Annotated in this window: 103 protein-coding genes and 7 pseudogenes (1 of these 110 cut by a window edge); 71 read left to right on the top strand and 39 right to left on the bottom strand. The window is 70.2% G+C overall.

What is annotated here, in order from left to right; all coding sequences use genetic code 11:
• Positions 1 to 109 precede the first annotated feature (109 nt).
• The 4 genes from ACGFSA_RS06010 to ACGFSA_RS06025 form a co-directional block, all read right to left on the bottom strand.
• The gene (locus tag ACGFSA_RS06010) at positions 110 to 1,720 is read right to left on the bottom strand and encodes an FAD-dependent oxidoreductase (RefSeq protein WP_393300310.1); all 1,611 of its coding nucleotides are present in this window, start codon (positions 1,718 to 1,720) and stop codon (positions 110 to 112) included.
• A 5-nt stretch (positions 1,721 to 1,725) separates the two neighbouring features.
• Positions 1,726 to 3,261, bottom strand: a complete 1,536-nt coding sequence (gene glpK / locus ACGFSA_RS06015) for a glycerol kinase GlpK (protein WP_393300313.1) — start codon at positions 3,259 to 3,261, stop codon at positions 1,726 to 1,728.
• Between the two features lie 55 nt (positions 3,262 to 3,316).
• Positions 3,317 to 4,108: an MIP/aquaporin family protein gene (locus ACGFSA_RS06020; protein ID WP_393300316.1), complete on the bottom strand. Its 792-nt coding sequence runs from the start codon at positions 4,106 to 4,108 to the stop codon at positions 3,317 to 3,319.
• Positions 4,109 to 4,339: 231 nt separating this feature from the next.
• On the bottom strand, positions 4,340 to 5,104 hold the full coding sequence (locus ACGFSA_RS06025; RefSeq protein WP_393300319.1) for an IclR family transcriptional regulator: 765 nt from the start codon (positions 5,102 to 5,104) through the stop codon (positions 4,340 to 4,342).
• Between the two features lie 239 nt (positions 5,105 to 5,343).
• Here ACGFSA_RS06025 and metH point away from each other — a divergent pair, with 239 nt between their 5' ends.
• The 3 genes from metH to ACGFSA_RS06040 all read left to right on the top strand — a co-directional run bounded on the left by metH (position 5,344) and on the right by ACGFSA_RS06040 (position 11,643).
• Complete coding sequence (gene metH, locus ACGFSA_RS06030; protein ID WP_393300322.1) at positions 5,344 to 8,856, top strand: methionine synthase; 3,513 nt, start codon at positions 5,344 to 5,346, stop codon at positions 8,854 to 8,856.
• Between the two features lie 120 nt (positions 8,857 to 8,976).
• Positions 8,977 to 9,678 (top strand): HAD family hydrolase, encoded by a 702-nt coding sequence (locus ACGFSA_RS06035; RefSeq protein WP_393300325.1) that lies wholly within the window; start codon positions 8,977 to 8,979, stop codon positions 9,676 to 9,678.
• 363 nt (positions 9,679 to 10,041) lie between these two features.
• Positions 10,042 to 11,643 (top strand): ABC transporter substrate-binding protein, encoded by a 1,602-nt coding sequence (locus ACGFSA_RS06040; protein WP_393300328.1) that lies wholly within the window; start codon positions 10,042 to 10,044, stop codon positions 11,641 to 11,643.
• Between the two features lie 46 nt (positions 11,644 to 11,689).
• Here the strand turns inward: ACGFSA_RS06040 and ACGFSA_RS06045 are convergent, their stop codons facing one another.
• Both ACGFSA_RS06045 and ACGFSA_RS06050 read right to left on the bottom strand, forming a co-directional pair.
• Positions 11,690 to 12,361, bottom strand: a complete 672-nt coding sequence (locus ACGFSA_RS06045; RefSeq protein WP_266987616.1) for a response regulator transcription factor — start codon at positions 12,359 to 12,361, stop codon at positions 11,690 to 11,692.
• Positions 12,362 to 12,370: 9 nt separating this feature from the next.
• Positions 12,371 to 13,216: a RecB family exonuclease gene (locus ACGFSA_RS06050; RefSeq protein ID WP_393300898.1), complete on the bottom strand. Its 846-nt coding sequence runs from the start codon at positions 13,214 to 13,216 to the stop codon at positions 12,371 to 12,373.
• Positions 13,217 to 13,419: 203 nt separating this feature from the next.
• On the opposite strand from ACGFSA_RS06050, the gene ACGFSA_RS06055 reads away from it, so the two are divergent.
• From ACGFSA_RS06055 to ACGFSA_RS06065, 3 genes are all read left to right on the top strand, one after another.
• The gene (locus tag ACGFSA_RS06055) at positions 13,420 to 14,667 is read left to right on the top strand and encodes a site-2 protease family protein (protein ID WP_393300901.1); all 1,248 of its coding nucleotides are present in this window, start codon (positions 13,420 to 13,422) and stop codon (positions 14,665 to 14,667) included.
• Positions 14,668 to 14,825: 158 nt separating this feature from the next.
• On the top strand, positions 14,826 to 15,734 hold the full coding sequence (locus ACGFSA_RS06060; protein ID WP_037700492.1) for a tRNA (adenine-N1)-methyltransferase: 909 nt from the start codon (positions 14,826 to 14,828) through the stop codon (positions 15,732 to 15,734).
• A 245-nt stretch (positions 15,735 to 15,979) separates the two neighbouring features.
• A complete protein-coding gene (locus tag ACGFSA_RS06065) occupies positions 15,980 to 16,561 on the top strand; it encodes a hypothetical protein (protein ID WP_393300332.1) in 582 nt (193 codons plus the stop codon).
• A 39-nt stretch (positions 16,562 to 16,600) separates the two neighbouring features.
• On the opposite strand, the gene ACGFSA_RS06070 is transcribed toward ACGFSA_RS06065, so the two are convergent.
• Positions 16,601 to 16,912, bottom strand: coding sequence for a ferredoxin (locus ACGFSA_RS06070; RefSeq protein ID WP_327247296.1), 312 nt, complete (start codon positions 16,910 to 16,912; stop codon positions 16,601 to 16,603).
• A 241-nt stretch (positions 16,913 to 17,153) separates the two neighbouring features.
• Between ACGFSA_RS06070 and arc the strand changes: the two genes are divergently transcribed.
• From arc to prcA, 6 genes are all read left to right on the top strand, one after another.
• Complete coding sequence (gene arc / locus ACGFSA_RS06075; protein ID WP_393300336.1) at positions 17,154 to 18,920, top strand: proteasome ATPase; 1,767 nt, start codon at positions 17,154 to 17,156, stop codon at positions 18,918 to 18,920.
• Positions 18,921 to 19,154: 234 nt separating this feature from the next.
• Entirely contained in the window at positions 19,155 to 20,666 is a 1,512-nt protein-coding gene (gene dop / locus ACGFSA_RS06080; protein ID WP_393300339.1) for a depupylase/deamidase Dop, read from the top strand.
• Positions 20,667 to 20,787: 121 nt separating this feature from the next.
• Complete coding sequence (locus ACGFSA_RS06085) at positions 20,788 to 21,006, top strand: ubiquitin-like protein Pup (protein ID WP_393300342.1); 219 nt, start codon at positions 20,788 to 20,790, stop codon at positions 21,004 to 21,006.
• A 115-nt stretch (positions 21,007 to 21,121) separates the two neighbouring features.
• Complete coding sequence (locus tag ACGFSA_RS06090; RefSeq protein WP_393300345.1) at positions 21,122 to 21,634, top strand: endonuclease VII domain-containing protein; 513 nt, start codon at positions 21,122 to 21,124, stop codon at positions 21,632 to 21,634.
• On the top strand, positions 21,586 to 22,431 hold the full coding sequence (prcB, locus tag ACGFSA_RS06095; protein WP_393300348.1) for a proteasome subunit beta: 846 nt from the start codon (positions 21,586 to 21,588) through the stop codon (positions 22,429 to 22,431). The genes ACGFSA_RS06090 and prcB overlap by 49 nt, the downstream gene beginning before the upstream one ends.
• 58 nt (positions 22,432 to 22,489) lie before the next feature.
• Positions 22,490 to 23,326, top strand: a complete 837-nt coding sequence (gene prcA, locus ACGFSA_RS06100; RefSeq protein WP_393300351.1) for a proteasome subunit alpha — start codon at positions 22,490 to 22,492, stop codon at positions 23,324 to 23,326.
• Positions 23,327 to 23,381: 55 nt separating this feature from the next.
• Here prcA and ACGFSA_RS06105 read toward each other — a convergent pair whose 3' ends face one another.
• Positions 23,382 to 24,413: a LacI family DNA-binding transcriptional regulator gene (locus ACGFSA_RS06105; protein WP_393300354.1), complete on the bottom strand. Its 1,032-nt coding sequence runs from the start codon at positions 24,411 to 24,413 to the stop codon at positions 23,382 to 23,384.
• A gap of 141 nt (positions 24,414 to 24,554) precedes the next feature.
• On the opposite strand from ACGFSA_RS06105, the gene ACGFSA_RS06110 reads away from it, so the two are divergent.
• From ACGFSA_RS06110 to ACGFSA_RS06170, 13 genes and pseudogenes are all read left to right on the top strand, one after another.
• Entirely contained in the window at positions 24,555 to 25,814 is a 1,260-nt protein-coding gene (locus ACGFSA_RS06110; protein WP_393300357.1) for an MFS transporter, read from the top strand.
• A gap of 9 nt (positions 25,815 to 25,823) precedes the next feature.
• Positions 25,824 to 27,185 (top strand): Pup--protein ligase, encoded by a 1,362-nt coding sequence (gene pafA, locus ACGFSA_RS06115; RefSeq protein ID WP_393300360.1) that lies wholly within the window; start codon positions 25,824 to 25,826, stop codon positions 27,183 to 27,185.
• Between the two features lie 126 nt (positions 27,186 to 27,311).
• The gene (locus ACGFSA_RS06120) at positions 27,312 to 28,259 is read left to right on the top strand and encodes an FKBP-type peptidyl-prolyl cis-trans isomerase (protein ID WP_393300363.1); all 948 of its coding nucleotides are present in this window, start codon (positions 27,312 to 27,314) and stop codon (positions 28,257 to 28,259) included.
• Between the two features lie 43 nt (positions 28,260 to 28,302).
• Entirely contained in the window at positions 28,303 to 28,674 is a 372-nt protein-coding gene (locus ACGFSA_RS06125; protein WP_345513039.1) for an FKBP-type peptidyl-prolyl cis-trans isomerase, read from the top strand.
• Positions 28,675 to 28,871: 197 nt separating this feature from the next.
• On the top strand, positions 28,872 to 29,825 hold the full coding sequence (locus ACGFSA_RS06130; protein ID WP_393300366.1) for a helix-turn-helix transcriptional regulator: 954 nt from the start codon (positions 28,872 to 28,874) through the stop codon (positions 29,823 to 29,825).
• 15 nt (positions 29,826 to 29,840) lie between these two features.
• Positions 29,841 to 30,797, top strand: coding sequence for a YafY family protein (locus ACGFSA_RS06135; RefSeq protein ID WP_266987641.1), 957 nt, complete (start codon positions 29,841 to 29,843; stop codon positions 30,795 to 30,797).
• Between the two features lie 27 nt (positions 30,798 to 30,824).
• The gene (locus ACGFSA_RS06140; RefSeq protein WP_393300904.1) at positions 30,825 to 31,094 is read left to right on the top strand and encodes a hypothetical protein; all 270 of its coding nucleotides are present in this window, start codon (positions 30,825 to 30,827) and stop codon (positions 31,092 to 31,094) included.
• Positions 31,095 to 31,145: 51 nt separating this feature from the next.
• Positions 31,146 to 31,343, top strand: coding sequence for a hypothetical protein (locus ACGFSA_RS06145; RefSeq protein WP_393300369.1), 198 nt, complete (start codon positions 31,146 to 31,148; stop codon positions 31,341 to 31,343).
• A gap of 248 nt (positions 31,344 to 31,591) precedes the next feature.
• Positions 31,592 to 31,882, top strand: coding sequence for a Sec-independent protein translocase subunit TatA (gene tatA, locus ACGFSA_RS06150; protein WP_266987647.1), 291 nt, complete (start codon positions 31,592 to 31,594; stop codon positions 31,880 to 31,882).
• 61 nt (positions 31,883 to 31,943) lie between these two features.
• Positions 31,944 to 32,894: a twin-arginine translocase subunit TatC gene (gene tatC, locus ACGFSA_RS06155; RefSeq protein WP_393300373.1), complete on the top strand. Its 951-nt coding sequence runs from the start codon at positions 31,944 to 31,946 to the stop codon at positions 32,892 to 32,894.
• 18 nt (positions 32,895 to 32,912) lie between these two features.
• A complete protein-coding gene (locus tag ACGFSA_RS06160; protein ID WP_393300376.1) occupies positions 32,913 to 33,803 on the top strand; it encodes a diacylglycerol kinase in 891 nt (296 codons plus the stop codon).
• Positions 33,804 to 33,853: 50 nt separating this feature from the next.
• Positions 33,854 to 36,688 (top strand): DEAD/DEAH box helicase, encoded by a 2,835-nt coding sequence (locus tag ACGFSA_RS06165; RefSeq protein WP_393300379.1) that lies wholly within the window; start codon positions 33,854 to 33,856, stop codon positions 36,686 to 36,688.
• A gap of 74 nt (positions 36,689 to 36,762) precedes the next feature.
• A pseudogene (locus tag ACGFSA_RS06170) lies at positions 36,763 to 36,967 on the top strand (TetR/AcrR family transcriptional regulator); the annotation flags it as partial.
• A gap of 130 nt (positions 36,968 to 37,097) precedes the next feature.
• Here the strand turns inward: ACGFSA_RS06170 and ACGFSA_RS06175 are convergent.
• The 7 genes and pseudogenes from ACGFSA_RS06175 to ACGFSA_RS06205 all read right to left on the bottom strand — a co-directional run.
• Positions 37,098 to 37,535, bottom strand: a complete 438-nt coding sequence (locus ACGFSA_RS06175) for an SPW repeat protein (protein WP_366690295.1) — start codon at positions 37,533 to 37,535, stop codon at positions 37,098 to 37,100.
• A gap of 122 nt (positions 37,536 to 37,657) precedes the next feature.
• Positions 37,658 to 38,623: an ADP-ribosylglycohydrolase family protein gene (locus tag ACGFSA_RS06180; RefSeq protein WP_393300383.1), complete on the bottom strand. Its 966-nt coding sequence runs from the start codon at positions 38,621 to 38,623 to the stop codon at positions 37,658 to 37,660.
• Positions 38,620 to 38,895, bottom strand: coding sequence for a 2-oxoglutarate and iron-dependent oxygenase domain-containing protein (locus tag ACGFSA_RS06185; RefSeq protein WP_393300386.1), 276 nt, complete (start codon positions 38,893 to 38,895; stop codon positions 38,620 to 38,622). The genes ACGFSA_RS06180 and ACGFSA_RS06185 overlap by 4 nt, the downstream gene beginning before the upstream one ends.
• A 340-nt stretch (positions 38,896 to 39,235) precedes the next feature.
• Entirely contained in the window at positions 39,236 to 40,771 is a 1,536-nt protein-coding gene (locus ACGFSA_RS06190) for a molybdopterin-dependent oxidoreductase (RefSeq protein WP_393300907.1), read from the bottom strand.
• A 353-nt stretch (positions 40,772 to 41,124) separates the two neighbouring features.
• Positions 41,125 to 42,489: a cryptochrome/photolyase family protein gene (locus tag ACGFSA_RS06195; protein WP_393300390.1), complete on the bottom strand. Its 1,365-nt coding sequence runs from the start codon at positions 42,487 to 42,489 to the stop codon at positions 41,125 to 41,127.
• A 9-nt stretch (positions 42,490 to 42,498) separates the two neighbouring features.
• Positions 42,499 to 43,245, bottom strand: a complete 747-nt coding sequence (locus tag ACGFSA_RS06200; protein ID WP_393300910.1) for an anti-sigma factor domain-containing protein — start codon at positions 43,243 to 43,245, stop codon at positions 42,499 to 42,501.
• A gap of 14 nt (positions 43,246 to 43,259) precedes the next feature.
• Positions 43,260 to 43,640 (bottom strand): annotated as a pseudogene (locus ACGFSA_RS06205) (sigma-70 family RNA polymerase sigma factor); the annotation flags it as partial.
• On the opposite strand from ACGFSA_RS06205, the pseudogene ACGFSA_RS06210 reads away from it, so the two are divergent.
• Together ACGFSA_RS06210 and ACGFSA_RS06215 are read left to right on the top strand one after the other, a co-directional pair.
• Positions 43,628 to 43,846: pseudogene (locus ACGFSA_RS06210) on the top strand (ABC transporter); the annotation flags it as partial. The pseudogenes ACGFSA_RS06205 and ACGFSA_RS06210 overlap by 13 nt on opposite strands.
• Before the next feature lie 49 nt (positions 43,847 to 43,895).
• Positions 43,896 to 44,147: pseudogene (locus ACGFSA_RS06215) on the top strand (ABC transporter permease); the annotation flags it as partial.
• Here ACGFSA_RS06215 and ACGFSA_RS06220 read toward each other — a convergent pair.
• Together ACGFSA_RS06220 and ACGFSA_RS06225 are read right to left on the bottom strand one after the other, a co-directional pair.
• Positions 44,059 to 44,301: an abscisic acid-deficient protein Aba4 family protein gene (locus tag ACGFSA_RS06220; RefSeq protein ID WP_393300912.1), complete on the bottom strand. Its 243-nt coding sequence runs from the start codon at positions 44,299 to 44,301 to the stop codon at positions 44,059 to 44,061. The pseudogene ACGFSA_RS06215 and the gene ACGFSA_RS06220 sit on opposite strands and share 89 nt — an antisense overlap.
• Entirely contained in the window at positions 44,273 to 45,184 is a 912-nt protein-coding gene (locus ACGFSA_RS06225) for a hypothetical protein (RefSeq protein ID WP_393300393.1), read from the bottom strand. Before ACGFSA_RS06225 ends, ACGFSA_RS06220 begins: the two co-directional genes overlap by 29 nt.
• Before the next feature lie 167 nt (positions 45,185 to 45,351).
• Here ACGFSA_RS06225 and ACGFSA_RS06230 point away from each other — a divergent pair, with 167 nt between their 5' ends.
• On the top strand, positions 45,352 to 46,005 hold the full coding sequence (locus ACGFSA_RS06230) for a MerR family transcriptional regulator (protein WP_393300396.1): 654 nt from the start codon (positions 45,352 to 45,354) through the stop codon (positions 46,003 to 46,005).
• A gap of 176 nt (positions 46,006 to 46,181) precedes the next feature.
• Here ACGFSA_RS06230 and ACGFSA_RS06235 read toward each other — a convergent pair whose 3' ends face one another.
• Both ACGFSA_RS06235 and ACGFSA_RS06240 read right to left on the bottom strand, forming a co-directional pair.
• Positions 46,182 to 47,024, bottom strand: coding sequence for a siderophore-interacting protein (locus ACGFSA_RS06235; protein WP_393300399.1), 843 nt, complete (start codon positions 47,022 to 47,024; stop codon positions 46,182 to 46,184).
• Positions 47,025 to 47,070: 46 nt separating this feature from the next.
• Complete coding sequence (locus tag ACGFSA_RS06240; protein ID WP_393300402.1) at positions 47,071 to 48,003, bottom strand: 5'-3' exonuclease H3TH domain-containing protein; 933 nt, start codon at positions 48,001 to 48,003, stop codon at positions 47,071 to 47,073.
• On the opposite strand from ACGFSA_RS06240, the pseudogene ACGFSA_RS06245 reads away from it, so the two are divergent.
• Positions 47,961 to 48,284, top strand: a pseudogene (locus tag ACGFSA_RS06245) (polymorphic toxin type 28 domain-containing protein); the annotation flags it as partial. The gene ACGFSA_RS06240 and the pseudogene ACGFSA_RS06245 overlap by 43 nt on opposite strands.
• A 135-nt stretch (positions 48,285 to 48,419) precedes the next feature.
• Positions 48,420 to 49,037, top strand: a complete 618-nt coding sequence (locus ACGFSA_RS06250; protein WP_393300942.1) for a hypothetical protein — start codon at positions 48,420 to 48,422, stop codon at positions 49,035 to 49,037.
• A gap of 232 nt (positions 49,038 to 49,269) precedes the next feature.
• Here the strand turns inward: ACGFSA_RS06250 and ACGFSA_RS06255 are convergent, their stop codons facing one another.
• A complete protein-coding gene (locus ACGFSA_RS06255) occupies positions 49,270 to 50,691 on the bottom strand; it encodes a recombinase family protein (protein ID WP_393300405.1) in 1,422 nt (473 codons plus the stop codon).
• A gap of 323 nt (positions 50,692 to 51,014) precedes the next feature.
• On the opposite strand from ACGFSA_RS06255, the gene ACGFSA_RS06260 reads away from it, so the two are divergent.
• The 4 genes from ACGFSA_RS06260 to ACGFSA_RS06275 all read left to right on the top strand — a co-directional run bounded on the left by ACGFSA_RS06260 (position 51,015) and on the right by ACGFSA_RS06275 (position 55,299).
• Entirely contained in the window at positions 51,015 to 52,082 is a 1,068-nt protein-coding gene (locus tag ACGFSA_RS06260; RefSeq protein ID WP_393300408.1) for a glycine betaine/L-proline ABC transporter ATP-binding protein, read from the top strand.
• Positions 52,075 to 53,877 (top strand): ABC transporter permease/substrate binding protein, encoded by a 1,803-nt coding sequence (locus tag ACGFSA_RS06265; protein WP_393300411.1) that lies wholly within the window; start codon positions 52,075 to 52,077, stop codon positions 53,875 to 53,877. The genes ACGFSA_RS06260 and ACGFSA_RS06265 overlap by 8 nt, the downstream gene beginning before the upstream one ends.
• Positions 53,878 to 54,026: 149 nt before the next feature.
• Complete coding sequence (locus ACGFSA_RS06270; protein WP_366132738.1) at positions 54,027 to 54,572, top strand: helix-turn-helix domain-containing protein; 546 nt, start codon at positions 54,027 to 54,029, stop codon at positions 54,570 to 54,572.
• 7 nt (positions 54,573 to 54,579) lie between these two features.
• Positions 54,580 to 55,299 (top strand): helical backbone metal receptor, encoded by a 720-nt coding sequence (locus tag ACGFSA_RS06275; RefSeq protein WP_393300414.1) that lies wholly within the window; start codon positions 54,580 to 54,582, stop codon positions 55,297 to 55,299.
• On the opposite strand, the gene ACGFSA_RS06280 is transcribed toward ACGFSA_RS06275, so the two are convergent.
• Entirely contained in the window at positions 55,238 to 56,392 is a 1,155-nt protein-coding gene (locus tag ACGFSA_RS06280; RefSeq protein ID WP_393300417.1) for a TDT family transporter, read from the bottom strand. The two genes, ACGFSA_RS06275 and ACGFSA_RS06280, sit on opposite strands and share 62 nt — an antisense overlap.
• 70 nt (positions 56,393 to 56,462) lie before the next feature.
• Between ACGFSA_RS06280 and ACGFSA_RS06285 the strand changes: the two genes are divergently transcribed.
• Positions 56,463 to 57,401 (top strand): LysR family transcriptional regulator, encoded by a 939-nt coding sequence (locus ACGFSA_RS06285; protein WP_393300420.1) that lies wholly within the window; start codon positions 56,463 to 56,465, stop codon positions 57,399 to 57,401.
• 401 nt (positions 57,402 to 57,802) lie between these two features.
• Here ACGFSA_RS06285 and ACGFSA_RS06290 read toward each other — a convergent pair whose 3' ends face one another.
• Positions 57,803 to 59,005, bottom strand: a complete 1,203-nt coding sequence (locus ACGFSA_RS06290) for an amino acid deaminase/aldolase (RefSeq protein ID WP_393300422.1) — start codon at positions 59,003 to 59,005, stop codon at positions 57,803 to 57,805.
• Positions 59,006 to 59,550: 545 nt separating this feature from the next.
• On the opposite strand from ACGFSA_RS06290, the gene ACGFSA_RS06295 reads away from it, so the two are divergent.
• Positions 59,551 to 60,447: a hypothetical protein gene (locus ACGFSA_RS06295; protein WP_393300915.1), complete on the top strand. Its 897-nt coding sequence runs from the start codon at positions 59,551 to 59,553 to the stop codon at positions 60,445 to 60,447.
• Positions 60,444 to 61,649 carry a type VII secretion-associated serine protease mycosin gene (mycP, locus tag ACGFSA_RS06300; protein WP_393300425.1) on the top strand — a complete coding sequence of 402 codons (1,206 nt, stop codon included), beginning with the start codon at positions 60,444 to 60,446 and terminating at the stop codon, positions 61,647 to 61,649. Before ACGFSA_RS06295 ends, mycP begins: the two co-directional genes overlap by 4 nt.
• Positions 61,650 to 61,666: 17 nt before the next feature.
• Here the strand turns inward: mycP and ACGFSA_RS06305 are convergent.
• Positions 61,667 to 61,858: pseudogene (locus ACGFSA_RS06305) on the bottom strand (hypothetical protein); the annotation flags it as partial.
• A gap of 92 nt (positions 61,859 to 61,950) precedes the next feature.
• Between ACGFSA_RS06305 and ACGFSA_RS06310 the strand changes: the two are divergent.
• Positions 61,951 to 62,709 carry an SseB family protein gene (locus ACGFSA_RS06310; protein ID WP_393300428.1) on the top strand — a complete coding sequence of 253 codons (759 nt, stop codon included), beginning with the start codon at positions 61,951 to 61,953 and terminating at the stop codon, positions 62,707 to 62,709.
• 187 nt (positions 62,710 to 62,896) lie between these two features.
• Here ACGFSA_RS06310 and ACGFSA_RS06315 read toward each other — a convergent pair whose 3' ends face one another.
• Complete coding sequence (locus ACGFSA_RS06315) at positions 62,897 to 63,259, bottom strand: DUF1844 domain-containing protein (protein ID WP_037700593.1); 363 nt, start codon at positions 63,257 to 63,259, stop codon at positions 62,897 to 62,899.
• 343 nt (positions 63,260 to 63,602) lie between these two features.
• Between ACGFSA_RS06315 and infC the strand changes: the two genes are divergently transcribed.
• The 9 genes from infC (at position 63,603) to ACGFSA_RS06360 (ending at position 73,644) form a co-directional block, all read left to right on the top strand.
• Entirely contained in the window at positions 63,603 to 64,316 is a 714-nt protein-coding gene (gene infC, locus ACGFSA_RS06320) for a translation initiation factor IF-3 (RefSeq protein ID WP_384131276.1), read from the top strand.
• Between the two features lie 120 nt (positions 64,317 to 64,436).
• Positions 64,437 to 64,631: a 50S ribosomal protein L35 gene (rpmI, locus tag ACGFSA_RS06325; RefSeq protein ID WP_030918579.1), complete on the top strand. Its 195-nt coding sequence runs from the start codon at positions 64,437 to 64,439 to the stop codon at positions 64,629 to 64,631.
• A 106-nt stretch (positions 64,632 to 64,737) separates the two neighbouring features.
• The gene (gene rplT, locus ACGFSA_RS06330) at positions 64,738 to 65,121 is read left to right on the top strand and encodes a 50S ribosomal protein L20 (RefSeq protein WP_003970214.1); all 384 of its coding nucleotides are present in this window, start codon (positions 64,738 to 64,740) and stop codon (positions 65,119 to 65,121) included.
• Positions 65,122 to 65,237: 116 nt separating this feature from the next.
• Positions 65,238 to 66,080: a TrmH family RNA methyltransferase gene (locus ACGFSA_RS06335; RefSeq protein ID WP_393300432.1), complete on the top strand. Its 843-nt coding sequence runs from the start codon at positions 65,238 to 65,240 to the stop codon at positions 66,078 to 66,080.
• Positions 66,081 to 66,212: 132 nt separating this feature from the next.
• Positions 66,213 to 67,388, top strand: a complete 1,176-nt coding sequence (locus ACGFSA_RS06340) for an ATP-binding protein (protein ID WP_393300435.1) — start codon at positions 66,213 to 66,215, stop codon at positions 67,386 to 67,388.
• 197 nt (positions 67,389 to 67,585) lie between these two features.
• Complete coding sequence (gene pheS / locus ACGFSA_RS06345; protein WP_393300438.1) at positions 67,586 to 68,725, top strand: phenylalanine--tRNA ligase subunit alpha; 1,140 nt, start codon at positions 67,586 to 67,588, stop codon at positions 68,723 to 68,725.
• Positions 68,725 to 71,238: a phenylalanine--tRNA ligase subunit beta gene (gene pheT / locus ACGFSA_RS06350; protein WP_393300441.1), complete on the top strand. Its 2,514-nt coding sequence runs from the start codon at positions 68,725 to 68,727 to the stop codon at positions 71,236 to 71,238. The genes pheS and pheT overlap by 1 nt, the downstream gene beginning before the upstream one ends.
• 444 nt (positions 71,239 to 71,682) lie before the next feature.
• On the top strand, positions 71,683 to 73,026 hold the full coding sequence (locus ACGFSA_RS06355) for a transcriptional regulator (protein WP_393300444.1): 1,344 nt from the start codon (positions 71,683 to 71,685) through the stop codon (positions 73,024 to 73,026).
• An 87-nt stretch (positions 73,027 to 73,113) separates the two neighbouring features.
• On the top strand, positions 73,114 to 73,644 hold the full coding sequence (locus tag ACGFSA_RS06360; RefSeq protein ID WP_393300447.1) for an NUDIX hydrolase: 531 nt from the start codon (positions 73,114 to 73,116) through the stop codon (positions 73,642 to 73,644).
• A gap of 76 nt (positions 73,645 to 73,720) precedes the next feature.
• Here the strand turns inward: ACGFSA_RS06360 and ACGFSA_RS06365 are convergent, their stop codons facing one another.
• Positions 73,721 to 74,581 carry a 3-hydroxybutyryl-CoA dehydrogenase gene (locus ACGFSA_RS06365; protein WP_393300450.1) on the bottom strand — a complete coding sequence of 287 codons (861 nt, stop codon included), beginning with the start codon at positions 74,579 to 74,581 and terminating at the stop codon, positions 73,721 to 73,723.
• A gap of 215 nt (positions 74,582 to 74,796) precedes the next feature.
• On the opposite strand from ACGFSA_RS06365, the gene ACGFSA_RS06370 reads away from it, so the two are divergent.
• Entirely contained in the window at positions 74,797 to 76,068 is a 1,272-nt protein-coding gene (locus ACGFSA_RS06370) for a glycoside hydrolase family 10 protein (protein WP_393300918.1), read from the top strand.
• Positions 76,069 to 76,141: 73 nt separating this feature from the next.
• Here the strand turns inward: ACGFSA_RS06370 and ACGFSA_RS06375 are convergent, their stop codons facing one another.
• Positions 76,142 to 76,354: a DUF1918 domain-containing protein gene (locus tag ACGFSA_RS06375; protein ID WP_393300453.1), complete on the bottom strand. Its 213-nt coding sequence runs from the start codon at positions 76,352 to 76,354 to the stop codon at positions 76,142 to 76,144.
• 42 nt (positions 76,355 to 76,396) lie between these two features.
• Positions 76,397 to 77,461 carry a DMT family transporter gene (locus ACGFSA_RS06380; RefSeq protein WP_393300456.1) on the bottom strand — a complete coding sequence of 355 codons (1,065 nt, stop codon included), beginning with the start codon at positions 77,459 to 77,461 and terminating at the stop codon, positions 76,397 to 76,399.
• Between ACGFSA_RS06380 and ACGFSA_RS06385 the strand changes: the two genes are divergently transcribed.
• Together ACGFSA_RS06385 and ACGFSA_RS06390 are read left to right on the top strand one after the other, a co-directional pair.
• Entirely contained in the window at positions 77,460 to 78,941 is a 1,482-nt protein-coding gene (locus ACGFSA_RS06385) for a PLP-dependent aminotransferase family protein (protein ID WP_393300459.1), read from the top strand. The genes ACGFSA_RS06380 and ACGFSA_RS06385 overlap by 2 nt on opposite strands.
• The gene (locus ACGFSA_RS06390) at positions 78,934 to 79,380 is read left to right on the top strand and encodes a GNAT family N-acetyltransferase (protein ID WP_393300462.1); all 447 of its coding nucleotides are present in this window, start codon (positions 78,934 to 78,936) and stop codon (positions 79,378 to 79,380) included. Before ACGFSA_RS06385 ends, ACGFSA_RS06390 begins: the two co-directional genes overlap by 8 nt.
• A gap of 207 nt (positions 79,381 to 79,587) precedes the next feature.
• On the opposite strand, the gene ACGFSA_RS06395 is transcribed toward ACGFSA_RS06390, so the two are convergent.
• The 3 genes from ACGFSA_RS06395 to ACGFSA_RS06405 form a co-directional block, all read right to left on the bottom strand.
• On the bottom strand, positions 79,588 to 79,779 hold the full coding sequence (locus ACGFSA_RS06395; RefSeq protein WP_358859860.1) for a DUF1059 domain-containing protein: 192 nt from the start codon (positions 79,777 to 79,779) through the stop codon (positions 79,588 to 79,590).
• A gap of 117 nt (positions 79,780 to 79,896) precedes the next feature.
• The gene (locus ACGFSA_RS06400) at positions 79,897 to 80,637 is read right to left on the bottom strand and encodes a Clp protease N-terminal domain-containing protein (RefSeq protein WP_393300466.1); all 741 of its coding nucleotides are present in this window, start codon (positions 80,635 to 80,637) and stop codon (positions 79,897 to 79,899) included.
• 550 nt (positions 80,638 to 81,187) lie between these two features.
• Entirely contained in the window at positions 81,188 to 81,685 is a 498-nt protein-coding gene (locus ACGFSA_RS06405) for a peptidylprolyl isomerase (protein WP_393300469.1), read from the bottom strand.
• Between the two features lie 449 nt (positions 81,686 to 82,134).
• Here ACGFSA_RS06405 and ACGFSA_RS06410 point away from each other — a divergent pair, with 449 nt between their 5' ends.
• Positions 82,135 to 83,712: an alpha/beta fold hydrolase gene (locus tag ACGFSA_RS06410; protein ID WP_393300471.1), complete on the top strand. Its 1,578-nt coding sequence runs from the start codon at positions 82,135 to 82,137 to the stop codon at positions 83,710 to 83,712.
• Between the two features lie 205 nt (positions 83,713 to 83,917).
• Here the strand turns inward: ACGFSA_RS06410 and ACGFSA_RS06415 are convergent, their stop codons facing one another.
• Positions 83,918 to 84,685 (bottom strand): LysR substrate-binding domain-containing protein, encoded by a 768-nt coding sequence (locus ACGFSA_RS06415; protein WP_393300474.1) that lies wholly within the window; start codon positions 84,683 to 84,685, stop codon positions 83,918 to 83,920.
• Between the two features lie 58 nt (positions 84,686 to 84,743).
• Between ACGFSA_RS06415 and ACGFSA_RS06420 the strand changes: the two genes are divergently transcribed.
• On the top strand, positions 84,744 to 85,148 hold the full coding sequence (locus ACGFSA_RS06420; RefSeq protein WP_393300477.1) for a DUF5997 family protein: 405 nt from the start codon (positions 84,744 to 84,746) through the stop codon (positions 85,146 to 85,148).
• A gap of 402 nt (positions 85,149 to 85,550) precedes the next feature.
• On the opposite strand, the gene ACGFSA_RS06425 is transcribed toward ACGFSA_RS06420, so the two are convergent.
• The 3 genes from ACGFSA_RS06425 to ACGFSA_RS06435 all read right to left on the bottom strand — a co-directional run bounded on the left by ACGFSA_RS06425 (position 85,551) and on the right by ACGFSA_RS06435 (position 89,698).
• Positions 85,551 to 86,855, bottom strand: coding sequence for a cytochrome P450 (locus tag ACGFSA_RS06425; RefSeq protein WP_393300480.1), 1,305 nt, complete (start codon positions 86,853 to 86,855; stop codon positions 85,551 to 85,553).
• 684 nt (positions 86,856 to 87,539) lie between these two features.
• Positions 87,540 to 88,145, bottom strand: a complete 606-nt coding sequence (locus ACGFSA_RS06430) for a GPP34 family phosphoprotein (protein WP_393300483.1) — start codon at positions 88,143 to 88,145, stop codon at positions 87,540 to 87,542.
• Between the two features lie 647 nt (positions 88,146 to 88,792).
• Positions 88,793 to 89,698, bottom strand: coding sequence for an endonuclease/exonuclease/phosphatase family protein (locus tag ACGFSA_RS06435; protein ID WP_393300486.1), 906 nt, complete (start codon positions 89,696 to 89,698; stop codon positions 88,793 to 88,795).
• A 656-nt stretch (positions 89,699 to 90,354) separates the two neighbouring features.
• On the opposite strand from ACGFSA_RS06435, the gene argC reads away from it, so the two are divergent.
• From argC to ACGFSA_RS06460, 5 genes are read left to right on the top strand one after another with little or no spacing between them, the layout of a single operon-like run.
• Positions 90,355 to 91,383: an N-acetyl-gamma-glutamyl-phosphate reductase gene (gene argC, locus ACGFSA_RS06440; RefSeq protein ID WP_393300489.1), complete on the top strand. Its 1,029-nt coding sequence runs from the start codon at positions 90,355 to 90,357 to the stop codon at positions 91,381 to 91,383.
• Entirely contained in the window at positions 91,380 to 92,534 is a 1,155-nt protein-coding gene (gene argJ / locus ACGFSA_RS06445; RefSeq protein ID WP_393300491.1) for a bifunctional glutamate N-acetyltransferase/amino-acid acetyltransferase ArgJ, read from the top strand. The genes argC and argJ overlap by 4 nt, the downstream gene beginning before the upstream one ends.
• The gene (gene argB, locus ACGFSA_RS06450; protein WP_393300494.1) at positions 92,531 to 93,463 is read left to right on the top strand and encodes an acetylglutamate kinase; all 933 of its coding nucleotides are present in this window, start codon (positions 92,531 to 92,533) and stop codon (positions 93,461 to 93,463) included. The genes argJ and argB overlap by 4 nt, the downstream gene beginning before the upstream one ends.
• Positions 93,460 to 94,671: an acetylornithine transaminase gene (locus ACGFSA_RS06455; RefSeq protein ID WP_393300497.1), complete on the top strand. Its 1,212-nt coding sequence runs from the start codon at positions 93,460 to 93,462 to the stop codon at positions 94,669 to 94,671. Before argB ends, ACGFSA_RS06455 begins: the two co-directional genes overlap by 4 nt.
• A gap of 10 nt (positions 94,672 to 94,681) precedes the next feature.
• Positions 94,682 to 95,218, top strand: coding sequence for an arginine repressor (locus tag ACGFSA_RS06460; RefSeq protein ID WP_037698928.1), 537 nt, complete (start codon positions 94,682 to 94,684; stop codon positions 95,216 to 95,218).
• A gap of 124 nt (positions 95,219 to 95,342) precedes the next feature.
• On the opposite strand, the gene ACGFSA_RS06465 is transcribed toward ACGFSA_RS06460, so the two are convergent.
• A complete protein-coding gene (locus ACGFSA_RS06465; protein ID WP_393300500.1) occupies positions 95,343 to 95,957 on the bottom strand; it encodes a pyridoxamine 5'-phosphate oxidase family protein in 615 nt (204 codons plus the stop codon).
• 42 nt (positions 95,958 to 95,999) lie between these two features.
• Entirely contained in the window at positions 96,000 to 96,623 is a 624-nt protein-coding gene (locus tag ACGFSA_RS06470; RefSeq protein WP_393300503.1) for a HEAT repeat domain-containing protein, read from the bottom strand.
• 501 nt (positions 96,624 to 97,124) lie between these two features.
• On the opposite strand from ACGFSA_RS06470, the gene argH reads away from it, so the two are divergent.
• From argH to ACGFSA_RS06495, 5 genes and pseudogenes are all read left to right on the top strand, one after another.
• Positions 97,125 to 98,558 (top strand): argininosuccinate lyase, encoded by a 1,434-nt coding sequence (argH, locus tag ACGFSA_RS06475; RefSeq protein WP_393300506.1) that lies wholly within the window; start codon positions 97,125 to 97,127, stop codon positions 98,556 to 98,558.
• Between the two features lie 402 nt (positions 98,559 to 98,960).
• A complete protein-coding gene (locus tag ACGFSA_RS06480; protein ID WP_393300508.1) occupies positions 98,961 to 99,932 on the top strand; it encodes an aldo/keto reductase in 972 nt (323 codons plus the stop codon).
• A 60-nt stretch (positions 99,933 to 99,992) separates the two neighbouring features.
• Positions 99,993 to 100,295, top strand: a pseudogene (locus ACGFSA_RS06485) (sigma factor); the annotation flags it as partial.
• Between the two features lie 232 nt (positions 100,296 to 100,527).
• The gene (locus ACGFSA_RS06490) at positions 100,528 to 101,079 is read left to right on the top strand and encodes a TetR/AcrR family transcriptional regulator (protein ID WP_393300511.1); all 552 of its coding nucleotides are present in this window, start codon (positions 100,528 to 100,530) and stop codon (positions 101,077 to 101,079) included.
• A complete protein-coding gene (locus ACGFSA_RS06495) occupies positions 101,076 to 102,620 on the top strand; it encodes an MFS transporter (protein WP_393300514.1) in 1,545 nt (514 codons plus the stop codon). Before ACGFSA_RS06490 ends, ACGFSA_RS06495 begins: the two co-directional genes overlap by 4 nt.
• 99 nt (positions 102,621 to 102,719) lie before the next feature.
• Here ACGFSA_RS06495 and ACGFSA_RS06500 read toward each other — a convergent pair whose 3' ends face one another.
• Positions 102,720 to 103,391: a lysophospholipid acyltransferase family protein gene (locus tag ACGFSA_RS06500; protein WP_393300517.1), complete on the bottom strand. Its 672-nt coding sequence runs from the start codon at positions 103,389 to 103,391 to the stop codon at positions 102,720 to 102,722.
• A 233-nt stretch (positions 103,392 to 103,624) separates the two neighbouring features.
• Between ACGFSA_RS06500 and ACGFSA_RS06505 the strand changes: the two genes are divergently transcribed.
• The 3 genes from ACGFSA_RS06505 to ACGFSA_RS06515 all read left to right on the top strand — a co-directional run bounded on the left by ACGFSA_RS06505 (position 103,625) and on the right by ACGFSA_RS06515 (position 105,974).
• Complete coding sequence (locus ACGFSA_RS06505; protein WP_393300520.1) at positions 103,625 to 104,788, top strand: glycerophosphodiester phosphodiesterase; 1,164 nt, start codon at positions 103,625 to 103,627, stop codon at positions 104,786 to 104,788.
• Positions 104,789 to 104,887: 99 nt separating this feature from the next.
• Complete coding sequence (locus ACGFSA_RS06510; protein ID WP_393300523.1) at positions 104,888 to 105,424, top strand: sigma-70 family RNA polymerase sigma factor; 537 nt, start codon at positions 104,888 to 104,890, stop codon at positions 105,422 to 105,424.
• A 46-nt stretch (positions 105,425 to 105,470) separates the two neighbouring features.
• Positions 105,471 to 105,974 carry a GNAT family N-acetyltransferase gene (locus ACGFSA_RS06515; RefSeq protein WP_393300526.1) on the top strand — a complete coding sequence of 168 codons (504 nt, stop codon included), beginning with the start codon at positions 105,471 to 105,473 and terminating at the stop codon, positions 105,972 to 105,974.
• A gap of 5 nt (positions 105,975 to 105,979) precedes the next feature.
• Here ACGFSA_RS06515 and ACGFSA_RS06520 read toward each other — a convergent pair whose 3' ends face one another.
• Both ACGFSA_RS06520 and ACGFSA_RS06525 read right to left on the bottom strand, forming a co-directional pair.
• Positions 105,980 to 106,408 carry a hypothetical protein gene (locus tag ACGFSA_RS06520; protein WP_393300529.1) on the bottom strand — a complete coding sequence of 143 codons (429 nt, stop codon included), beginning with the start codon at positions 106,406 to 106,408 and terminating at the stop codon, positions 105,980 to 105,982.
• 1 nt (position 106,409) lies between these two features.
• Positions 106,410 to 106,769, bottom strand: coding sequence for a hypothetical protein (locus ACGFSA_RS06525; RefSeq protein ID WP_393300532.1), 360 nt, complete (start codon positions 106,767 to 106,769; stop codon positions 106,410 to 106,412).
• Between the two features lie 627 nt (positions 106,770 to 107,396).
• On the opposite strand from ACGFSA_RS06525, the gene ACGFSA_RS06530 reads away from it, so the two are divergent.
• The 6 genes from ACGFSA_RS06530 to cobT form a co-directional block, all read left to right on the top strand.
• Entirely contained in the window at positions 107,397 to 108,473 is a 1,077-nt protein-coding gene (locus ACGFSA_RS06530) for a methionine ABC transporter ATP-binding protein (protein ID WP_393300535.1), read from the top strand.
• Positions 108,470 to 109,141 (top strand): methionine ABC transporter permease, encoded by a 672-nt coding sequence (locus tag ACGFSA_RS06535; RefSeq protein ID WP_393300537.1) that lies wholly within the window; start codon positions 108,470 to 108,472, stop codon positions 109,139 to 109,141. The genes ACGFSA_RS06530 and ACGFSA_RS06535 overlap by 4 nt, the downstream gene beginning before the upstream one ends.
• Before the next feature lie 75 nt (positions 109,142 to 109,216).
• Complete coding sequence (locus tag ACGFSA_RS06540) at positions 109,217 to 110,083, top strand: MetQ/NlpA family ABC transporter substrate-binding protein (RefSeq protein ID WP_393300540.1); 867 nt, start codon at positions 109,217 to 109,219, stop codon at positions 110,081 to 110,083.
• A gap of 113 nt (positions 110,084 to 110,196) precedes the next feature.
• Positions 110,197 to 110,874, top strand: a complete 678-nt coding sequence (locus ACGFSA_RS06545) for a GNAT family N-acetyltransferase (protein ID WP_393300543.1) — start codon at positions 110,197 to 110,199, stop codon at positions 110,872 to 110,874.
• Positions 110,875 to 110,980: 106 nt separating this feature from the next.
• Entirely contained in the window at positions 110,981 to 112,195 is a 1,215-nt protein-coding gene (gene cbiE, locus ACGFSA_RS06550) for a precorrin-6y C5,15-methyltransferase (decarboxylating) subunit CbiE (RefSeq protein ID WP_393300545.1), read from the top strand.
• A 334-nt stretch (positions 112,196 to 112,529) separates the two neighbouring features.
• Positions 112,530 to 114,022: the 5' portion of a nicotinate-nucleotide--dimethylbenzimidazole phosphoribosyltransferase gene (gene cobT / locus ACGFSA_RS06555; RefSeq protein WP_393300547.1), read on the top strand. The gene runs 1,825 nt beyond the window's last position; only the first 1,493 of its 3,318 coding nucleotides appear in the window; its start codon is at positions 112,530 to 112,532; the stop codon falls past the right edge of the window.

Here is a 114,022-nt window from a genome sequence, read left to right on the forward strand (position 1 = left end):
GGAGACCCCATCCGAGGACCTTCCAGCGCCTTGGAATCGCACGCACCAGACCGCGTCCGCTTTCCGATCGAAGGTCACCCGACAGGCTCTCAGCCCTTGCCGGTGCCGGTCAGCCCTTGTCGGCCAGCATTCCCTGGACCCTGGTCCGGATCTCGTCCGTGGCCAGGCCCCGGATCGTCAGCGTCGTGCGGCGCCGCAGCACGTCGTCGGCGGTCTCCGCCCACTCGTGGTCACGCGCGTAGGCGACCTGTGCCCAGATCTCCGGCGCGTCCGGGTGGATGCGCTCGGCCAGCGCCGGGTTCTCGTTCGCCAGCCGCGCGATGTCGAAGGAGAGCGAGCCGTAGTGCGTGGCGAGGTGCCGGGCGGTGTCGGCGGACATCCGCGGTCCGGGCGTTCCGCCGTCGATCAGCAGCCGGTGCGCGACCGCGTTCGGGTTGGCGATACCGGGCAGCGGGAGCTTCTTCGGCAGATGCGCCATGGGCTCCATGTCATCGGCCAGCGGGTGCCCGGGGAGCGACGCCAGCTTGTTCATCACCGTACGGCCGATGTGGCGGAAGGTCGTCCACTTGCCGCCCGCGACCGAGAGCATCCCGCCGCGGCCCTCCGTCACGACCGTCTCGCGCTTGGCCTTGGAGGTGTCGCCGGGACCGCCCGGCAGCACCCGCAGACCCGCGAAGGAGTACGTGATCAGATCGCGGGACAGCTGCTGGTCCTTGATCGAGAACGCCGCCTCGTCGAGGATCTGCGCGGTGTCCTTCTCGTTGACCGCGACGTCCCCCGGATCGCCCTCGTACTCCTCGTCCGTCGTGCCGAGCAGCAGCATGTCCTCCCACGGCAGGGCGAACGTGATGCGGTACTTGTCGATCGGGGTGGCCAGCGCGGCCTTCCAGGGGCGGGTGCGCTTCAGTACGAGGTGCGCGCCCTTGGACAGGCGTATCGAAGGCGCCGCGTTCGGGTCCTCCATCTTCCGCAGGTGGTCGACCCACGGGCCGGTGGCGTTCAGCACCAGCCGGGCGGTGACGCCGAACTCCGTGCCGTCCGTACGGTCCTGGAGGTCGGCGCCCGTCACCCGGCCCTTGGTGAACCGCAGCCCGGTGACCGCGGCATGGTTGAGCACGACCGCACCCGCGTCGACGGCCGCGCGGACCGTCATCAGCGCCATCCGGGCGTCGTTCATCTGGTCGTCGCCGTAGACCGCGACGGCCTTCAGATTGTCCGTGCGCAGCTCCGGCACATCGCGCTGCGCCTTCGCCGGGCTGATCACATGGCCGACGCCATCACCGAACGCGGACAGCGCCGAGTACGCGAACACACCCGCGCCGAGCTTGGCCGCGCCGTGCGGGCCGCCCTTGTAGACCGGCAGGTAGAAGGTGAGCGGATTGGCCAGGTGCGGAGCCACCTGGCGGGACACCGCACGGCGCTCGAAGTGGTTCTCCGCGACCAGCTTCACCGCGCCGGTCTGCAGGTAGCGCAGACCGCCGTGGAGCAGCTTGGAGGAGGCGGAGGAGGTGGCGCCGGCGAAGTCGCCGGCGTCCACCAGAGCCACCCGCAGCCCGGACTGCGCGGCGTGCCAGGCGGTGGAGATGCCCAGGATTCCGCCACCGATCACCAGGAGGTCGTACGTCGCCTTGGAGAGCTGCTCCCGAGTCTCGGCGCGGCTCGGAAGGGAGCCGGAGGCCGGGTGCGTCCCGAGTGCCGGGACGCTCTGCAGGGTGGTCATGTCGATTACTCCTCGGCGGTGTTGTCGTCGAGCCAGCCCATGGAACGTTCCACGGCCTTGAGCCAGCTCTTGTACTCGCGTGCGCGGGTGTCCGCGTCCATGCGGGGGGTCCACTCGGCGGCCCGGCGCCAGTTGGCGCGCAGTGCGTCGGTGTCCGGCCAGAAGCCGACGGCGAGACCGGCGGCGTAGGCGGCGCCGAGGCAGGTCGTCTCGGCGACCATGGGCCGCACCACGGGCGCGTCCAGGAAGTCGGCGAGCGTCTGCATCAGCAAGTTGTTGGAGGTCATACCGCCGTCGACCTTGAGGGCGGCCAGCTCGACGCCGGAGTCCTTGGTCATGGCGTCGGTGATCTCGCGGGTCTGCCAGGCGGTGGCCTCGAGGACGGCACGGGCGATGTGCGCCTTGGTGACGTACCTGGTGAGTCCGGCGATGACACCGCGGGCGTCGGAGCGCCAGTACGGGGCGAAGAGACCGGAGAAGGCGGGCACGAAGTACGCGCCGCCGTTGTCCTCGACCGACGAGGCCAGCGTCTCGATCTCGGCGGCGGACTTGATCAGACCCATCTGGTCGCGCATCCACTGCACGAGCGAACCGGTGACGGCGATGGAGCCTTCCAGGGCGTAGACCGGCTTCTGGTCGCCGATCCGGTAGCCGACGGTCGTCAGCAGCCCGTTGTACGAGTTGACGGGCGTCTCACCGGTGTTCATCAGCATGAAGGTGCCGGTGCCGTACGTGGACTTGGCCTCGCCCTCGGAGAAACAGGTCTGGCCGAAGAGGGCCGCCTGCTGGTCGCCGAGCGCGGACGCGACCGGGACGCCGGCCAGGATGCCGTCCTTGGCGATGCCGTACACCTCGGCGGAGGACCGGATCTCCGGCAGCACGGCGGCGGGGATCTCCATCGACTGGAGGATCCGCTGGTCCCACGTCAACTCGTGCAGGCTCATCAGGAGGGTGCGCGAGGCGTTGGTGACGTCGGTGACGTGCACGCCGCCGTCGGCGCCGCCGGTCAGGTTCCAGATGACCCAGGAGTCCATGGTGCCGAAGAGGATGTCGCCGCGCTCGGCGCGCTCGCGCAGTCCCTCGACGTTGTCGAGCAGCCAGCGGACCTTGGGTCCGGAGAAGTACGAGGCGAGCGGCAGTCCGGTCTGGCGGCGGAACCGGTCCTGGCCGACATTGCGGCCGAGTTCCTTGCAGAGCGCGTCGGTGCGGGTGTCCTGCCAGACGATCGCGTTGTGGACGGGCTCACCGGTGTTCTTGTCCCAGAGCACGGTGGTCTCGCGCTGGTTGGTGATGCCGATCGCCTTGACGTCGGCGGCGCTGATGCCCGCCTTGACGATGGCGCCGGCGACGACCTCCTGGACGTTCTCCCAGATCTCGGTCGCGTTGTGCTCGACCCAGCCGGGCTTCGGGAAGATCTGCTCGTGCTCCTTCTGGTCGACGGAGACGATCCGGCCGTCCTTGTCGAAGACGATGCAGCGGCTGGAGGTGGTGCCCTGGTCGATGGCCGCGATGAACGGGCCGGTGGTGTGTGCGTCGGTCACGGTGTGCTCCTGGAGGTCTGTGAGATCTGGGGGTTACGGCTCTGAGCTCTACGGCTCACGCGAAGGCGACGTTGTAGAGCCCGCCCGCGATCGCACCGCCGATGAGGGGGCCGACGACCGGGACCCAGGCGTAGCCCCAGTCGGAACCGCCCTTGTTCGGCAGCGGCAGCAGCGCGTGCACGATACGCGGCCCGAGGTCGCGAACCGGGTTGATTGCGTAACCGGTCGGGCCGCCGAGCGAGAGACCGATGGCGACGACGACCAGGGAGGTGATCAGCGCGCCGAGCGTGCCGAGGCCGTCACCGTTGTTGTTCAGACCCTGCGTGAGGATCGCCAGGACCAGCACGGCGGTGGCGATGACTTCGGTGATCACGTTCTGGACGGCGTTCCGGATCTCCGGGCCCGTCGAGAAGATGCCCAGCACCGGGCCGGCCTTGGGGGCGGCGGCCTGGTCGACCATGCCCTCTTCACTCGGCTGGCTGTACAGGGTCGCCGGGTCGGTCAGATGGGCCCGGAACTGCCCGTAGTACGTCAGCCAGACCAGTACCGCGCCGATCATCGCGCCGAGCAGCTGGGAGCCGATGTACAGCGGTACGTCGCTCCACGGGGTGGCGCCCTTGATCGCCAGGCCGATGGTGACCGCGGGGTTGAGGTGCGCCCCCGACACACCGCCGGCCAGATACGCGGCGGTCAGCACCGCGAAACCCCATCCGAAGGTGATGGCGAGCCAGCCGGCGTTCTGCGCCTTGGAGTGCTTGAGAGTGACGGCGGCACAGACACCGCCGCCGAGCAGGATGAGTACGGCGGTACCGATGGTCTCGCCGATGAAGATGTCGGAGCTGGACACCCGTGACTCCTTTGTCCTTCGTCCAGGGAAGCCGAACCCCGGGTCGCTCCGGTGGTCCGTGCCCTCAGATGAGGGCTTGACCGGCTCTTGGCACTGTCACACCCTAACGTGTATTGCCGTTAAGTGTTCGACAATGCCGACCGATGAACGGCAGTGTTTCCCCCTGGTGAATGAAGCGTCAAGAGTTCCTGGCCCCTTGATCCGATCGTTACCGATGATCCGCCGGTACGGTCAGAAGCGCCCGGCGCCGAGATCCCGGGAAACCGCCCGGGCGCAGGCCCGTACTGCCGCGACCAGCTCCGGACGGAGCTCGCCCCCGGAGCAGACGCGTTCCACTGCTCCGGTCACCGCAACCGCGCCGACCGGCATCCGGCGCCGGTCGTGGATCGGTGCGGCCACCGCGGCCACCCCCTCCCACGTCTCCTCCACGTCGTCCGCCCAGCCGCGCGCCCGGGTCAGCGAGAGCACCGACTCGAACTCCTCCAGGTCGGTGACGGTGCGCGGGGTGAAGGTCTGCCGCTCGCCCTCTATGGCCTCGGTGTGCGCCACCGGGTCGTACGCCGCGAGCACCTTGCCCAGCGCGGTGGAGTGCAGCGGCTGCATGGCCCCGACCTCCAGGACCTGCCTGCTGTCGTCGGGGCGGAAGACGTGGTGCACGATCAGGACGCCCTGCTGGTGCAGGACCCCCAGGTGGGCACTCTCGCCGCTGGAGCGGGCCAGGTCGTCCGTCCAGACCAGGGCGCGCGCCCGCAGCTCGTGGACGTCCAGATAACTGTTGCCCAGGCGCAGCAGCTCGGCGCCCAGCTGATAGCGCCCCGAAGCCGTGTCCTGCTCCACGAAGCCCTCGTGCTGCAGGGTGCGCAGAATGCCGTGCGCGGTGCCCTTGGCCAGGCCCAGGGAGGAGGCGATGTCGGACAGCCCCAGCCGTCGTTCGCCGCCCGCCAGCAGACGTAGCATCGCCGCCGCCCGTTCGAGCGACTGGATGTTCTTGGCCATGGCGCCGTACTCCTCCACTATGGTTCGACAATGCTGAACACTATCGGCCGATGCCGACCAATGCTCGATCGTGAGGCGATCCTGTTCTGCCGCGCCGCCCCGGACATCCCCCCGCACAGCATGCCGTCCGTTCCGTGGGACACAGTGACGGTCGAAGGCGGCGCCCGGCTACCCTGACGGGGTGCGGCCTCCACCGAAGCCGCAAAGCCGACAGCCGTCGCATCCCTGGGAGTACATCCATGGCCCCGTCGCCGACCCCTTCCGCCGACAGCCGGAACCGAGCCGAAGCCCTCCGCGAGGCACTCGCCACCCGCGTGGTGGTGGCCGACGGTGCCATGGGCACCATGCTCCAGGCGCAGGACCCCACCCTTGAAGACTTCCAGCACCTCGAGGGCTGCAACGAGATCCTCAACGTCACCCGCCCGGACATCGTGCGCTCGGTGCACGAGGAGTACTTCGCGGTCGGGGTGGACTGTGTCGAGACGAACACCTTCGGTGCCAACGCCTCCGCCCTGGGCGAGTACGACATTCCCGGGCGCATCCATGAACTGTCCGAGTCCGGCGCGCGCATCGCCCGCGAGGTGGCCGACGAGTTCACTGCCTCCACCGGGCAGCAGCGCTGGGTGCTCGGCTCCATCGGCCCCGGCACCAAGCTGCCGACGCTGGGCCACGCGCCGTACACCGTGCTCCGCGACGGTTTCCAGCAGAACGCCGAAGGACTGATCGCCGGCGGCGCGGACGCGCTCATCATCGAGACGACGCAGGACCTCCTCCAGACCAAGGCCGCGGTACTGGGTGCGCGGCGGGCGCTGGAGGCGATGGGCAGCGATCTCCCGCTGCTGTGCTCGCTGGCGTTCGAGACGACCGGCACCATGCTGCTCGGCTCGGAGATCGGCGCCGCGCTGACCGCGCTCGAACCGCTCGGCGTCGACATGATCGGCCTGAACTGCTCGACCGGCCCGGCGGAGATGAGCGAGCACCTGCGCTACCTCACGCGCCACTCCCGCATCCCGTTGCTCTGCATGCCCAACGCCGGACTGCCGGTGCTCACCAAAGACGGCGCGCACTTCCCGCTCGGTCCCGAAGGACTGGCCGACGCGCAGGAGACGTTCGTCCAGGAGTACGGCCTCTCGCTGGTCGGCGGCTGCTGCGGTACGACTCCGGAGCACCTGCGCCAGGTCGTCGAACGCGTCCGCGGCGCCGCCCTCACTGCCCGCGACCCGCGCCCCGAACCCGGCGCCGCCTCGCTGTACCAGACCGTCCCGTTCCGCCAGGACACCTCGTACCTCGCCATCGGCGAGCGTACGAACGCCAACGGATCCAAGAAGTTCCGCGAGGCGATGCTGGACGCCCGCTGGGACGACTGCGTGGAGATGGCGCGCGACCAGATCCGGGAGGGCGCGCACATGCTCGACCTCTGCGTCGACTACGTCGGCCGGGACGGTGTCGCGGACATGGAGGAACTGGCCGGACGCTTCGCCACCGCCTCCACGCTCCCGATCGTGCTCGACTCCACCGAACTGCCGGTCCTGCGGGCCGGTCTGGAGAAGCTCGGCGGCCGGGCGGTTCTCAATTCCGTCAACTACGAGGACGGCGACGGACCCGAGTCGCGCTTCGCCAAGGTCACGCGACTGGCCGCCGAGCACGGCGCCGCGCTGATCGCTCTCACGATCGATGAGGACGGCCAGGCCCGCACCGTCGAGCACAAGGTCGCCGTCGCCGAGCGGCTGATCGAGGACCTGACCGGCAACTGGGGCATCCATGAGTCGGACATCCTCATCGACACACTGACCTTCACCATCTGCACCGGGCAGGAGGAGTCCCGCAAGGACGGCGTCGCCACCATCGGCGCCATCCGCGAACTGAAGCGGCGCCATCCCGAGGTCCAGACCACACTCGGGCTGTCGAACATCTCCTTCGGCCTCAACCCGGCCGCCAGGGTCGTCCTGAACTCCGTCTTCCTCGACGAGTGCGTCAAGGCCGGTCTCGACTCCGCCATCGTGCACGCCTCGAAGATCCTGCCGATCGCGCGCCTGGAGGAGGAGCAGGTCAAGGTCGCACTCGACCTCATCTACGACCGCCGCGCCGAAGGCTACGACCCGCTGCAGCGGCTCATGGAGCTCTTCGAGGGCGTCAACATGAAGTCGATGAAGGCCGGCAAGGCCGAGGAGCTTCTCGCGCTGCCGCTCGACGAGCGCCTCCAGCGCCGCATCATCGACGGGGAGAAGAACGGCCTGGAGACCGACCTCGACGAGGCACTGCAGGCCCGTCCGGCTCTCGACATCGTCAACGACACGCTGCTCGAGGGCATGAAGGTCGTCGGCGAGCTGTTCGGCTCCGGTCAGATGCAGCTGCCGTTCGTGCTCCAGTCCGCCGAGGTCATGAAGTCCGCCGTGGCCTACCTGGAACCGCACATGGAGAAGTCCGACGCGGAGGGCAAGGGCACGATCGTGCTGGCCACCGTCCGCGGCGACGTCCATGACATCGGCAAGAACCTCGTCGACATCATCCTGTCCAACAACGGCTTCAACGTCGTCAACATCGGCATCAAGCAGCCGGTCTCCGCGATCCTCGAAGCCGCGGAGGAGCACCGCGCCGATGTCATCGGGATGTCCGGTCTCCTGGTGAAGTCCACCGTGATCATGAAGGAGAACCTGGAGGAGCTGAACCAGCGCAAGCTGGCCGCCGAATATCCGGTGATCCTCGGCGGCGCGGCTCTCACCAGGGCCTATGTCGAGCAGGACCTCCACGAGATCTACGAGGGCGAGGTCCGCTACGCCCGCGACGCGTTCGAGGGCCTGCGCCTGATGGACGCCCTGGTCGCGGTCAAGCGCGGCGTCCCCGGCGCCGCCCTCCCCGAGCTCAAGCAGCGCCGCGTCCCCAAGCGGGAGACCGCCGTGCTGGAGGTCGAGGAGCCCGAGGACGGCGTACGGTCCGATGTCGCCACTGACAACCGGGTCCCCGAACCGCCGTTCTGGGGCACCCGTGTCGTCAAGGGCATCCAGCTCAAGGAGTACGCCTCCTGGCTCGACGAGGGTGCGCTCTTCAAGGGCCAGTGGGGCCTCAAGCAGGCCCGCGCCGGTGACGGACCGACGTACGAGGAGCTCGTGGAGACCGAGGGCCGCCCGCACCTGCGCGGCTGGCTCGACAAGCTGCACACGGAGAACCTGCTGGAAGCCGCCGTGGTCTACGGCTATTTCCCGTGCGTCTCCAAGGGCGACGACCTGATCCTGCTGCACGAGGACGGTTCCGAGCGCACCCGCTTCACCTTCCCGCGCCAGCGCCGCGGCCGCCGCCTCTGCCTCGCGGACTTCTTCCGCCCGGAGGAGACCGGTGAGACGGACGTGATCGGCCTCCAGGTCGTCACCGTCGGCTCGAAGATCGGCGGCGAGACCGCCAAGCTCTTCGAGGCCAATTCCTACCGCGACTACCTGGAGCTGCACGGTCTCTCCGTCCAGCTCGCCGAGGCCCTCGCCGAGTACTGGCACGCCCGGGTCCGTTCCGAGCTCGGCTTCGGCGGCGAGGACCCGGCCGCAGTCGAGGACATGTTCGCGCTGAAGTACCGCGGCGCACGCTTCTCCCTCGGCTACGGGGCCTGCCCCGACCTGGAGGACCGGGCGAAGATCGCCGACCTGCTGCAGCCCGAGCGGATCGGTGTCCACCTCTCCGAGGAGTTCCAGCTCCACCCGGAGCAGTCCACGGACGCGATCGTCATCCACCACCCGGAGGCGAAGTACTTCAACGCGCGGTAAGGAAATGTCCGACGCGCCGTAGCGGGACGAGTCGTACACTGGTCGGTCCAGTGCAGGCCGGCCGCCCTTTCCCTGGAAAAGGGCGGCCGGCCTTCTCGTCCCTCATGGAAGGTGTGCCGCATGACCAGTACGGTCTCCGCGTCCTTGATCCGTACGGCTGAAGGCGCCGCCCTGCAGGCCGTCTTCCTCGACATGGACGGCACCCTGGTCGATACCGAGGGTTTCTGGTGGGAGGCCGAGGTGGCGGTCTTCGCCGACCTCGGGCACCGGCTGGACGAGACGTGGAAGGACGTGGTCGTCGGCGGGCCGATGACCCGCAGCGCCGGGTATCTCATCGAGGCCACCGGTGCGGACATCACCCTCCCGGAACTCACCGTGCTGCTCAACGACCGCTTCGAGGAGCGCATCGACCGCGGTGTGCCGCTGATGCCGGGCGCCGCACGGCTGCTCGCCGAACTGGTGGCGCACGAGGTCCCGACCGCCCTGGTCTCCGCCTCGCACCGGCGCATCATCGACCGGGTGCTGGACTCGCTCGGCCACCACCACTTCTCGCTCACCGTCGCAGGTGACGAGGTCTCCCGGACGAAGCCGCACCCGGAGCCCTACCTCACCGCCGCCTCCGGCTTCGGGGCGGCCCCCGAGCGCTGCGCGGTCATCGAGGACACCGCGACCGGTGTCGCCGCGGCAGAGGCCGCCGGCTGCTGGGTCGTCGCCGTACCGTCCGTCGCACCGATCGCACCCGCATCGGGCCGGGTCGTGGTGGGGTCCCTCGAAGAAGTCGATCTCGCATTTCTCCGCGGCCTGGTCACGGGAACGCATTGATCCGCGTACCGAGAGTACTTCTGTGAATGAACAGAAGAGCTCTCGGTATGGCCGTGTGCGCGTTCCGTCACGCATGCGCAGGGAAAAGTCGGGTGCATGCCGAGGCTGGGAATGGCCCAGGGGTGAGCTTTGTCACCTCGAAGACTCATGGTCTTCCTCAAGACCGCCCGAGATGTTCGTTTTGATCCGCCCCACTGTCCCGATTCGTGGAGTCCTGTAGGGAACCTTCCCCGCCCGGGAAATCGGCTCGGCGGCAATTCCCCTCACCGTTCGATGACGCATGGGGCGCCAACCGGTCAGGGATTACCGGCGGCGCCCACTAATGTCGTTTTCTCAACGGCCGGATGAGGGAGAACGTCCAAGATGAACCGCAAGACTCTGGTGCTGCCGGCCGTCGTCGGCCTGCTCGCCCCCGTACTCGCCGCCTGCGGCGCGACGGACGGCGGGAGCGGTGGCAACGCCCCCATCGTTGTCGGCACCACGGACCAGTTCGTCGCCACCGAGGACAATCCCGCGCCGCTCGACCCCGCCATCGGCTACGAAGCAGGCGTCTGGAACGTCCTGCGGCAGACCGTACAGACGCTGACCCACGTCCCGCGCGGCGGCGGCGAACCCGTCCCCGAGGCCGCCGAGAGCTGTACGTTCACCGACCGGCAGAACGAGAGCTACCGCTGCAGACTGCGCAGCGGTCTCACCTTCGCGAGCGGCAAGCCCGTCACCGCCGAGGACGTCAAGTACTCCATCAACCGGGTCATCGGCATCGACTCCGACATCGGACCCGTCGGCCTGCTCGCCAACATCGACACGATCGAGACCCGCGACGACAACGAAGTCATCTTCCACCTGAAGACTCCGGACGCGACCTTCCCCTACAAGCTCGCCACCCCGGCCGCCGGCATCGTGCCGAAGAGCAAGTACCCGGCGAAGTCCCCGCGTGAAGGCTTCCAGGTCGACGGCTCGGGCCCCTACACGATGAAGCCGGAAGTCAGGAACAACCAGGTCGACAAGGTCGTCTTCACCAGGAACCCGAAGTACAAGGGCGATCTGAAGGTCCTCAACGACAAGGTCGAACTCGACCTCTTCCCCGACGCCACGGCGATGGGCAAGGCATTCGACGACAAGAAGATCGACATGATGACCCGCACCATGTCGCCCGGCCAGACCAAGCAGATGCTGGAGAAGCCGAAGGACGGCATCAAACTCACTGAGATACCCGGCCTCGCCATCAGCTACCTGGGCTTCGACACCACCGACCCCGTGGTGAAGAACAAGGCCGTCCGCCAGGCCATCGCCCAGGTCATCGACCGCGGCCAGATCGCCGGCCAGGTCTACGGCACCACCGCCGAGCCGCTCTACTCGCTGATTCCGTCCAGCATCACCGGGCACACCACCTCGTTCTACAACAAGTACGGCGAGCCCAGCACCGGCAAGGCCGCCGCCCTCCTGCGGGACGCCGGCGTCGAGACCCCGGTGAAGTTCACCCTGCACTACACGACCGACCACTACGGTCCGGCCACCGCCGACGAGTTCAAGACGCTGAAGAAGCAGCTGAATGCCACCGGGCTGTTCGACGTCACCACCCAGGGCACCCCCTGGGCGAAGTACCGCGCCGCACAGAAGCGCGGCGACTACGCCGTCTACGGCATGGGCTGGTTCCCGGACTTCCCGGACCCGGACAACTACACGGCGCCGTTCCTCGACAAGGACAACTTCCTCAACTCGCCGTACACGTCCAAGGCCGCCCAGAACACCCTGATCCCGCAGTCCCGCCGCGTCGCCGACCGCGCCGCCGCCTCCAAGACCTTCCAGAAGCTCCAGGACATCGTCGCCACCGATGTCCCGGTGCTCCCGATCTGGCAGGGCAAGGAGTACCTTGCCTCCCGCGACGGCCTCGCCGGCGTCGAGTGGTCGGTCAATTCCTCCGCCGACCTCCAGCTCTGGGAACTCGGCCGCAACTTCGGCTGAACCACGACGCCGCCCCGGCGCCCGGCCCCGGCCGCACCCGGCCGGATCACTGGGCGCCGGGGCGCACCAGTCCGCTCTCGTACGCGTACACCGCGGCCTGCACCCGGTCGCGCAGCCCCAGCTTCGTCAGCACATGGCCCACATGCGTCTTGACCGTCGTCTCGCTGACGAACAGATCGGCGGCGATCTCCGCATTCGACAGACCGCGCGCCACCAGCTTCAGCACCTCCACCTCACGCTCCGTCAGCGTGTGCAGGGTGTCCGGCACGGGATCCTCGCCCGACGGCAGATGATCCGCGTACTTGTCCAGCAGCCTGCGCGTGATGCTCGGGGCCAGCATCGCCTCGCCTGCCGCGACCACCCGGATCGCCTGCACCAGCTCATTGGCCGGAGCGTCCTTCAGCAGGAAGCCGCTGGCACCGGCGCGCAACGCCTCCACCACGTACTCGTCGAGATCGAACGTGGTCAGCACCAGCACCTTCGCCGGGCCGTCCCGGCCCGGCCCGGTGATCTGACGCGTCGCCTCGACCCCGTCCATCCGCGGCATACGGATGTCCATCAGCACCACATCGGGCTGCAGTGCCCGCACCTGATCGAGAGCCTGGAGACCGTCACCGGCCTCGCCCACCACCGCCAGATCCCCCTCCGCCTCAAGAATCATCCGGAAGCCCGTGCGCAGCAGCGGCTGGTCGTCGACCAGTAGGACGCGGATTGCCACCAGATCTCCTCAAGCTCCTTCAACGGCCGCCGGCCGGGCGGCCTCGGCCTGGACCGGGTCCATTCTGCCCTGCACACCCTGGACCGGAACGGCCGGGCGGACCGGCAGCGGATAGACCGGGGGAGTCCCGCCGAATTCCGGACAGACCGCCTGGTGGTCGCACCAGCCGCACAGCTTCGTCGGCCGCGGCCGCCACTCGCCCGTCTCCGTGGCCAGCCGGATCGCGTCCCACAGCGCCAACAGCTTCCGCTCCACCCGCTCCAGATCCGCCACGACCGGGTCGTACGTCACGACGTCGCCGCTGCCCAGATAGACCAGCTGCAGCCGGCGCGGCACCACACCCTTCAGCCGCCAGATCACCAGGGCGTAGAACTTCATCTGGAACAACGCGCCCTCCGAGTACTCCGGTCGCGGCGCCTTTCCCGTCTTGTAGTCGACGATCCGGACCTCGCCCGTCGGAGCCACATCGATCCGGTCGATCACCCCGCGCAGCCGCAGCCCCGACTCCAGCTCCGTCTCGACGAACATCTCCCGCTCGGCCGGCTCCAGGCGCGTCGGATCCTCCAGCGAGAACCACCGCTCCACCAGGCTCTCCGCCTCCGACAGCCAGCGCGCCAGCCGCTCGCCCTCCGCATCCTCCGCGAACAGCTCCGACAGCTCCGGCTTCGACTCCAGCAGCCGGTCCCACTGGCCGGGAACCATCGCCGTCGCCCGGCCGGCCGTACGCTCCGCCGCCGGTGCGTCGAAGAGCCGCTCCAGCACCGCATGCACCAGCGTGCCCCGGGTAGCCGCCTCACTGGGCTTCTCCGGCAGCCTGTCGATCACCCGGAACCGGTACAGCAGAGGACACTGCATGAAATCGCTCGCCCGCGACGGCGACAGGGACGAAGGCGGCTGCGGCGGCCGGGGCACGGAAGTCATGACGAAGACCCTACGGCCCGCCACTGACACTCGCGGCCTCCCCGCGATAGGGCGGGAGGCCATAGGCGGCATACCATCGACGACAGACCCTCGCACACTGCATGATCGTGCCGAAAGGCACCGACCGAAGGGACCCCGTGGACGAGAGCGGCGACAGCGGGCAGCCGCAGCCCGGCGCCGGCGGAACGGACCCCGCCGCGCCCGAGAACGGCAAACCGCAGCGCCCCCGGGAGCCGGGCGGCGGGCTCCTGATGGGCCGCCCCTTCGGCGTGCCGGTATACGTCGCGCCCAGCTGGTTCCTTGTCGCGGCGCTCATCACCTGGGTCTTCGGCGGCCAGCTCGAGCGCGTCCTGCCGGAACTCGGCGCGGTCCGCTATCTGGTCTCCCTCTTCTTCGCGATCGCCTTCTACGCCTCCGTGCTCGTCCACGAACTCGCGCACACGGTCGCCGCACTCCGCTACAAGCTCCCCGTGCGCCGCATCCAGCTGCAGTTCTTCGGCGGCGTCTCCGAGATCGAGAAGGAGTCCGAGACTCCCGGCCGCGAATTCGTACTCGCCTTCGTCGGTCCCCTGCTCTCCCTGGTACTCGCCGGCGTCTTCTATGTCGCCATGAAGTTCGTCGAACCCGGCACCGTCCCCGGCGTCCTGCTCGCCGGACTGATGATCTCCAACCTCATCGTCGCCGCCTTCAACCTGCTGCCCGGCCTCCCGCTCGACGGCGGCCGCATGCTCCGCGCCGTCGTCTGGAAGATCACCGGCCGTGCCATGAGCGGCACCGTCGCAGCCGCCTGGGTCGGGCGCGCTCTCGCCGTCGCCGTCCTCATCGGCCTCCCGCTCCTCACCCGCACCGGCGGGCTGGGGAACAACCCCGACGACGTCAGCGGCATGGACACCGTCACCAACGCCCTGCTCGCCGCGATCCTCGCCGCCATCATCTGGACCGGAGCGGGCAACAGCCTCCGCGTGGCCCGCCTGCGCGAACACCTCCCCGACCTGCGCGCCCGCACCCTCACCCGCCGCGCCGTCCCCGTGGAAGCCGCCACCCCCCTCTCCGAAGCGCTCCGCCGCGCCAACGAGGCAGGTGCCCGCGCCCTCGTCGTCGTCGACGGACACGGCGACCCCAAGGCCGTCGTCCGCGAGACCGCCATCGTCTCCGTCCCCGAACACCGCCGCCCCTGGGTCGCCGTCAGCACCCTCGCCCAGGATCTGACCGCCGGAATGATGATCTCCGCCGAACTCACCGGCGAACAACTCCTCGACACCCTGAAGGCCAGCCCCGCCACCGAATACCTGGTTCTCGAAGAGACCGGCGAGATCTACGGAGTCCTCTCCACCGCCGACGTCGAACGCGCCTTCGTCGCCGCCATGGCCCGCCCCGCCGCCTGACGGCAACGCCGAAGGGGCCCCTCCCTGCTCGAGCGAAGCCGAGAGCTTGGGGGAGGAGTCGCAGGGCGTCGGGGGAGCCCACTCCCTGTCGCGGGGGAGGCCGTCAGGGCCCTCCGGCGCGCGGTCGGAGCCCCTGGAAACACCGGTACGCTGGTCACATGTCTGAACCGACCGGTGCCGCCCGCCGACGCGGGCCCTTCAAGGTCGGGGACCAGGTCCAGCTCACCGACCCCAAGGGACGCCACTACACCTTCACGCTCGAAGCCGGAAAGAACTTCCACACCCACAAGGGTTCTTTCCCGCACGACGAGCTGATCGGTGCTCCCGAGGGCAGTGTGGTCCGAACCACGGGAAACGTCGCCTACCTCGCGCTGCGTCCCCTGCTCCCCGACTACGTCCTGTCCATGCCCCGCGGCGCCGCCGTGGTCTACCCCAAGGACGCGGGGCAGATCCTGGCGTTCGCCGACATCTTCCCCGGCGCCCGCGTCGTGGAAGCCGGCGTCGGCTCCGGCTCGCTCTCCACGTTTCTGCTCCGCGCCATCGGCGACCAGGGCATGCTGCACTCTTACGAGCGCCGCGAGGACTTCGCGGAGATCGCCCAGCAGAACGTCGAGCGCTACTTCGGCGAGCCGCACCCCGCGTGGCAGCTCACCGTCGGCGACCTCCAGGACAACCTCTCCGACACCGATGTCGACCGGGTCATCCTCGACATGCTCGCCCCCTGGGAATGCCTGGAGGCCGTCTCCAAGGCGCTCGTCCCCGGCGGCATCCTCTGCGCCTACGTCGCGACCACCACCCAGCTCGCCCGGACCGTCGAGTCCATCCGCGAGATCGGCTGCTTCGCCGAGCCGCAGCCCTGGGAATCGATGATCCGCAACTGGCACGTCGAGGGTCTCGCGGTCCGCCCGGACCACCGCATGATCGGCCACACCGGCTTCCTCGTCACCGCGCGCCGCCTGGCCGACGGTGTGGAGGCCCCGCTGCGCCGCCGCCGGCCCGCCAAGGGCGCGTACGGCGAGGACTACGACGGTCCCGGCAGCCAGAGCGGCTCCTCCTCCCGCGGCTGACCCCGCACAACGCACCGGCGCCGCCGCGGAGTTCCCGGACCGACCCGGGAACTCCGCGGCGGCGCCCACTCGTTGCCCGTGCGGAAGCCGCCGGCACGGGGCTGCGCACCGAGTCCGATTCCGTACCGACCCCACCGTTCCACCGCCCTGTGAGGTGTGGCACGATGCTGGCCACCCCCACACCACGGCTGACGCCCCGCCTTCCCGGCATCGCCGCACCACAGGAACCACAGGAGACAACCCGCGTGCAGACCTCCGAGCTCCCGGACCTCGCGCACACGGACACCAGGCCGATGCAGTGGCTCGTGACCGCGACCGCCATGGCCGCCGTCGTCGCGGCAGCGGGCATGCTCCAGCCCGATGCCGCCACTGCCACCGCCTCGGCCACGCACCGCACCGCCACGCAGCACGGCACCGCGCCCGCGGCCGCCCCCGATCCGGCCCGGGCGACCTTCCCGCTGGACTGCGGGAAGGTGGGGAGCACCGTCGCCAAGCAGGTCCCCGGTGACCTCGACGGCGACGACCGGCCGGAAACCGTCGCCGTGGTCCACTGCGCGGCCGGATCCGGCACCCCGCCGAGCGGGGTCTACGTCCTCACACAGGGAAGCGGGGCCGCACCCCGCGTCGTTGCGACCCTGGTGGACCCCGCCCAGATGATGAGCATCGGCGACTTCACCGTGCGTGACGGAATCATCTCCGCCACGCTCCTCGGCTACTCCTCGCCCGAGATCCCGCGCTGCTGTCCCGACCAGCAGGAGAAGGTGACCTGGCAGTGGCGGAACGGCGCCTTCGTCCGCGCCGTGCAGAACGAAGCGAACGATGCCTGAACGGTCACTCTCCGTATCCGGAAGACCGGAGCCGGTGGATCAGGCTGCGTCGGGGCCGTAGACCTCGACTCTGTCCGAAACGCGACGTACATGAATGCAGTCGCCCGGGCACTCCTTGGCCGAATCGACCACGTCCTGAAGCAGCGGAAGCGGAACGGGTGTCGTCGCCCCCTTGTCCTGCAGCAGCTCATCGTCGCCGCTCTTCACGTACGCCAGACCGTCGATGTCCAGCTCGAAGACCTCGGGTGCGTACTGGACGCAGATCCCGTCGCCCGTGCAGAGGTCCTGGTCGATCCAGACCTCCAGGTCCTGCGTGTCGCTTCCGGTGGGAGCGTCCTGCTGCACGGTCATTTTTCCTGCCGTTCCCTGCGTATCCGAACCAAAAATAGCCAGCCCTGACGGGTGTTGACCGGTTCGACGATACAACCGGCCGCTTTCCGATGTTGAACGGTGGGTATTCCCCTGGCGTGAGGGAGAGCGCAAGGGTGAAGATCGGACACACCCCACAGTCTTTGTGATCTAGGGGTTTCAATCATCACCCACCCAGGTAGGGTCAGGAAGCGTCCAGCTCCCCTTGGAGGAGGTGAGGACCGTGGCAGCCCACGACGACGACATCAACCGCGGCATCCGGCCCGGGCGGGGGTCTGAAGACCCAGCCGGCCAGGTCGCCTATCTTGAGCAGGAAATCGCCGTCCTGCGACGTAAGCTCGCCGACTCTCCGCGCCATACGAGGATTCTCGAAGAGCGGATCGTCGAGTTGCAGACGAACCTCGCAGGCGTGTCCGCACAGAACGAACGGCTCGCCAACACCCTGCGCGAGGCCCGCGACCAGATCGTGGCCCTCAAGGAGGAAGTCGACCGGCTCGCACAGCCGCCGGCCGGCTTCGGAGTCTTCCTGCAGGGCAACGAGGACGGCACCTGCGACATCTTCACCGGGGGCCGCAAGCTCAGGGTGAACGTCAGTCCCAGTGTCGAGATCGACGACCTCCGGCGCGGCCAGGAAGTCATGCTCAACGAAGCGCTCAACGTGGTCGAGGCCATGGAGTTCGAGCGGGCCGGGGACATCGTCACTCTCAAGGAGATCCTCGAGGACGGCGAGCGCGCCCTGGTCATCGGGCACACCGACGAGGAACGAGTGGTACGGCTCGCCGAACCGCTCCTCGACATCAACATCCGGCCCGGCGATGCACTCCTGCTCGAACCCAGGTCCGGTTACGTCTACGAAGTGGTCCCGAAGAGCGAGGTCGAGGAGCTCGTCCTCGAAGAGGTTCCGGACATCGACTACGACAAGATCGGCGGCCTGGGCGACCAGATCGAGCTGATCCGGGACGCGGTCGAGCTGCCCTACCTCCACCCCGACCTCTTCAAGGAGCACGAACTGCGGCCGCCGAAGGGCATCCTGCTCTACGGTCCGCCCGGCTGCGGCAAGACACTCATCGCCAAGGCCGTCGCCAACTCCCTGGCCAAGAAGGTCGCGGAAGTCACCGGCCAGCCCGCCGGAAAGAGCTACTTCCTCAACATCAAGGGTCCGGAGCTCCTCAACAAATATGTCGGTGAGACCGAGCGGCACATCCGTCTCGTCTTCCAGCGGGCCCGCGAAAAGGCCGGCGAGGGTACCCCCGTCATCGTCTTCTTCGACGAGATGGAATCCCTCTTCCGCACCCGCGGGTCCGGTGTCAGCTCGGACGTGGAGAACACCATCGTCCCCCAGCTGCTCGCCGAGATCGACGGCGTGGAGGGCCTGGAGAACGTCATCGTGATCGGCGCCTCCAACCGCGAGGACATGATCGACCCCGCGATCCTGCGGCCCGGCCGTCTCGATGTGAAGATCAAGATCGAGCGCCCGGACGCGGAGGCGGCGAAGGACATCTTCGGGAAGTACCTCACACCTTCTCTGCCGCTGCACGCCGACGATCTCGCCGAGCACGCCGGTTCCAAGGAAGTCGCAGCTCACGCCATGATCCAGTCCGTCGTCGAGCGGATGTACACCGAGTCCGAGGAGAACCGCTTCCTCGAAGTCACGTACGCCAACGGCGACAAGGAAGTCCTGTACTTCAAGGACTTCAACTCCGGCGCGATGATCCAGAACATCGTCGACCGGGCCAAGAAGATGGCCATCAAGGCCTTCCTCGACCAGGGCCAGAAGGGCCTTCGCGTCTCCCATCTCCTCCAGGCGTGTGTGGACGAGTTCAAGGAGAACGAGGACCTTCCCAACACCACCAACCCCGACGACTGGGCCAGGATCTCCGGCAAGAAGGGCGAGCGGATCGTCTTCATCCGCACCCTTGTCACCGGAAAGCAGGGCGCAGACACCGGTCGCTCCATCGACACAGTGGCAAACACCGGGCAGTACCTGTAGACGCAGACCCGCTGCGGATGCCCGGCCGGGCATCCGCAGCAGGTTGCTTTCCGGACAGCTCCCACGACACCGGAGCAATGACGTAATTGATCTCCCCACCAGCGCAGAGGCGCTCTAGGCTCTTCCGTACCGCCAGTCGCGCAGTGCGGGGACGGGCACCGCACACGCTCCGGACAAGCAGCGGTACTTGAGCGCCGATCCCGGAAGGGAACGCCGCCGGGCAAGGAGGGCCGCATGACCGTACGGCGAGTAATGGGCATCGAGACGGAGTACGGCATCTCCGTGCCCGGACATCCCAACGCCAATGCCATGCTCACCTCGTCCCAGATCGTCAACGCCTACGCGGCGGCGATGCACCGGGCGCGACGCGCCCGCTGGGACTTCGAGGAGGAGAATCCGCTGCGCGACGCGCGAGGCTTCGACCTCGCCCGCGAAACCGCCGACTCCAGCCAGCTCACCGACGAGGACATCGGCCTCGCCAATGTCATCCTCACCAACGGTGCCCGGCTCTACGTCGACCACGCACACCCCGAGTACAGCTCGCCGGAGATCACCAACCCGCGGGACGCCGTCCTCTGGGACAAGGCCGGCGAACGCGTCATGGCCGAGGCCGCCGAGCGCGCGGCCCAGCTCCCCGGCGCTCAGCCCATCCACCTCTACAAGAACAACACCGACAACAAGGGCGCCTCCTACGGCACGCACGAGAACTACCTGATGAAGCGGGAGACCCCGTTCTCCGACATCGTGCGCCACCTGACCCCGTTCTTCGTCTCCCGCCAGGTCGTCACCGGCGCGGGCCGCGTGGGAATCGGCCAGGACGGCCACGAGCACGGCTTCCAGATCAGCCAGCGGGCGGACTACTTCGAGGTCGAGGTCGGCCTCGAAACGACCCTCAAGCGCCCCATCATCAACACCCGCGACGAACCCCACGCCGACGCCGAGAAGTACCGCCGTCTCCATGTGATCATCGGCGACGCGAATCTGTCGGAGACCTCCACCTATCTCAAGCTCGGCACCACGGCGCTCGTCCTGTCCATGATCGAGGACGGCTTCATCAACGTCGATCTGGCCGTCGACCAGCCGGTGCGCACCCTGCACCAGGTCTCCCACGACCCGACCCTGCAGCATCTGATCACGCTCCGCAGCGGCCGGACACTCACCGCGGTGCAGCTCCAGATGGAGTACTTCGAGCTGGGCCGCAAATACGTCGAGGAGCGGTACGGGGCGGACGCCGACGAGCAGACCAAGGACATCCTGATCCGCTGGGAGGACACCCTCAACCGGCTGGAGAACGATCCGATGAGCCTGTCGGGTGAGCTCGACTGGATCGCCAAGCGGGAACTCATGGAGGGCTACCGCCGCCGCGACGGCCTGGACTGGGACGCTGCCCGGCTGCACCTGGTGGACCTCCAGTACGCCGATGTGAGGCCCGAGAAGGGGCTCTACAACCGTCTCGCGGCCCGCGGGAAGATGAAACGCCTGCTGGACGAGCGCGAGGTCGAGGAGGCCCGTACGAAGCCCCCTGAGGACACCAGGGCGTACTTCCGCGGTCGCTGCCTGGAGCAGTACGCGGACGACGTCGCCGCGGCCTCCTGGGACTCGGTCATCTTCGATCTGCCGGGCCATGACTCGCTGCAGCGGGTCCCCACCCTGGAACCGCTCCGGGGGACCCGTAACCACGTCAAGGAGCTCCTGGACCGCTGTCGCACGGCGGAAGAGCTGGTCCGGGTGCTCTCGGGCGGCTGAAATGGCCGCCGACTGGGAATCATCGAGATGGTCCCCGGGCGTTGTAGAGAACTACCGGGCCAATGTCGGACCTCGTAGGTAGGGTCTGATCAAGTGCTTCGAACCGAGCGGGGTGAGCTACATGGCGACCAAGGACACCGGCGGCGGACAGCAGAAGGCGACGCGCTCCACCGAGGAGGTCGAGGAGCAGGCGCAGGACGCGCAAGCTGCCGACGACCTCAAGGAGCGGCAGGAGAAGCTGAGCGACGATGTCGACTCGGTTCTGGACGAAATCGACGATGTACTCGAGGAAAACGCAGAGGATTTCGTTCGATCCTTCGTTCAGAAGGGTGGAGAGTGACTTCGCCTTCGAACCGAAGGTTTAGGGTGCTGGAGTGCTCGAGTTGAGTGAGTCGAAGCGATGCGCGCGGTGCCAGGTGCCAAAGCCGCGGGCGGAGTTCGCCAGCAATAGGTCTATGCGGGATGGCCTCCAGGTGTACTGCCGTAAGTGCGCAGCTGCGTACCACCAGGCACGGCAGCTGGCTCGCGGCAAGAACGTCAGGCCCAGGGTCGAGACGCCCGAAGGGCACAAGTTCTGCCGCACTTGCGGGGAGATCAAGCCGCACAGCGAGTGGGACCGAAACCGTCGGGCTTCGGATGGCTTCGCCACGCTCTGCAAGCCCTGCAAAGCGGTGAAGGGGCGTGCGGGCCATCTCAAGCGTCAGTACGGCATGACCGAAGCCGAGCGCGACGAGATGGTCTCGTCGCAGATGGGCCTTTGCACGATCTGTCTGGCTGCCCCCGCCGTGCATGTGGATCACTGTCACGAGACGGGTAGGGTCCGGGGCGTACTGTGCTTCAAGTGCAATTCGGCCATCGGCAAGTTGGGAGATGATCCTGACACCTTGCGCAGGGCCATCGCTTACCTGGAGGGAAACGCGTGGAAGCCAACACTCGTAGCACCGGGCGTCTACCAGCTGCCTTCCTGACGCCGGGCTCCTCTTCGTTCATGGACTTCCTGTCCGACCATTCTCCCGAGATGCTCCCGGGCAACCGACAGCTGCCGCCCCTGCAGGGGGCGATCGAGGCGCCGCACGGGACGACCATCGTCGCCGTGACGTTCGCCGGTGGTGTGGTGCTCGCCGGTGACCGGCGGGCGACCATGGGCAACATGATCGCGCAGCGCGACATCGAGAAGGTTTTCCCGGCCGACGAGTACTCGGCGGTGGGCATCGCCGGTACGGCCGGGCTCGCCGTGGAGATGGTCAAGCTCTTCCAGCTGGAACTGGAGCACTTCGAGAAGGTCGAGGGAGCCCAGCTCTCCCTGGAGGGCAAGGCGAACCGGCTCTCCACGATGATCCGCAGCAATCTGGCCATGGCCATGCAGGGCCTCGCCGTGGTTCCGCTCTTCGCCGGCTTCGACGTCGACCGCGAGAAGGGCCGGATCTTCTCGTACGACGTCACCGGTGGCCGCTCCGAGGAGCAGGGCTACGCGTCCACCGGCTCCGGGTCGATCTTTGCCCGCGGGTCGATGAAGAAGCTCTACCGCGAGGACCTGACGGAGCAGGAGGCGCTCACCCTGGTCGTGCAGGCGCTGTACGACGCCGCGGACGACGACTCGGCGACCGGCGGCCCCGATGTGGCCCGGCGGATCTATCCGATCGTCACCGTCATCACCGACGAGGGCTTCCGGAGGCTCAACGATGTGGAATCCTCCGACATCGCACGGTCGATCCTGGAGCGCCGGATGGAACAGCCCGACGGCCCGCGCGCCGCGCTGCTCTGATCCGGATCCCGGGGCTTCTTCGATGCACTCGTCACTGACAGAAAGGGACGGATAGCCGGTGTCGACGCCGTTCTATGTCTCACCTCAGCAGGCCATGGCCGACCGGGCGGAATACGCCCGGAAGGGCATTGCCCGTGGTCGCAGCCTGGTCGTGCTGCAGTACGCCGACGGCATCGTGTTCGTCGGCGAGAATCCGTCCCGTGCGCTTCACAAGTTCAGCGAGATCTATGACCGGATCGGTTTCGCCGCCGCCGGTAAGTACAACGAGTACGAGAATCTGCGTATCGGCGGCGTCCGTTACGCCGATCTCCGCGGATATACCTACGACCGCGATGATGTGACGGCCCGTGGGCTGGCCAACGTCTATGCGCAGACCCTGGGCACCATTTTCTCCAGTGCGGCGGAGAAGCCGTACGAGGTGGAGCTGGTGGTCGCCGAGGTGGGCGTCGAGCCCGAGGGTGATCAGATCTACCGGCTGCCGCACGACGGCTCGATCGTGGACGAGCACGGTTCGGTCGCGGTGGGCGGCAACGCGGAACAGATCAGCACGTTCCTGGATCAGCGCCACCGTGACGGAATGACGCTGGCGGAGGCACTCAAGCTGGCTGTGCAGGCACTGTCCCGTGATCCCAACGGGAGCGAGCGGGAGATTCCCGCGGAGCGGCTCGAGGTGGCGGTCCTGGACCGTACGCGGCCTCAGCAGCGGAAGTTCAAGCGGATCGTCGGGCGGCAGCTGGCGCGGCTGCTGGAGGCCGACGGCGGGGCCACGCCGACAGATGCCCCGTCGGACCTGGAGGACGGCGAGGGGGGCGAGGCTCCCACCGATGTCACGAAGTCGTCGGGGGCTGCCGAGTCCGCGGAGCCGCCGGCGTCCCCGGAGTCGTCCGAGGAGTAGCCCTGCCGGATGTTCCCGTGCCCCGGTCCACCGTTCGCGGTGGGCCGGGGCATCGTCATGAACGGGGTGGCGGGGGCCCGGAGGAGCCGCGGACGACCAGGTGCACCGGCAGGCTGCCGGGTTCGGCGGGGCAGCCGTCGAGCACGGACAGGAGGGCGGTCATGCCGCGCTCGCCGACCTGCTCGGCGGGGAGCTGAACGGTGGTGAGTTCGGGTTCGACGGCGGTCGCGAGAGACAGGTCGTCGAAGCCGGTGACGGAGAGGTCGTCGGGGACCCGCAGGCCGAGCCGGCGGGCGGCCTTGCAGGCGCCCGCGGCGAGGATGTCGTCGTCGCAGACGATCGCGGTCGGCCGGGGGCCGGGGGCGGCCAGAGCGTGTTCCGTGGCTTCCCGGCCGGCCCGTACGTCGAGCGCTGCCGGGACGGTCCGTACGGAGGTGCCGGGCACGCCGCGCAGGGTGTCGCGGACGGCCCCGGCGCGAACGGCGAAGGTCCAGGAGTCGATGGCCGACGCCAGGTGCAGGAAGCGGCGGTGGCCGAGAGTGAGGAGATGGTCCGTCACCTGCCGCATGCCGTCGGCGATGTCGAGGTTGACCCGGGCCGCGACACCGGTGTCCGCGGGGTCGCTGTCCAGCATGACCAGAGGCAGGTCGGCGCCGCGCAGGGCGTCGAGGGCGTCGGCGGCCATGGACGAGGCGATGACCCCGTCGAGGGCGGCGCGGGCGGAGGCGAAGGGGTCCCTGGCCGGACCCGTGCCGTCGGGGGAGGGGTAGAGGACGACCCCGAAGTCGTGTTCGGCGGCGACGGCGGCGGCGCCGGTGTAGACACGCGCGAAGAATTCGTTGGTGAGCGCCGGGACGACCAGCAGCGCGGTCCTGGTGCGGCCGAGGCGGAGGCTGCGGGCGGCGAGATTGGGCCGGTAGCCGAGGTCCTGGGAGGCGGCGCGGACGCGCGCCGCGGTCGCCTCGGAGACCCTGCCGCGCCATTTGCCGCCGAGGACGAGCGAGACGGTGGCCTGGGAGACGCCTGCGGCCCGCGCGACGTCGCGGCTGGTGGGCCGGGCCGGGGCGGGCTGGGATGCGCTGGTCACGGGGGCCTCCGGGCTGGGCGGGTGCGGTGCTGGTGCGGGCGGTGAGGTGGACCTGAGGACAGGGCACATGGTACGTATGAGGCTCGACGTTATACGTAAAACCTCAGGTGTCCGGAAGGCGCCCGGCGGAGAGGGGCGGACATGGCCGCGGGATATCTGGACATCCTCCGGGCGCGGCATGCCGCGAGGCTGCTGATCGGCACGCTGGTGGGACGGCTGCCGAGCGGCACCGCCCACATCGCGATCGTCCTGTTCACCCGGGCCGAGGGCGGCAGCTACACCCTCGCGGGGGCGCTCGCGGCGGTGTACGGCCTCGCCACGGCGGTCGGGCAGCCCCTGCTGGGCCGGGCGGTGGACCTGTACGGCCAGCCGCGCGTCCAGCTCCCCGCGTCCGTCGTCTCCGCGCTGGGCATGTCCCTGCTGGCTCTGGTGGGCCTCGGATCGCTTCCGCTGGCGTACGGGGCCGTGATCGTGGCAGGGGTGTTCACGCCGCCGCTGGAGGGCGGTCTGCGGGCGCTGTGGCCGACGGTCCTGGGGCAGGAGGACCGGGTGCACCGGGCGTACGCCATGGACGCCGTGGCCCAGGAGGTCATGTTCACCGTGGGCCCGCTGCTGGTGACGGTGCTGGTCTCGCTCTGGTCGCCCGCCGCCGCGCTGCTCGTCATCAACGCGATAGGAGTGCTGGGAGCGCTCTCCGTGGTGGTGTCGGAGCCCTCCCGTACCTGGCGCTCGGCGCCCCGCGAGGCGCACTGGCTGGGTGCGCTGCGCTCGCCGGGGCTGCTGGCGCTTCTCGGTTCCTTCTTCTTCGTCGGGGTCGCGCTGGGCTCGATCACGGTGGCGGGCGTCGCGTACGCCGACGACCACGGCCGGGAGGCGGTCTACGGCTGGCTGATGGCCGCGCTCGGTCTCGGCGCGCTGATCGGCGGGGCGGTGTACGGGGCACGCCAGTGGGCCGGAGCGCCGGAGCGCCGGCTGCGGGTCATCGTCGCGCTGCTGGCCCTCGGTTATCTGCCACTGATGCTGACACCGGGTGTGGTGGCGATGACCGCCCTGGCCGCGCTCGCCGGGGTGTTCCTGGCGCCGGCGATCGCGTGTTCGTTCATCGTGGTGGACCGGCATGCTCCGCGGGGCACGGTGACGGAGGCGTTCTCCTGGCTCGTGACGACGTTCGGGGTGGGCGCGGCGGCGGGAACGGCCCTGGCGGGCCCGGCCGTCGAGTTGGGCGGTACGGCGTGGAGCTTCGCCGTCGCGGGGGCCGGTGGAGTGGCCGCGCTGATGGTTCTGCTGGCGACGGGAAGGGTCCTCGTAGTTCCCGGGCGTACGGACGTTTTCGTGCAGGGATCGGAAAACGATCGAAACGGTGCTGTCCAACCCGGTTTCAGCTCGGGCCATCAGGCGTAATGTTCAGTCATGGACCGCCGCATTTTCGGGCTGGAGAACGAGTACGGCGTCACGTGCACGTTCAGGGGACAGCGCCGACTGTCTCCTGATGAAGTGGCGCGCTACCTCTTCCGCCGTGTCGTGTCATGGGGCCGCAGCAGCAATGTCTTTCTGCGGAACGGCGCCCGCCTCTACCTCGACGTGGGATCGCATCCGGAATATGCAACCCCCGAATGCGACAATCTGACCGAGCTGGTCACCCACGACAAGGCCGGCGAGCGCATTCTCGAAGGCCTGCTTGTCGACGCCGAACGCCGCCTGCACGAGGAGGGAATCGCGGGCGACGTCTATCTCTTCAAGAACAACACCGATTCGGCGGGAAACTCCTACGGGTGCCACGAGAACTACCTCGTGGCGCGGCACGGAGAATTCTCCCGGCTCGCGGACATCCTCATTCCCTTCCTCGTCACGAGGCAGCTGATCTGTGGTGCGGGCAAGGTGCTGCAGACCCCGCGCGGCGCGGTCTACTGCGTCAGCCAGCGTGCCGAGCACATCTGGGAGGGCGTCAGTTCCGCGACGACGCGCTCCCGTCCGATCATCAACACCCGTGACGAACCGCACGCGGACGCGGAGCGGTACCGCCGCCTCCATGTCATCGTCGGTGACTCCAACATGTCCGAGACGACGATGCTGCTCAAGGTCGGCGCGACGGACCTGGTGCTCCGCATGATCGAAGCGGGCACGGTGATGCGTGATCTGACGCTGGAGAACCCGATCCGGGCGATCCGTGAGGTCAGCCACGACATCACGGGGCAGCGCAAGGTGCGCCTCGCCAGCGGCCGCGAGGCGTCCGCCATCGAGGTGCAGCGGGAGTACTACGAGAAGGCCGTGGACTTCGTCGACCGCCGCGGCATCCGCACCGGCACCGTCGAGCAGGTCCTGGAGCTGTGGGGCCGTACGCTCGACGCGGTCGAGGCCGAGGACCTCGACCGGATCGGGACCGAGATCGACTGGGTGATGAAGTACAAGCTCATCGAGCGGTACCGGGCCAAGCACAACATGACGATGTCGCATCCGCGGGTCGCCCAGATAGACCTCGCCTACCACGACATCCACCGGCGCCGCGGGCTGTACTACCTGCTGGAGCGGAAGGGGCAGGCCGCCCGCATCTGCAACGACCTGAAGATCTTCGAGGGCAAGTCCGTGCCCCCGCAGACCACCCGGGCGCGGCTGCGCGGTGACTTCATCCGAAGGGCCCAGGAGCAGCGGCGGGACTTCACCGTCGACTGGGTCCACCTCAAGCTCAACGACCAGGCGCAGCGCACGGTGTTGTGCAAGGACCCGTTCCGTTCCGTGGACGATCGAGTGGAGAAGCTGATCGCGGGTATGTGACCGGGCGCAGGACGCGCCTCGGCTCCTGTGCGACTCGGGCCCCGTACGTTCCTCGTGCGGGGCCCTGTGCACGCCCTAGAGTGTCGGGGACCCAATCAATCGTGCCGTCTGAGATCTGAGGAACCAGTGCGCCGACTTGCCGGCCTTCTCGTTGTCCCCCTGCTGCTGTTGACAGCGGCGTGCGGCGGCAGCGGCAAGGGATCCGCCTCCGCTTCAGCCTCCGCCTCGAACAACGCATTTCCCGCGATCACCGCGGGTGCGAAGTTCGGTGAGAAGCCCACCCTGTCCAAGGGAGAAGGCGATCCTCCCAAGGATCTGAAGACGCGTGTCGTCAGTGAGGGAAAGGGCGCGACGCTGAAGAACGGCGACGCGATCCAGGTCAACTACCTGGGGCAGGCGTGGGACTCCACGAAGCCGTTCGACAACAGTTTCGACCGTAAGCAGCCGTTCGATCTGACCCTCGGTGCCGGCATGGTCATCAAGGGCTGGGATCAGGGGCTCCTCGGGAAGAAGGTCGGCAGCCGCGTCCAGCTCGTCATTCCGCCGGACCTCGGTTACGGCGCGCAGGGCCAGGGCGACATCAAGCCGAACGCCACCCTCGTCTTCGTCGTGGACATCCTGAAGGCGACGACGATCCCGGCGTCCGCCAAGGGCACCGCGGTCGCCCAGGGCAACGCCGACCTGCCGAAGGTGGGCACCAACACCGACGGCAAGGCTCCGACGGTCAAGATCCCGGAGAAGACCGACCCGCCGGCGAAGCTGGTCTCCAACTACATCCTGGAGTCCAAGGGCGACGTCATCAAGGAGACCGACAGCGTCGTCGTGAACTACGAGGGCCTGCTGTGGAAGGACGGCAAGCCGTTCGACAGCACCTACACCCGGGGGAAGACGGAAACCTTCCCCATCGGCCAGGTCACCCTCAAGGGGCTGAAGAACGGCCTGCTCGGCAAGAAGATCGGCAGCCGTGTCCTGCTGGTCATCCCGCCGGACCAGGCCTTCGGCGACAAGGCTCAGCAGTCCATCCCCGCCAACTCCACGCTGGTCTTCGCCGTGGACCTGCTGGCAAAGATGTAAGACTGTCCCGGTTGCCCAGTTATTCATGTGGAGGAGCAGTTCAGTGAGCATCGAGAAGCCCGAGATCGACTTCCCGGGCGGCGAGCCGCCGGCCGACCTGGAGATCAAGGACATCTGGGAGGGCGACGGTGCGGTCGCCAAGGCCGGCGACATGGTCAAGGTCCACTACGTGGGCGTGGCCTTCTCCACCGGCGAGGAGTTCGACGCCTCGTGGAACCGCGGCACCCCGCTGCAGTTCCAGCTCGGCGTCGGTCAGGTCATCTCCGGCTGGGACCAGGGCGTGCAGGGCATGAAGGTTGGCGGCCGTCGCCAGCTGACCATCCCCGCGCACCTCGCGTACGGTGACCGCGGCGCCGGCGGCCGTATCGCCCCCGGCGAGACGCTGATCTTCGTCTGCGACCTGATCGCCGTCTGATCCGTCCCGCGGACACATCACGAGGGCCCGTGCGGGACCGCACGGGCCCTCGTGATGTGGAGCGTGGACTCCAGGAGGGTGCTGAAGATCTTGGCCGCTCTCGTGGCGCCGAGATCTTCGGCACCCTCCTCACTTTTGTCCGGACACTCCGGAGCGGTACGGTCGAGGGTCGTAGAGCACGTAGAGAAAGGGCGCCGATGGCGATTGCCAAGGCCGAGCGGCTGATGAACCTGGCGCTGTGCCTGCTGGGGACCCGGCGCCCGCTCAGCAAGCGCGAGCTGCGCGGTTCCATCGAGGCCTATCTGGAGGCGGGCTCCGACGAAGCCTTCAACCGGATGTTCGAGCGGGACAAGGACGATCTGCGCGAGCTGGGTCTGGTCATCGAGACCGTGGAGAACCTGGACGGCGACATCGGCTATCTGGCCCGCCGGGACAGCAACCGGCTGCCACCGATCACGCTGGACGCCGAGGAGGCCGCGGCGCTCGGCCTGGCGGCAAAGGTGTGGCAGCAGGCCCGGCTCGCGGGCGCGGCCAGTGGCGCGCTGCAGAAGCTCCGGGCCGCCGGGATGCCGGAGGCCGAGGACGCGTACGAGGTGCACAGCGCCCTCGAGCCGCGTATCCCGGTCCATGAGGCAGCGTTCGAGCCGTTGATGCTGGCGTGCCGGGACCGCCGTCCGGTCATCTTCGACTACCGCAAGGCCAACGCCGCCCGCCCGGAGCAGCGCCAGGTCGAGCCCTGGACGCTCGAGTGCTGGCGCGGTCACTGGTATCTGGCCGGCTGGGACCGGGACCGTCGTGCCGAGCGGGTGTTCCGCCTCTCCCGGATCACCGGCCGGGTCCGTTCGCGGGCCGGGGTCTTCACCGCCGAGGTGCCCGACGTGGTGACCGTCCGGGAGACCGTCGAGAGCTGGGCGGGGGAGACGGCGACCCGGACCGCGCTGATCCGGCTGCGGTCCGGCTCCGGATACCCGCTGCGCTCGCGGGCGATATCGGTGCGGGAACTCGGCGACGGCTGGGACGAGTTGGAGATTCCGTACGGACACGGTCTCGACGCCTGGCTCGTCGAGTTCGGCCCGGACGTCGTCGTGCGGGAACCCGCGGATCTGCGGGCCGATGTGGTGGAGCGGCTGCGCGCCGTGGCCAAGGACTGAGGAGGGACCGTATTCATGGCGACGAACGCGATCGACCAGACGCGCCGGATGCTGTCCCTCGTGACGTATCTGAGGGAGCGCCCCGGCGCCCATGTGCAGGACGTGGCCCGGGCATTCGGGATCACCGAGGACGAGCTGATCTCGGACCTCGACGTCCTGCCCATGTGCGGGACGAGCTTCCGGGGCGGCGATCTGCTGGACATCGACACCGACGGCGACCGGATCTGGTGGCACAACCCGGACGACGTGGCGGAGCCGCTGCGGCTCGCGGCGGACGAGGCGACGGCCCTGCTGGTCGCGGCGCGCGCCGTGGCGACGCTGCCGGGGCTGCGGGAGAGCGACCGGCAGGCACTGCTGCGGGCCACCGCCAAGCTGGAGACGGCGGCCGGTGAGGTCGGGGCGGCGAGCTCCCGGCTCTCGGTCACCTTCGAGTCCGAGGGCGGCGTCTTCGCCGATGTCGACCGGGCGATCTCGGAGCGGCGCCGGCTCTGGCTGCGGTACTACTCACCCGCGCGCGACGAGCTGACCGAGCGCGAGGTGGACCCGATCCGGCTGTTCGCCGTGGGGCATACGTACATGGAGGCCTGGTGCAGGTCCTCCGAGGACCGGCGTACGTTCCGGCTCGACCGGGTCGCCGAGATCCGGCTGCTGGACGAGCCGTCCGCACCGCCGGAGCTGGAACTGCGGGACCTGTCCGAGGGGCTGGTGCAGCCGGCGGCCGAGGACCCCGAGGTGGTGATCGAGGTCGGGCCCGGCGGCCGGTGGGTCGCCGAGTACTACCCGCACGACAGTGCGGAGGAACTGGCCGACGGCGGACTGCGGATCACCTTGCGCACGCCCGATCCGGCGTCGCTGCGCAGGCTTGCGCTGCGGCTCGGCGGGGAAGGGCGCATCGTCGCCCCACCGGAGCTGGCGCAGAGCGCGCAGCAGGCGGCGCGGGCAGCGCTCGCCGCCTATGACGGCCCTGCCTGAACGGATACCTGAGGAGATGTGAGCAATATGTCTGTGATGTCGGGTATTTCAACTGTGGTGGTACCGGAGTCCGTACGGTTCAAGGCGGCCTGCCCGGACTGCCGCGGGCGCTTCGAGCTCGCGGCGGGTGCCCTGCGCCTCGCCATCGGCTCCAGCCGTCGCACCACGTTCTACTCGTTCACCTGCCCCGAGTGCGGCGCCGCCGTCCGTAAGCCCGCCGGGGAGCGGATGGTAGAACTCCTCACGGGTGGGGGCGTGCGGACGCTGCGCCTCCACACCAGCCTTCAGAACTCCTGACACACGGACACCCGGCTCCTGCGACACCTAGACAACATCGAGGCTCTGCGCATGTTCTGGCCCATGCTCGCCATCGCCCTGGGATTCCTCGGGATTACCGTCCTTGGCGTACTGGCCGTCAAGGTGTTCGTCGAGGCCCGGCGCCTGGGGCGACAGGTGACCCATACCACTCGGCGCATCAACCGGGCGGCCGAGGATCTCGAACGGGCCGCAACGGATCTCGCCGCCACCGGCGAGGCGTTGCGCTGACACGGACGGGGGAGCTGTGCGCCGGACCGGTCGACCGGGGCGGGCGGGGCCTCTTGTTTCTCGGGTTCGGAGGGTACGCTGCTGGTGGCGGCCCTGAGAGCGAGGCGTGGGCCGTAATCGCAAGGATGCATGGGTATTGCCCTGCGTTTACTCCTGCGGGATACGATCGCTGACAGTACGAAGATCGGACGTCTGTCCGACGTTCGATCAGCCCCACCCCTGCTGCCTCGGTGAGAAGGTACACGCATATGTTCGGAAGGCTCGGCGCTCCCGAGATCATCCTGATCCTCGTCGTCATTGTTCTGCTGTTCGGCGCGAAGAAGCTTCCTGACATGGCTCGCTCGCTCGGCAAGTCGGCCCGCATCCTCAAGAGCGAGGCCAAGGCGATGAAGTCCGAGGGTGCCGCGACGGCCACCCCCGCGGACCCGCCGAACGATGCCGCCCAGGACCAGGCCGCCCCGCGCACCATCAAGGCCGCGCCCGGCGATGTGACGAGCTCGCGTCCGGTTGCCGAGCCGACCGACTCGACCAACCGCTGACAACCGGGCCGACGCAGGCGCCGTCATGGTGACGGCCTGCTGCACGAGATGAGGACGTGGGTTGCTCAAGTCTGCCCGCAAACAGGAGACGGACCCAGAGGGCCGCATGCCCCTGGTGGAGCACCTGCGTGAGCTGCGTAACCGGCTGGCGAAGGCTCTGCTGGCGATCGTCGCCGTCACGATCGTCGCCGCGTTCTTCTACAAGGGGATCATCGAGTTCTTCACCGATCCGGTGCTGAAGGCGGTCGGTTGCCATTCGAGCTTCGCCGAACTCGCGAAGCAGGAGGACGGCACCTGTGCGCGCATCGTCCTGAACGGTCTGCTGACGCCGTTCACCCTCGCGCTCAAGGTCTCCCTCATGGCGGGTGTCGTCCTTTCGTCGCCGATCTGGCTCTACCAGCTGTGGGCGTTCATCGCCCCCGGTCTGCACAAGCACGAGAAGAAGTACTCGCTCGCCTTCGTCGGCGCGGGCTTCCCGCTCTTCCTCGCCGGTGGTTTCTTCGCGTACAAGACGCTGCCCACGATGGCCAAGGTCCTGCTGGACTTCTCGCCGGCCGGCCTGGACAACCAGCTGCCGCTCGATGACCTGCTGGACCTGATCACGCGCATGGTGGTGGTCTTCGGACTCTCCTTCGAGCTGCCCCTGCTGCTCGTCATGCTGAACCTCGGCGGGGTCATCACCGGCAAGCGGATGCTCGGCTGGTGGCGCGGGATGATCATGGGAATCACGGTCTTCGCCGCCGTGGCCACGCCCAGTACGGACCCGCTCACCATGCTGGCCCTCGCCGGGCCGATCTGGGTCCTGTACTTCTGTGCCACGGGGCTCTCGCTCCTCAACGACCGCCGCAAGGCACTGCGCGCGGCGGCGGGACCCGCCGATGACGAGGCGTCGGAGCTGGACCTGACCCCTGAGGACATCGGTGAGATCGAATCGGTGTCCACGGGCGGCTCGCTGCCCGCGCAGGCGGGGCCGGACCGTGATCGGGTGAACGGTTACGACGACATCACCTGACCTTGTAAGGTCCCCGGGGTGACCAGCGAGATCACCCTTTTCGTCAATCCCACCGCGGGACGCGGCCGGGGCGCGCACGCCGCGCAGCCGGCCGCTTCCGCGTTGCGGGCCGCAGGATTCTCCGTGCGCACGGTGCTGGGCGAGGACGCCGACGACGCGCTGCGGCGGGCCCGTGAGGCCGTCGCGGGCGGGACAGGTGCGCTGATAGCCGTGGGCGGGGACGGCATGATGTCCCTCGCCCTCCAGGCCGTCGCCGGGACCATGACACCGCTCGGCGTCGTCGCTGTCGGCACCGGCAACGACTTCGCCCGCGCCCTGGGCCTGCCGATACGGGACCCGGCCGCCGCCGGACGGCTCGCGGCCGAGGCGCTCAAGGGTGGCAGCGTCCGCGAGATCGACCTCGGCAGGGTCGGGGAGCGATGGTTCGGTTCGGTGCTCGCCTCCGGCTTCGACTCCCGGGTCAACGACCGGGGCAACCGGATGCGCTGGGCCGGCGGGCGGTTCAAGTACGACCTGGCGATCCTCGCCGAACTCGCCGCGTTCAGACCGATCCCGTACCGCGTCAGGCTCGACGGCGGACCGGCCCAGGAGATCGAGGCGACGCTCATCGCCGTGGGCAACGGGTCCACGTACGGCGGCGGGATGCGGATCTGTGCGGACGCCGTCATGGACGACGGGCTCTTCGACGTGACCGTCGTCGGGGACTGCAGCCGTACCACCCTGCTCAAGGTGTTCCCCCGCGTCTACAAGGGCACGCACCTCGGCCATCCCCAGGTCACCGTGCACCGGGTCTCGTCGATCGAGCTGGTCGCGGCCGGTGTCACCGCGTATGCGGATGGTGAGCCGCTCGGCGCCCTGCCGCTCACCGCGACCTGTGTGCCGGGCGCGGCCAGGGTTCTTGCACAGTGAATTAAAGATCGGGCTGACTGTCAGAGGTGACGGGTAGGCTCGTAACCAAGATGACAGAGGACCTCTCACCAGCTGAGCGATACCAGGCTTTCCGGATCCGCGCCGCCGAGCAGGCCACGGCGCTCGCGCCCTTCCGCGAGTTGTACGAGTTCGGTCTGGACCCGTTCCAGATCGATGCATGCAAGGCCCTGGAGGCGGGTAAAGGGGTGCTGGTCGCGGCCCCGACCGGGTCGGGCAAGACGATCGTCGGCGAGTTCGCCGTGCATCTCGCACTGCGCCAGGGCCGCAAGTGCTTCTACACCACGCCCATCAAGGCCCTGTCCAACCAGAAGTTCACCGATCTGGTCAAGCGCTACGGCGCGGACAAGGTCGGCCTGCTGACCGGCGACAACAGTGTCAACGGGGACGCACCCGTGGTCGTCATGACCACCGAAGTGCTGCGGAACATGCTGTACGCGGGCTCCCAGGCGCTCCGCGGCCTCGGCTATGTGGTGATGGACGAGGTGCACTACCTCTCCGACCGCTTCCGTGGCGCGGTGTGGGAAGAAGTGATCATTCATCTGCCCGATTCGGTGACCCTGGTGTCGCTGTCGGCGACCGTGTCCAACGCCGAGGAGTTCGGCGACTGGCTGGACACCGTCCGCGGTGACACCGAAGTCATCGTCTCCGAGAACCGGCCCGTGCCGCTCTGGCAGCACGTCCTGGCCGGCCGCCGGATGTACGACCTCTTCGAGGAGGAGACCGACCACGGCGGCCGCGGCGTCGGTCGCCGCGAGGTCAGCCCTGACCTCGTCCGGCTCGCCCGCATGGAAAGCCAGCGCGGATACAACCCGCGCGAGCGCCGCCGCGGAAAGATGGTGCGGGAGGCCGACCGCGAGCGCGAGCGGCGCGAGCGCAGCCGGATCTGGACCCCGTCCAGGCCCGAGGTCATCGACCGGCTGGACGCCGAAGGCCTGTTGCCCGCCATCACGTTCATCTTCAGCCGGGCCGGCTGCGAGGCCGCCGTGCAGCAGTGTCTCCAGGCCGGACTGCGGCTCAACGACGACAGCAAGCGCCGCCTGGTGCGGGAGATCGTCGAGGAGCGGACCGGGTCCATCCCTCCCGAGGATCTCCATGTCCTCGGCTACTACGAGTGGCTCGAAGGTCTGGAGCGCGGCATCGCCGCGCACCACGCGGGCATGCTGCCGACCTTCAAGGAGGTCGTCGAGGAACTGTTCGTACGCGGGCTCGTCAAGGCGGTCTTCGCGACGGAGACCCTCGCCCTCGGCATCAACATGCCCGCGCGATCGGTGGTCTTGGAGAAGCTCGTCAAGTGGAACGGCGAGCAGCACGCCGACATCACCCCGGGCGAGTACACCCAGCTGACCGGGCGTGCCGGGCGGCGGGGGATCGACATCGAGGGCCATGCGGTGGTGCTGTGGCAGCGCGGCATGGACCCGGGGGCGCTGGCCGGACTCGCGGGTACGCGTACGTATCCGCTGCGGTCCAGCTTCCGGCCCTCGTACAACATGGCCGTGAACCTGGTGCAGCAGTTCGGGCGGCACCGGTCGCGCGAACTGCTGGAGACCTCGTTCGCCCAGTTCCAGGCCGACCGATCGGTCGTCGGGATCTCCCGGCAGGTACAGAGGAACGAGGAGGGTCTTGAGGGCTACCGCGAGGGCATGACCTGTCACCTCGGCGACTTCGAGGAGTACGCACGGCTGCGCCGTGACCTCAAGGACCGGGAGACGGAGCTCGCCAAGCACGGCGCGTCACAGCGGCGGGCCGCCGCAGCGGCGTCGTTGGAGAAGCTGAAGCCGGGCGACGTCATCCATGTCCCGACCGGGAAGTTCGCCGGGCTGGCCCTGGTGCTGGACCCGGGGCTGCCCGCCGGGCGGGCCAACACGCATCGCGGGCTCGAATACCACGACGGGCCGCGGCCGTTGGTGCTCACCGCCGAGCGGCAGGTCAAGCGGCTCGCGTCGATCGACTTCCCCGTGCCGGTCGAGGCGGTGGAGCGGATGCGGGTGCCGAAGTCGTTCAACCCGCGGTCGCCGCAGTCGAGGCGCGATCTGGCGTCGGCCCTGCGGACCAAGGCAGGGCACATCGTGCCGGAGCGGCACCGCAGGGGGCGGGCCGAGGCTGCGGACGACCAGCAGATCGCCCGCTACCGGGCCGAGTTGCGGGCCCACCCGTGCCATGGGTGCAACGAGCGCGAGGACCATGCGCGGTGGGCGGAGCGCTACCACCGGCTCCAGCGGGACACGAAGCAGCTGGAGCGGCGGATCGAGGGGCGGACGAACACGATCGCCCGCACCTTCGACCGGATCGTGGCGCTCCTCACCGAGCTCGACTATCTGCGGGGCAATGAAGTCACCGAGCACGGGCGGCGATTGGCCCGGCTCTACGGCGAACTGGACCTGCTGGCCAGCGAGTGCCTGCGGGCAGGGGTCTGGGAAGGGCTGAACCCGGCGGAGCTCGCCGCGTGTGTGTCGGCGCTGGTGTACGAGGCGCGGCAGGCGGACGACGCCGTGGCGCCGAAACTGCCGTCCGGCCCGGCGAAGACGGCGATGGCCGAGATGGTCCGTATCTGGGGACGACTCGATGCCCTGGAGGAGGACTTCAGGATCAACCAGGCGGAGGGGGTCGGGCAGCGGGAACCCGATCTCGGATTCGCCTGGGCCGTCTACATGTGGGCGTCGGGGCGGACACTCGACGAGGTGCTGCGCGAGGCGGAGATGCCCGCGGGGGACTTCGTACGGTGGTGCAAGCAGGTCATCGATGTGCTGGGGCAGATCGCGGCCGCGGCGCCGCCGGGCGCGGGCGCCGGGTCCGTGGCGCGCACTGCACGCAAGGCAACGGATGCGGTGCTCCGGGGGGTTGTGGCGTACAGCTCGGTGGGGTGACGGGGGCTGCGCTGCGGGTTCGGTCGACCGGGCCTCGGGTGGGGCGCATGCGGCGGTCCTGCCCGAGACCGCCGGAGGCGTACGGGAAGCTGCCGGCGGCGACCCGGGCGGGGGCCGTGCTGGACGAGCAGGAGCCGGCACTCCGGACCGACCTGGTCTTCGGGCTGATCGAAGGCGTGATCCTGGTGCGCCGCTCCGGTCCGGATCGGCCGGTCGCCGCGTTCGCGGAGGGCAACGGCGGACGCGGCGCTGCGGATCGTCGGCACGGAGCGCGCGTAGCCCGCGCACGGCTGCCGCTGGACCTTGCACCCCGCGGACCCTCCCCGGACGTGCCTCGGCCGGTCCGCTGGGCGCGGACCGGCCGGAAGCTCACGCTCCTTCGTCGTTCAGGGACCGCCAGGGGGCACCCCTAGGTCCGATTGCTCTTCATCGCCACTCCCACGCAGGCCAGCCCCAGCAGTACGGCCAGACCGCCGATGATGACGTTGTTGAGGATGACGCCCATGTCGGGGCTGCTGGCGACGACCCACGGCGAGATGATCATCCAGATGCCCATGGCGCAGATGGCCCAGCTCAGGCCGTACATCCGGTCCGGCATCACCGTGAACCCGAGCCCCAGCACCGCGATCGCGATCCCCATGATCAGGTTGTGCTGCACGAGGGTGGGCTGGCTTGCAGTGAAGTGAAGTACCCAGGGCGAGACGGCGCAGTAGAGGCCGACGAGGAACACCGGTCCGTCGACGAGCGCCACATCGCGACCACCGAGCATGCGGGCATAGCGCTCCCGCATTTCGGAAACATCCGGGTGACTGGTGATGTCAGCGCGGGTGTGTGAGACGTTGGACATGAGAGTCGTCTCCTTCGGTCCTGCAGGCCCGACCGCGGTGTGAGGGGGGTGTGCTGTAGGCGCCTGCTCCACCATTCTGCGCTTATCTCAGCCTTATGTGTACATTTCGGACCGCGTGGACCTTATGATTCCCGGGCGTCCAGGCGCCGGGCCAGGGCCGCCAGCTCGGGGGTGCACAGGACCCGGTCCCCGTACCCCGGCAGCGGGACGTGCAGGGACTCCGTCCAGCGTGGCGGGATCGCACCCATGCCGTACACCGCCCCGGTCAGGGCGCCGGTCACGGCCGCGACCGTGTCGGTGTCCCCGCCGACGTCGATCGCCGCTGCCAGCGAGGCTTCGAAGGTATGTGTCGTGCGCAGCGCCCAGACCGCCGTCCCCAGGCACGGCCAAACCGCCCCGTTGAACTCCGTCGCCAGACCGGGATGCCAGCCCGGTGCGAGGACGGTCGCCCAGTGTTCGCGCCGGTCGTCGGGTACGTCGGCCAGGGCGCCCGGCACGGCTGCGAGCGGGTCGTCGCCGTTCAGCGCCGCCCGGATCAGCTCGTGGAGGACGGCGGTGCCTTCCCAGGCGGCGCCGTCGCCATGCGTCAGTGCCGCGATCCGGCGGGCGGCGTCCATCGTCGTGGCCCGCGCCGCGGGCTCCGGGCCGTCGGTCCGCGCGAAGTACACGGCGGAGGTGGCGGCCCGCATCAGCGAACCGTTGCCCGCCGCACGCCCGTTGACCTGGAAGTGCAGAGCGGCGGCCAGATCCCAGGGGTCACCGCTCGTCAGGACGCACTCAGTCTGCAGACCGATGTCCTTCGGCTCACCCGCCGCCCACCGCCGGAACCGGTCGAAGATGTCGGGCAGATCGAGCCCGTCCCGCTCCAGCAGCGACTCACCGACCAGTACGGCCATCTGCGTGTCGTCCGTCGCCTCGCCAGGATCCCAGCCACCGCCCCCGCACATTGTGCCGAAGCCGTCGGGGAAGCGGTCCGCGTACACACCCGCGGGCCCGAACTCGAACGGCGCCCCGAGCGCGTCGCCGACCGCCGAACCGACCACGGCGCCCACCACGCGGTCCTGTCTGGTCCCTTGGTTCATGGTCATGGCTCGGGGACGTAACCGCGACGGTTGGACGAGTTCCCGGTCCAGCACGCCATCTTCCGCTGGAGGGGCTGGGCGAAGAACGACTTCGTGGCGGCGAGCAGCCGGTCGAAGAGGGCCGGGTCTATGCCGTGGCCGGACAGGTAGAGGAATCCGGTCTCGCGGTCGGCGCGGCCCAACTCGGCCACGGCGCGGGCGCGTTCCCCGGCATGGTCGCCGCCGCGCAGGGCCGTGATGTCCACGACCGGCAGCTCGGTGAAGGGGGTCGCGGACATCAGCGGGCGCCTTCCGGTACGGACGCGGATACGGGAAGGAGGCCCGCTCCGGCGCAGTGTAGCCCGGCGAGGAGCCCTTCGGCGGCAGTGATCTCGAACGTCCGGGTGTACGGGGTGCCGTGCGGCCGCGCGTCGCTCACCAGCAGCCTCGCGCAGCCGTCGAGCGACCGAGCACGGCGCCCACCCGGTGCGGGAGCGTGGAACGTTCGACAGTCCACCGGCCGTGGACGATCCGCCCGAGAGAGTTCAAAGTAAAACATTGCCGGTCACGGCACTAGTTCGTCCAGCGAGGCATCGGCGGTCACGGCCCTTGCGGCGCAGCGGCCGGAGCCGCATCGGGTCAGGACACGTCGACCACCACCGAGTGCCAGCCGGTCGCACCGTCCGGGACGGTGCCGACGCGTTCGCCGGTCTGAGTGGCACCCGTCCCGTCGGTCGCACGGACCTCCAGCGTGTGATTGCCGGACGTGGCCGGCCACTCCCACACCCACTGGCGCCAGGTGTCCCGGCTGTCCTTCGCCGCGAGCCGGGCTCGATGCCACGGGCCGCCGTCCACCCGGACCTCCACCCGCGAGATCCCCCGGTGCTCGGCCCAGGCCACCCCGGCGACGGGCACGATGCCGGGCTTCGGTGAGGCGAACGGACGCGGCGTGTCGATCCGGGACTGCGTCTTGACCGGCGCCTGCTGGGACCAGCTGCGCCTGACCCAGTACGCGTCGTACGAGGCGAACGTCGTCAGCTCGATGTCCTTGATCCACTTGCAGGCCGAGACGTACCCGTAGAGTCCCGGCACCACCATGCGGACCGGGAAGCCGTGCGCGAACGGCAGGGGCTCGCCGTTCATGCCGAGGGCGAGGATCGCGTCGCGGCCGTCCATGACCGTCTCGACCGGCGTGCCGATCGTCATGCCGTCGACGGAACGCGCCACGATCTGGTCGGCGGGCCCGCCCTGCGACGGTGGCTTCACCCCGGCCTCGCGCAGGAGATCGGCCAGCCGTACACCGATCCACCGGGCATTGCCGACGTACGGGCCGCCGACCTCGTTGGAGACACACGCCAGGGTGATGTCGCGCTCGATGATCTCCCGCCCCAGCAGGTCCTGGAAGCTGAGCGCGAGCGGGCGGGCAACCCCCTTTCCGTGGATCCGCAGCCGCCACGAATCGGCGTCGATGCGGGGCACGACCAGGGCGGTGTCCACCCGGTAGAAGCTCTTGTTCGGGGTGATGAACGAGCTCAGGCCCCGGATCCGCAGATCCGCCCCGGGCGGTACGGCGGGAGCCGGTGAATCGGGGACCGGGAGGACCAGATCATGCCGTGAGGCGGTGGCCCCGGCCTGCACGGCGGACGTCAGCCGCCGTCCCAGGAACCCCGCACCGGCCGAGGCCGCCGTCGCAGCGGTCGCCGCGATCACGAAACCGCGCCGGTCGAAGGTGCCGTCCCGCTGGCCGTCCTTCTGTCCAGCCGCGGGAGAGGGACGGAGCACCGGGCCGAGCCGTCCGACCAGGTGATACAGCACCCCTGTGGCCAGGACGGCACCCACTACCGAGGGCAGGGCATCGGCGGGGCTGCCTTCCGGCCGTCCCACCGCCGCCACTGCCCCGACCACGCCGAAGACCAGAACGGCCGCCGAGCCGAGCAGCCGGTGCCGCAGCGTCAGCAGCCCGACCGCCACGGCGAAAGCCGACAGCAGCGCCAGGATGCCCAGTTCGAGCACCACCTTGTCGGCCGTGCCGAAGTGCCGTACGGCGAAGTCCTTCAGGACCGGGGGAGTGCGGTCGATGACCGCCCCGCCCACCGCCACGACCGGACCCGCCTCCGGACGTACGACAGCCGAGACCAGTTCGGCCGCGGCCAGGGCGCAGAACCCGGCGATCAGACCGCTGAGCCCGGCGAGACCGGCACGTGCCCAGCGGGACCGCCGGGACCCGGAAGCCCCTTGCTCCTGCTCGTCGTTCTGTTTCTCGTTCACATCCGTTGATTCGTCGTCGGACGTCCGGCGGATTGGTCCGTCACCCGATCGGATGAGAGGCGGTCATCGGCCAATCCGTGTCGGCCCCGGCCACGAATCACCCTTCGAGGGGCCCTTTGAGGGGGCCCGTTCGGCGCACACCGGCCCGCCCGGCGCGGGCCGGGACCGAGGGACCGAGGGACCGGCATGGCACGGAATCGGCGGCGGACAGCCGTGGTGGGACAGCCGACAGCCGACAGCCGGCAGCCGGTCGTCAGCTGTCAGCCGAGGCCGCGCGCCCGTTCGAAGCGGGCGCGGGTCTCGGCCAGATCGACCACCGGGTCCGGATACAGGAACCGGGCCCGGTCCGGGCCGGTGAGCTTCCACGGCTCGTGCACCGCGGCGCCGTCCAGGTCCGCCAGTTCCGGCACCCAGCGCCGTACGTACGCGCCCCGCGGATCGAACCGCTTGCCCTGGATCAGCGGATTGAGTACGCGGTTGGGGCGGGTGTCCGTACCGGTGCCCGCCACCCACTGCCAGTTGAGCTGATTGTTCGCCAGGTCCCCGTCGACCAGAAGATCGAGGAAGTGCCGGGCGCCGACGCGCCAGTCCACGTACAGCGTCTTGGTGAGGAAACTCGCGACCAGCATCCGGCCCCGGTTGTGCATCCAGCCCTCGTGCGCCAGCTGTCGCATGGCCGCGTCGACCAGCGGATAGCCGGTGAGCCCGGCACGCCATGCCTCGATCTCGTCGGGGTCGGACCGCCACCGGTCGCCGCGCGGACGGTAGTCGGCCCATGCGGCGTCCGGCCGGGCGGCGAGAACCTGGTGGTGGAAGTCCCGCCAGGCCAGTTGCCGTACGAACGCGTCGGCGCCCGGTCCGCCCTTCTCCCGTGCCCGGTGCACCAGTTCGGCCGCGGAGAGGCAGCCGAAGTGCAGAAACGGCGACAGCCGGGATGTCGCGTCCGCGGCGAGGTCGTCGTGGCCGGTCCCGTAGTCGGCCATCGGGCCGTGCAGCCAGGAGGCCAGCAGTCTGCGTCCTACCGTCTCGCCGCCCTCGGCAAGCCCCGGGGAGACGCCCGTCACCTCCGCTCGCGTGGGCAGCGGTGTGGACGTCGCCGCGTCCGGCACCCGTACCGTCCACGGCGCGGCCAGTGTGCCCCGTACCCCCGCCGCCTCCCAACGGCGGAAGTACGGGGTGAACACCGCGAAATGGTCACGGCCCGCCGGGACGACCAGGCCCGGAGCGAGCGCGGTGACCACGGCGTCATGGACGTGCAGGGCGCAGCCGACAGCCCCGAGAGCCGTACGCAGGCGCTCCTCGCGTTTCCTCGCGTACCCGCTCACCCCGGCCGCGATGTGCAGACTCTCCGCACCCGTCTCCGCGACCGCGGCGCAGGCCCCCGCCACCACGTCGGCGCTGCGGACGACCAGCCGGCCGCCGCGGCGGCGCAGCCCCGCGTCGAGATCGACGAGGCAGTCGGCGAGGAACGCCCGCCGGTTCGGCGCGTCGAAACCGGTCCGGCGGATGCCGTCGTCCTGGACGAAGAGGGGGACGACGGCATCCGCGCCGCGCACCGCGGCATGCAGAACGGGGTTGTCGTGCAACCGCAGATCGGAGGTGAACAGCGCCACGGAGACGGTCATGGGGGCCTCTCATGCGGTCGGGAAGGTCAGCAGTGCCAGTGGAGCGGACGTCGGCTGCACGGAGCCGCCGGTCGGCTCGACGGTGATTCCTATGCCCGACGCGCCGTCGACCGGCCCGTCCAGCAGCACCGTGTTGCTCGTCGACGCCCGGTTCATCAGTCCCGCGGACCGTATGGTCCCGTGGTCGTCGAACCACAGCTGGTACACCTTGCCGTTGGGCGGTGTCTCCATCCCGGAGGCCACGAACACGGCCCGGTTCCCGCTCCGGGAGACCACGACCGTGCCCTTCGCCCCGCCCGTCAGCGCACTGGACTTCGCCTTCGCGTCCGGCGCCGCGAGAACCTGCGCCACCTGCCCGCTCCGCTGCTGCGCCTCCTGCCGTGCGTCCTGGGCCACCTGGTTCTGCCACACCGCGATTCCGCCCAACGCGGCAGCGGCGGCAAGGGACGCGACGAGCGCGAACTTCGGCCGACGGCCGGTTCGCCGGACGGAGCTGGCCGAGTGGGAGCGCCGGCCGTGGGACGGGGATTCCTGCCGTACGGTCGTGATCTCCCGCAGAACCCGCTCGCGCAGCTTGCGCGCCGGCGCCGCGGACACCGCGAGCCCGAGCCGGGTGGCGGTCTCGGACAGTTCCCGCACCTCCGCGGCGCAGGCCTCGCAGTCGCCGAGATGACGTTCGAACTCCCCGCGCTCCGCGTCCGGCAGCGCGTGCAGGGCGTAGGCGCCGGTCAGCGTGTGCAGTTCGGCCCCGCTCATGCGATCCGCCTTGCTCATGCGCTCCCCCCGAGGCAGTCGCGCAGCCGGATCAGTCCGTCGCGCAGTCGTGTCTTGACCGTCCCGGGCGGTACGGAGAGGAGTTCCGCCACTTCGCGGTAGGTCAGGCCGCGGTAGTAGGCGAGCGTGACGGACTGCCGTTGCAGCTCGGACAGGGACCGCATGCAGCGGCGTACCTGCTCCCGCTCCAGCCGGCTCTCGACCTGCTCGGTGACCTCGTCGAACTCCGGCGTACGGTCCAGCAGCGCCGCCCGGTACTCCCGCGCCGTCGTCGCCTCGACGGAGCGCACCCGGTCCACCGCCCGGTGATGGGCCAGCGTCAGCACCCAGTTCATGGCGCTGCCGCGGGAAGCCTGGAAGCGGGGGGCGGTCCGCCAGCGTCCGCGCCGAGGACGGTGCCGCCGCCGTCCCCGTACTGCTCGGCGCCCCGGACCGGGCCGGCGCGACGGTCGCGGCCGCCACCGTCGCCCGCCCCTCCCTCGACGACGTCTATCTGCGCTACGCCGGACGCCGCTTCTCCGAGGCCGAGGCCGCAGACGCCCAGCAGATCCCCGCCACGGTCGCCGCAGGAGGCACCCGATGAGCAGCCACGTCATTGCCCAGACCTGGTACATGACCCAGCGTCAGCTCGCAACACGTTCCTGCTGCTGCCGCTGACCTTTCTCTCGTCCTCGTTCGTGGCGCCGAGCCAGATGCCGTCCTGGATGCGGCAGATCGCCGACTTCAACCCGGTCAACTGGGCGATGGTGGCGGGCCGTTCGGCACTGTCCGCCGATCCCGAATGGGGGCTGGTGCTCAGCCTCGGGGGAGGGCTGCTCGTCCTCGCGGTGGTGGCGGTCTGGCTGTCGACCCGCACCTTCCGCTCGTACCAGAAGGCCGTCTGACGGCGCGTGCGGCCGCGGGGTCAGGGGACGCCGCGAGGCGCGCGGTGGGCCGCCAGTGCGGCGCCAGGATCATGAGTAGCCAGAAAGGCGCTGCCAGCCAGAACGAGACCTCGAAGAGTGCCCGGTCATGCCATGAGCTCCTTCTCGACGGAATCCGCGGTGCGGAGTACCGGAATCGGCCGCAGCGCCGCATACGCTCCGGCGGCGGTGGCGGCCAGGACGAGTGCCGCGGCGGTGAGCGTCGCGCCGTCCGGATGAATCAATGACTGCCCGCGCAGCGCCTGCCACGCGACGAGGGCGACGACCGCCGCGTACGCCCCTGATGCGACGAACATCAGGCGCAGCCGGACCCGCGGATCGCCCAGCCGGGGAAAGCGCGGGGCCAGCGCCACCAGGGCGAGCAGGAGCAGCGGGAGCGACTGGAGCGCATGCATGCCGACGAAGTGCGGGATGCGTAGATCGCCGCCGGTCGTCGACCAGCCGGTGAGTGGCATCGAGGGGCCGCCGTCGGGTACGCCGACGGAATGCGCGCCGATCACATCCGCGGTGTCGAGGTTCCCGGCAGCCCGCTGCTCGGGAGTCGGCTGCGTCATCAGGAAGCCGATTCCCGCGCCCACCAGCGCTATGAACACCCCCGAGCGGATCGCGAGGGCGGCGGCGCGGTCCTGGATACGGGCGCGCAGCAACAGGATCGCGATGACCAGGGTTCCGGTCCAGAGGACGGCGACGGTGACGCCCATCGCGTTGAACAGCCGCTCGTCGAACGGGGTGGCGTGGTTGAAGTGGCTGCGCTTCCCGCGGATGACCTGCGCGGTGATGATCGCCATCTCGGCGAGGCTGGAGACTGCGACCACCGTCCCGGCCCACCAGCCGGTGCGCCGGCCGTGGGTGAGGAGCGTCAGCATCCAGGCGAGCGCCAGGGCGTACGCCACGAACGAGACCGCGAACTTGAACGGCTTGAACCAGATGGCCGAGCCCGCGAGGACCCGGTCGTCGACCAGGAGTCCCACGCCGGAGACGACGGCCATGACGGCCATCGCCGCGGCGAAGAGGACTAACGGACGGTGCCAGGAACGCCATGACGGCATGGGTGTACCCCCTGTGAGGACCAAAGATTATGGATAGTGAGACTCTCTGCTATCCGATAGCGAAACTATCTATGATGGAGTGCGGGGTTGGCAAGAGCGGAAGGGGAGAACGCAGCGTGCGCATCAGCGAGTTGAGCCGCAGGTCCGGAATTTCGGTGGCGACGATCAAGTTCTACGTACGGGAAGGGCTCCTGCCCCCGGGGGAGTTGACCAGCCCGAACCAGGCGTCGTACGACTCCGGGCACGAGCGCCGGCTGAAGCTGATCCGCGCCCTTCTGGACGTCGGCGGACTCTCGCTCTCCGCGATCGGTGACGTACTCCGGGCGATCGACGACCCCGCGCAGCCGGTGCACAAGGTGCTGGGCGTGGCGGCGAAGCGGATCACGGCACTCGAGGGCAACGAGCCCGGGCCCGAACTGGACGACGCCCGCGAAGAGGTGGCCGAGCTGCTGGAGCGGCGGGGCTGGCGGGTGGAGGCGCGAAGTCCGGCTGGTGAGGCCCTGGCCGGGGTGCTGGCCGCGCTGCGGCGGGCCGGGCACGGAGGCTTCTGCGAGCTGCTCGACGACTACGCGAGCGCCGCGGAACCGGTCGCCCGGGCCGATCTCGACTACGTGGGACGGCGGGTGGCGCGCGAGGACCTGGTGGAGAGCGTGGTCGTCGGCACGGTGCTGGGTGAGGCGATGTTCAGCGCGCTGCGCCGGCTCGCGCACGTGGACGCGTCGGCCAGGGCGTACGGCGACGAACCGGGGGAGCGCGTCGGGGGCGGGTGAGGGGGACACGTCCGACACGTGGGCGCCCGGGTCACATGTCCGCCGGCGCCGCCGCTTCGTACGCGGACGCCCCGGTCGCGTGCGCACCGCCGCCGCACGCCGACGCCCCGGTCACCGTCCAGGGCGGACGGTGACCGGGGCGCGGATGTCCACCACAGGTGCCCGGGCGGGGCGGTCTACGCGGCAGTCTCCTGCTCCCGCTCCACCTGCTGGTTCCACTCGCGCTTCACCGAGCGCCACGCGTCGTCGTTCTGGCCGAGGCGCCAGTAGCCGGAGATCGACAGCTGCGGCAGCGGGATCTGCCGGTCGAGCCGAAGATGGCGGCGGATCTCCTTCACGAAGCCCGCCTCGCCGTGCACGAACGCCTGCACCCGGCCCACCGGGAACTCCAGGGACTTCACGGCCGCGGTCAGCGTCTCGCCGACCGGGCGGTCGCCACGGTGCAGCCAGGTCAGCTCGACCCCGTCGGCCGTCACGATCTTCTGCTCCTCGGACGCGTCCGCCACCTCGATGTAGGCGTGCGCCAGCGCACCCACGGGCATCTGCTCCAGAGCCGCCGCGATCGCCGGCAGGGCGCTCTCGTCACCGGCCAGCAGGTGCCAGTCCGCCGACGCGTCGGGTCCGTAACCGCCGCCGGGACCCAGGAAGGTCACCTGGTCACCCGGAGCGGCGCGGAGCGCCCACGGGCCCGCCAGGCCCTCGTCGCCATGGACCACGAAGTCGATCGCCAGCTCCCGGGCGACCGGGTCCCAGGAACGCACCGTGTAGGTACGGGTGGCCGGCCACAGCTCGCGCGGATACTCCTCGCGGATCCGGGCCATGTCGAACGGGTGCGCGTAGTCGGCGCCCTCGGGTGCGAAGCACAGCTTGACGTAGTGGTCGGTGAACCCGGACAGCGCGAAGCCGGCCAGGCCGTCACCGCCGAGCACCACCCGCACCATGTGCGGGGTGATCCGCTCGGTGCGCAGGACCTGGGCCCCTTGCGCCGTGGGTGCCTGCCGCGCCGGTCGTTCTGCCACGAGGTTCTCCCTACTCCAAATGCTTAGGCTTGCCTAAGTTAGCACTTCATGCCCGGAGCGTGGCGAGCAGCCGCTGCAGGGCACCGCCCAGTCCCCACTGGGTGGCCAGCGCCTCGAGGGCGGCGGGGTCGCGCGGCTCGGTCGGCAGCGCAGGATCGAACGCGGGCAGCGGTACGTCATCGGCGACCCGGACCACCGTCGGCGCGACGGCCACGTAGTCCCGCGCCTCGTCCAGCCGCTTGCGCTGCGAAGGGGTCAGCCTGGACGCCGGATCGTCCACCGCGGCCATGATCCCGGCCAGATCGCCGAAGGTGTCCAGAAGCTTCGCCGCGGTCTTCTCGCCGATGCCGGGGACCCCAGGCAGCCCGTCGCTCGGGTCGCCCCTCAGCAGCGCCAGATCGACATAGCCGGAGCCGTCCACCCCGTACTTCTCGCGCAGCCACGCCTCGTCCGTCAACTGCAGCGACCCGACCCCCTTCAGCGGGTAGAGGACCCGCACCTCACGGGCGTCGTCGACGAGTTGATAGAGGTCCCGGTCGCCGGTCACGATGTCCACCGGGCCCGTGGCGAGGCCGGTGAGCGTACCGATCACGTCGTCCGCCTCGTACCCCGCGACACCGACCCGGGCGATGCCGAGCGCGTCGAGCACGTCCTCGATGATCGGGACCTGCGGGGCCAGCGTGTCGGGGGTCTCCTCCTCGTCGGGGAGTCCCTCGGCGGTCTCCACGGCGACGCGGTGTGCCTTGTACGACGGGATCAGCTCCACCCGCCAGTGCGGCCGCCAGTCCGCGTCCATGCAGGCCACCAGCTCGTCCGGCCGGTGGTCCTGGACGAGCCGCCCGATGAAGTCGAGCAGTCCGCGCACGGCGTTGACCGGCGTACCGTCCGGCGCGCGCACCGAGTCGGGGACGCCGAAGTAGGCGCGGTAATAGAGGGATGAGGTGTCTAGCAAAAGGGACTTCTTGGGCCTGGTCGTCATGGCATCAGCATGCCCGTAGGACGGCCGAGAACGGGAAACGCCCCCACCACATCCCCGAGCAACTCGACAACATAGCCGACGCGATCAAGCTCGCGAACAAGATCGCCTCCTCGCCGTTCTCCGCCAAGCTGGACCGGGTCTCCGAGCATCTGCAGATGAAGGAACTCACCGCGGCTGCGCGGGAACTGAAGGGAGAAGTGGTCGCGCGGAAGGCGGACGGTACCCCGTGGGATCATGTCCACGAGGTTCGGGACGCCCAGAACTGCCTGCTCAACACGATCGGTGACATCAATAAGAAGCTGGCCCATCCCAAGACAGGTGGTGACGAGCGGGATCTTCTCGTCGCAGACCTGGGGCGGGCAGCAGAATGCTGGACTTCTCCGAGCAGTTCCTTCCCAGAACCAAGTGAGTGGAGCATGACAGTGGCGCACGATGCATATGTGCGGCAGCTGATCGCACGGGCGAAGGACGGCACCATCCCGCCGCAGGAGGTGAAGCAGATCGCCCAAGCCGTCACCGGGTGCCGGGCCGGCCGGGAGCTCTACCCGCGGCTGTACGCGGTGGCCCGTGCGGGCGGCCCGGCATACGAGCCGCTGATCGCCACGTATCTGATCTACCCCGAGGATCCCGAGGTCTCGGCGCTCGCCGTGCAGGTGCTCACGGCGCACTGGAGAGTGGGGGTGAAGTACCGGGAGCAGATCCTCGCGTTGCTGGGATCCCCCGAGTGGGACCTGGATGACGACGTGTTCATGGCCGCGGTCTCAAAGGCTGGGTGGATCCTGCACGACGGGTTCGACGCCGAACTCCTCCGCGTCCTGCTGAAGCTCGCCGAGGAAGGCCGCGGTGAGTACAACGACGATATTACGCAGGGTTTCGCGGTGGAGGCGATCGCTCGCGCGCTGGGCGCCAGCCACGCCGAGTTGACCAGACTGCCCGAGGGAGTCACCCGTTCGGAGTGGTCGCTGGGCTTGCTGAGGGCCGCGCGTGACCGACTGCACGAGGCGGCGCGTCAGCCCTCGAAGACGGTCGCATAGGCGCCGGTTACTGCACCCACGGCCTGGCGGCGAAGCCGAGGTCCGTAGGACTTCGGGGCCGCCTGGTCGAGCTTGACGAATCCACAGGCGCGCGCTGGCGCAGTCCGCCGACTGAGCTGCCGAGATGGCCTGGACGGCGGCGTCCGGGTCGGCGAGGGCCTTGCGGACGTCCGCCGGGGAAACGACGAGGACGCCGCCCCGGGGCCATCGCCCCGCTGCCGTCAGTCGGCCGTCACCTGCGCCAGTGGATATCGACGCGTTCGGGGTCGATGCCACGCCGCCCCCGAACGCCCGGCTTGACCACGATGTGCTGAAGCGCGGACGACAGCAGGTCGCGTCGTCCATCGGTGTCGCGCTGCTCCCACGCTTCCGCGAAGGTCATACCGAGGCTCACGTAGTCGACCTCAGGTTCGTCAGGCATGGCCAGCAGCTCGCGGCGCTTGGCCTTGAGCTTGCGAAGGTCTGACATGAGCTCAGTCTCGCGCTCGTCGTCGTCCACGTCCGCGAGTTCCGCCGTGGTCGACTTGATGGCCGCTTCGGTCGCGGCGAGTTCGGCGACCTCGCGCACCGTCTCGTGGGCTTCGACGACTTCGAGTTTGCCCACTGTCGCCAGGAAAGTGCGCTCCACGTGCTCCTCGATCCGCTCGGCGACGATGGAGGTTGCCCGTACGCAGCCGGTACCGTCCGAACGGCCGTGGCAGGCGTACCGGGTCACCGGGTTGTGGCCGCCGGTCTTGTTGATCCGCATGGAGCCACCACACGAAGAGCACCGCAGTAGGCCCGACAGCAGCCGGGCGCGCCGCTTGCGTTGCCCGCCCGGTGTTTTCGTCGGCGCGAGCAGTGCGCGGAGCCGCAGCACGTCCTCTTCGGGGAGTATCGGCTCCCACACCTGGACCGGCTGGCCGTTGGCGTCGGTGACGACCTTCCCCTTGTGCGTCATGTGGCCGAGCGTCGCCGCCTGCGTGAGGACGATACGCAGCGACGTCATCGACCACGCCTTGGCCTTGCGCGGGACCGAGCCGACTGCGTTGAGCACATTGGTCGCGTAGTAGACAGATTTGCCGTTCAGCACCAGGTCGGCGGCCTTGCGGACGTATGCGGCTTCGACCGGGGCGACTTCAAGGGCCTTTCCGGCGCCGTCCGGGTTGTCGACGATGCGGTAACCGTACGGTGCCGAGCCTCCCGGCCATCGCTGGGCTTTCACGAGTGCGGCGCGGGCGGCGGTGACGCGGTCGCGGATGGTGGCCGCTTCGAACTCGGCGAACACGCCGAGCAACTGGAGCAGCATGCGACCGGCTGACGTCGTCATGTCGAACGGTTCCGTAGCGGAAACCAGCGACACACCGGCCTTCGCCCACTCCTCGGTGAGCGACGCAAGGTCGGACACGGAGCGCGCCACGCGGTCAATGCGCCATACCATGACCGTGTCGACGCGACCAGCGGTGACGGCTTCGCGGACCCGGGCAAGACCGGGGCGGTCGAGGCGGGTCTTGGTGGCCGATACGTCGACGTCCTCGATGAGGTCGGCGAGGGCCCATCCTCGTGCGTGGCACGTAGCCTGGATGACTTCTCGCTGGCGCTCGATGGACGTGCTCTCGTCCGTGGCCTTGGAGATCCGGGCGTACCCGATGACTCGCCTCGGCGGTGTTGTCATGCGGGTGATGGTAATCCACGGCGACGTGGTGTCGAGTGGCAATAGCCTCACACCCCGATGATGCCGCACTGCACTGACACCGGCCCGAAAGTGAACTGGGTCACTGTTTTGTTTGGCCCGTGCAAGTGCGGGCAGGCGCGCCATCGGAGCGGACCACGTCGCCATGTCCACCACAGCGCGTGCCAAGCGGACCGAATCCGCGCCGCTCCACGGTCTGCCGGAGGGGGTGGCAGACCGTTTTCGGTTCAACGCGTGAGGTGTATGTGTCAAGGCTGCAAGCCGACCGTCTGTACAAGGTGTTCGGCAGACGACCCGATCAAGCCGTGCAGAAGCTCGAGCGCGGCACGGACCGCGACGCGCTGCGCGCCGACGGAACGACCGCAGCGGTGATCGACGCCTCGTTCACCGTGGAATCGGGCCAGATCTTCGTCGTGATGGGTCTGTCCGGATCCGGCAAGTCCACGTTGCTGCGGATGCTCAACGGGCTGCTGGACCCCACAGCCGGACGCGTGCTGTTCGACGGCCAGGACCTGACCGCCCTGAGCCCCCGCGAGCTCCGCGCCGTCCGCTCCTCGAAGATCAGCATGGTCTTCCAGCACTTCGCCCTGTTCCCGCACCGGAGCGTCCTGGAGAACGCCGCGTACGGCCTCGAAGTGCAGGGTGTGCCGCGTGCCGAGCGCGAGAAACGCGCCGCCGAGGCGCTGGAGCTGACCGGCCTCGCCGGCTGGGAGAAGTCCTGGCCCGACGAGCTGTCCGGCGGTATGCAGCAGCGCGTCGGTCTGGCCCGCGCCCTCGCCACCGACGCCGACCTGCTCCTGATGGACGAGTCGTTCAGCGCGCTGGACCCGCTGATCCGCCGCGACATGCAGGACCAGCTCCTCGAACTGCAGAAGCGGCTGAAGAAGACCATCGTCTTCATCACCCACGACCTCAATGAGGCCATGCGCCTCGGCGACCGGATCGCCGTGATGCGGGACGGGAGGATCGTCCAGCTGGGCACCGCCGAGGACATCCTCGTCACCCCCGCCAACGACTACGTCGCCTCCTTCACCCAGGACGTCGACCGCTCCCGGGTGCTGACCGCGGGCGCCGTCATGGCCGAGCCGCACACCGTCATGGGCACCACGGGCGACGACGGCAAGGAACTCCGTACGCCCGACGACGTCCTCAGGGCGGCGCCGGCCACGGTCTCCGAGTCCACGCCGATCATCGAGCTGTTCACGCCGTGCTCGCGCAGTGGTGTCGCGGTCGCCGTGACCGACGCCAAGGGCAAGCTCGTCGGGGTCGTGCCCCGGTCCCGGCTGCTTGCCGTCCTCGGCGAGCCGATGACCCCCATCGAGCTCCCGCAGGACGCCACGACCACTGCGAAGAAGGTGGCCGCCGATGTCTAGGCTCCCGCTCGGTGAATGGGTGAACAGTGCGGTCGACTGGCTGCAGACCCACCTGGCCTGGCTGTTCGACGCGATCAGCTCCGTCGTCGGCGGCATGTTCGACGGCATAGCCGCCGTCCTCTCCGCCCCCGCCCCGCTGCTCTTCGCGGGCATCGTCGCCGTCATCGCCTGGTGGCTGCGCGGTCTGCTCGCGGGTGTTCTCGCCTTCGTGGGCTTCGCGCTCATCGACTCGGTCGAGCTGTGGGACGAAGCGATGGACACCCTCACACTGGTGCTCGTCGCGACCATCGTCACGCTGGCCCTGGCCGTCCCGCTCGGCATCTGGGCGGCGCGCTCCAGGACGGTGTCCGCGGTGACCCAGCCGGTCCTCGACTTCATGCAGACCATGCCCGCCATGGTCTATCTGATCCCCGGCGTCATCTTCTTCGGCGTCGGCGTCGTGCCCGGCATCATCGCCACCATCATCTTCGCGCTGCCCCCGGGCGTCCGGATGACCGAGCTCGGTATCCGCCAGGTCGACGGTGAACTCGTCGAGGCGGCCGAGGCCTTCGGCACCACCTCGCGCAACACCCTGCTGCGGGTGCAGCTGCCGCTCGCCCTGCCCACGATCATGGCGGGCATCAACCAGGTCATCATGCTCGGCCTGTCCATGGTGGTCATCGCCGGCATGGTCGGCGGCGGCGGCCTCGGCGGCTCCGTCTACCGCGCCATCGGCAACGTCGACGTCGGCCTCGGCTTCGAGGCGGGCATCTCCATCGTCATCCTGGCGATGTATCTGGACCGGATGACCAGCGCGCTGGGCCGCGAGGTCTCCCCGCTGGGCCGCCGCGCCCTCGCCAAGGCCCAGTCGGTGGCCGGCGGACTGAAGATCTGGAACTACCGTCCGCAGCCCGCCGTCGCGGTCGTCGGCGTCGTCGTCCTCGCACTCGTCGCCGGTGGCATGGGCATCTTCGGCTCGTCCAAGCAGGACACCGGTGCCGCCACCGACGCGTCGAACGTCGGCAAGGGCCAGAAGATCAGCATGGGATACATCCCGTGGGACGAGGGCATCGCCTCCACCTTCCTCTGGAAGGAGCTGCTGGAGCAGCGCGGCTTCGAGGTCGACGTGAAGCAGTACGAGGCCGGCGCGCTCTACACCGGTATGGCGAACGGCCAGATCGACTTCGAGACCGACTCCTGGCTCCCGGTCACCCATGCCACGTACTGGAAGAAGTACCGGGACCGCCTGGAGGACATGGGCTCCTGGTACGGCCCCACCTCCCTGGAGCTGGCCGTCCCCTCGTACGTGAAGGGCGTCGACTCGCTCGACGACCTCAAGGGCAGGGCGTCCGACTTCAAGGGCCGCGTCGTCGGCATCGAGCCGAGCGCCGGTGAGACCGGGCTGCTCAAGGACAAGATCCTGCCGGGGTACGGCCTCGACAAGGAGTACAAGGTCGTCGACGGCTCCACGCCCGCGATGCTCGCCGAGCTGCAGCGCGCGTACGCCAAGAAGGAACCGATCGTCGTCCCGCTCTGGTCGCCGCACTGGGCGTACAACCAGTACGACCTCACCAAGCTCAAGGACCCCAAGAACCTCTGGGGCAAGGGCGACGGCATCCATACCCTGACCCGCAAGGGCTTCTCCGACGACAACCCGCAGGTCGGCAGCTGGCTGAAGAACTTCAAGATGACCGAGAACCAGCTCACCAGTCTTGAGGCGAAGATCCAGACGACCGGCAAGGGCAAGGAGCAGGACGCGGTACGGGCCTGGCTGAAGGAGAACCCGGGCTTCGCCGACAAGATGGCTCCCCAGTAGGGTCTGAAGCACGGTGAAGGGGTGGCACCGCCGACCGGCGGTGCCACCCCTTCCGGCTGTTCCGGCATTCATTTACCGGCCGTCCTTGCCCAACGTTGTGCGTAAGGTGCTGGCAGCCGGAAGGATGACGAGTCGGGAGGGAGCCGGACATGGACGACAAGGACACACTCCGCGTGGGCGCCGCGGTTCGCCGACGACGCAGAACCCTGGGACTGACACTGGCCGCGGTCGCCGGCCGCAGCGGCCTGTCCGTGCCGTTCCTCAGCCAGATCGAGAACGAGCGGGCCCGGCCCAGCGCCCGGTCGCTGGACCGGGTGGCCGATGCCCTGGAGACCACCACGGCACGGCTGCGCGCCGCCGCGGACTCGGCGCGCGCCGTCGACGTGGTCCGCGCGGGCGAGGACGACGGGGTACGCAGAGTGGTGCGCGGGCGGCACCAGCTCAGCGCGCTGGAGTTCACCGGCGAGATAGACCTCGGGCGGGAGTTCCAGCACCGCAACGACGAGGTGATGTACGTCGCGGAGGGCGCCGCCGAGGTGGAGGCGGAGGGGCAGGCGTACCGGCTGGAGCGCGGCGACACGCTGTTCCTGTCGGGCGGGGTACGGCACCGCTGGCGGGCCACGATGCCGGGCACCCGGCTGCTGGTCGTCGCCGTCGCCGAGCACATCGACGCCACGAACGACCCGAGGCGCTGAGGCATCGGTGCCCGTGGAACGTGTCGTCTCCCTAGTCCCGTCGCTCACCGAGGCCGTCGCCGCCACCGCCCCCGGCCTCCTCGTCGGCGTCACCGACTGGTGCACCCATCCGGCCGGTCTGACCGCCGCACGCATCGGCGGCACCAAGAACCCCGATGTGGCCGCGGTCCTCGCACTCCGCCCCGATCTCGTCCTCGCCAACGAGGAGGAGAACCGCGCACCCGACCTCGCCGCGCTCCGGGTGGCCGGGATCACGGTCCTCGTCACCGAGATCCGCACCCTCGACCAGGCCTTCACCGAACTGCACCGGGCCCTGGTGACCGGCTGCGGGCTGGGTCGGCCCGACTGGCTCGACGCGGCCGAGGCCGCCTGGGCGGCGCTCCCGCCGCCCGCCTCCGTACCGCGCCGCGCCATCGTGCCGATCTGGCGTCGGCCCTGGATGGTGCTCGGACGCGACACCTTCGCCGGTGATCTGCTGGCCCGGCTGGGCGTGCGGAACGTGTACGCGGACCACGCCGAGCGCTACCCGCGCATCCCGCTCGACGAGCTCAACGCGACCGGCGCCGACCTGGTCGTGCTGCCCGACGAGCCGTACCGCTTCACCGCCACCGACGGACCCGAGGCGTTTCCCGAACTGCCCGCCGCACTCGTCGACGGGCGGTATCTCACGTGGTACGGGCCGTCACTGGCCGCGGCGCCTGCGGCGCTGCGAGCAGCGCTCCGCTGAACAGTCCGCGCAGCGTACGGAGCCCGGTCACGGCCCAGGCCGTCACCAGCAGCATGTACAGCGCGACGGCCAGCCAGGTGAACGCCGTCAGACCGGTGTGCCGGGCCAGCCCGGCGGCGCCCGTGACACATGTGCCGACCGGGAAGGTGAACCCCCACCAGGTCATACTGAACGCCATGCCGCCCCGTACCGCGCGCACCACCATCGACACGGCCAGCGCCAGCCACAGGAGCGCGAACCCCATCACCGGCACCCCGTACAGCACGGCGAACGCCCCGAGCGCGGAGGCGTACGGCGCCCCGATCGCCCCCGGCGCCACGTCGGCGAGCTGACCGACCGCGGTCGTCGACTGGCCCAGCGGACCGAGGACCAGGAACAGCGTGGGGGTCAGGGCGAGGGGCAGCGGACCCTGGTGGACGAGCCGCGCGAAGATCAGCGGCAGCATCACCAGCGTCGCCAGCAGGCTCAGTCCGAACATCGCGTAGCAGGCGAGCAGCATCGCCTCCTGCCACTGACCGGAGGGCAGTTCCGGCACCAGCAGCGGGCCGAGCGCCGCGGAGACCATCGGCGCCACCACCGGCAGCAGCCAGACCGGCGACGCGGTCCCGGGCGCCGGACGGTGGCGCACGACCATCAGATACGGGATCGCGACCGCGACGGCCAGGCCGATCGCCGTGCCCGCGCTGTAGAGCACCACGTCCACGGCGAGGGCGGCTCGATCCCCGAGAACATCCCGGCCGACCACCATGGTGGAGCCGCCGACGGCCAGCAGGGCCATCGAGAGGCAGCCGTAGAACGGGGCGACGGCCGGGTCGAGGAGATGGGCGCGGGCCTGGTCGCGGTGGGCGGACCAGTGCACGGCGCGGGCGGCGAGAACCGCGGCAAGCAGCACCGCCGCGAGCGCCCACACCACTGTGCAGGCCGCCCGCAGCCCGGGCACGTGCACGGGAAGCGCCGCGCCCGCGCTGGCCACGATGGACGTGCCCATGACCGTCGCGTACCAGTTGGGGCCGAGGTGCTGCAGAGAAGGGAGCCGCACAGCGGCGGAGTGCGGGGCGCTCGTCTGCGCACGGGTCTGCGGAAGGATGGCCATGCCACGATCTTTGTTCCGGAGGCCGTCCCCCACCAGGGAGCTTGTCCCTATGAGGTCATAAGCTGACTTTATGCCCAGCGACGCGCCCGCACCCGTTCTCCTGTCCCACCGGGTCCCCGACCTCGGCGCGCTGGAGCTGCTGCTCGCCGTCGCCCGGCACGGCAGCCTGGGACGCGCGGCACGGGACGTCGGCATCACCCAGCCCGCCGCCAGCAGCCGCATCCGGTCGATGGAGCGACAGCTCGGTGTGGCCCTCCTCGACCGGTCGCCGCGCGGCTCCCGGCTCACCGACGCGGGCGCGCTCGTCACCGACTGGGCGCGCCGGATCGTCGAGGCCGCCGAGGCGTTCGACGTGGGCGCGCAGGCGCTGCGCGACCGGCGCGACTCGCGGCTGCGGGTCGCCGCCTCCATGACCATCGCCGAATATCTGCTGCCGGGCTGGCTGATCGCCCTGCGCGCCGAACGGCCGGACACCGCGGTCTCGCTGCTCGCGGGTAACTCGGCGGCGGTCGCGGAGCGGCTGCTCGCCGGCGAGGCCGACCTCGGATTCGTGGAGGGGCTGTCCATACCGGAGGGCCTCGACGGCACGGTCATCGCGCACGACCGCCTCGTCGTCGTGGTCGCCCCGTCCCATGCGTGGGCCCGCCGCCGCACACCGCTGACCCCGCAGGAGCTGGCCGCGGCCCCACTGATCCTGCGCGAGCGCGGCTCCGGCACCCGACAGGTCCTGGACGCGGCGCTGGCCGTGCACGGCGGGCTGGCGCAGCCACTGCTCGAACTCTCCTCGACGACAGCGGTGAAGGGTGCGGCGGAGAGCGGTGCGGGACCGTGCGTCCTGAGCGAACTGGCGCTGGGGGAGGAGCTGTCCTCGCGGCGGCTGGTGAAGATCCCGGTGGCGGGGGTACGGCTCCGACGCCAGCTGAGGGCGGTCTGGCCTTCGGGGCACCGTCCCACGGGCCCGGCTCGCGACCTGCTCTCGCTGACGCGGTCCGGCCGGTCCGGCGACTGAGGACGGAGCGCGGCCCGCGGGTTCAGTCCTCGCCCGGCGAAAGCCGCGGTACGTCGTCGCTGAGGCCCACTCCGGACAGGCCCACCTGCAGGGACCGTTTCACAAGCGAGGAGAGCGGCCACAACGCAGGAATTCGGTCCCGTGCAGCCCGCTCGGCCGGCCGGTCCCGGTCAGGGCAACGGCGGCGGAAGCGGCAGGACCATCGCTCTCGCGGTGGCCGGTGCACTGGTCGTGCTCGCGGCCGTGACCGGAGCGGTACTGCTCGGCAGGGACGCCGACGCAACACAGCCGGCGGCCCGGCCGAGGCCTGACCCTCCCCGAACCAGGCACCCGGCAGCCACCAACGGCCACCGGCCACCCAAACGCGCCCACACCCACCCTGACCTGCTGCTATTCACGCGTCAGAGGAACGTCTGCCCCTCGCCCCGGTACGTCGGCACGGCCGCCGTCACCCGGTCGCCCTCGATCAGCTGTAGCTCGTCGAAACGCTCGCACAGCTCACCGGCCTTCGCGTGCCGGAACCACACCTTGTCGCCGATCAGCAGATCGTCGGCCGGGGCGCCGAGCAGCGGCGTCTGAACCTCGCCCGGACCCTCCTGCGGGTCGTAGCGCAGTCCCTCCGGCAGATACGGGACAGGCAGCCGGTCCGCACCCGCGGCCCCCGATGCCGGGTAGCCGCCGCCGAGCACCGTCACCACACCCACGCCGGGCCGCCGCACCACGGGCTGCGCGAACAGTGCCGCCGGGCGGGCGGTGAACGACGTGTAGTTGTCGAACAGCCGCGGTACGTAGAGCCCCGACCCGGCCGCGATCTCGGTCACCGCGGACTCCGCCGCCGTGTGCTGCACACTGCCCGTACCGCCGCCGTTCACGAACTCCAGGTCCGGCGCCACCGCGCGCACTGCCCGGACCGCCTCCGCCCGCCGGGCCGCCAGCTCCTTGCGGGCCGTCGCCTGCATCAGCCGGATCGCCCGGGACCGCAACGGCCGGCCCGCGACCGCGTCCCCGACCCCGGCGATGTGCCCCTCGTACGCCATCAGACCGACCAGCCGGAAACCGGGCCTGCGCGCCACCGAGCGCGCCAGCTCCGCCAGCTGGGCGGGGGAGCGCAACGGCGAACGCCGCGCCCCGATCCTGACCCGGCCGCCGAGCAGCTGCAGCGAGGTGTCCAGCTCCAGGCAGACCCGGATCTCCTCCTGGCCACCGGCCCGCGCCGCGTCGATCAGTTCCAGCTGTGCGTGGTCGTCCACCATCACCGTCACCGCGGCGGCGAGCTTCGGGTCGGCGGCCAGCTCGGCGAAGGCGGACCGGTCGGCCGACGGGTAGGCCAGCAGGACGTCGTCGAACCCGGCCCGGGCCAGCCACAGCGACTCGGTCAGTGTGAACGACATGATCCCGGCGAAGCCCGGCCGTGCGAGCACCCGCTCCAGCAGGGTCCGGCAGCGCACCGACTTGCTCGCGACCCGGATCGGCTTGCCCGCTGCCCGGCGGACGAGATCGTCGGCGTTCGCGTCGAAGGCGTCCAGATCGACGACGGCGATCGGGGCGTCGAGGTGGGCGGTGGCCCGGTCGTAGCGGGTCCGGTCAGCGGCGCGGGCAGTCATGGCCGCAGCTTGCCAGACGCCACTACCACTGGGTAGGGGGACGATCCGGGCAGATCCCAAGGGGCTGCGGCGCCCCGCTCCCACCCGACCCCTCCCAGCCCGTAGAGTGACGGACACGCGGTCACCAACGGGCCTGCCTGTGAAGGTGATCCGCGAGCGGTACGGAACGTGGACCAGGGGGGCGGATGAGTACCGAGGCGCAGCGCGCTCCCGTGCCGCCCCGCCCGACGCCGCCCCGCCCGGCCGGACCCCCGGACGAGCCGGGCCGCACGGCGGAGCCATCGGCCCCGGCCCTGCCCACCGCGTCCCCGGACCGGGCGACCCCGGGCCCGAATCCGACGCACCATCCCCTTCCACTGCAGAGCCAGAGCCGGCCCCAGAGCCCGGCCCCGGAGCAGAGGCCCGTGGAGACGACCACCCGGCTCCGTCCCGTGAGCCCGATGGCCGCCCCCACCCCCGCCCCCACCCCCGGCTCCGCCCCCGCACCCCCTCCGCCCCGCCCCGGGGCGCCGCCCGCCGTTACCCGCCGTCGGCCGGTCGATGCCGTGGATCTCACACCGCGGCCCGGCGCGATACCGTCGCCGTCGCACCCGGGCGGCCATGTCCCGTACCCCCACGGCCACCGCCCGTACCCCGCTCCCGAGACGCCCGCCGAGACCACCACCCGGCTGCGCCCCGTCCCCACCCGTCACCCGGCCAGGGCCGCGGCCGCCGCAGCCTGTGTCGTGCTCGGGCTCGGGCTGATCGGCGGCGCGGTCACCGGGGCCTATCTCACCAGCGAATCCTCGGCCGATCCCAGCGCCCGTGACCCCTACGTCACCGGCCGCACCGCCTGGCGTGACATCCCCGTGGACACCCTTTTCCCGCGCACCCTCAAGGGCGAAGGCGCGGGTCCCGGCGGTGCGGACCGGGTCTGGACCCGGATCGGCGTCGCCCCGGACAGCGGCTGCACGAGCGGGCTCGACCCTCTGCTCCTCAAGACGCTCCGACCGGTCGGCTGCGAACGGCTGCTGCGAGCCACATACGCCGACGCCACGTCCAGCAGCGTCACCACGGTCGGCATGGTCTTCACCGAGGGCGGAACGGACGCGATGAGGGCACTGAGCACCCGGTTTACCGACCAGCACCTCGACACCCGCACCGACCTCATGCCCCGTACGTACGCCGTCAAGGGCACCGCTGCCGCCGGGTTCGGCGACGGGCAGCGCGCCACCTGGACCGTCCATGTGCTGACCGAGGTACCGGTCGTCGTGTTCGCCGTCTCCGGCTTCGCCGACGGGCGTACGGTCACCCACCCGCAGCCCGTCGCCAAGGCGCTGGCCGCGGACTCCACGTCAGCCGTGGCGCAGGCAGGTCTCGGTCATGAGGCCAAGGGCATCGCCGACCGGATCGAGCACGGGCTGCGCCGGACCGTCACCGACCTCTCGGAGAAGGCGCGATGAGCAGCCGACGCCGTCCCCGCCGCGCACTCGGCGCGGTCTGCGCCGCCACCGCGTTCGCGCTGCTGCCCGCCGTCCCCGCCCGCGCGGACACGATCCGGCCCCAGCAGTGGGGCCTCCAGGCGCTCCACACCGACCGGGCCTGGCAGACCACCAGGGGCAAGGGGATCACCGTCGCCGTCGTCGACACCGGGGTCGACGACAGCCTCCCCGACCTGGCGGGCCAGGTGCTGCCCGGCAAGGACATGATCGGTTTCGGCGCCCGGCGCGGCGACCGTTCCTGGGCCCGGCACGGCACCGCGATGGCCGGCATCATCGCGGGCCGCGGCCACGGCGTCGGCCGCGGCGACGGGGTGCTCGGCATCGCCCCCGAGGCGAAGATCCTTCCGGTCCGGGTGATCCTCGAAGCCTCCGACCCGTCCCGTGCCAAGGCCCGCGGGTCCCGCGGTACTGCCCTGGCCGACGGCATCCGCTGGGCCGCCGACCACGGCGCCGACGTCATCAACCTCTCCCTCGGCGACGACAGCGAGTCCGCGCACCCCGAGGGCGGTGAGGACGCCGCCATCCAGTACGCGCTGAAGAAGGGCGCCGTCGTCGTCGCGTCGGCGGGCAACGGGGGCGAGAAGGGCGACCACATCTCGTATCCCGCCGCCTACCCCGGTGTGATCGCGGTCGCCGCCGTCGACCGGTACGGCACGCACGCGGCGTTCTCCACCCGCCGCTGGTACGCCACCGTCAGCGCTCCCGGCGTCGACATCGTCGTGCCGTCCCCCGACCGTCACTACTACATCGAGTGGGGAACCTCGGCCGCCTCCGCGTTCGTCTCCGGCGCGGTAGCGCTGGTCCGGGCCGCCCACCCGGGGCTGTCGCCCGCCCAGGTCAAGAAGCTCCTCATGGACACCGCGCGCAACTCGCCCGAGGGCGGCCGCGACGACTCCCGGGGCTACGGCATCGTCGACCCGGCCGCCGCGATCAAGGCGGGCGGCACGCTCCGCCCGGCCGGGATCAAGGCCGATTCGGCCGCGTCCGCCGACTCCGCGAAGGCCGGCTACAGCAAGCGGTACTTCGGTCCCGGCCCCACCCCGCAGCACAAGGACGGAGCTCCCGCCGACCGGCTCGCCCCGGTCGCGGGCGGCCTCGGAGCAGTACTGCTGGCGCTGGCCGTACTGCTGTGGCGCGGCAGGAAGCCCTCCGTGCGCCGCTGAAGCAGAGCCGGGCGCGCTCACCGCGCCTCGTCGAGCACCCTCACAGCGGCCTTCGCGACCGACTCCACCCGCTCGATGCCCGTCTCCTTCGTCGGCTGCCCGGCGGAGAGCACCGCCACCAGATACGTGTGCCCGTCGGCCTTCACCTGCCCGATGCTGTTGACGTCCCACAGCCCGGTGGCGCTCCGCGGCATCCAGCCGTTCTTCAGGGGCAGGGAGCGGACGCTGGGAAGAGGACCTGGCAGAGGGCTGCGGCGCACCTGAGGACATCGTGAGAAACCGCACCGACTACGCTCGCCCTGTGGCGATGAAGAACATTCCGGACCCCGGTTACTCCGACGACGACGGCTCGGCCGACCCCGCACTCACCGCGGCGCTCGCCGCCTGGGCCGAGGACCGGACGGCCGTCGGCCCGGTCCTCGAAGCGCTCAAGGGAGCCAGGCTTCTGGTCCCCGTCGTCGCCGTCCTCGGAGAGATGGAGGAGGTGGAGGAGGACAGCCGCGAATCGCCCGGCAAGGGTGGCGGGCTGCGCCGCGAGAAGACGAGCGACATGGCCGTCCCCACCCTCCAGGCCGGTGACCGTCGCGCACTGCCCGCTTTCACCTCGACCGCCTCGCTGGCCCTCTGGGACCCGCAGGCCCGCCCCGTCGCCGTACCCCTGCACCAGGCGCTGCAGGCGGCCGCACACGAGAAGGCGGACACGGTCGTGCTCGACCTCGCCGGTCCTGTGGCGTACGAACTGACCGGCTCCGCGCTGCTCGCCCTTGCCGAGGGCCGTACCAGCGCCGACCCGCTGGACGACCCGGCGGTCACCTCCGCGGTACGCGACGCGGTCGCCGCCGAGCCCGCCGTGCTCCGCGCCCACCTCGTCCCGGGACGGTCGGGCGGCACTCTCGCCCTGGTCCTGGCGCCCGAAGCGGCCCCCGCCGAGACGGCCCGCCGGGTTGCGGAATCGCTCGCCGCCGACGAGGTCCTGCGGGCACGCCTGGTGCGAGGCCTGGACCTCGCGTTGCTTCCGGCCGACACGATCGCGCCCGGTGAGCCCCTCTTCACACGCTGATCACCCGACCGGCCCGACGCGCGCGAACAGCCGCCCCGGCGGTGTGGTCGCGGCTCCGGTGGACCGGCTGACCCACCCCGCCCCGAGGTGTGCGGAGTTCAGCAGGGCGTGACGCGGGGATGCAGTGAGCCCCTGCCCGGACGGGCAGGGGCTCACGGTCGTACGGAGGGGAGGAGAGGAAAGGCTCTCAGCCGAAGACGGGGCCGGTGTACTTCTCGCCGGGGCCCTGGCCCGGCTCGTCCGGTACCAGCGAGGCCTCGCGGAACGCCAGTTGCAGCGACTTCAGTCCGTCCCGCAGCGGCGCCGCGTGGAACGAGCTGATCTCCGTGGCGCTCGCGTCCAGCAGGCCGGCCAGGGCGTGGACCAGCTTGCGGGCCTCGTCGAGGTCCTTGTGCTCGTCGCCGTCCTCGGTGAGGCCGAGCTTCACGGCGGCCGCGCTCATCAGGTTGACGGCGACCGTCACGATCACCTCGACCGCGGGGACCTCTGCGATGTCGCGGGTCATGTCGTCGAAGCCGGGGGTTTCACTGCTGGGGGTCGCGTCACTCATGCGCCATACGATAGGCGCACGCCGGCATGACTTTGTCTGCGGGAGTGGGCTGCGGCAGCCGGTTAGCGCCCGTCCTGGCGAGCTGCTAACCTGGTGTAACGACCGGCTGGGCAGCTATGAGCCCGGCCCACAAGTGGAGGCTCCGATCTCCCACCTGACCATCCTCCGGGACGGCAGGTCACCGGTCAGGTGGCGCCCATCGTTCCGTACGGACGATGGAGCCGCCCGATGCGCCCCGCGGTTGACCGCGGCGGTGTTCCGGTTTTCCAGGAGCCCCGCCTGTGTCCCGTCCGGGGCCTTTTTCTTGGCCCTGGTGCGGTTGGTCTCACGAAACAGACGTTACGTGGCTGTCCGCCAGGCGGCCGCGTGGTGCTACCGAGGAGGATCCATCAGCGCCGAGCCCCGCATCAACGACCGGATTCGCGTTCCCGAGGTGCGACTTGTCGGTCCCAGCGGCGAGCAGGTCGGGATTGTTCCGCTTGCCAAGGCCCTGGAACTCGCACAGGAGTACGACCTCGACCTGGTCGAGGTGGCGGCGACCGCCCGTCCGCCCGTGTGCAAGCTCATGGACTACGGGAAGTTCAAGTACGAGTCGGCCATGAAGGCCCGTGAGGCGCGCAAGAACCAGGCGCACACGGTCATCAAGGAGATGAAGCTCCGGCCGAAGATCGACCCGCACGACTATGACACCAAGAAGGGTCACGTCGTCCGGTTCCTCAAGCAGGGCGACAAGGTCAAGATCACGATCATGTTCCGTGGTCGTGAGCAGTCCCGCCCTGAGCTGGGCTTCCGTCTGCTCCAGCGTCTCGCTTCGGACGTCGAGGAACTCGGCTTCATCGAGTCGAACCCGAAGCAGGACGGCCGGAACATGATCATGGTTCTGGGCCCGCACAAGAAGAAGACCGAAGCCATGGCCGAGGCCCGTGAGGCCCAGGCCGCCCGCAAGGCGGAGCGTCAGGGTTACACCCCGGACGCCGAGGCTGCTGCGGAAGAGGCTGCCGAGGCTCCGGCCGAAGCGCAGCCCGAGGCTTCGGCCGAGACACCTTCCGAGGCGTGACCTCAGGGGGCGCCATCCAGGCGGCCCCGGGTCCCCTCGGGATCCCCACCAAGATCTGACGCCCCTGCTGTCCGGTGCCTGCACCGCGAGGGGCGCCACTTACGAGGAGAGAACGGCGCGATGCCGAAGAACAAGACGCACAGCGGTGCCAGCAAGCGATTCAAGATCACCGGCTCCGGCAAGGTGCTCCGCGAGAAGGCCGGCAAGCGCCACCTGCTCGAGCACAAGTCGTCCAAGAAGACCCGCTCGCTGACCGGCACGGTCGTCGTGGCTCCGGCCGACGCCAAGAAGATCAAGAAGCTTCTCGGCAAGTGAGGTTCGGCCCCTGGTGAATCCGGGGGCGCGACCTCGATCACACCGGGACCAATTCGTTTCCGGGCCGTGTGAGTCCAACCACGGCCCCGCTACAAGGAGTTAACAAGTGGCACGCGTCAAGCGGGCAGTCAACGCCCACAAGAAGCGCCGGGCAATCCTCGAGGCCGCCAGCGGTTACCGCGGTCAGCGCTCGCGCCTGTACCGCAAGGCCAAGGAGCAGGTCACCCACTCCCTGGTCTACAACTACAACGACCGCAAGAAGCGCAAGGGCGACTTCCGTCAGCTGTGGATCCAGCGCATCAACGCCGCTGCCCGCCAGAACGGCATGACGTACAACCGCCTCATCCAGGGTCTGAAGGCCGCCAACATCGAGGTGGACCGCAAGATCCTGGCCGAGCTCGCGGTCAACGACGCCAACGCGTTCGCCGCTCTCGTCGAGGTTGCCCAGAAGGCCCTCCCGAGTGACGTCAACGCCCCGAAGGCCGCCTGATCCAGGGCACACTTCTTGGCTTTTGAGCCGGACCCGCAGGCGCTCGCCGTCTGCGGGTCCGGTGCGTTGCACCCCTTGTTCCGTACCTCCGCACGCAGAGAGGCCCGCTGCCGACCATGGCCACCCCCGAACTGATCTCCCCGCGGTCGCCGCGCGTCGCCGCCGCCCGGCGCCTCGCCCGCCGCAATTTCCGGGGCAAGGAGCGACGGTTCATCGCCGAGGGGCCGCAGGCCGTGCGCGAGGCCGCCGGACACCGCGGCAGTGACGGCGAGCCAACCCTGCTTGAGCTCTTCGCCACCGTCGAGGCGGCCGAGCGGTACGCCGACATCATCGACGCCGCCCACGTGGCCGGCGCCCGGGTACACCTCGCGGACGGCGACACGCTCGCCGATGTGTCGCAGACCGTCACCCCGCAGGGACTCATCGGCGTCTGCCGGTTCCTCGACTCGCCGTTCGAGTCCGTCCTCGCCGCGAAGCCCACCCTGGTCGCCGTCCTCGCGCACGTACGCGACCCCGGGAACGCCGGAACGGTGCTGCGCTGCGCCGACGCCGCGGGCGCCGACGCCGTCGTCCTCACCGACGCCTCCGTCGACCTGTACAACCCCAAGTCCGTGCGTGCCTCGGTCGGCTCGCTCTTCCATCTGCCGGTCGTCGTGGGCGTACCGGTCGAGCAGGCCGTCCAGGGGCTGCGGGACGCGGGCGTACGGATCCTCGCAGCCGACGGCGCGGGCGACGACGACCTCGACGACGAGCTCGACGCGGGCACGATGGGCGGTCCCACCGCCTGGGTCTTCGGCAACGAGGCGTGGGGGCTGCCCGAGGAGACCCGGGCGCTGGCCGACGCCGTCGTGCGGGTGCCGATCCACGGCAAGGCGGAGAGCCTCAACCTCGCCACCGCGGCGGCCGTCTGCCTGTACGCCTCGGCCCGCGCCCAGCGCCCCCGCCGTACCGCCGGCTGACCGGCCCCGTACCCCGCCGGCCGGTGCGCCGCAACAGTGCGCCCCCACAGGGTGTCGCTCCGTCACCGACGACTAGTAGGGTGACGAACTCGGGGGCCCACTGCACCGGTTCGAGAGGTGGGGTACGGGAATATGTCTGTCGGCATGAGCAGGCCGCGCGAGCCACACGCGGCCGACGTGCGCGCCGACCGGGGTCCGGACGGTGAGAGCACCCCGGCCGACGGCGAGGGCACCGGCCGCGCGGAGGACACCGTCGCAGCCGCCATCGACCCGGACGACCTCCCCGACGGACTCGTCATCGCGGACAGGGCGGGCCGGGTCGTCTGCTTCAACGCGGCGGCCGCCCGGATCACCGCCGTATCCGGGGCCGCCGCACTCGGCCGCCCGCTGGAGCACGTACTGCCGCTGGAGGACCTCAAGGGCCGACGCTGGTGGGCTCTGACCGACCCGTACGGCGGCCTTGCCACCCGGGTCGGCCAGCCCGAGCGGAACCTGCTGCTCCCCGGCGGCCGCGAGGTCCTGGTCGCCGCCCGGTACGTACGTGAGTACCCGACCGGTCCGGTACGCCGGCTGGTGATCAGTCTGCGCGGCACCGAGGCCCGTCGCCGCACCGAGCGCAGCCACGCCGAACTGATCGCGATCGTCGCCCACGAACTGCGCTCCCCGCTGACCTCCGTCAAGGGCTTCACCGCGACGCTGCTGGCCAAGTGGGAACGGTTCACCGACGACCAGAAGCGCCTGATGCTGGAGACCGTCGACGCCGACGCCAACCGCGTCACCCGACTCATCGCCGAGCTGCTCGACATCTCCCGGATCGACTCCGGCCGCCTGGAGCTGCGCCGCCAGCCGGTCGACCTCTCCGCCGCCGTGGAACGCCACGTCCAGGCCCTCACCGCGAACGGCCAGGCGCCCGATCGCTTCCTCGTCCGCACCCGGCAGCCGCTGCCCGCGGTGTGGGCCGACCCGGACAAGGTCGACCAGGTCCTGGGCAACCTGCTGGAAAATGCGGTGCGCCACGGTGAGGGAACCGTCACCATCGAACTCGCACCCGCACCCGCGAAGAGCGACGAGAAGGGAACAGCCGTCACCGTGAGCGACGAAGGCCCCGGCATTCCCGAGGAGTCGATGGGCCGCGTCTTCACCCGCTTCTGGCGGGGGAGCAAGCGCGGCGGTACGGGGCTTGGCCTCTACATCGTCAAGGGCATCGTCGAGGCGCACGGCGGCACGATCACGGTCGGCCGCGGCCCCGGCGGCGGCGCAGAATTCCGATTTATTCTGCCCGTGGGGGCTCCGGCCTATCTGAATTAGGAGAGTCCGCGAAGCAATCCGGCAGGGCGGCGGCGGGCGACGGGAGGGTCTGAGCAGCCTGCGGGCATTCTCCACCCCTCGTGGCCTTTAGACTCGACCTTTGGCACCTTTGCGTCCTCCGGTCGTCGAGCGGGGCCGCGGGGTCCGGGGTGTCCCCGGTTCAGAGCAGTACCAGCCAATCGGAAGCACGGGAAGAGATGTCGGCACCGAACAAGTCGTACGACCCAGTCGAGGTCGAGGCACTGAAACCGGAAGAGATCGAGCGCATGCGGGACGAGGCGTTCGCCGCCTTCGCCGCCGCGGGCGACCTCGACGCGCTCGCCCAGGCGAAGACCGCGCACACCGGTGGTACCTCGCCCCTGTCCCTCGCCAACCGGGAGATCGGCGCACTGCCGCCGCAGGCCAAGGCCGAGGCGGGCAAGCGCGTGGGCCAGGCCCGCGGCGCCGTGAGCAAGGCCCTCGCCGCCCGTCAGGCGGAGCTGGAGGCCGAGCGGGACGCCCGTGTGCTGGTCGAGGAGGCGGTGGACGTCACGCTGCCGTACGACCGCACCCCGGCCGGCGCCCGCCACCCCCTGACGACCTTCATGGAGCGCGTCGCGGACGTCTTCGTGGCCATGGGCTACGAGGTCGCGGAGGGCCCCGAGGTCGAGGCGGAGTGGTTCAACTTCGACGCCCTGAACTTCGTGCCCGACCACCCGGCCCGGCAGATGCAGGACACCTTCTTCGTCCAGGGCACCACGCCCGACGGGAAGCCGACCACGGGCGACGAGTCCGGCATCGTGCTGCGTACGCACACCTCGCCGGTCCAGGCCCGCACCCTGCTCGACCGCGAGCCGCCCGTCTACGTCGTCTGCCCCGGGCGGGTCTACCGCACCGACGAGCTCGACGCGACGCACACCCCGGTCTTCCACCAGATCGAGCTGCTCGCCGTCGACGAGGGCCTCACCATGGCGGACCTCAAGGGCACCCTCGACCACATGGTCCAGGCGCTCTTCGGCCCGGAGATGAAGACCCGGCTGCGGCCGAACTTCTTCCCCTTCACCGAGCCGTCCGCCGAGATGGACATGGTCTGCTACGTCTGCCGCGGCACGTCCGTCGGTAACCCGGACCGCCCCTGCCGCACCTGCGGCAGCGAGGGCTGGATCGAGCTCGGCGGCTGCGGCATGGTCAACCCCAAGGTGCTCATCGCCTGCGGCGTCGACCCCCAGAAGTACAGCGGATTCGCCTTCGGGTTCGGCATCGAACGGATGCTGATGTTCCGCCACAACGTCGAAGACATGCGAGACATGGTCGAGGGTGACGTCCGGTTCACCCGGCCGTTCGGGATGGAGATCTGATGCGCGTCCCGCTTTCCTGGCTGCGGGAGTACGTCGACCTGCCGGCGACGGAGACCGGCCGTGACGTACAGGCCAAGCTCGTCGACGTCGGTCTGGAGGTCGAGACCGTCGAGCACATCGGCGCCGGCCTCAAGGGCCCCCTGGTCGTCGGACAGGTACTGACCATCGAGGAGCTGGAGGGCTTCAAGAAGCCCATCCGCTTCTGCACCGTCGACGTCGGCTCCGCCAACGGCACCGGTGAGCCGCAGGAGATCGTCTGCGGAGCCCGTAACTTCGCCGTCGGCGACAAGGTCGTCGTGGTTCTCCCCGGCGCCGTGCTGCCCGGCGACTTCGCGATCGCCGCGCGCAAGACGTACGGCCGGACCTCGCACGGCATGATCTGCTCCACCGATGAGCTCGGCATGGGCGACGACGGCACGCACGGCATCATCGTGCTGTCGCCGGAGCACGAGGTCGGCGCGGACGCGATCGAGCTGCTCCAGCTCGTCGACGAGGTCCTCGACATCGCCGTCACCCCTGACCGCGGCTACTGCCTCTCGATGCGCGGCGTCGCCCGTGAGACCGCCATCGCGTACGGGCTGCCGCTGCGCGACCCGGCTCTCCTCGACGTGCCTGCGCCGAACGCGTTCGGCTACCCGGTGAAGGTGGCCGACCCGATCGGCTGCGACCGGTTCACCGCGCGCACCGTCGTCGGCCTGGACCCCGAGGCGCGTTCCCCGATCTGGATGCAGCGTCGACTGCAGAAGGCCGGGATGCGCCCGATCTCGCTCACCGTCGACATCACCAACTACGTGATGCTGGAGCTCGGCCAGCCGCTGCACGCCTACGACCGCACCCGTATCGACGGGCCGATCGGGGTGCGCCGCGCCCAGCAGGGCGAGAAGCTCACCACGCTCGACGGCACGGTCCGCGTCCTGGACGCCGAAGACCTGGTCATCACCGACAACCGCGGGCCGATCGGTCTCGCGGGGGTCATGGGCGGCGCCAACACCGAGATCGCCGACGCCCGGAACGGTGAGAACACCAGCACCGAGGTCGTCATCGAGGCCGCGCACTTCGACGCGATCTCGATCGCCCGGACCGCACGCCGCCACAGGCTGTCCTCCGAGGCGTCCAAGCGCTTCGAGCGCGGCGCCGACCCGCAGGCCGCGGCCGCCGCCGCGCAGCGCACCGTCGACCTGCTGGTGCTGCTCGCGGGCGGCACCGCCGAGGCCGGCGTCACCGAGGTCACGGCTCCGTCCGCGCCCCGCACCATCGTGATGCCCGCGGACCACCCCGACCGGGTGGCCGGTGTCGCGTACGGCCGCGAGACCGTCGTACGCCGCCTCCAGCAGGTCGGCTGCGACGTCCACGGGCAGGACGAGCTCCTGGTCACCGCGCCGTCCTGGCGGCCCGACCTGAGCGAGCCGAACGACCTCGCCGAAGAGGTCATCCGGCTGGAGGGGTACGAGAACCTCCCGTCGACACTGCCGACGCCGCCGTCCGGGCGTGGGCTCACCGACCGCCAGCGGCTGCACCGCAGGGTCGGCCGGGCGCTCGCCGGAGCCGGCTATGTCGAGGCGCTGAACTACCCGTTCATCGGCGACACGGTGCTGGACCAGCTCGGGTTCGACGCCGACGACGCCCGCCGCCGTACGGTCAAGCTCGTCAACCCGCTTTCCGACGAGGAGCCGGCGCTGCGCACCACGCTGCTGCCGGGCCTCCTCGGCGCACTGCGGCGCAACGACGGCCGCGGCAGCCACGACCTGGCGCTCTTCGAGACGGGGCTGGTCTTCTCGCCGACCGGCGAGGAGACCGCGGCCGTACGGCTGCCCGTCGACCGCCGTCCCAGCGACGAGCAGTTCGCAGGGCTGAACGCCGCGCTGCCGCGTCAGCCGCGCCGCGCCGCGGTCGTCCTCGCGGGCGCCCGCGAGCACGCCGGCTGGTGGGGCAAGGGCCGCCCGGTGGACTGGGCGGACTCCATCGAGGCCGCTCGTGCCATCGCCCGCGAGGCGGGTGTCGAGCTCATCGTCCGGAACGACCAGCACGCGCCGTGGCACCCCGGCCGCTGCGCCGCGCTGTTCGTCACGGCGAACGACGCGGAGGCCCTCGTCGGGCACGCCGGTGAGCTGCACCCGGGCGTCATCAAGGAGCTCCACCTGCCGGAGCGGACCTGCGCCATGGAGATCGACCTCGATCTCCTGGAGCAGGCCGTCGACGGCGCGCTCCAGGCACCGCGGATCTCCACCTTCCCGGTGGCGACCCAGGACGTCGCGCTGGTCGTCGCACAGGACGTGCCCGCGGCCGAGGTGGAGCAGGCGCTGCGGGAGGGCGCGGGTGAACTCCTCGAATCGCTGCGGCTGTTCGACGTGTTCACCGGCGAGCAGATCGGCGAGGGCCGGAAGTCCCTGGCGTACGCGCTGCGGTTCCGCGCGCCGGACCGCACCCTGACCGTCGACGAGGCCACGGCCGCCCGCGACGCCGCGGTCGCGCTGGCCGCGGAGCGGACGGGCGCGGTGCTGCGCGGCGCGTAGCGCGCCGACGGCGACCGGCCACCGAGGCCGAACCGGCCGCAGAAGGTGAGGAGGGGGCGTATCCGGCTACCGGATACGCCCCCTCCTTCTGTGCTCGCCGAACGGCGGGGGGACCGCACGCGGGCCCCGGCCCGGCCCGGCCCGGGGGAACCCGGTTCCGGTCCGGCCCCGCAGCCACCCTCCGATCAGTGGGCAGTGGGTCGTGCGATCCTGCGTCGTCCGCGCTGCCACGGAGTGTCGGGCAGGTCGGCAGAGCGATCGACGCGGGTGCGGGCCGTCGACTGTACGAGGGGGAGCAGACGACCCGGCCGCCTCTTGCGAGGCGACTGATTCAACCGATTCGCACCCCTGCGCACCAGAGTGCGCGGCGGGACGGTTCGGGCATTCCGTTCACACCCCGTGTGAAACGTGCTCCACTGGGGCGACAGGCCTTAGGAGGGGGCAATGGAGCCCAACGTCCTGCTCGAAGCCCTCATCGACGAGGCGGGCGTCTCCCGGGCAGGTCTTGCCGCGCACATCAATCAGGCCGGGCGTGCCCGCGGACTGTCCCTGCGGTACGAACACACGGCCGTGGCCCGCTGGTTGAAGGGCCAGCGGCCCCGCGGACAGGCGCCCGACCTGATCTGCGAGGTGCTCGGCGACCGGCTGCGCCGACCGGTCTCCCTCGACGACATCGGCATGGCGACCTGCGGCGGCGGGGGCACGGTCGTGCCGGGCTCGACGCTCACCGGCTTCGTCGAGCGGACCACCGCGTCGTGGCGCTCGGACGAACAGCAGCGCCCGCACGTCCTCGCCGCGGCCGCGGTCACCGGTACGACAGCGGTGATGCCCGTGTGGGAGTGGGAGAACCCGCCCGAGGACGCCGATGTCTCCCGTGCCGGCCCGACACGCGTCGGTATGGCCGACATAGCGATGCTGCGTGCCGCCCGCACCCACTACGAACTGATGTACCGCAGGGCCGGCGGCATCGCGACGCGTTCCCGCATCGTCGGCTTCCTCAACGCCGAGACCGCCCCGCTGCTGCGCGGCGGCTACAGCGACGCGACCGGCCGCCGGCTGCACCGGGCGACCGGCGGGCTGGTGGCCGTCGCGGGCATCTGCGCGTACGACTCCGACGCGCACGGTCTCGCCCAGCGCTACTTCCACCAGGCGCTGCGGCTGGCCAAGGCGAGCGGGGACCGGGGGCTCGGCGGGTATGTGATCGCCCTGCTGGTCAACCAGTCGCTGTTCCTCGCCGACTACCGGCAGTCCGTCGCCTTCGCGGAGGCGGCGCTGCGGGCGGCGGGACGGCACATCACGCCCGCGCTGGCGGCCGATCTGTACGCGATGCAGGCGAAGGCGTACGCACACCTCGGCGACGGCCGCAGCGCCCTGGAGCGCATCCGGCGAGCCGAGTGCGAGGCCGGGCGCATCCGCCCCGGCCATGAACCCGACGAGACGGGGTACGTCGAACCGGGCCTGGTCAATGTGCAGGCGGCGGAGGCCCTGCTCAGCCTCGGCGATCTGCCGGGGGCTCGGGAGCACGCCGCGGCGGCGGTCAGTACCCCGGCGCACGACCGGGGGCGGGTGCACCGGCTGGCCATGCTGACCCATATCGAGCTGCGGCAGGGGGAGGCGGACCGGGCGGCGGGCACGGCCGCGGAGATGGCGGAACGGGCCCGGGGGATGGAGTCGCAGCGGCTGCGGGACCGGCTGCGGGCGGTGCGCGAGGATCTGGTCGGGAGCGGCTGCGCCGACGCGGAACAGGCCGCCGAGCTGATCGACGGGGCGTTGCGCGTACCGCTGTGAAGGTACGGAACGCACGCCGGGAACGTTCCCCTCGACCGCTGCTCCTGCTGCCATGTTGCCACCAATGTGTCGGAAGGTGGCAGAACTGTGCAGTGGACGAATCTGAACGAACAAACTGTGTATGAGAACCGCTGGTTCCGGGTCAATCTGGCGGATGTCGTTCTTCCCGACGGCCGTCACCTCGACCACTACCTCGTCCGGCTCCGGGCCGTCGCCGCGGCGACCGTCGTCAATGAGGCCAACGAGGTACTGCTGTTGTGGCGTCACCGGTTCATCACCGACAGCTGGGGCTGGGAGCTCGCCGCCGGTGTGGTCGAGGACGGCGAGGACATCGAGGCAGCGGCGGCCCGGGAGATGGAGGAGGAGACCGGCTGGCGCCCGGGCCCGCTGCGGCCGCTGCTGACCGTGGAGCCGTCGAACGGCCTCACCGACGCCCGGCACCACCTCTACTGGGCCGAGGAGGCGACCTGGACCGGCCCCCCGCAGGACGATTTCGAGTCGTCGCGCCGCGAGTGGATCCCGCTCAAACTGGTGCCCGGCATGATCACCCGGGGTGAGATCCCGGCCGCCAACATGGTGGCCGGGCTGCTGATGCTCCATCACTTACGGATCGGGTGAGGCGCGCAGCTCACGCGATCGGGGCCGGCCGGGGACATCCCCCGCCGGCCCCGCAGGCGGTACGACGACCGGCAGGTCAGGAGTACGGGTAGAAGCCCGCGCCCGTCTTGCGGCCGAGCCGGCCCGCGTCGACCATGCGCTGGAGCAGCGGGGGTGCGGCGTACAGCGGCTCCTTGAACTCGGCGTACATCGAGTCGGCGACCGAGGCCACGGTGTCCAGGCCGATGAGGTCGGAGAGTCTCAGCGGGCCCATCGGGTGGGCGCAGCCGAGCTCCATGCCGTTGTCGATGTCCTCGCGGCTGGCGATACCCGACTCGAACATCCGGATCGCGGAGAGGAGATACGGGATCAGCAGAGCGTTGACGACGAATCCGGAGCGGTCCTGGGCGCGGATCGGATGCTTGCCCAGCACGTCCTGCACCAGTGCCTCGGAGCGCCGGACCGTCTCGTCGGACGTGGTCAGCGCGGGGATCAGCTCGACGAGCTTCTGCACCGGGGCCGGGTTGAAGAAGTGGATGCCGATGACCTGGTCCGGGCGGGAGGTCGCCACAGCCAGCTTCACCAGCGGGATGGAGGAGGTGTTGGAGGCGAGAATCGCGTCCTTCCGGGTCACCACCTGGTCGAGCACCTGGAAGATCTCGGTCTTGACCTGTTCGTTCTCCACGACGGCCTCGATCACGAGATCGCGGTCGGCGAACTCGCCGAGGTCGGTGGTGAAGCTGAGGCGGTTGAGTGTCTCGTCGCGCTCCTCCTCGGTGATCTTCCCGCGTTCGGCGGCCTTCGAGAGGGAGTTGTGGAGCCGGGTGCGACCGATCTCCAGCGCCTCGCCGGTGGTCTCGGCCACCATGACGTCGAGTCCGCTGCGGGCGCACACCTCCGCGATGCCTGCGCCCATTTGGCCACAGCCCACCACTCCGACGCGTGCAATGTCGGCCATAGAGTCCGTCACCTCATGCCTTTCGCTGATCTCCGTTCGGCGGGCTCCCGTCTGATTCCGGTCCCCGCCTCGACCCCCCGACGTTACTCCGCGGCCTACGGGTCATGACGGGCCGGGGCGGGCATGCTCTGCGTTACCCCCGATGCCGGGGTGACGGACGAGGACACAGAGACGGCAGGTGCAACGAAATGCGGCAAATGGCTCGAAGAGGCTTTGTGGCGGGTGCGGCCGGGGTGGTCGCGGGGATGATGGCCTCGGCCGCGGGTGCGGCCGAGGCCGTCGCCGTACCGCGGGAAGTACCGGTTCCGTCCGGAGCGGGTGCGTTGCCCGGGCCGGGTGCGAGCCTCCCGCGCGTCGCCCGGCGCGAGATGCGCGGTATGTGGGTCGCCACCGTCGCCAACATCGACTGGCCCTCGGCGCCCGGCCTGACGGCGGCGGCGCAGCAGGCCGAGCTGATCGCATACCTCGACGAGGCCGTCGCCCGGCGGCTGAACACCGTCGTCCTGCAGGTCCGGCCGACCGCCGACGCCCTGTGGCCGTCCTCCTACGAGCCGTGGGCCCAGTACCTCACCGGCGTCCAGGGGAAGAACCCCGGCTGGGACCCGCTGGGCACCGCCGTCCGCGAGACGCACCGCCGCGGCCTGGAACTGCACGCCTGGTTCAACCCGTACCGGGTCGCCAACCACACGGACCCGTCCCGGCTGGTCCCCACCCACCCGGCCCGGCTGCACCCCGACTGGGTCCTGCCGTACGGCGGGAAGCTCTACTACAACCCCGGACTGCCCGAGGTGCGCCGCTTCGTCCAGGACGCCATGCTCGACGCGGTCCGCCGCTACGACATCGACGCCGTCCACTGGGACGACTACTTCTACCCGTATCCGGTCGCCGGACAGGTCTTCGCCGACGACGCCACCTACGCGCAGTACGGCGCAGGCTTCCCGGACAAGGCCGCCTGGCGCCGCGACAACACCGACAAGCTGGTCCGTGAGATGTCCGCGCGGATCAAGAAGATCAAGAAGCACGTCCAGTTCGGGATCAGTCCGTTCGGTGTCTGGCGCAACGCGGGCACCGACCCGCTCGGCTCTGACACCAGGGCAGGGGTGCAGACCTACGACGACCTGTATGCCGACACCCGAGGTTGGGTCAAGAAGGGCTGGATCGACTACATCTGTCCGCAGATCTACTGGAACATCGGCTTCGCCGCCGCCGATTACGCCAAGCTGCTGCCCTGGTGGGACGCGGTGGTACGGGGCACGGGTGTCGACCTCTTCGTCGGTGAGGCGCTCTACAAGGGCGGTGACCCCGCCCAGCCCGCCGCCTGGCAGGACCCGGCCGAGCTCTCGCGCCACATCGACCTTGCCGCCCGCTACGACCAGGTTCGCGGGCATGTCTACTTCTCGGGCAAGGACGTGGTCGCCGACCGGGCCGGGATGATGGCGCGCGTCGTGGCGGACCACTACCGCAACAGAGTGCGCCCTCCCCGCTGACCCGAGGGGTCCGAGGCGGAGGGGGCGCACCGAGGGGTGGCGCGGTCGGGGCGGCGCTGTGTGCCCGGGGAACCTACGGGGTCTCCGGGCCCCGGTGCCGGGCCCCGGTGTGCTGGACGATGGTGTCGGGACCTGGCGAAACCAGGTGTTCGTGTCCGTCCTCGGAGCGGACGCGGTACGGGGGAGCGCCCTTGTCCCCGAGCACTTCGACGATCTCTGCGACCCGGTCGTGCTGCCCCACGATCCTGCCGTGCGTCAGCAGCCGGTCGCCCGCGTGTGCCTCCATCTGGAGTGACCTCCTCACGGGTGACGGTCCATGTCGACAAGTCTATGACCGGATCCGCCCGCGCACCGGGCGTACCAGTGACTCTTTTCGGATCGGTCGGGAACCGGGCGCGGTGGAGGCCGCCGTGGCGCGTGGGTCCGGGCCGTCGTGGGTTACGCCGGAGACCCCCCGGCGCCGCGCCCCCGCCCGCTGGGTGGCCGCGATGCAGACCAGCACGGCCACCGCCGCCACCGGTGCGGCCGCCGAGACCTTCTCGCCGAGGAGCAGGAACGACCACACCAGAGTCAGCAGCGGCTGCGCGAGCTGAAGCTGGCTCGCCCGCGGGACCCCGATCTCCGCCATGCCGCGGTACCAGACGTACAGGCCGACGAAGGTGGAACCCGCCGCCACCCAGACGAGGCCGATGAGCCCGTGTGCGGTCAGCCGCACCGGCTCGAAGGAGAGCGCGACCGCCGCGCCCGCCACCATCAGCGGCGTCGCGAGGACCAGCGCCCAGCCGATCACCTGCCAGCCCGGCATGACCCCGGCCAGCCTGCCGCCCTCGGTGTACCCCGCCGCGCACACCAGCAGCGCACCGAACAGACAGAGATCGCCGGAGGAGAGCGCGCCGCCGCTCTGCTGCACGGTGAACACGATCACCACGGCCGCGCCGGCCAGTGCCGCGATCCAGAAGGTACGCGGCGGACGCGACCCGGTCCGCAGTGACGAGAGGACAGCCGTGGTCAGCGGCAGCAGCCCCACCACCACGGCCGCGTGCGAGGAGGTGGAGGTCTGCAGGGCCAGCGTGGTCAGCAGCGGGAACCCCACCACCACGCCGCCCGCGACGACCGCGAGCCCGCACCGGTGGCGGCGGTCGGGCACCGGGACCCGTCCCGCGAGCAGCACGGAGCCCGCGATCAGTGCGGCGAGCAGGCTGCGCAGGGTCACCAGGGACCAGGGGCCGAAGCTCTCCAGTCCCCAGACCGTGGACGGGAAGGTCAGCGAGAAGGCGACGACGCCGAGCCCGGCGAGCAGTGTGCCGCTCCGGCCCGCCGATGGGGCAACCGCTGCCGAAGGGGAGGTAACCGCTATCGGTACCTGACGGGTAGCGCTATCCTTTGCTTTCATGCAAGAGCGTAGCAGCGTTGCTGAACTGGCGAGTTCCCTTCGAGGTGAACTGAACCGCTACTCAATTGGTGGGAAGCTGCCGTCCAGTCGGGCGCTCGTGGAGCGATATCGGGTCAGTCCGGTGACCGTCTCCCGGGCGATCGCGCAGCTCGCCGCCGAAGGGCTCGTCGTGACCCGCCCCGGCTCCGGCGCCTTCCGGGCGGAGCCCCGTGCCGACGTGCCCCCGCCCGGCGACACCTCCTGGCAGGAGGTCTCCCTCAGCGGCGACGGCGGACCGGAGGTCGTGCCCCGTACCGTCGACGCGTCCGGCGTCCTGGTCACGCTCACCGCGCCGCCGCCCGGCGTCATCGAGCTGAACGGCGGTTACCTCCACCCCTCGCTCCAGCCCGAACGGGCGCTCGCCGCCGCCCTCGCCCGGGCCGGGCGCCGCCCCGGAGCCTGGGGCCGTCCGCCCACCGACGGGCTCACCGAGCTCCGTGCCTGGTTCGCCCGCGAGATCGGACCCTCGCTCACCGTCGCCGACGTACTCATCACCGCGGGTGGCCAGAGCGCCCTGGCCACCGCTCTGCGCGCCCTCGCCCCGCCCGGCGCCCCCGTCCTCGTCGAATCGCCCACCTACCCGGGCATGCTGGCTGCCGCCCGTGCCACCGGACTGCGTCCCGTCCCGGTCCCGGTCGATGCCGACGGGGTCCGCCCCGAACTGCTGGCCGCCGCTTTCCGCGCCACGGGCGCACGCGTCTTCGTCTGTCAGCCGCTCTTCCAGAACCCGACCGGCGCGGTCCTCGCCCCGGACCGTCGGCGTGAGGTCGTCCGGATCGCCCGCGATGCGGGGGCGTTCGTCGTCGAGGACGACTTCGCCCGCCGCCTCGTCCACGACGACGCGGGCCCGCTGCCCGCGCCGCTCGCCGCCGACGACCCCGACGGCGTCGTCGTCCATGTCTGCTCCCTCACCAAGATCACCTCGCCGAGTCTGCGGGTGGGTGCGCTGGCCGCCCGCGGACCGGTGCTGGAACGGCTGCGGGCCATCCAGATCGTCGACAGCTTCTTCGTCCCGCGCCCGCTCCAGGAAGCCGCGCTCGAACTGGTCGGCTCCCCGGCCTGGGGCCACCATCTGCGTTCCGTGTCGACGGAGCTGAAGAACCGGCGGACCGCCATGACGACCGCCCTGCGGCTCGAACTGCCCGACCTGTCGCTCCCGCGCATTCCCGCGGGTGGCGGCAGCCTCTGGCTGCGGCTGCCGGACGCCGAAGCCGGCCCCGACGAGGCGGCGTTGGTCTCGGCCGCCCTGCGCGCGGGCGTCGCGGTCGCGCCGGGCCGTCCGTACTACTGCGCTGAACCCCCGGCCGCCCAGGTGCGGTTGAGCTTCGCCGCAGTCGCCGGGCCGGGCGAGATCGCCGAGGGCGTACGACGGCTGCGCACTGCCTGCGACAAACTCTTCGCCGCCCCCGGCCGCCGCGACCTATCCTCCGGGCATGGCTGACATCCTCCAGGAGCGTTACGAGATCTCGTCCGACCCGGCCCGGCTGGACCCGGCCCGGATCCACCACTGGCTTTCCACCGACGCCTACTGGGCGCTCGGACGTACCCGCGAGAAGCAGGATCTGGCCATCGCCGGATCGCTCAACTTCGGCGTGTACGACACCACTTCAGGGGAACAGGCCGGCTACGCGCGGGTGGTGACCGACCGTGTCACCTTCGCCTGGCTCTGCGATGTGTACGTCGACCGGTCGGCCCGCGGCCACGGGCTCGGCACCCGGCTCGTTGCCGCCGTGCGCGACCACCTCGCCCCGACCGGCATCCGCAGGCTCACCCTCGCGACCGATGACGCCCACGGCGTCTACGCGAAGGCCGGGTTCCAGCCGCTCAAGGACCCCGAGAAGTGGATGTGCTTCCGGTTCGACAGTCCCGGAGCCGTCTGAAATTCGCCCTCTTGACCTGGGCGGCGTTCGGCTCCACGACCTCGGCCACGAGTGTTCGAGTCTCGCTCGTCGCCGCGGCGCGCAGCTCCTCCCCGCTCGCCGCGCGCTTCGACGACGATCGGCGGACTCCGGGGACCGCGACACACGGCCCCGGGAAGGCGTGCGGCGCGGTGGATCCGGGTGATGCGAACCGGGCCGCGTCGCGGCTCACGCGAGTTCCGTGGGCTCGTCCTGAAGCCCGGACCCGATCTGCTCCCGCAGCTCCAGTCCGTCCGCGTGACCGTGCACCCGGACGGCCAGCTCGGTGGTGGCGCGGACCACTTCCTCCGGCTCACCGGCGAGGGCAAGCGTGCATTTCGTCTCGCTGGGGTATTCCCGGCAGTCGGCGACCTTCCGCATGAGGCACCTCCCTGCTCCCTTCCACTCTAGGGCGGTGTGCGCGCCAGGGAGGGGGGAACGGGGAGGCGCCGGTGCGCTCACAGCCGTACGGAACTGTCCGGCTTACGGTGCGGCTGGTCATTCACCCTTGTGTGCGGCGGCGGCGAGCGTCACGGCCTCCGCGATGCCGGTCTCCGCGGCGGCTTTGTCGATACCGAGCCCGGTCAGCACGCCCTCGCCGCCCTCGTGCTCCAGCAGCGCGAGCAGGATGTGCTCCGTGCCGACGTAGTTGTGCCCCATCCGCAGGGCCTCCCGGAACGTGAGCTCCAGCGCCTTGCGTGCCCCGGCGTCGTACGGAATGAGGTCCGGGAGCTCCTCGGCCGCGGGCGGCAGCGCCTCGGTCGCGGCCTGCCGGACGGCGTCCAGCGAGACGCCCTGCGCCTTGATGAAGGCCGCGGCGAGCCCGTCCGGCTCGCTGAGCAGCCCCAGCGCCAGATGCTCCGTACGCACCTCGTCGTTGCGTGCGGCGCGGGCCTCGTTCTGTGCTGCCATCACGACGTTCCGCGCCCGCTCGGTGAACCGGCTGAAGCCCTGGCTGGGGTCGAGATCCGACGGCTCGCCGGGATCCTTGGCGACAAAGCGCTTCTGGGCCGCCTGCCGGGTGACTCCCATGCTCTTCCCGATCTCCGTCCAGGAGGCTCCCGAGCGGCGCGCCTGATCGACGAAGTGGCCGATCAGGTGGTCGGCCACGTCGCCGAGGTGATCGGCGGCGATGACCGCGCCCGAGAGCTGTTCGAGAGCGTCGGAGTGAACTTTCTTGATGGCTTCGATCAGTTCGTCGAGCCGTACCGGATTCGTCATGCTCACTGGTTTCGCCATGCGTCAACCTTAGGTTGACAGTCATGGAGTGTCAACCATCGGTTGACAGTGCAAGGAGGGGGTGGCAACGCTCGGCCCTGCGGGCAGGTCGGTCGCCCCGCTGCTCGGCCAGGGCCGGCCATCGGCCGGCTCGGTCGCGGGGGCCGGGAAACCGGCGGAGCGGAGTGTGTCGACGACGGCGAGCGGGCCGGTCCGGAGCTCGGCGAGCCGGGTGTGCGGCCGCCACTTCGGTGCGGACCGTTGGCCGTGAGTACGGACCGTTGACCGTGGGGCCCGGTCACACGGTGCCCCACGCGGGCATGGGCCCGCCACGACCGGACGGACGCCGGTCCGGATGTGCGGGGCTGCCGCCATGGACGCGGCATCCAGCCGCTCGGCTGCCCGGCTCCGGTCGAAAGGATTCATCGGGCGATTGTCGCCGCAGGTACCGGCGCGGGTGTCGCCGCTGACCCGAACGGTCCCGTCGGGCGGGCGTGGGGCGAGAGCGGGCGCCCGGCCCCCGCTGACCGATCAGCGAGAGGCCGGGGCGCCAGAGGAGTCCCTCGTACGGTCAGAGGACGCCGGAGTCGGCGATGGTGACCTTGGCCCGGGTCTTGCCGCTCTGTGAGCCGTAGCTCTCGATCTTCTTGACCAGGTCCATGCTCTCCTGGCCGTCGACCTCGCCGAAGACGACGTGCTTGCCGTCCAGCCACGACGTCACGATCGTCGTGATGAAGAACTGGGAGCCGTTGGAGTCGGGGCCCGCGTTCGCCATCGACAGCAGTCCGGGCTTGTTGTGCGTGAGCTTGAAGTTCTCGTCGGCGAACTTCTCGCCGTAGATGCTCTTGCCGCCACGGCCGTCACCGAGGGTGAAGTCGCCGCCCTGCAGCATGAAGTCCGGGATGACCCGGTGGAAGGACGAGCCCTTGTAGCCGAAGCCCTTCTCGCCGGTCGCCAGCGCGCGGAAGTTCTCCGCCGTCTTCGGAACCACGTCGTCGAACAGGTTGAACACGATCCGCCCGGCGGGCTCGTCATTGATGGTGATGTCGAAAAAAACCTTGGTCGTCATGGATCCATCCTGACATCACCGCGGTCGGTGACCAGTGGACGGGGTGGTCCGAGCGCCGGATCGCCCAGCCGATCCTCGAACGCGAGTACGAGAAGAGGTTCCGTGTGGGCGGCCGGAAGGGCTGACTGACTATGCATCAGAAGCCTTTGTTCAGTGCCTCTTTGCCCCGCTCCGAAGCGAGTTCCGGACTGATGCGCCACGCACGGTGACCGCCGCCCCTCGCAGCGCCCGGCCCACTGGGGAAGCCCCCTCGCCCGGTCGTCGCCCTGTCCCGGGCCTCCCGGGACGACGCTGTCACCCGTTCGGACGGGCGCCTGTTGCCCGGCACGTTCGACGCCGTTCGTATGGCACTGGGTCTGCCGACCGCCGGCCCCGCGCCATGAGTCACCCTGCCCAGGAAGGTTCCGCCGATGCCAGGTGTCACCATCCGTCGGCAAAGGCGTGGCGCCATGTGCGCCGCGGGGGTCCTGCTGCTCGCGTCCGCGGTCACGACCGGGGGTCAGGTCGTGGTCGAGTTGTCCGACGGGGGACCGTCCGGGGCCGGCGGGACGACGTTGACCTGGAAGCCCTGTGAGGGTGAGGGCCGGCAGGGATTCGAGTGCGCAACGGCGAAGGTGCCACTCGACTACGCCCGTCCCCGGTGGCGCACCATCGACCTGGTGGTGATCAGGCACCGGGCCACCGCTCCCGGGCGGCGGGTCGGATCACTGTTCTTCAACCCCGGGGGGCCCGGCGGCGCGGGAACGGTGGGGCTGCCGTTGCAGTATCACAAGTTCCCCAAGGAACTGCGCGAGCGGTTCGACATCGTCAGTTGGGACCCGCGCGGCGTCGGGCAGAGCACCGCCGTGCAATGTTTTGCCAGTGCGGAAGAGGCCGTCACATGGTTGGAGAATGTTCCCGCCTTCCCGGTCAGCGCGAAAGAGCGCAGAACCTTCACCGCGGCCTACGCCGAGCTCGGCCGACGCTGTCAGAAGCGCGTTCCGGAACTGCTGCGTCATGTGTCGACGGACGAAAGCGCCCGCGACCTCGACCGGTTGCGTCAGGCACTCGGTGAGCGGCAGTTGAGGTACTGGGGTGTCTCGTACGGAACGTTGCTGGGGGCGACCTACGCAAACCTCTTCCCGTCCAAGGACGGCCGCCTGGTGCTCGACGGGAACGTCGATCCTCGGGCCTGGGTCGAGGACGGCTCGAAGAGCGAGCCGGAACTGAACACCTTCCTACGGCTGGGGTCCGATCTGGGCTCGGCCGACGCCCTGCGGGAATTCCTGAGGCTGTGCGGTCGCGCCCCGGCGAGCAGCTGCGCCTTCTCCGCAGGAAACCCGGCAGCAACCCGCGCCAAGCTCACCGAGCTGCTGGGGCGCCTCCCGAAGAGGCCCGTGGGGTCCTGGACGTACGCGAAGACCGTCAGCGAGATCCGTGGCGGGCTCTACACGGTCCACCCCGGCTGGGCCGAGACGGCCCAGATGTTGCAGACCCTCTGGGAGGGCCGCATCCCGGAGGATCCGCCGGCGCCTCCCGTTTCCTTGACGTATCCCGGTTTCGAGCAGAGTCTCGGCGTACTGTGCGCGGAGAGCCCCAACCCCCGCGACCCGGCACGCTACGTCGGACTCGCCAAGCTGAGCACCGCGCGAGCGGGAGACCTCGGACACTGGTGGGCCTGGGCCAACGAGCCGTGCGCAACCTGGCCGGCCCGTGCCGTCAGGACCTACACCGGCCCCTGGAACAGGCACACCGCGACCCCCGTACTCGTCGTCAATGCGACCTACGACCCTGCCACCTCCTATCGGGCAGGCAAGGCGATGGCCCGTGAACTCGCCGACACCCGTCTGCTCACGGTCAACGGGTACGGCCACACGTCACTGGACAATCCGAGCGGCTGCGTCGGCCGGCATACGGCCCGCTACTTCCTCAGCGGTGTCCTGCCTCCTGTCGGCGCCACGTGCGAACAGGACGTCCCTCCCTTCGCGCCCTTCGCGACGGAGACACCGGCCGTCCCCGACGGAAGAGGCGTTACGGGCGCGAAATGAGCCCCGGAACAAGGTAGGCGACGCGGCCCTGCCCCGGCAGTGCGCCGACGCGCTCCGCGTACGGGGCCACGAGCTCCTGATGAGCGACGGCCGTCGGTGCCGGGGCACCGAGGTGTGTCACTCGCAGTGCGGGCCGGGACTCAGTTGTCCGTTCCGGCCGCTCTGCGGCGACGACGGCTGTTCCTCAGGGGGCAAACACTGCCGGTCACCAGGACCGACGACGGGGCTTGCCCCGCCTGCCGGTCTTGGGACCGCCGGAGCCGCTCCGCGGGCTCTTGCCGGCCGGCTTCCCGGCCGTGGACTTTCGCTGCGCGCCGCCTGTGTCAGGGCGCTTGCGCTGCTTCGGCTGTGCCGGGGTGGGGTTGCGCCCCCGCGAGCTGTTGACGGTCCGCCCGCGAACGATCCCGATGAAGTCCTCCACCAGGTCGGTGGTTTTTTCCTCCGGCCACGACAGCGCGACGCGCGACTCGGGGGCGTCCGTGAGCGGCCGGTACGTGAGGTCCTTGCGGTGGTGCAGCCGTGCGAGTGACTGAGGGACGACAAGGAGGCCCACCCCTGCCGCCACCAGCTCGATGGCGTCCGCCGTCGTGGCGGGACGCTCGATCGCGGGCCGGCCGGGCGGGCGCTCCCAGCCGAGGGTGTCGTCGAGGGGGTGCAGCACGACGTCGTCGGCCAGATCCGCTCCGGACACCTCGTCGACCGTCGCCACGACGTGGTCCTTCGGAACCACGACCACCGTCGTCTCGGTGTAGAGGGGGATCGCGCTGAGGTCCGTCCGGTCGATCGGCAACCGCACGAAACCCGCGTCGGCGCCGCCGCCCCGCAACAGGTCGGATGCTTCGGCGGCGGCCACCGCGACGAGAGTCAGTGGGATGTCGGGCAGCCGCTCGTTCCAGATGCGCACCCACTTGGTCGGCGTCACGCCTGGGACGTATGCGAGCCGGAACGAGAGGGGTGCATCGGAGCCTGTCACCCCGCCAGGCTACCGGTCGTGGTCGGAGGTATCGCACACGCTCGCTACTCTTGACACCATGACGTCGCACCCGACCACCCAGACGATGAAGCCCGCAACCGCGGCAAAGAAGCTGGGTGTGTACCTCGAGGCCACCCCCGCCGAGTTCCAGGAGGGTGTCGTCTCGCGCAGCGAGCTCAATGCGCTGCAGGCCGATCCGCCCGAGTGGCTGCAGGAACTGCGGCGCAACGGACCGCACCCCCGCCCGGTGGTCGCCGCGAAGCTGGGCGTCTCCATCGCGGGGCTCGCACGTGGCGGAGTCACGGACGCCCTCACCACGGAGCAGATCGACGCGCTGAAGAAGGATCTCCCCGAGTGGCTGCAGAAGGAGCGCGCCACCCAGGCCGAGGTCCGGAAGGAAGCTGCGCGCATCAAGGAGAGAAACGCGGAGCGAGCCGGTCAGCCCCAGCGACCGCGCTCCTGACCTGCTTCTCTCGAAGTTCGGACATGACGACGCTGTCGGTGGTCCCCACCCGACCGGGATGAGGATCACCGACAGCGTCGTTTCTGTGAGCGCCGCGTCCGTGGGCCAGGGCTGACGCTCCACAGGTCGGCTGCGCGACGACGCCGGTCGGGGTGCGCCTTCCGGCGTTCGGACTGATGGCTTCACGCTCACCCGGCGGCCCGGAGGCGACTGCGAAAAACGGGTGGCAAGCAGTGATGTGCCCCACATGGTTTGTGCGCCCACGGCGGGGGTCCTGGCCGGCTCCGGCGCCGCCTTCGGGCTGCTGCTCGTATCGAGCATTCTGCTGCCGTGCACGCCGCCGCGCCCGCAGCGCGTGAGCGACGGCTTCCCCGGAGACCTGCTCGCGAGGCCGGGCGCTGTTCAGCTCAGATGCACCGGCAGTGAGTCCACCCCGTACACGACCGACAACTTACGGAACTCCAGTTCCTCCGGCCGCACCGCGAGGCGCAATTCCGGAAAACGGGCTACCAACTTGGGGAAGGCCGCGCGGAGTTCCATCTTGCCGAGTTCGGCGCCGATGCAGCGGTGGATGCCGTGTCCGAACGCCAGATGGGACGAGGCGGGTGGGCGGGCCGGGTCGAACGTGTCCATCGCCGCGCCGAGACGCGGGTCGCGGTCGGCGGCGCTGAGGGAGACGATGACGATGTCGCCGCCGGATATGCGTACGCCGCCGACCTCCATGTCCTCGCGTGCGAAGCGCGGAAAGGCCGTCTGGACGACCGTGAGATGGCGCAGGAGTTCGTCGACGAAGGGGGCGGCGACCGCGGCCGGGTCGTCGGCGTTGCGCATCGCCGTGAAGTGCTTGCGGTCCTGGAGCATGACCAGAGTGCCGAGGGCGAGCATGCTCGCGGTCGTTTCCAGACCGCCGGTGAGAACGCCGTCGGCGAGGCCGGTGAGTTCCTCGTCGGTGACGCTGTCGCCGTGTTCGCGGATGAGCATGCCGAGCAGACCGTCGCCGGGGTTGCGGCGCTGCTGTTCGACCAGGCCGTGCAGGTACTCCCTGGACTGGGAGATCGCGCCGAAGGATGCGCCGACGCCGCCGAGAACATCGAAGCGGGCGACCGAGAACTGCTGGAAGGCGTCCCGTTCCTCGTACGGAACGCCGAGGAGCTCGCAGATGACCAGGGCCGGGACCGGCAACGCGAAGTGCTCGACGAAGTCGACCCGCCCGTCGGTGTCTGCGGCCTTTGCCAGTTCGGCCAGGCATTCCTCGGCGATCGCGTGGATACGGGGCGTCAGGCGGCTGAGCCGGCGCATCGTGAACTCGGGGGTGAGCAGCCGGCGCAGGCGTGTGTGGTCGGGCGGGTCGCAGAAGCCCAGGCCGCCCGGCTGATGGTTCTCGGTGACACTCGTGTGGTTGACGAGGTTGGCGAAGTCGTTGCTGAAGGCGCGGGCGTCGCCGAGGACCTGCTTCGCCTCGTCGTAACCGGAGACCAGCCAGACCGTCATGCCGGGTATGGGCAGCCGACTGACCGGCTCCCGGTCGCGCAGCGCGCCGATCTCCGGGACGGGGTCGAGGCCGTCACGGCGCAGCGGCAGCAGCGCGGCGTCGGGCAGCTTCGAGAGAATGGAGAGGTCGAGGCCGCGGCCCTTCTTCCGAAGCCGGGAGAAATAGAGACGGGTCACCCACGTCGCTATTGTGGAACGTGCGGAAGGCATGGACATGTACTCGTGCTCGCATCTGTGAGGTGGGACGGACGAGGCCCGTGCCGGTAACCGGTCCGGGGAGCCCAGCAGGAGGGTAAGCCCTGCCGGTCCGGAGGCCGGTAGCCCCCATCGCGGTGCCGCCGACCAGGCACTGCGGACCAGGGAGACGGCGAGCCGTTGTCCACGGTCTGGATCGGTGCGTTCCGGCACACCCCACGACGACCTGGCCGTCACCGGCCCGGCCCGCTTCGCCCTCGAAAGCCCGGCCTCGTACCCGGCAGTGTCACCCCGCTGCCCGCCCGGCCGACTCAAGCGCCGACCGTCCAACCCACGTACGCGGCCACAGGGGTGACTGAGCGTCTTCGGTTGGTTGGCGAACACACCCTGGCAGGAAGACAAGTGTGATGGCAGTTCTCAGCCGCGCCATGCGCACACGGAGCCCGAACCGAGCCGGCCGGGCGCAAGCGGGAATCTCATCCGCCGGCTGAAACGCCGAGTCACACCAATCGAGGACGTCGAGGCACGCCTCGCCGGTGCAGGGCACCGCTGTGGGCGTCACACCTGGACGACAGGGGTACCGGATGGTGCGCGGGCGGCAGCCTTCCCGCCGACTCGGGAGTCCTGGTGGCCACACCGGCGCGCAGGTGTGTCAAGGGCCGTGGCTATCAGGTGGCGGCGGCCATCGCCTCGCGTGTGCCGTCGTCATTCGCCTCGCCAGATGTTGTCGAAGGCCGCATCCTCGATGGCTCGCCGTTGCCGTACGGCCTCCAGCTCCATCAGCGCGTCATTGACTGCGGCCAGCACTGTCACTACCGCGTCGTCGAACGTTTCCGGGAAGTCCCCGGTCAGCTCGTCCCGGATCCCGATGGCTGCCGCGAGGGCGGCGAGGACGGGCTCATCAGATGTCCAGCGGTTCGCCGCGTCGCGGCGCGCGGGCGAATCGACCAGCACCGTCCGACCGCTCAGGAAGGGCATCCCGCGACGGGGCTGCCGAGTGAGCTGCCCCTCCGCCTCGAGCGCGGCCAGATAGGCTGCGGACAGGCCGCGACCTCTGCGCCACAGCCAGTCGTCGACCGATTCGTACGGCGCTTCTCGGATCAGCGACGCCGCAGCCTCGTCCAGCAGGCGATCGGCTATGGGGGGCCGGAGGCCCGGCACGATCTGATCGCCGTCCAGTCTGAGGGCCTCGGCACCGAGGAGGTCGATCATCTCGGCTCCCGCGAGCGCGAGCGACAGGTCGCCCTGCTCCACAGGGTGAGTGGGCGCCATGTCCATGACGGTGATCGAGAGGTCCCGCGGTGTGGTCATGAAGGGCTCCACGTCAGAGGCATCGGTAGCGATGCGTCGCTGAGCAGCTGGTCCGGCACCCGATGTGACGCCGGGCGGCAAGGTCGGCTGCCGTTGTCGGTGGCGGTCGCGATCGCTGAGCGGATGTGCTGCGGGTAGCCGGCGGGCGGGAAGCCCGGCCGGTGCTGTCCATCGGGATCAGATCACTGATCGTGCGGTCGGTGTGTGAGGAAAGGATCCTCAAGGACCTTCCTGCCCGTCGCCAGGCTTTCCCGGTAACGAGCTTACGGAGTGAGGGCGGCAGCTGCACCCTGCGTCGGCCCCACCATGAGCGCAGTCCAGGGTGCTCGGGTCAGGTGATCTTTCGGCGTCCTCCGGTCCCTACGCCGGCGCCGCGACGGCGGCCGCACGCGAGAGTCGGATCACGACGCACGACCGGAAGGCGCAGGTGACGGGCTGAAAAGCATTCATGTCGCCGAACGTAGGTCCTCCGGGCGGCGCGACACGTGGGCGTGGCTACTCAGATCGAGTCGGGTACCCGAGCCGTCCGGCGACGTATGCGCGCTTCGGTTTGGCCACACCGACCGGCTGCCGCGCCCAGTCGTACCGCCTGTGCCGAAGCACGCCAGTTGTCATATACGCAGATTCGCTGTCACCGGACCTTTTCCTCAGCCCAGTGTGATCCGGGCGGCGACCGGCAGGTGGTCGCTGCCGGTGGCGGGCAAGGTGTGGATGTGGGCGACGGTCGCCGAGCGGGCCATGACCTGGTCGATCCGGGCCAGCGGGAAGGCGGCGGGGAAGCTGAAGGCGAAGCCGCGTTCCGCCACGTTCATCCGTGAGGTCAGCGGGGCCAGCCCACGGTCGTCGACCGTGCCGTTGAGGTCCCCCAGCAGGATCACCGTTGTCAGCTTCTCGGCGGCGACGGCCTTGCCCAGCAGGCCGGCGCTCTCGTCGCGCCAGGAGGATGCGAGGCCGCTCGCCCGGACGCGGACCGAGGGCAGGTGCGCGACGTACGCCGCGATCTCGCCGTGCGGCGTGTGGACCACGGTCCGCAGCCCGCGACTCCAGGCCTCCGCGATCCCCTGGGGTTTGATGGCCACCAGCCGGGTGTCGGTCAGCGGATACTTCGACCAGAGTCCGACGGTGCCCCGGACCGCGTGGTACGGGTAGTCCGAGGCGAGGGTCTTCTCGTAGACCGGCAGTGCCGGGGGTACCAGCTCCTCCAGCGCGATGAGATCGGGCTCGGCGTCGGCCAGGGCGCGGGCCGTGCCTGCCGGGTCGGTGTTCTCGTCGCTGACGTTGTGCTGCACCACGACCAAGTCGTGCCCGCCGGGCTTCGCCCCGGGCAGGAGCAGCCCGCCGAAGAGGTGCATCCAGGCCACCACGGGCATCAGCAGGGCCACCACCGCGGTGGCCGAACGGCGCAGCAGCGCCACTCCGAGCAGCACCACAACCACCAGGCCGAGCCAGGGCAGGAAGGCTTCCAGCAGACTGCCCAGGCGGCCCACGGAGTTGGGGACAGCCCGGTGGAACGCCAGCAGCCCGGCCGTCAGCACCGCGAGCACAACGAGCACCCGCCCGCGCGTCCAGGTCGACCGGACCCTCGCATCCTCGCCCGGAGCCCGGCGCCGCGTCCACCGAGGCGCTGCTGCCTTCACCGTCGACGTCGCACCGCTGTCCGCCCGCGCCTGCTCCACTATGGCTTCCCATCCATTTGGCCTCGCCCCCCAGGACGAGCCACCGGGTGAATCAGTTCTGTTTTCCGCGCACAGGGCCGCGAATGGTCGGGGCATGGCCCGACCCGCAACTTCCGGCCCCGAGGGTGGTCGGCGTGGATGAGCACGCGACGCGCAAGGGCTGCAGCCACGGGACCGTGGTGGATGGCGAGCCACGTCGGCCGGCGGACCTGCTGTCCGACGGGGAGGCTTCGGCCTTGGCCGCAGGGCTGGCCAAAAGGTCAGCGACCGAGGTCGTATGCCGTGGCTGCGCACCGTTCTCCGCGCAGGTGCGCCCGCAGGGGTGCCCCAGACGGTGCAGATGGCGGACCATGGGGATATGTGGCACAACCTGGGCGAAGCCGCTGAGCGGAGCGTCGCCCAGTACCGCTTCCTGCGCGTCCTGGGCGGGCTACGACCGGCGGCGGCCGCACATCGCGGCGTGTCGGCCCGCGAAGGCTTTGCATAAACGTGCGGCGATGCGTATAGTCATGCCATCGATGAGGAGGATTCCGATGGCGGTACGTGCAGCAGTGGCAGGGGCGAGCGGGTATGCCGGCGGGGAGCTGCTCCGTCTGCTGCTCGTTCACCCCGAGGTGGAGGTCGGTGCTCTCACCGGCAATACCAACGCCGGCCAGAAGCTCGGCACGCTGCAACCGCATCTGCGGCCGCTCGCCGACCGGGTACTCCAGCCGACGACGCCCGAGGTCCTCGCCGGGCACGACGTCGTTTTTCTCGCCCTGCCGCACGGGCAGTCCGCCGCCGTCGCCGAGCAGCTCGGTGACGAGGTGCTCGTCGTCGACATGGGCGCCGACTTCCGGCTGAAGGACGCCGGTGACTGGGAGAAGTTCTACGGGTCGCCACACGCCGGGACCTGGCCCTACGGTCTGCCCGAGCTTCCCGGCGCCCGTGCCGCGTTGGCGGGTTCCAAGCGGATCGCGGTGCCCGGCTGCTACCCGACGGCCGTCTCCCTCGCGCTGTTCCCGGCGTACGCGGCCAAGCTCGTCGAGCCCGAGGCCGTCGTCGTCGCCGCGTCCGGTACCTCCGGGGCGGGCAAGGCGGCCAAGCCGCACCTGCTCGGCTCCGAGGTGATGGGCAACATGTCTCCGTACGGCGTCGGCGGTGTCCACCGGCACACGCCCGAGATGATCCAGAACCTCAGCGCGGCCGCCGGTGAGCCGGTCACGGTTTCCTTCACACCGACCCTCGCGCCCATGCCCCGCGGCATTCTCGCCACATGCAGCGCGAAGGCGAAGCCGGGCGTGACCGCCGAGTCCGTACGTACCGCCTATGACAAGGCCTTCGCGGACGAGCCGTTCGTCGATCTCCTTCCCGAGGGACAGTGGCCCGCCACCGCGTCCGTGTACGGCTCCAACGCCGTGCAGATCCAGGTCGCGTACGACGAGGCAGCCGGCCGGATCGTCGTCATCAGCGCCATCGACAACCTTGCCAAGGGCACCGCGGGCGGCGCCCTGCAGAGCATGAACATCGCCCTCGGACTTCCCGAGGACACAGGTCTTTCCACGATCGGAGTGGCACCGTGAGCGTCACGGCAGCACAGGGGTTCTCGGCGGCGGGTATCGCCGCGGGAATCAAGGAGAGCGGTAACCCGGACCTGGCCCTCGTGGTCAACAACGGCCCGCGTCGCGCCGCCGCGGGAGTCTTCACCTCCAACCGCGTCAAGGCCGCCCCCGTCCTCTGGTCGGAGCAGGTCCTCAAGGGCGGCGAGGTCACCGCCGTCGTCCTCAACTCCGGTGGCGCCAACGCCTGTACGGGCCCGCAGGGCTTCCAGGACACGCACGCCACCGCCGAGAAGGCCGCCGAGGTGCTCATCGGTCACAGCGCCGGTGAGATCGCCGTCGCCTCGACCGGGCTGATCGGCACGCTGCTCCCGATGGGCAAGCTGCTGCCCGGCATCGAGACCGCCGCCGCGGCGCTCAGCGAGCACGGCGGCGAGAAGGCCGCCATCGCCATCAAGACCACGGACACGGTCCACAAGACCGCCGTCGCGGGCGGCGAGGGCTGGACCGTCGGCGGCATGGCCAAGGGTGCGGGCATGCTCGCACCGGGGCTCGCCACGATGCTGGTCGTCCTCACCACCGACGCCGACGTCGACGCCGCCGGTCTCGACTCCGCGCTGCGCGCCGCGACCCGCACCACCTTCGACCGGGTCGACTCCGACGGCTGCATGTCGACGAACGACACCGTGCTGCTGCTGGCCTCCGGGGCCGGCGGGATCACCCCGGAGCAGGGCGAGTTCGCGGAGGCCGTACGGGTCGTCTGCGCCGACCTGGCCCGGCAGCTGATCGGGGACGCCGAGGGTGCCTCCAAGGACATCCGGATCGAGGTCATCAACGCGGCGACCGAGGACGACGCCGTCGAGGTGGGCCGTTCCATCGCGCGCAACAACCTCCTCAAGTGCGCCATCCACGGCGAGGACCCCAACTGGGGCCGGGTCCTCTCCGCGATCGGCACGACGAAGGCCGCCTTCGAACCCGACCAGCTCAATGTCGCCATCAACGGCGTCTGGGTTTGCAAGAACGGCGGGGTCGGCGAGGACCGAGACCTCGTCGACATGCGCTATCGCGAGGTGAAGATCACCGCCGACCTCGCCGCAGGCACCGAGTCGGCCGTCATCTGGGCCAACGACCTCACCGCGGACTACGTCCACGAGAACAGCGCGTACAGCTCATGAGTGCGGCGCGGAAACACACCGCACTCCCGAAGGCGGAGATCCTCATCGAGGCGCTGCCCTGGCTGACCCGGCACAACGGCAAGACCATCGTCATCAAGTTCGGCGGCAACGCCATGATCGACGAGGAGCTGAAGGCGGCCTTCGCCCAGGACGTCGTCTTCCTGCGGCAGGCCGGCCTCAAGCCCGTTGTCGTGCACGGCGGTGGCCCGCAGATCAGTGCCCAGCTCGACAAGCAGGGCCTGGTCAGCGAGTTCAAGGCCGGGCTGCGCGTCACCACGCCCGAGGCGATGGACGTCGTACGGATGGTGCTGGCCGGACAGGTCCAGCGCGAGCTCGTCGGCCTGCTCAACCAGCACGGCCCGCTCGCCGTCGGCATGACCGGCGAAGACGCCCACACCATCACCGCCACCCGGCACCGCCCCACCATCGACGGTGAACGCGTCGACATCGGCCGGGTCGGCGAGATCACCGCCATCGACACCGGGGCCATCCAGGCGCTGCTGGACGACGGCCGGATCCCGGTCATCTCCTCCATCGCCCGCTCCGCCGACGACAACCACGTCTACAACGTCAACGCCGACACCGCGGCCGCCGCACTCGCCGCCGCGCTGAACGCCGAGACGCTGATGGTTCTCACCGACGTCGAGGGTCTCTACGAGGACTGGCCCAACAGCGACGATGTGATCAGCCGGCTCACCGCCGACGAACTGGAGAAGCTGCTGCCGGAGCTGTCCAGCGGCATGGTGCCGAAGATGCAGGGCTGTCTGTTCGCCGTGCGCAACGGCGTCGAGACCGCCCGTGTCATCGACGGCCGGGTCCAGCACTCGATCCTGCTGGAGATCTTCACCGACGAAGGAATCGGCACGATGGTCGTGCCCGACGCACAGTCAGGGACAGTCGCACAGTCAGGGACAGAGGGGGAAGCATGACCAATGCCGAGCTTTCACAGCGGTGGCAGGGCTCGCTCATGGACAACTACGGCACCCCGCAGCTCTCCCTGGTCCGCGGCGAAGGTGCCCGCGTGTGGGACGCCGACGGCACCGAGTACCTCGACTTCGTCGGCGGCATCGCGGTGAACGCGCTGGGCCACGCCCACCCCGCCGTCGTCGAGGCCGTCTCCGCCCAGATCGCCTCCCTCGGCCATGTCTCCAACCTCTTCATCGCCGAACCGCCCGTCGCCCTCGCCGAGCGGCTCCTGCACCTTTTCGGACGGACCGGCCGGGTCTGCTTCTCCAACTCGGGCGCCGAGGCCAACGAGGCCGCCTTCAAGATCGGCCGACTGACCGGGCGGACCCATATGGTCGCCACCGACGGCGGCTTCCACGGCCGGACCATGGGGGCCCTCGCCCTCACCGGCCAGCCCGGGAAGCGCGAGCCGTTCCTCCCGCTGCCCGGCGACGTCACACATGTCCCGTACGGAGATGCGGAAGCCCTCCGCGCCGCAGTGACCACCGAGACCGCGCTGGTGATCATCGAACCCATCCAGGGCGAGAACGGTGTGGTCGTCCCGCCCAAGGGCTACCTGGAGGCCGCCCGGGAGATCACCCGGGCCACCGGCACCCTGCTCGTTCTCGACGAGGTGCAGACCGGTATCGGCCGGTGCGGCCACTGGTTCGAGCACCAGGCCCACCAGAGCATCGAGCCCGACATCGTCACCCTTGCCAAGGGCCTGGGCGGCGGGTTGCCGATCGGCGCCACCGTCGCCTTCGGTGCCACGGCCGACCTGCTGAAGCCCGGTCAGCACGGCACGACGTTCGGCGGCAACCCGATCGCCTGCGCCGCTGGTCTCGCCGTGCTGGACACCCTCGCCGCCGACGGCGCCCTGGATCGGGTGAAGCGGCTCGGCGAGCGGATCCGGGAGGGTGTCGAGGGGCTGGGGCACCCATTGGTCTCCCACGTCCGCGGCTCCGGACTGCTCCTGGGTATCGTGCTCACCGAGCCCCTCGCACCTCAGGTGCAGCAGGCGGCTCAGGGAGCCGGACTCCTGGTGAACGCGCCCGCCCCCGATGTCGTACGGCTGATGCCGCCGCTGATCATCGGTGACGCGGAGGTGGACGCGTTCCTCGAGGCACTGCCCGGCGCCCTTGACGCGGCACACGGGGACGGAACATCCGGAGAGAAGCGCTCCGGAGAATGAGGCGACGACGATGACCGAGGCGCAGGAATCCGAGTACGGCGGGCAGTCCGTGCCGCAGACCCGCACGGCACGCCACCGCCGGATCGTGGACATTCTGAACCGGCTGCCGGTGCGCTCACAGAGCCAGCTGGCCAAGCTCCTCGCCGACGACGGGCTGAGCGTCACCCAGGCGACGCTCTCCCGGGATCTGGACGAGCTGGGCGCGGTGAAGATCCGTAACACTGGCGGCGAGCTGATCTACGCGGTGCCGAGCGAGGGAGGTTTCCGTACCCCGCAGGCGCCGCTCGGCGAGTCCGCCAAGGAGGAGCGGATGCGGCGCCTCTCCGCCGAACTGCTCATTTCGGCGGAGGCCTCGGCCAACCTCGTGGTGCTGCGTACGCCTCCGGGCGCGGCCCAGTTCCTGGCCTCGGCCATCGACCAGGCCGAACTGCAGGACATCCTCGGCACGATCGCGGGCGACGACACGTTGATGCTGATCAGCCGTGACCCGGCGGGCGGTCAGGCACTCGCCGACCATCTGCTGCGGCTGGCGCAGAACGGCCGCTGAGCCCGCGCGGGCCTTACGGCCTCCCCCACGACAGGGAGTGGAGCAGCGAGCGGCGTCATGCGACTCCGCGCGACCGAACCGGTCGGCCCCCGGGCCTGCTCCGTACGGACCCATGCCCGACGGCTCATCCCGCGGCGGGCATGCCCGGCAGCGGGAGCGGCAGCCCGGGAAGGCCGTCGATGCTGGTCGCGACGTGCTCCTTCTTCTCGAAGTACTCGCTGAGCGAGGCGAAGTACTCGCTGAGCGAGGCGTCGTCCTCGCGGGCGAAGCGCTGGGCGTGGAGCGGCCGGTCCTCGTCGTAGGACATGAAAGGCACGGCGAATCCGCAGGTGTCCCGGATCAGCTCGGCCGTCACCACGATGATCGCGCGCAGCCCGTGCGGTGTGGGGTCGACGCCGGGGAAGTGGGCGAGCAGGCCGGTGAACCGCGGGTCGTCGCGGAAGACGGGCTCGCCGCGGCCGTGCACCCGCACGATGTTCGGCGGTCCCTGGAAGGCACACCACATGAGGGTGATGCGGCCGTTCTCGCGGAGATGCGCCACGGTCTCCGCATTGCTCCCGGCGAAGTCCAGATAGGCCACGGTCCGCTCGTCGACGACCGCGAAGGAGCCGCTGACGCCCTTGGGGGAGAGGTTGACCGTGCCGTTCCCGTCGAGGGGCGCGGTCGCCGTGAAGAAGATGTGCTGCTCTTCGATGAAGGCCTTGAGCCGTCCGTCGATGCGTTCGTACGTCTTTCCCATGAGGTGATTATCGGCGCCAATGCGGTGCCCGGCAGGGGCATTTCAGCCGGTGGGACGCCGCTGGCGGACTGCCGCGCGGAGGTGGACTCGCAACAGCCGCTCCGCCGCCACACGCAGGGCACGCGGTCGGTCCGCCCCGGTCCTGACGAGCAGCCACTCGTGCGGTATCCGGCCGGCGTCCGGCAGCAGAGCCTGCGTCACCGCCCGGACGACGGCGGGTGACGGGTCGTCGAGGAGGGGCAGCAGCTGCTCGTACCGCACCGCGTCGAGCGCGCGCAGGCCGGTGACGGCGTGGACGCGGACTGCGGGCACAGGGTGCGTCACCAGCGACCACAGCGCCGGGGCGTCCTCCCTGGTGCCGCACTCGCCGAGCCCGGCGGGGGCCGCAGGGCGGGCGGCCGGGTCGGCGCACATCGACCGGTAGAGGGGGAGCGGATCGATGCCGCCCTGCCGCAGTACATAGCGGGCACAGGCCCGTACGACCCCGGACCGGTCGGCGAGGAACACCGCCGCCTCGCCCTGCCGCCCGGCCCGCCGCAGCCCGGTGACACCGGCGGACCGCACCTGGGGGGACCGCGCCGACAGCAGAGGGCCCAGCACCTCGTCGTACGCCCCGTCCCGCATCCCCGCGATCGCGGCCTCCGCACACAGTGTCTGGATGCGCACATCGTCCGAGGCGGCGGCTGCGGTGCGGGCCGGTGCTGCCGGGGCGAGGAGACCGCGATCGCCGGAGCGGTATGCCCCGGGCCAGCCGTTCAGCGGCCTCGTAGTCGCTGCTCATCACGTGCCCCCACCAGGTATGCGGAGGCCGATCGTAGAGGGCCGCACGGTGTCCGGGCCCGGCATTTACGGTCCGGGATCGAACGTTCGGGTGAGCCGTTCACCAGTAGCTTTGACAAATCATACGGAGGGCTGCATAGTTATGCCCATCATGGATTGCGCCGTAAGGAGAAACCCGTGACCGAGCGCGTCGCGCTCGCCTACTCGGGCGACACGTTCGACCAGTCCGAGGCACAGGGCTTCATCGAGATCTTCGGCCTCTCGTCGAAGATCGCCGCGAAGCGTGACCTGGCCTGACGCCGACCCGTTTACGTCACCGCCTCCCCGTTCCTCCACGGCGGGGAGGCGGTCGCACATCCACCCCCTGGCATTTCCGAGGAGCACGCAGTGAGCAACGGCACCGGCAACAGCGACGTACGCCTCTGGGGCGGCCGTTTCGCCGACGGCCCGGCCGAGGCGCTGGCCAAACTGTCCGCCTCCGTCCACTTCGACTGGCGGCTCGCGCCGTACGACATCGCCGGCTCCCGCGCCCACGCGCGTGTCCTCAACAAGGCGGGCCTGCTCACCGCGGACGAACTGGCCCGCATGATCGCCGGTCTCGACCAGCTCGAAGCCGATGTCGCCGACGGCTCCTTCACCGGCACCATCGCCGACGAGGACGTCCACACCGCGCTGGAGCGCGGCCTGCTGGAGCGCCTCGGCAAGGACCTCGGCGGCAAGCTGCGCGCCGGCCGGTCCCGCAACGACCAGGTCGCCACGCTTTTCCGGATGTACCTGCGCGATCACGCCCGGATCATCGGCGGTCTGATCGCCGAGCTCCAGGACGCCCTGGTCGGTCTCGCCGAGGCGCATGCGGACGTCGCCATGCCGGGCCGTACGCATCTGCAGCACGCCCAGCCCGTCCTCTTCGCCCACCATGTCCTGGCCCATGTGCAGTCCCTGTCCCGGGACGCCGGGCGGCTGCGGCAGTGGGACGAGCGCACGGCCGTCTCCCCGTACGGCTCCGGCGCACTCGCCGGTTCGTCCCTGGGACTCGACCCGGAGGCGGTCGCCGCCGACCTCGGCTTCGAGCACGGTTCCGTAGCCAACTCCATCGACGGCACGGCCTCTCGCGACTTCGTCGCCGAGTTCGCGTTCATCACGGCGATGATCGGCGTCAACCTCTCCCGGATCGCGGAGGAGGTCATCATCTGGAACACGAAGGAGTTCTCCTTCGTCACCCTGCACGACGCCTTCTCCACCGGCTCGTCGATCATGCCGCAGAAGAAGAACCCGGACATCGCCGAGCTGGCCCGCGGCAAGTCCGGCCGGCTCATCGGCAACCTGACGGGCCTGATGGCCACGTTGAAGGCCCTCCCGCTCGCCTACAACCGCGACCTCCAGGAGGACAAGGAACCGGTCTTCGACTCCTGCGACCAGCTCGAGGTCCTGCTGCCCGCCTTCACCGGCATGATGGCCACGCTCACCGTCAACCGCGAGCGGATGGAGGAGCTCGCACCGGCCGGCTTCTCGCTCGCCACGGACATCGCCGAGTGGCTGGTCAAGCAGGGCGTCCCGTTCCGTGTCGCGCACGAGGTCGCGGGGGAGTGCGTCAAGGAGTGCGAGCAGCAGGGCATCGAACTCGACGAACTCACCGACGCGCAGTTCGCGAAGATCTCCGAGCACCTCACCCCCGAGGTCCGCACGGTCCTCAACGTGCCGGGCGCGCTGGCCTCCCGCAACGGGCGCGGCGGTACGGCCCCGTCGGCCGTCGCCGCGCAGCTCACCGAGGTCAAGGCCGACCTTGCCGTCCAGCACGCATGGGCGACCGCGAAGAGCTGACAGCAGGCCGGGCGCAGGCGATGAGGCGGGGAGCGGTCGTGCGCTCCCCGCCTCGCCGCGTCCGTACGGGCGGGCGACCGAACGGCGACGAGGGGGTCCGGGGTGTGGCCGACCACCACGTCACCGCCGTGACGGTGGGGACGCCGACACCCGCACTTGCCGGGCCGATGACCACCGGTCCGCTCCCGCGGGTGCTCATCCGGCTGAAACTCCCGGACGACATGCAAGCCGACCTGCCGACCGGACCCGACCAGGTCTGCGCAGGTCGGAGGGGCGAGACCCCGGCCGGACCGGCCCGTTCCCGGCCGGCGAGGGCCCGATCGGCCGAATCCCGCGGCTGGACGCGCGTGAATCCGGCTGCGTTACGTTGGCGGGGAGCACCCCATCGACGAGGAGCCCGCCATGCCCTTCGGACGCCTGACCTCGGCCACGACCCCGACCGCCCATATCGGGCTCGGCCTGGCCGCGGTCGGCAGGCCCGGCTACATCAATCTCCACCGCGACCGGGACCTGCCCGATGACCGGAGCGCCGACGCCCTGCGCGAGCGCACCCATGAACTGCTCGACGCCGCCTACGCCCAGGGCGTCCGCTACTTCGACGCCGCCCGCTCCTACGGCCGCTCGGAGGAGTTCCTCGGCGCCTGGCTGGCAGCCCGTCCCGAAGTACGGGATGTCGTCATCGGCAGCAAGTGGGGCTACACCTACACCGCCGACTGGAACATCGACGCCGAGGCGCACGAGGTCAAGGACCACAGCCTCGCCACGTTCGAGCGGCAGCGCGCCGAGACCGAGGCGCTGCTCGGCGACCGGCTCGACCTCTACCAGATCCACTCCGTGACCGCCGACAGCCCGGCCCTCACCGACAAGGAACTCCACGCGCGGCTCGCCGAACTCGCGGCCGACGGAGTCAGCGTCGGACTCTCCACCAGCGGCCCCGCCCAGGCGGACGCCATCCGTGCCGCGCTCACCGTCAGGGTCGACGGCGAACCCCTCTTCCGTACCGTCCAGGCCACCTTCAACGCCCTGGAGACCTCGGCCGGTCCCGCGCTCGCCGAGGCGCACGAGGCCGGGCTGACCGTGATCGTCAAGGAAGCCATGGCCAACGGACGCCTCGCCGGAACGGATGCCCCCGCGATCGTCCAGGAGATCGCGGCCGAGGCGGGCCTCGGAAGCGACGCGGTCGCGCTCGCGCTGGTGCTGCACCAGCCGTGGGCCGGCGTCGTGCTCTCCGGTGCGGCGACGGTCACCCAACTCGCCGGCAACCTGCACGCCCCGCTCGTCGGCCTCGACGAGGAGCGGCGGTCCCAGCTCGACGCGCTGGTCGAGGAGCCCGAGGCGTACTGGCGCCACCGCGCCGCGCTGCCCTGGAGCTGACCGGCGGCGCACCTGCCGATTCCTTGATCACCGGCCGTTCTGTCACATCGGCGCCGTTCCATGTGTCAGTGCTGTGACGGCACGCGACGGAGGAATGGGTCTGTGGACGAGAACGAGTTTCTGGCAGCACGCTTCGAGGGGAACCGGACCCATCTGAAGGCCGTGGCCCACCGGATGCTCGGCTCGGTGAGCGAGGCGGAGGACGCAGTCCAGGAAGCGTGGATCCGGCTCAGCCGCTCCGACGGCCGGCAGATCGACAACCTGGGCGGCCGGCTGACCACGGTCGTCGGCCGGGTCTGCCTGGACATGCTGCGCTCCCGCCGGTCCCGGTGGGAGGAGCCGCTGGAGGCACGGACGCCCGACGGGGCACACCTGCGATCCGATCCTTGGCCCGCAGCCCGGCGGTGACCGGCCCGGCCCCTGTCGGGCGATCCATGCCCGGTCCCGCTCGGTCACCTCGCCGTCGACCCACGCGAACGGCCGTCCGGCCGCGTACTCCACGACGTACTGCGTCTTCCAGAGCGTCCCGTCCGGCGCGCTGCCGTGCACCGCCTGGAATGAGACATACTTGTCTCATGTGGGTTAGTGTTGTCTCATGACTCTTGACCGTGAGCAGGTGCTGCGCAGCGCCGCCGCACTGCTGACCCGTAGATCGACCGCCACCATGGACGAGGTCGCCCGGGCGGCGGGCATCGGGCGCGCCACCCTGCACCGGCACTTCGCCGGCCGGGACACCCTGGTCAGAGCATTGGAGAACCTGGGGATCCAGGAGTTCGAAGCGGCCTTGGACGCCGCCGCGCTCGACGAGGGAACCTCGGAGGAGGCGCTGCGCCGGCTGATCGCGGCCGTTGAACCGTGCGCCGGACTGCTGTCCTTCCTCGTCACGGAGAACCAGCTCTTCGAGGGCGAAGACGTGAACGAGGGCTGGAACCGGACGGACGCACGGGTCTCCGCCTTCTTCCGGCGCGGTCAGGAGCGCGGCGAGTTCAGGATCGACCTGACCCCGGCCTGGCTGACCGAGGCCCTCTACGGACTCGTCTCTACCGGTGCCTGGGCTGTCCAGGTGGGCCGGGTTGCCGGACAGGACTTCCAGTACATGATCGTCGAGTTGCTGCTCGGCGGAGCACGCCGGAGCGTGGAGCAATGACCAGCATCGACCAGCACACGGAGACTTCGGACGAGCTGCGTCGCCCCGGGCGGTGGATCGCGCTGGCCGTCCTCGTCCTCGCCGTGCTGCTGGTGGCCGTCGACGCCACGGTCCTCGGGCTGGCGACACCGTTCCTCACCGAGGATCTCCAGCCGACCGGCACCCAGCTCCTCTGGATCGGCGACGTCTACTCGTTCGTCATCGCCGGACTCCTGGTCTCCATGGGCAGCCTTGGTGACCGCATCGGCCGCAAGAAGCTGCTGCTGAGCGGCGCCACCGCGTTTGGTGCGGTCTCCGTGCTGAACGCGTATGCGAGCAGCCCCGAGATGATGATCCTGGCGCGGGCGCTGCTCGGGGTCGCCGGCGCCACCCTGATGCCGTCCACCCTCGCCCTGATCCGCAACCTCTTCAACGACCCGCGTGAGCGCAGCTTCGCCATCGGCATCTGGGGGGCCATGGCATCGGCGGGCGCGGCCGTGGGCCCCGTCGTCGGAGGATTCCTGCTCCAGCATTTCTGGTGGGGCTCGGTCTTCCTGATCAATCTGCCGGTGATGGTGGTCCTCGTGGTCGTCGGCATCCGCATGATCCCGGAGTCGAAGAACCCGGCGCCCGGCCCCTGGGACCTGGTCAGTGTCGCGCTCTCCCTGATCGGCATGATCGGTGTCGTGTACGCGATCAAGGAGCTGGCCGCGCACGGGGCGAGCTGGGAGGTCGCGGTCTCCGGCATCGGCGGTGCGGGCGCGCTGTACTGGTTCGTCCGCAGGCAGCTGAAGCTCCCCGAGCCGCTGCTGGACATGCGGCTCTTCCACCACCGGGGCTTCTCGGGCGCGGTCCTCGCCGACCTGCTCACCATCCTCGGCCTGTCCGGGCTCGTCTTCTTCCTCTCCCAGTTCCTGCAACTGGTCCAGGGACGCGGACCGCTGGAGGCCGGGCTCGCCGAACTGCCCGCGGCCGTCGGCGCGGTTGCCTGCGGCCTGGTCGCAGGCATGACCGCCCGCCGCTTCTCGGTCCGGTCCGTGGTCTCCGCCGGACTGGCGGCGGTCGGCGTCGCACTCGCCGCCGTCACCTTCGTCCGCCAGGAGACCGGCTATCCGCTGATCGGTCTACTGCTGCTGGTCGTCGGCATCGGTGCGGGCTTCGCCTTCACCGTGACCTCCGACGTGATCCTCTCCAGTGTCCCGAAGGAGCACGCCGGCTCCGCGTCCGCGGTCTCCGAGACGGCGTACGAGCTCGGCGCGGCCCTGGGTATCGCTCTGCTCGGTTCCATCGTCACCGGCGTCTACCAGGACTTCGTCACGCCGAACGGCGTCCCGGCCGAGACCGCCGCGGCCGCCCACCAGTCACTGGGCGGCGCGGTCGAAGCGGCCCACGGCCTGCCGGAGGCGCAGGGAAACGCCCTGGTCTCCGCGGCGCAGGACGCGTTCGTCGACGGGCTGCACATCGCCGCGGGCGTCGGCGCTGTGGTCCTGCTGGCGACGGCCGTCGCCTCCTGGTTCCTGCTGCGCGGCCAGGCGCTGGAGGAAGAGATCGAACACCCTTAGCGGCGTCCTGGATCCCTCTTCCTACGGCCATTCGGGTTGTCCCGACATACGGAAGGGCCCGTACCGCCGAACGCGGTACAGGCCCTTCCGTATGTCCGATCAGGCGGCCTTCGCCTTCGTCGCATACATGTCGACGTACTCCTGGCCCGACAGCCGCATCACCTCGGCCATCACGGAGTCCGTCACCGCCCGCAGGACATAGCGGTCGCGGTCCATGCCTTCGTACCGGGAGAACTCCATCTGCTCGCCGAAGCGGACCGTCACCTTGCCGGGACGGGGCAGACCGGTACCACCGGGCTGCAGCTTGTCCGTGCCGATCATCGCGAACGGCACCACCGGCGCGCCCGTCATCAGCGTCAGCCGGGCGATGCCCGTACGACCGCGGTAGAGGCGGCCGTCGGGGGAGCGGGTGCCCTCCGGGTAGATGGCGAACGCCTTGCCCTCGTCCAGCACCCGACGGCCCGTCATCAGCGCCGCGACACCGCCGCGTCCGCCGTCCCGGTCCACCGGGATCATGCCGCAGCCGGTGAAGAACCAGGCCATCAGCCGGCCCTTGAGGCCCTTGCCCGTCACGTACTCGTCCTTGCCGATGTAGAACACCGGCCGTTCGCAGCAGATCGGCATGATCATCGAGTCGATGAACGTCAGATGGTTGCCCGCGAGGATCACCGGACCGTCGCCGGGAATGTTCTCCACGCCCTCCACCTGGGGGCGGAACATCAGGCGCAAGATCGGTCCGAGCACTGCCTTGATGAGTGCGTGTCGGGACAACGGTTCCTCCGGTGTAGTGGCCGGCCGTCCGAGGCGCGGGATCGTGGCGGTCCATGCAGGTGAGGACGATACTCGCGGGCACTCGCTGATCGCACATCGGGTTCATCGAGTCGACACGCAGTGTTGATGTGTGTTTCCGCCATGTTCGTCCAGGAGCTGCCGTCCCGACGGCGTGGCTGCCTACGATCGGGCCTCGCTCGACGGTGCCACACATCACATGCGAGGGAGCATTCATGACAGAGCGTGCGCAGGCGAACCCCGGTCGCCGGACCGTCCTGGGAGCGGGAGCGGCCGTACTCGGCGCGGTCGCGCTCGGACTTCCCGGCACGGCGGACGCCGCCGAACGGTCCGGTGGCCACGGCGGCGACCACGACAGCCGGCTGGACCTTCCCGTGCCGACCGTCATCGGCCACCGCGGCACGAGCGGCTACCGACCCGAGCACACCCTCGGCTCGTACCAGCTGGCCCTCGACATGGGCGCGCACATCATCGAGCAGGACCTGGTCCCCACCAAGGACGGCCATCTCGTCTGCCGCCACGAGAACGACATCACCGCCACCACCGATGTTTCGGCCCACCCCGAGTTCGCCGGCCGCAGGACCACCAAGAAGGTCGACGGGGTCTCCCTGACCGGCTGGTTCACCGAGGACTTCACCCTCGCCGAGCTGAAGACGCTGCGCGCCAAGGAGCGCATACCGGGCAACCGTCAGAAGAACACCCTCTACGACGGCCGCTGGGAGGTCCCCACCTTCGAAGAGGTGCTCCAGTGGGCCGACCGAGAGGGCCGCAGGCGCGGCAAGCAGATCTGGCTGTACGTCGAGACCAAGCACCCCACCTACTTCCGCGACCTCGGGCTCGGCCTGGAGGAGCCGCTCGCCAAGCTGCTGCGCCGCTACAACCGCCACCGCGCGCAGTCGCCGCTGATCCTCCAGTCCTTCGAACCCAGCAGCATCCAGCGGCTGTCGAAGCTTGCCGCCTCCCCGAGCGTCGTCCTGCTCTCCGGCGCCGGATCGCGGCCCTGGGACTTCGTCGCGACCGGCGACCCGCGCACGGTCGACGACCTCGTGACCCCCGCGGGGCTGAAGTGGATCGCGTCCTTCGCGCAGGGCATCGGCCCCACGCTGGACCTGATCATTCCCAAGGACGCGTCGGGCCGGCTCACCACGCCGACCTCCCTCGTGCAGGACGCGCACGAGGAGGGCCTGATCCTGCACCCGTACACGATGCGCAACGAGAACTCCTTCCTGCCCGCCGACTTCCGTCGTGGCACCGACCCCAACGCGTACGGCGACGCCTTCGGCGCGTTCCGGACGTACTTCGCGACCGGTATCGACGGGATCTTCTCCGACAACCCGGACACCGCTCTGCTCGCCGCCGAGGACTTCACGAAGAACTGACACATCGCCCCGCGTCAGCACCCGGCCGGGCCATGCCCCGGTCGGGTGATGCGCCCCGCGGACGGCAACCGCCCGTCCGCGGGGCGCGTCGCGTGAGGCATGACGCTTCCCGCAGACGCCCCCGCCGCCGTCGTGCGCGCCCTGTACCCCCTCGTCAGCGCCGAGGCGACGGCCGAGGCCGGCTGCGCGGCAGCGGGCGCGGCCGTCGAAGCCGCCGATCTCGAACAGACCGTCTGGCTGCGGCTGCTGGAACTGCTCGCGGACCGGACACCGCCGGCCGACCCGGCCCGCTGGGTCCGCGACACCGTACGGGAGGAGGCACGCCGCGCCCGCCGTACCGCGCGGCGCGAACGTCCGTACACCGATGGGACCGTCCCGGATCCGGCCGACTGCCCCGAGCGGTCCGCGGTCGGCGCCGACGAACGCCGCGCGCTGCACGCCGCGGTGGAGCGGCTGCCCGGACGGTGCGCGAGCCTGCTGGCGGCGATGCTCGCCCCGAGCGATTCCACGTACAAGGAAATCGCAGGGAAGTTGGGTATGTCACAAGGCAGTTTGGGGCCGATCCGTTCCCGATGCCTTGGATGTCTGCGCAGAATGCTCGCGGCGGAGGTTGTCGTTCCTGAACTGCGGGGATAGGAGCAGGGGACAACCGGTGGACCAGGTGAGCGGGAGGCATGCACACATGGGCATGAGTGTGATCATCTCGGCGGCGACCGCGGAGGACGCCGAACAGATACTGAAGCTCCAGTACCTCTGTTTTCAGAGCGAGGCGGAGCTCTACGGGAATTACCGTATCGACCCGCTGGTGCAGTCCCTCGACTCGGTCCGTGACGAAGTGACCGCGAACCTGGTGTTCGTGGCACGGCTCGGTGACGAAGTCGTCGGCTCGGTACGCGGATCCACCGATCCGGACGGCACCGGAGAGATAGGGAAACTCTGTGTGCACCCCCGGCTCCAGGGGCACGGGCTCGGCGCCCGGCTGCTGAACGCCGCGGAGTCCGCACTCGCAGATCAGCGGTCGGCCACCCGGTTCCGGCTGCACACCGGGCACCGCAGCGAGACCAATCTGCGGCTCTACCGGCGAGCGGGTTACGCCCCTGTGGGCAGCGCCACCGGTCAGGACGGTGTCCGGCTGATCCTTCTGGAGAAGGACGTCGCCGAACAGGCCTACGTCGCCAGGGCCTAGCAGGGTTACGCGTTCTTCGCGCGACGCAGCCAGATCATCCCGGTGACCGGCAGGATCACCGGGATGAACAGGTAGTCCCTGCCGAGATACGACCAGACGGTGGCGTCAGCGAAGGCGGACGGCTCGACCAGCGTCCACGTACCGACGATCAGTACGCCCACGAGCTCGGCGGCGCAGCACACCAGCGCCGTCCTGCGCGCCTTCTCGCCGCCGCGCACCAGCGAGTACGTGATGAAGCCGTACACCAGCGCGGCGACGGCCGACAGCACATAGGCGAGCGGCGCCCTGCCGAAGCCCAGGATCATCTGGACGATCGCGCGGGAGGCGGCGGCCACGGTGAACACCCCGTAGAACCAGACCAGTACGCGGCCCGGTCCGGTGCCCAGCTGGAAGCCGGTCTTCTCGCCGGCGGCTCGGCGATCGGTGTCGGTCACGTCAGCTTCCCCAGATGTCGTAGAGCCGTACTTGCAGGACGGCCAGTACGACCGCGCCCGCGGCCACCGTCACCGAACCCCACCGGGTCCGCTCGGTCAGCGACAGGAAACCCGCTGCGGGCACGGCCGCGAAGGCGCCGATCAGATAACAGATGAAGATCGTCATGCCCTGCTCCGGCCGCTCGCCCCGGGCCAGCAGCACGATTCCCACCACCAACTGGGCCAGCGCCAGCAGCGACACCACGGCCATTCCGATGAAGTGCCAGTCCTTGGTCGGCTGGTCCCGGTAGGCGGCGAAACCGCACCAGGCGGCGAGGGCGAGCGCGGCCACGGCGACCGCGACCGTCAGGGCGACAAGCATGAGGCGAGGGTATTACGGACCGGACGGCGTCCCGCGTGCGCCCCCGCGCCCGGGCCGGACGGTGCGGATGCGCGTGCAGATCCGCGCCCGGCCACTGCTTCCGACGGCAGCGGCCAAGGCCGTGGCCTTGGCCACAGCGCACGGCGGGTGCGGGCCGCTCGACGACGGGTCCCCACTGCCCCGTCGCCGTATCGTCGCAGGTCACGGACGGTGTCACCGGGAATGCGGCCGTCCGGCGGGCCGTCCACGGCCTGACCGGAAGTGTCCGCTATTCGGACACCTGGGCTCGGTGGAACCTGACGTCTGTTTTACTTGCGCCATGACCACGACGAGCAGCCGCATCCTTGCGACCGAGGCGATCACCACGCCCGGTGCTCGTTGTATGTGTCGAATGCGCGCCTTCTGAGGGCCCCCGCCTGAGCCTCGCGCCCCGAAGCGAGACCGAGCCCCTGCCGTCCGCACCCAGCGGAACGAGCCTGCCCCCGCATGCGCTGCCCCCGGTCACCCGCGGTCCGCAGCCCTGCCGAGACCCACGGGCCCGAACATCCGAGTCCGAACAGTCTCATCAGACGAACGCCCCGTGCCCGGCGGACACCGCGCCGTGCACTCGACAGTGACGGAAACCCTGTGATCACCACTACGGGCCTCACGAAGGTCTACCAGTCGCGCGGCCGTGAGGTCACCGCTCTGGACGGCGTCGACCTGCACGTCCGCGAGGGCGAGGTGTACGGCGTCATCGGACAGAGCGGCGCCGGCAAATCCTCTCTGATCCGCTGCATCAACCTGCTCGAACGCCCCACCTCCGGCACCGTGACCGTGGCCGGCCAGGACCTCACCGCCCTCGCGGGCCGGGGCCGCCGGGCCGGCAAGGGGCTGCGCGAGGCACGCAGCCGCATCGGCATGGTCTTCCAGCACTTCAACCTGCTGGCCTCGCGCAACGTCCAGGACAACATCGAGCTGCCGCTCGAGATCCTCGGCGTCCAGGGCCGGGAGCGCACCCGCAAGGCCCTCGAACTCCTCGACCTGGTCGGCCTCGCCGACAAGGCGAAGGCGTACCCCGGCCAGCTCTCCGGCGGTCAGAAGCAGCGCGTCGGCATCGCCCGCGCCCTCGCCGGGGATCCCAAGGTGCTGCTCTCCGACGAGGCGACCTCCGCCCTCGACCCCGAGACGACCCGCTCCGTCCTGCAGTTGCTGCGCGACCTCAACCAGCAGCTCGGCCTGACCGTCCTGCTGATCACGCACGAGATGGACGTCGTCAAGACGATCTGCGACTCGGCCGCGCTCATGCAGAAGGGACGCATCGTCGAGTCCGGCACTGTCGGCGAACTGCTCGCCACCCCCGGCTCCGAACTGGCCCACGAGCTGTTCCCGGTCGGGGGTACGGCCTCCGGCCCCGACCGCACGGTCGTCGACGTCACCTTCCACGGCGAGGCGGCGTCCCAGCCGGTGATCTCCCAGCTCTCCCGTACGTACAACATCGACATCTCGATCCTGGGCGCCGCGATGGACACCGTCGGCGGCAACCAGATCGGCCGGATGCGGATCGAGCTGCCCGGCCGCTTCGAGGAGAACGTCGTACCCATCGGCTTCCTGCGCGAGCAGGGCCTGCAGGCCGAGGTCGTGGACACGGCCGCCGCCGACATCCCCGTACAGACTCCCGCCCCGCTCACCCAGACCCCGCTCGCCAAGGAGGTGGCCAAGTGACCTGGTCCGAAATGCAGCCGCTGCTGTCCCAGGGAACCGTCGACACCCTCTACATGGTGCTGTGGTCCGCGCTCGTCACCGTCCTCGTCGGACTGCCCCTCGGCGTGCTGCTGGTCCTCACCGACAAGGGCGGACTGCTCCGGAACACCGTGGTGAACAAGGTCATCGGCGTGATCGTGAACATCGGCCGCTCGCTGCCGTTCATCATCCTTCTGATCGCCCTGATCCCCTTCACCACCTGGGTCGTCGGCACCTTCATCGGCCCGACCGCGATGATCGTGCCGCTCGCCGTCGGCGCCATCCCGTTCTTCGCCCGGCTCGTCGAGACATCGATCCGCGAGGTCGACCACGGGCTCGTCGAGGCCGTCCAGTCGATGGGCGGATCCATCCCGACGATCGTCCGCAAGGTCCTGCTGCCGCAGGCCCTGCCGTCGCTCGTCTCCGGGATCACCACCACCGTCATCGTGCTCATCGGGTACTCCGCGATGGCCGGCGCGGTCGGTGGCGAAGGACTCGGCTCCAAGGCCGTCACCTACGGATTCCAGCGCTTCGACAACCGGTTCATGCTCATCACCGTCGCGCTGCTCATCGTCATCGTGACCGCGATCCAGCTGATCGGCGACATCGCCGTACGCCTGCTGGCCCGCCGGGGCCGCACCGAATCCTGAGACTTTCTCTCCGCTCACAAGCCCGAACTCCTTGTCCGGGCGCACCACCCTCACCACCAGAAAGAGGCACTTTTCGTGCGTAAGAACATCAAGATCACCGCAGCTGCCGCCGCCACCGCCGCCCTCGCCTTCGGCCTCACCGCCTGCGGTACGTCGTCCGACCCGGCGTCCAAGAGCGAGACCGGCGCGAAGGCCGACACCTCCAAGGCGCTCGTCGTCGCCGCGTCCCCGACGCCGCACGCCGACATCCTGAACTTTGTCAAGAAGAACCTGGCGGCCAAGGCGGGCCTCAAGCTCGAGGTCAAGGAGTTCACGGACTACGTCCTGCCGAACACCGCCACCGAGAACGGCCAGGTCGACGCCAACTTCTTCCAGCACCAGCCGTACCTCGACGACTTCAACAAGAAGAACAACACCCACATCGTCGCGGTCGCCAATGTGCACCTGGAGCCGCTCGGCCTCTACTCCAACAAGGTCAAGGACCTCAAGGGCATCAAGGCCGGCCAGACCATCGCCGTCCCGAACGACACGACCAACGAGGGCCGCGCCCTCCAGCTCCTCGCCGCGAACGGCCTGATCACCGTCAAGGACGGCGTCGGCACCAACGCCAAGATCAGCGACATCACGGACAAGAAGGGCCTGAAGTTCAAGGAGCTGGAGGCCGCAACCGTCCCCCGCGCCCTGAACGATGTCGACGCCGCCGTCATCAACGGCAACTACGCCATCGAGGCCAAGCTCAAGCCCTCCAAGGACGCCCTCGTGCTGGAGAAGGCGGACGGCAACCCGTACGCCAACATCCTCGCCGTGAAGCAGGGCGACGAGAAGGACCCCCGCGTCCAGAAGCTCGTGAAGCTCCTCCACTCCGACGAGGTCAAGAAGTTCATCGAGGACACCTACCAGGGCGCGGTCATCCCCGCCTTCGGTGGACTCGGCAACTCCTGACATCCGTACCGCATCCGCGTGGCCGAGCCCCGCGCACCCCAAGAATCCGCCACCGGGGTGCGCGGGGCTCCGCCGTGCGGACCCGGCCATGCGCAAGGTCCGTCCCATGCTGCATGCTGTGCCTTTACACGGTCTTCGGCATGGAGCTGCGCATGACTTCCACCTTTCCGTCCATCTCCATCAGCACGGATCGGTTGGTGCTGCGCCCCTTCGACATGTCCGACGTTCCCGCGTACGTCGAGATGATGAACGACGAACTCGTCACCGCCTGGACCGAGGCACCCCACCCCTACACCCAGGTCGACGCCGAACGCTGGGTCCGCAGGATCGCTCCTGCACAGCGAACGGGCGGCGACGGCATCGTCTTCGCCGTCACCGAATTCCTCACCCAGCGCCTCGTCGGTTCGGTTCGGCTGCGGAACACCGACTGGCGCACCCTCGCCACCGAGGCCGCCTACATCACGGCCCCCTGGGCCCGCGGCGAGGGATACGCCACCGAGTCCGTCCTCGCCGTCGCCCAGTGGCTCTTCCGCGACCAGGGCTTCGAACGCATCGAACTGCGCACCGCCGCCGACAACACCGCCTCCCAGCAGGTCGCCCAGAAGCTCGGCTGCATCAGCGAGGGCGTCCTGCGCAACGCCCGGATAGCGCGCACTCAGACCGAGGACGGCGGCTGGATCGACATCAGGACCGACCTGATCGTCTGGGGCCTGCTCCCCGAGGACCTCGACGGAGTCGCCGAGCAGCTGGCCGACGCGGGCGGCTACGACACGTACAGCGACTGGAACTGACGCAGGGGACCACACCGGTACGGACCGGTCGGAGACCGGATAGTCTCACCCTGCCCGCCCTCTCGTGGGCGGTTTACGTGCGACGATTCCAGGAGACTGACGACAGATGGCCGACCGGGTCACGGTGATCGGCTGGGACGGCTCGCCACTGACCGCGGTGGCCACGGCCGCGCTCTCGGCCGCCACCCTCGTCGCGGGCGCCGCCCACCACCTCGCTCTCCCCGAAGTCCCGGCAGCAGCCGAACGGATCCGCCTCGGCTCCATCGACCTGGCCGCCCGCAGGATCGCCGGCCACCGCGGCACCGCCGTGGTCCTCGCCGACGGCGACCCCGGCTTCTTCGGGGTCGTACGCAACCTCCGCGCACCCGAACACGGCCTGGAAGTCGAAGTCGTGCCCGCCGTGTCGGCCGTGGCCACCGCGTTCGCCCGCGCCGGAATGCCCTGGGAGGACGCCCAGATCGTCGTCGCCCACCCCCGCACCCTGCGCCGCGCCGTCAACGTCTGCCGCGCCCACCACAAGGTCGCCGTCCTCACCTCGCCCGGCGCGGGACCCGCCGAACTCGCCCTGCTCCTCGACGGCGTCCACCGCACCTTCGTCATCTGCGAGGAACTCGGCACCGCACGCGAACAGGTCACCGTCCTCACCTCCGACAAGGCCGCCGACCACGTCTGGCGCGACCCCAACGTGGTGATCGTCATCGGCGGCGGACCCGAACAGCAGACCACCGGTGCCTGGATCTCGGGCCGCCACCCGCACGGCGTACGGGGCTGGGCGCTGCCCTCCGACGCCTACCCGGACAGCGCCACCGACCCCGAGGGCGAGTCCCCGGGGCTGCGCGCCGCCCAACTCGCCCGCCTCGGCCCGCGTGGGGGCGACCTCGTCTGGGACATCGGCTCCGGCAGCGGCGCCCTCTCCGTGGAGGCGGCGCGGTTCGGTGCGGCGGTCCTGGCGGTCGACAGCGACCCGGACGCCTGCGCCCGAACGGCCGCCGCTGCCCGCACCTTCGGTGTACAGCTCCAGGTCGTCCACGGCCGCGCACCCCATGTGCTGGAACGGTTGCCCGAGCCGGATGTCGTACGGATCGGGGGCGGCGGCGTCCCCGTCGTCACCGCCGTCGCCGACCGCCGGCCCGAACGGATCGTCACCCACGCCTCGACCCGCGACGAGGCCGAAGCACTCGGCGCCGCACTCACCGGGAACGGCTACACGGTCGAGTGCGCACTCCTCCAGTCCGTCGAACTCGACACGTCCGCATGGGTGGAGCGCGAACGCGCGGTCGTGTTTCTGCTCTCGGCAGTGCGATCGGACCTCGCCCCGTGACCCGGTCGGCGCACTGCGCGAGGTAGGCTGGCCGATCGTTGCACCGCACCTGGACGTTCGTCGGTTCGTTCGTCAATGTCCGGAAATGGGGACCGTTTTGGGCCTCGTTGTGGTACGGCAAACCCCGGGGGACGCGCAACGTGGCGCAGCCCACAGCGAGCCGTGGCAGAACTACCTGTCGCGGCGGCGAACGGCCGCGAGAATGATGTACGTCCGCGTCCGATTCGTGCCGCGCGGCGAGCCCGCTCGTTCTTCATGACGAGCACCGGCGTGCCGTGTTCGGGCGTCCCGGGCGAAGGGCCGAAGGAGCACTGACGATGGGCGAGGGGTACGCATGAGTGGCACCGGCCAGATCCCGGGCGAGGGACTGCCGGAGAACGCAGGCATGGTGGAGCAACCGGGCATCCCCGCCCCGGGTGCGTACACCTTCCTCGACCCCTCCGAGCATGTGTCCGAGGACGACGACCTTCTGCTGATGCCGAGCCCGCAGGGCGCCTGGAGCGACCAGCAGGTGGCCCCGGTCCCCGGTCAGCCGACGGACGGCGGAGCCGTGCAGGTGCAGGCACCCGTGACCGAGCAGGCCGCCTACCAGGCGCAGCCGCAGGGCCGGCCCGCCATGCAGGCCGCACAGGCCCAGGGACCCGTGCAGGTCCAGGCGCCGGACCCGGCGGTGTACGCCGTGCAGCAGGCGGTGGCCGGAGCGATGACCGAGACCGGGCAGGGCACGCACGAGTCCGGCGGCCGCGACTCGGGTGCCGTCGACCTCAATGGCGTACGTATGCCGGCCCAGGCCCCCGCTCCCGCACAGGCTGCGGTGGCGCAGACCGCCTCCCCCGTACGCCGACCGCTGCACCGCGGACCGGCCTCGGGCGAGTCGACCCCGTCGTACGGCGGGACGCCGACCGGCGGAGTGGTCCGTTCGCTCTCCGACCGAGGACCCGCGGGCGCGCCGCAGCCACCGATGCCCGCACGGCAGGCGGGACCGCCCACCACCGGTCCCGAGTACTTCGACCAGCCGGGTACCGAAGCGGCTGTGCTGCCGGGCCCGCAGCTCGGCGAGATCCCGCCGCAGGGCGGGAGCCCGTGGGCGGCCCATGCGCCGGAGCAGGTCGCGGCGCCCGTGGCTGCGGAACCCTTCGCAGAAACGGTCGTTCCGGAGTTCGTCGAGCCCGCCCTCGTGGCCGAACCGGCCGCAGAGCCGGTCGCCGTGCCGGCTGCGGCCGAGGTTCCGTTCGAGCCGTCCGCGGAGGCCGCCGCTCCGGCGGAGACGCCGGTGGAAGCAGCGCCCGCAGGCCAGTTCGTTCCGGTGGAGGGGTCGGTGCCGACCACCCCGCATCTGGCCCCGACGCCGGTCGCGGAGCCGGTCGTGGCATCCGAGCCCGCGCCCGAACCCCAGCCCGAGCGTGTGGCGATCGCCGTCGAGCCCGTACCCGCCCCGGTCATCGAGACCGCCGAGACCGTCCCTCCGGTCGAGGCGGTCGAAGCACCAGCCCCCGAGCCGGTCGCCGTCCAGGAGCCGGTCGCGGCCCCCGAGCCGGTCGCCGTCCAGGAGCCGGTCGCGGCCCCTGAGCCGGTCGCCGTCCAGGAGCCGGTCGCGGCCCCCGAGCCGGTCACCGCTCCGGAGGAGTCCGCCCCCGTCCCCGCACCCGTCCTCGTGGCCGAGGCTGCGTCCGAGACGGTGACGGCCCCCGAACCGGAGCCCGAAACCGGCCCCGAGGTCATCGAGACCCCGGACCTCACGGCCCCCGTGGCCGACGCGGCCCCCGCAGTTGCCACCGAGCCCGCAGAGGTCTCCGGGCACACGGAGCCGGCCGACACCGAGCCCGT

This window comes from Streptomyces sp. NPDC048496, from assembly GCF_043200055.1.
GTDB lineage: Bacteria > Actinomycetota > Actinomycetes > Streptomycetales > Streptomycetaceae > Streptomyces.

Coding starts and splice junctions, on each gene's coding strand:
- ACGFSA_RS06175 (WP_366690295.1), bottom strand. CDS start 37,535: ATGTCCAACGTCTCACACACCCGCGCTGACATCACCAGTCACCCGGAT.
- ACGFSA_RS06400 (WP_393300466.1), bottom strand. CDS start 80,637: ATGGCGAAACCAGTGAGCATGACGAATCCGGTACGGCTCGACGAACTG.
- ACGFSA_RS06255 (WP_393300405.1), bottom strand. CDS start 50,691: ATGACAACACCGCCGAGGCGAGTCATCGGGTACGCCCGGATCTCCAAG.
- ACGFSA_RS06365 (WP_393300450.1), bottom strand. CDS start 74,581: ATGGCCGACATTGCACGCGTCGGAGTGGTGGGCTGTGGCCAAATGGGC.
- argC (WP_393300489.1), top strand. CDS start 90,355: ATGGCGGTACGTGCAGCAGTGGCAGGGGCGAGCGGGTATGCCGGCGGG.
- ACGFSA_RS06455 (WP_393300497.1), top strand. CDS start 93,460: ATGACCAATGCCGAGCTTTCACAGCGGTGGCAGGGCTCGCTCATGGAC.
- ACGFSA_RS06110 (WP_393300357.1), top strand. CDS start 24,555: ATGGCCGCGGGATATCTGGACATCCTCCGGGCGCGGCATGCCGCGAGG.
- ACGFSA_RS06250 (WP_393300942.1), top strand. CDS start 48,420: ATGACAGTGGCGCACGATGCATATGTGCGGCAGCTGATCGCACGGGCG.
- ACGFSA_RS06285 (WP_393300420.1), top strand. CDS start 56,463: ATGCCCAGCGACGCGCCCGCACCCGTTCTCCTGTCCCACCGGGTCCCC.
- pafA (WP_393300360.1), top strand. CDS start 25,824: ATGGACCGCCGCATTTTCGGGCTGGAGAACGAGTACGGCGTCACGTGC.
- pheT (WP_393300441.1), top strand. CDS start 68,725: ATGCGCGTCCCGCTTTCCTGGCTGCGGGAGTACGTCGACCTGCCGGCG.
- ACGFSA_RS06035 (WP_393300325.1), top strand. CDS start 8,977: ATGACCAGTACGGTCTCCGCGTCCTTGATCCGTACGGCTGAAGGCGCC.
- argB (WP_393300494.1), top strand. CDS start 92,531: ATGAGTGCGGCGCGGAAACACACCGCACTCCCGAAGGCGGAGATCCTC.
- ACGFSA_RS06130 (WP_393300366.1), top strand. CDS start 28,872: ATGGCGATTGCCAAGGCCGAGCGGCTGATGAACCTGGCGCTGTGCCTG.
- ACGFSA_RS06545 (WP_393300543.1), top strand. CDS start 110,197: ATGCTGTGCCTTTACACGGTCTTCGGCATGGAGCTGCGCATGACTTCC.
- ACGFSA_RS06060 (WP_037700492.1), top strand. CDS start 14,826: ATGTCTGAACCGACCGGTGCCGCCCGCCGACGCGGGCCCTTCAAGGTC.
- ACGFSA_RS06315 (WP_037700593.1), bottom strand. CDS start 63,259: ATGAGTGACGCGACCCCCAGCAGTGAAACCCCCGGCTTCGACGACATG.
- ACGFSA_RS06420 (WP_393300477.1), top strand. CDS start 84,744: ATGACGTCGCACCCGACCACCCAGACGATGAAGCCCGCAACCGCGGCA.
- ACGFSA_RS06405 (WP_393300469.1), bottom strand. CDS start 81,685: ATGACGACCAAGGTTTTTTTCGACATCACCATCAATGACGAGCCCGCC.
- ACGFSA_RS06195 (WP_393300390.1), bottom strand. CDS start 42,489: ATGACCGTCTCCGTGGCGCTGTTCACCTCCGATCTGCGGTTGCACGAC.
- ACGFSA_RS06025 (WP_393300319.1), bottom strand. CDS start 5,104: ATGGCCAAGAACATCCAGTCGCTCGAACGGGCGGCGGCGATGCTACGT.
- ACGFSA_RS06010 (WP_393300310.1), bottom strand. CDS start 1,720: ATGACCACCCTGCAGAGCGTCCCGGCACTCGGGACGCACCCGGCCTCC.
- ACGFSA_RS06525 (WP_393300532.1), bottom strand. CDS start 106,769: ATGCTTGTCGCCCTGACGGTCGCGGTCGCCGTGGCCGCGCTCGCCCTC.
- ACGFSA_RS06070 (WP_327247296.1), bottom strand. CDS start 16,912: ATGACCGTGCAGCAGGACGCTCCCACCGGAAGCGACACGCAGGACCTG.
- ACGFSA_RS06140 (WP_393300904.1), top strand. CDS start 30,825: ATGTCTGTGATGTCGGGTATTTCAACTGTGGTGGTACCGGAGTCCGTA.
- rpmI (WP_030918579.1), top strand. CDS start 64,437: ATGCCGAAGAACAAGACGCACAGCGGTGCCAGCAAGCGATTCAAGATC.
- ACGFSA_RS06515 (WP_393300526.1), top strand. CDS start 105,471: ATGGGCATGAGTGTGATCATCTCGGCGGCGACCGCGGAGGACGCCGAA.
- ACGFSA_RS06280 (WP_393300417.1), bottom strand. CDS start 56,392: ATGGCCATCCTTCCGCAGACCCGTGCGCAGACGAGCGCCCCGCACTCC.
- ACGFSA_RS06480 (WP_393300508.1), top strand. CDS start 98,961: ATGCCCTTCGGACGCCTGACCTCGGCCACGACCCCGACCGCCCATATC.
- ACGFSA_RS06490 (WP_393300511.1), top strand. CDS start 100,528: ATGACTCTTGACCGTGAGCAGGTGCTGCGCAGCGCCGCCGCACTGCTG.
- ACGFSA_RS06430 (WP_393300483.1), bottom strand. CDS start 88,145: ATGACCACACCGCGGGACCTCTCGATCACCGTCATGGACATGGCGCCC.
- ACGFSA_RS06505 (WP_393300520.1), top strand. CDS start 103,625: ATGACAGAGCGTGCGCAGGCGAACCCCGGTCGCCGGACCGTCCTGGGA.
- ACGFSA_RS06460 (WP_037698928.1), top strand. CDS start 94,682: ATGACCGAGGCGCAGGAATCCGAGTACGGCGGGCAGTCCGTGCCGCAG.
- ACGFSA_RS06270 (WP_366132738.1), top strand. CDS start 54,027: ATGGACGACAAGGACACACTCCGCGTGGGCGCCGCGGTTCGCCGACGA.
- ACGFSA_RS06145 (WP_393300369.1), top strand. CDS start 31,146: ATGTTCTGGCCCATGCTCGCCATCGCCCTGGGATTCCTCGGGATTACC.
- ACGFSA_RS06495 (WP_393300514.1), top strand. CDS start 101,076: ATGACCAGCATCGACCAGCACACGGAGACTTCGGACGAGCTGCGTCGC.
- ACGFSA_RS06380 (WP_393300456.1), bottom strand. CDS start 77,461: ATGAAAGCAAAGGATAGCGCTACCCGTCAGGTACCGATAGCGGTTACC.
- ACGFSA_RS06355 (WP_393300444.1), top strand. CDS start 71,683: ATGGAGCCCAACGTCCTGCTCGAAGCCCTCATCGACGAGGCGGGCGTC.
- ACGFSA_RS06340 (WP_393300435.1), top strand. CDS start 66,213: ATGTCTGTCGGCATGAGCAGGCCGCGCGAGCCACACGCGGCCGACGTG.
- ACGFSA_RS06040 (WP_393300328.1), top strand. CDS start 10,042: ATGAACCGCAAGACTCTGGTGCTGCCGGCCGTCGTCGGCCTGCTCGCC.
- pheS (WP_393300438.1), top strand. CDS start 67,586: ATGTCGGCACCGAACAAGTCGTACGACCCAGTCGAGGTCGAGGCACTG.
- ACGFSA_RS06410 (WP_393300471.1), top strand. CDS start 82,135: ATGTGCGCCGCGGGGGTCCTGCTGCTCGCGTCCGCGGTCACGACCGGG.
- ACGFSA_RS06510 (WP_393300523.1), top strand. CDS start 104,888: ATGACGCTTCCCGCAGACGCCCCCGCCGCCGTCGTGCGCGCCCTGTAC.
- ACGFSA_RS06135 (WP_266987641.1), top strand. CDS start 29,841: ATGGCGACGAACGCGATCGACCAGACGCGCCGGATGCTGTCCCTCGTG.
- cbiE (WP_393300545.1), top strand. CDS start 110,981: ATGGCCGACCGGGTCACGGTGATCGGCTGGGACGGCTCGCCACTGACC.
- ACGFSA_RS06165 (WP_393300379.1), top strand. CDS start 33,854: ATGACAGAGGACCTCTCACCAGCTGAGCGATACCAGGCTTTCCGGATC.
- ACGFSA_RS06465 (WP_393300500.1), bottom strand. CDS start 95,957: ATGGGAAAGACGTACGAACGCATCGACGGACGGCTCAAGGCCTTCATC.
- ACGFSA_RS06085 (WP_393300342.1), top strand. CDS start 20,788: ATGGCGACCAAGGACACCGGCGGCGGACAGCAGAAGGCGACGCGCTCC.
- mycP (WP_393300425.1), top strand. CDS start 60,444: ATGAGCAGCCGACGCCGTCCCCGCCGCGCACTCGGCGCGGTCTGCGCC.
- ACGFSA_RS06050 (WP_393300898.1), bottom strand. CDS start 13,216: ATGCAGTGTCCTCTGCTGTACCGGTTCCGGGTGATCGACAGGCTGCCG.
- ACGFSA_RS06185 (WP_393300386.1), bottom strand. CDS start 38,895: ATGTCCGCGACCCCCTTCACCGAGCTGCCGGTCGTGGACATCACGGCC.
- ACGFSA_RS06240 (WP_393300402.1), bottom strand. CDS start 48,003: ATGACGACCAGGCCCAAGAAGTCCCTTTTGCTAGACACCTCATCCCTC.
- tatA (WP_266987647.1), top strand. CDS start 31,592: ATGTTCGGAAGGCTCGGCGCTCCCGAGATCATCCTGATCCTCGTCGTC.
- dop (WP_393300339.1), top strand. CDS start 19,155: ATGACCGTACGGCGAGTAATGGGCATCGAGACGGAGTACGGCATCTCC.
- ACGFSA_RS06290 (WP_393300422.1), bottom strand. CDS start 59,005: ATGACTGCCCGCGCCGCTGACCGGACCCGCTACGACCGGGCCACCGCC.
- ACGFSA_RS06200 (WP_393300910.1), bottom strand. CDS start 43,245: ATGAGCGGGGCCGAACTGCACACGCTGACCGGCGCCTACGCCCTGCAC.
- ACGFSA_RS06225 (WP_393300393.1), bottom strand. CDS start 45,184: ATGGCCGTCATGGCCGTCGTCTCCGGCGTGGGACTCCTGGTCGACGAC.
- ACGFSA_RS06390 (WP_393300462.1), top strand. CDS start 78,934: ATGGCTGACATCCTCCAGGAGCGTTACGAGATCTCGTCCGACCCGGCC.
- ACGFSA_RS06375 (WP_393300453.1), bottom strand. CDS start 76,354: ATGGAGGCACACGCGGGCGACCGGCTGCTGACGCACGGCAGGATCGTG.
- ACGFSA_RS06180 (WP_393300383.1), bottom strand. CDS start 38,623: ATGACCATGAACCAAGGGACCAGACAGGACCGCGTGGTGGGCGCCGTG.
- ACGFSA_RS06090 (WP_393300345.1), top strand. CDS start 21,122: ATGCGGGATGGCCTCCAGGTGTACTGCCGTAAGTGCGCAGCTGCGTAC.
- ACGFSA_RS06395 (WP_358859860.1), bottom strand. CDS start 79,779: ATGCGGAAGGTCGCCGACTGCCGGGAATACCCCAGCGAGACGAAATGC.
- ACGFSA_RS06425 (WP_393300480.1), bottom strand. CDS start 86,855: ATGTCCATGCCTTCCGCACGTTCCACAATAGCGACGTGGGTGACCCGT.
- ACGFSA_RS06335 (WP_393300432.1), top strand. CDS start 65,238: ATGGCCACCCCCGAACTGATCTCCCCGCGGTCGCCGCGCGTCGCCGCC.
- ACGFSA_RS06385 (WP_393300459.1), top strand. CDS start 77,460: ATGCAAGAGCGTAGCAGCGTTGCTGAACTGGCGAGTTCCCTTCGAGGT.
- ACGFSA_RS06265 (WP_393300411.1), top strand. CDS start 52,075: ATGTCTAGGCTCCCGCTCGGTGAATGGGTGAACAGTGCGGTCGACTGG.
- metH (WP_393300322.1), top strand. CDS start 5,344: ATGGCCCCGTCGCCGACCCCTTCCGCCGACAGCCGGAACCGAGCCGAA.